The organism is Parabacteroides sp. PH5-46, assembly GCF_029892785.1.
In the GTDB taxonomy this organism is placed as follows: Bacteria; Bacteroidota; Bacteroidia; order Bacteroidales; family Tannerellaceae; genus DFXE01.
Window position 1 is genome coordinate 1 of the sequence record NZ_JARXXA010000002.1, and the last position, 115,343, is coordinate 115,343.

Here is a 115,343-nt window from a genome sequence, read left to right on the forward strand (position 1 = left end):
CCAATCAGGATGAGAATGAAGCGGAATACTTGCGTCAGCAAGCATTGAAAAAGAAAAAGAAGCCCGAAAATCGTAGGGGTATAAGAAGATAAAACGAGAAAATAACAATAAAAAACAGAAAATAATATGAGTAAATTAGTATCAAACGATGCTTTATGGGAAAAGCTATCAGAAATAGAAGGAACAATAAATCGGTATTTAAAAGAACAAAAAGTACCTGTTCCGACACAAGAACTAACTGATATAAAATCCGAATTATCGGGAAATAAAGATGAAATTATCGGGAAATTGAAAAAATATATTCAAGGGCTTGGAACACATTGTGATTCTCATTTCAAAACAATACACAGGCATCTTGAACAGTTAGAAAAAGATACAGAAGGGATATATAGAGTATTGGCTTGTATAAACGCCATACAGCAAGAATCCAAAAAACAACAGGAAACAAAATCAGAACAGGATAGATACCACTTTAATTTCAAGTTTTTCAAGGTCAGAAAATCCTCTCTTGTGATTGCTGTACTTGGATTGTTGGTGTTTATCCTTACTCTTTTTTGCATGAAACAGCAGAACGATTATGCACTTTTATTAAATGAGAATTATAAACAAGAGACTCTCATACTGAAACCACATAAAGAGTTAGAGAAGGCTAAAAGAAAAACAATTGAATAAATAAGTAGAATATATGACATCGGTAAAAATTAAATTCAGAAAATCTACTATTGAACGTAAGGAAGGAGTACTTTATATTCAATTAATTCATAATCGTAGTACTAAGCTTATTACAACAAGGTTTCGTTTGCAGTCTTTTGAGTGGGATAATCGTTCATCTACAGTAATAATAAACACCATAGACTCCGAAAGGATATCTTATTTACAAAACATAAAAGACGGATTAGAATCAGAAATCAAGCAGATTTATGATTTAATCTCCATACTTGAAAGGCGAGGCGACTATACTACTAAAGAGTTGCTTGAATACTATGTTAATAACTCTTTGAATGGTTACTTTTTTCCTTTCATAAAATATCAAATCAAGGAGTTAAAGTCTGAAAATCGAACCAAAACCGCATCAATATATGAAACGGCAAGGAGAAGTTTTTCCCGATTCCGGTATGGAGAAGATATCAGAATCGACAGAATTGACAGTGTATTGATTCAACGATATGAAACTTACCTAAAAAATAATGGTGTCTCACTGAATAGTATTTCGTGTTATATGCGAGCGTTGAGAGGAATTTACAATCAGGCGGTGCAAAAAGGTCTGACAATCTCAAAGAATCCTTTTAAAGATGTTTACACAGGTATAGAGAAGACAACTAAGAGAGCCGTAAATCAAGATATTATATCTAGGTTAATTAGGATTGATTTTTCAGAATATAGTCATTTGCAATTGGCACGAGACCTTTTTATGTTTAGCTTTTATACACGAGGTATGTCCTTTGTGGATATGGCTAATCTCAAACAGAGTAATCTAAAAAATGGCTATCTTATTTATTCCCGAAGTAAAACTAAACAAGTTTTGACCATCAAAATAGAAAAATGTATTGAAGAAATAATAGAGCGATATAAGGAGGTTGTTCTTGATGATTATATTCTACCTATATACAACCCACTAAACCGTGATTATAACAGTCATTTACGAACCTATAACAAACGTCTCAAACGAATTTCAGAACTACTAAATCTGGAAAAACCTTTGAGTTCATATGTCTCTCGACATTCTTGGGCAACGATAGCCTTGCGCAAAGGAATTTCTGTACAAGTTATAAGTGAAGGAATGGGGCATGAAAATGAAAAGACAACCCGAATATACTTAGCTTCTTTGGATCAATCTCTTATAGACGATGCGAATGCTCAGATAATTGCAATATAAAACACTGTCTAAAAAGATACCACCTCTTACTTAGAGGTGGTACCTCATTGATTTTTAATACGTGTGCGAAGATACAAAAGTATTTCTAATAAAGAAATAAGAACTGTTAAATTTTTAATATATTACACAATCTTCTTGTGGTTTTCTTTAATATATCTGTATTTCAGCATGTTTAAAAGAATGTTCTAAAAAAATCTTACTGAAAACAATTTGATATAGATAAGCTGCTGGTTTTTAATGTTATCTAAAATAACCTTGTTGAATTCTGCTCTTTTGTTTGTAAAATTGTTCGAAAAACAATTACCACAAGCTGATCATAACTCCTAAACACCGTCGTATTCAGTATTATATATAAATTGTTGTTAGCGTACCACCTCTAAGTAAGAAGTAGTACCAAAGCGAATTAAAGCGAAACTAAGAAATATGTAACATATAATTTGTCTGCATAAGGAGCGGACGTAAAACTAATATTAAAATGAAAAGAATCTTAGCAATTTCAGTGATTTTAATTTCTATTGCAACAATGGTGTATGCCTATCAAGTAACTTGTGGTAGATGCAATGGTAGTGGAACTGACCCTTTAACTTATCCGTGTTCGTATTGTAATCATGGGAAAGTAGAAAAGGTGGAATCTGTTAATTGCTCTCTTTGTAGTGGAAAAGGAGAAGTTCAAAATAGTAATGGGAATTACCAAAGATGCCCAAGTTGTCTAGGCGCAGGTAGTAAGAATATAACGGTGCAAGTGAATTGTAGTACTTGTAATGGTAGTGATTCAGAAAGACGCCAATGTCGTTCTTGTAACGGAGTTGGAAAGGTTGATGATGGAAAGTAATGACTCATTAAAACTAATCTCTTATAATATAAAAAACAAATGAAAAAATGTTTTGATATGAGAAAAGCTAATAAAAAACTTGCGGTTTTATTACCTATTATCACTCTTTTTATTTTTATTATTGCTGCTTTAGGTTGTGCAACAACTTCTCAAACGTCTAGTTCAAGATCATCGTCATCGTCCAATTCTTGCTCTGCTTGTAATGGTAAAGGCTATACGGAAACAATAATTCCAGGGAATAAAGAAACTGGAGCATTACCAAAAAGTATTAAAAAAACCTGCGCAGTATGTTTCGGTAAAGGTTATTTCTAAAAGATTTTTCAATGGCTTTTTCTATATGTACATTTCTAAATTTAGCCTGTAAAAGGAGCAGGTGTGACTATTTTATGATAAGCAAAAAAAAAATTATAGCGATATTCCCGATTGTAACATTTGCGATCTTCATTGTTGCTGCTTTAGGCTGTGCAACAACCTCTCAGACTTCTAGGAATAATTATCCTTCGAGTCCTACTCCTTCAAGTTCTGCTCCTTCAACGTTAGAACCAACTCCATTTCCTGAAGTGGCATGTGAGACTTGTAAAGGGCGTAAAGGGTATTACCTATTTGATACGTGGAATACATGTAAACGCTGTAATGGAACAGGAAAAGAACCTGTACATTAAAAGCAGAATATAAGTAACTAATGAGTAAGTCAAGTCGATTAATAAGATATGAACCTATATTTGCAATTATTCTTTTTTTGATAGGTTGCCTTATCTATCTTACTTGCAGGCAAGACATCTTACTCTTTACCTATCTTGGGGATAGCGTATTTTTAAAAAAAATCAATATCTCCATTTTTTATGATGGAAATCCATTAATATATTTTTTTTTATTTTGTTTTCCAGATTTTTTGTGGTATTTAGCATTACTAATAATTCAATTTGCTTTTTATAAAACAGGAATCGTTGGCAAGATAATTTTTTATGTAGCAATAATACTTCCTTTTATTCTTGAGATAATGCAATTGCATGATATAATTAGTGGGACTTATGATATTTTTGATATCATAACCTATATTGTAACATTCTTATTATGGCTGAGTTATTATTTTAAGTTTAGAAACCGATGAATGCTCATTAATCTAATCGAAGTTACGATAACAATAAATAGAGATGAAATTTTACAATAGAATATCCGAAATAGCTAGCGTCTGTGAAGTGTTTTTGTTATTCCACCAATAGACTCACCATGTTTCAAAGTAGCAAGATTCTATTAGTGGAACAGTTGATTTTTGGAATAGATGCTATATCTATTGATGATTTAAAGTTGTGCCCGACACAAATTAGGGACAAATAATGAAAAAGAATATATTTATACACATCGTTAGTGCTATTTTTATCATGACAGTTTGTAATGGGAATATCTACGGACAAACTAAAGTTATTGGTTCAGCTTCAGCAACATTTAATGTAACTACAAGGAATGTCAGTCAAAGTATTACAGGCGAAAATGTTCAGACCAATGCAAAAGCCGCACTAATTCAAGAAGCAACAAAAAAATTTCCTAATGCGACTGATGTAATAAACATTAATGTTGCAAGACAAAGTTCTGAAACATGGATGGACGGATACACGGCTGTTTTGTCTGTAGAGTATGTTGCAACTGGGCAAGTTATTGGTTATCCAAATAACACCAGTACCAGCACTTCAACACCACTTTGGTTACTCGGAAATTGGTTTGAAACAGAAACTGGCAAATTGGTTTTTGGAACTTCTGATACTGGTCAAATAGTATGGAACAATGGGTTGATAGGCAATATTACAAGTATTGAAGGGAACATTGTTGAAGTGAAATATTCAAATGGTAACATCGCTTCGATTACCAAAGTTAATGACAACTTTATCAGATATGAAGGTCTTACTTCAGGTAGTAAGTGGACTGCAATGAAAAAGTAATCTATTTTTACAGATTTAGTATAACATAGAGATGGTGTTTAACTACTGTGAAAAGTGAAAACACTACAGCTAAAAAGCGATTTTCTGTAATATAGGGTGTTAGCCCATGAAAAGTGCTTTAAGAGTTTGAAAGTGAGTTGTCTGTACAAACATTTCTGTGCCCAGTACTACAGCAAGTCGTCGAAACGTTATCGGCAAGCAGGCAGACAGTACAAATGAATTCAAAATACAATTGTCATAAGGCTATTCAGTAAATACCTAAAAATCGCATGAATTTTAATTTAGTCATGCAATACTTTTATGATTTCGGCTATTTTCCCCTCTTATTTCTCTGATTTTGTAACCATCTATATCCTCTTTTGATCATTTCATGATATTTTTCTTAGTTTTCGGCATATCTATGGTTTCCTGACTAAATTTTTAAAAGCCAAGTTTTTAGGTATACTATGCTATATTTTTAATCGGCTTCCTTTCCATCTTTCGTATTATTCTTACTACATTGGCCGTGTGTATACTGAAGAAAAAACAAAGAATTTTTGCTTCTTTTGTACGTACTTCGACTTTCCTAAGCGCATAAAACTTTTTCTCTGTCCCAGAACTACCTTCCTTCTGAGTAGCTCTTTCTTTAGAGAGAATGGTTCTCATCATTTTATTTTGTTCTTTATCTTTTTCCGCTCACCCTTTTCTGAAAAACTCGTAGTAATCTTACATGAAGAGCAAAAGAATTGAAATCTCAAGCAGATAACAACGAAACGGAATAAGCACCCAACCATGCCAGTAACTATGCAGATTAAAAAGTATGTCTGATTCTGATTTGTTTAGGCAAACAAGCACAAGACCAAACTATAAGTTTAGAATTATATAAATATTTCAACTTTGAGGCTTAACTTTTAGCCAAAAGCACTATCTTTGTGGTTGAGTTTAGATTGTAGATATATATCATGGGTATAGAAAAAAGAAATAAAATCAACCAGCTATTGCAAAAGAGCAATCCGGGAGGGCTGTATTTCTCTTCATGGCTAAAGGAAAACGGATATTCCGATCAGCTTGTGAAGAAATACAGAGATTCCGGTTGGTTATCCTCATTGTCCAAAGGGGTAATGTACCGCACAGGAGATAAGTTGAACTCTTTTTCTGTTTTAGAAAGCTATAACGGGCAGTTGAATAAGAATTGCCATATTGCAGCTCATTCTGCATTGGAACTTTCGGGTTTCAATCATTATGTTCCGATGGGGAAACCTTTGCTTGTCGTATCACATTCAGTTAAAGAACCTATCCCTTTATGGATGAAGAGTGAAGAATTTGATCGTACTTTGAAATTCTTCTCTACAGAAACATTCTTAAAGCCACAACGAACCTCTTTCAATTTAGATTATCCTCACTTGCCAACTTCCGTTCCTGAACAAGCTTTTCTTGAGTGCTTGTTATTGGCTCCTAAGCAATATACATATATGGATTTGTACTATATAATGGAGCAGCTAACAACACTTCGTCCTGATATAATGCAGGACTTATTAGAGAACACAGATAATCTGAAGGTAAAACGAATGTTTCTATATATGGCAGAAAAAGCGGGTCATTATTGGTTTGATTCGCTTGATACGAACAAGATAAAATTAGGTACCTCAAAGCTTCAGTTAGTTGAAAATGGAACTTATATATCTAAGTACAAGATAACCGTACCTAAAGAACTATACGAATATGAATGAATTATACAAAAGGCAAGTGGCACTTCTGATAAGAATAATGCCTTCTGTTTATAGGATAAAAGATTTTGCAGTACATGGAGGTACGGCTATTAACTTGTTCCACAAAAATATGCCTCGTTATTCTGTTGATATAGACATAACCTATATCCCAATTAAAGGGCGAGAGGAAAGCCTAAAGGCAATTAATGTTCACCTTATTGAGCTAAAGCAAATGATTGAAAAAACAATTCCGGGGATTCGGATTACTCATAAACCCGATGTTTGGAAATTGCTCTGTATAAAGGATGGTGCTACTGTTAAGATTGAGGTCAATGGGACTAAAAGAGGTCTTATTGGAGAGACAGAAGATAAAGACCTTTGCGCCAAAGCTCAAACGGAATTTAATATGGGGTGTAAAGCTCGAATAGTTTCATTTTCTCAATTGTATGGAGGAAAGATCTCTGCCGCATTGAGTCGTCAGCATCCACGTGATTTATTCGACTGTAAATACATGCCTCTTGATTCGTTAGAGAAAGTGAAAGATGGATTAATTTTCTGTCTTTTAGGGAGTGATAAGCCTATTTTAGAATCATTACAGCCAAATGCTATTAATCAAACGGATGCATTGAAGAACCAATTTGAAGGAATGACTGATATACCATTCTCATACGAGGAATACGAGGCTACCCGTAAAGAGTTGATTGAAAGGATCAATTATGGATGGACAAAGGAGGATAAGGAGTTTCTTTTATCCTTTGAAAAAGGTGAGCCGGAATGGGATAAATGCTCTGCCGGAGACTTGAGTAAATATCCTTCGGTTAAATGGAAGTTACAGAATATACGGAAACTGAAAGAAAATAATCCGGAGAAGTTTGATGCAGGAATAGAAAAACTGAGGGAGTTTATTTTTAATCCCTGAACTATACTAATAGTATAGATGTATGCATAATTATAAAGAAAATAGTGATGCCTTATTTTAATTCTAAAACTCTATTGAGTCCCCAGTTTTTAGTTCGATTGCTTTGTTTTCATCAAATAAAAAAATGTAAGAATCATCAATAGAAGCATATTCTTCACCTCTTTGCGAAAAATGTGGTAGGCAAAGCTGAATAATCCTTTTAGATGCATTTACCGATAACTCATTTCGAACTCTTTTTATTTGCTCAATGGATAGTTTTTTTGATGTAGAAAAACGGATTGCACTACGCGTCTCTTCTACAATTTTACATTCTATTCCATCTATTTCAAGCCTACTTACTTCTGAGATAGCTATAGATTCTACATCTTGAATGCTATTCTTCTTTATTTTTTCTGACTTATTGCTTGTACATGAAATCATTAGTAATAATATGGCTATCAAAACTATCTTATTCATATTATTTTAATAAAAGTGAGTCCGAAATATAAGGAAAATTTTGAAAGTTAGAAATATAGGACAATAATTACTCCAATAAAGTGATAATATAATCCATTTCTCTATCTTTGTCTCACCAACCCACTCAGCAAAGCGATGCAAAACGGAGTGTTAAAATCGTGACTTATTCGTAACCCTACGGGTTTTCTGAATTTGCAAAACAAAGATATTCAGTCGGTTAAAGAGCAGGTTCTGCTGCCTTCAGCCGCACTTCTTGAAAAATCCTTGAAAACTACGGTTCTCAAGGATTTTTTCGTTTAGTATTACCCAACAACTACATACAACAAGCCCCATCCTAAGAGTCCTGCAAATATTCCTGCTCCTCCTAGTAAAGTTGCAATCTTTCCTGTTGAAATGTTCAATTTCTTTTTTTGCTTTGAAGATAGAGTCCATCCGATAAGTGACAGTATAAATCCAGTCAGCATGCTTGGAAAGCAACTAAAAAGGGATAATGCCCAGAAATATACTCCTGTTTTTCCCACAGTAAGCATATCGACAATAAATATCAACAAACAGATTGGAGCAATTGCATAAAAGACAAAAGCTACATAATATAGTTTAAAACGTGTTTCTTCTTGTTGATTCATACTTGCCGACATATTACCATATCGTTATCGGCCCTCAAAATACTAAATAAATCACAACATTAACCACAATAATTTACAAAGTGAGGAACAATAGCACTCTCAATAAGCCTCAAAAGAAGGCATTTAGAGGGAATTGTTTGGGGAAAAACACTAGGAAAGAAAAGTAAGTGCAATTTCAAAAGCCTGTATCCATGCGGTATTTGGAAAATAGGTTGCGATCATGCGATCACTTTTGGCCTGTTTTGAAACTTTCTATTAAAAATGGTTCCTCGTTCCTCATTTTGTATGTTAAAATGAGGAACGAGGAACTAAATATATAGAAAATATTGGATATAGTGATCGCACCTTCTTCTATTTGCTAGTCTCTCAACTCAAATAGCTCACGACCTATTTTCACTCGCTCATTAATCTTTTATTTATTGGGTGTTTCCCATTTTTTTGTAGTCGTACAAGTAACATTTACAATTTGGTCACCTGTTTGAAAACGGAAATCACCTTTTTCTAAAATCCATTTACCATCATAGCCAACAAAAGCGAGATCGGAGCCTTTCACTTTTAACGCAATGCTCTTTGTTTCATTTGGTTTCAACTCTACCTTCTCAAAAGCACGAAGACGACGAACATCGGGGGTTAGAGAAGCAACAAGGTCACTACTGAATAACAAGATACTCTCTTTTCCGATGAGGTTACCGGTGTTTTTCACATCAACAGTGAAGGTTAATTCATCATCAGCGGTAAAGCTTGCTTTATCTACCTTCAGGTTACTGTAAGCAAAAGTGGTATAACTCAGTCCGTAACCGAATGCCCATTGCACGTTCACAACTGCGTCATAATTGTAAGCACCTTCCATTTGCCTTCCAATATGCTCACTTGGTTTGTGGTCGTAAGTAACAAGCGAATTAATTTCCTTCGGATAGGTAAAAGGCATTTTTCCGCTGAAGTTAGTATCTCCGGCAAGCAGGTTGGCTAAAGCATCCCCACCATAATTTCCCGGGAGCATGATGTTTACTACTGCTTTTGCTAAGGGTTCGATCTCATTGATGATACGCGGACGGCCTTGATTGAGGATCAGTACAATCGGCTTTCCGGTAGTGGCCAAGGCTTTGACTAGGTTCAGTTGGTTGGACGAAAGGGTCAGATTATTCAGATTTCCCGGAGTTTCGCAATAGGAGTTTTCTCCGATACAGGCGATAATATAGTCAACTCCCCTTGCTGCCGCGACAGCCTTTTCTATTTGAGGCGCGTTTTCTTCCCACCAGCTACCCTCTTGCTTATAGGTAACCCCTGCTTCGTGAATAATGTTGTTCGCTCCAAATTTATTCTGGAAAGCTTCAAGGATCGTATTATGGTCTGCCGCGCATTCGTCTGCTTTGTCGCCCTGCCAGGAGTATGACCATCCTCCGTTGAGCGTGCGCATGGAGTTGGCATTTGGTCCTGTAAGCAAGAACTTCTTTCCTTGTGGAAGCGGGAGGATATTGTTAGTGTTTTTCAACAATACGATACCTTCTTCAGCAGCACCAAGAGCAACCTTTGCATGTTCATCACTCCCAAATAAAGGGAAGTCGGCATGATTATATGCCGGAGTATCGAATAGCCCTAAGCGGTATTTCAAGCGTAACACACGACGTACGGCATCGTCGATACGGCTCATCTTTACTTCCCCTTCTTCAACTAACTCCTTTAAAAGCGTGCAGAAAGTCCATTCGTATGGAACCATCGACATATCAATCCCTGCGTTGATTGCCATCTTGATAGCTTCTTTCTTGCTTGAAGCCACCTTATCACGCGTATAAAGATTATTGATATCCGCCCAGTCGGTAACAATCAGTCCATCCCAGTTTAGGTCTTCTTTCAACCATTCGGTAAGTAATTCGTAGTTTGCATGGAAAGGGAGCCCATTGTTTGTCGCCGAATTAACCATTACAGTAAGTGCCCCTGCTCGAATGGCTTCAAGATGCGGAGCGAAATGTTTCTCCCGCATATCCTGAACGGAGATAGAAGAAGGGGTACGATCTTTACCTGATACAGGAACGCCATAACCCATATAGTGTTTCATGCTAACAGCTACGCTATGAGGACCGATATGATTCGGGTCTTCTCCCTGGAAGCCTAACACGGCTTCACGTCCCATAACCGTATTCAGATAGGTGTCTTCGCCATAGCCTTCCCACTGACGAGGCCAACGGGGATCACGGCCAAGATCGACTACAGGTGCGTATGTCCAGGGGATACTTCCTGCCTTTGTCTCATAAGCCGAGATACGGGCTCCTTCACGTACTAAGGCACGGTTGAACGAAGCCGCCATATTAACTCCTTGCGGGAAAAAGGTTCCTCCCATTGTATAGGTGGTTCCGTGGATTTGGTCTACCCCATAAATACAGGGTATTCCAATCTCTTTCATCGACTTATCCTGGATGATCTTAATGATACGTTCCCACTCCTGAGGAGTCTGTGCAATACCGGCAGGGACATTGAGAATAGAGCCTACCTTGTATTTGCTAATGACCGAGTCAAGCAACACTTCATCAATCTGAAAACCTTTTTTGCTTTCTATGCCCTGAATAGCCATATAGATGCCCATAAATGTTTCTTGTCCGGGCATTTCATCTGTAAGTTTAAACTGATCTTCCAAACCGTATTTGGCAAGGATAGCTTTCAGGTCTTCCACCTTGAAGTTCTGCATATCGATCCCTGCGAAAGGATTGGTACGCAGAGTGATGGCGTCAATAGCCAGCTCGGTCATCTGCCCTATCTTCTCTTCAAGAGTCATTTTCTTGAGTAGTGCTTCTACTTGTTGCTCGATTTTTTCATCTTTGGGAATGGCCGGTTTTACACTCTGCTGTTGTGCGCACGAAATAAGCACAATTCCTGTCAATAGAAAAAAAAGGATTATGTTTCTTTTCATCATATGTATTGTTACAAATAAAATTTTCTTCATGATTATTGCCTAATTGAACAACATCGGAGCAAACTGTGACAGATAGATTCGCCAATTGTCCCAGGTATGACCACCACCACTTTCGTGATAGGTATATTTGAAACCTATTTCATCCATTTTCTTCATGCTTTCGATTACGCCTTTGTATAAGAAGTCGGTAGAACCGCAAGCTATCCAGTACAATTTATACCCATTCTTCTTCTGTGTTTCCAGTTTCTTTACAAATGCGTCTTGTACTTCTGCGGCAGGATAACTGGCTCCCATCATCGCAGCAATAGGAGGGGCGGAGAACACACCGATATAATCGAATGTATTTGCATATTGGGCTGAAATGGCAGACGAGTGCATACCACCCATTGACAAACCGGCTATCGCGCGATTATTTTTTCCTGTTTTCACCCGGTAATTAGTTTCAATAAACTTCATCACGTCGCCGAAGCTATCTTCCATACTGGCAACCGCTTCTCTTGGTCCGCCACCCATGGCCGGTATATATGCGCGATTCGTTTCGTCCGGTGAAGCATTATTCTGTGTATGACCGTTTGTCATCACCACGATCATGGGTTTGGCTTTTCCCTGGGCAATCAGGTTATCCATGATCTGAGCCGTACGTCCCAAAGCGATCCAGGCTTCTTCATCACCCCCTGAGCCGTGGAGTAAATAGAACACCGGGTAGCTTTGCTTGTTATTTTCATATCCGGGTGGAGTATAAATCGTGATGCGGCGGTTCTCTTTCAGTGTCGGACTATTATACCAGCGGCGGGTAACACTCCCGTGCGGCACATCGTTTACACTATACAAATCCCCTTTGTCTCCGCTGATGATAAACACACTTGTTATCGAAGCCACATCGCGGATCATCTTGATATTGCTTGGATCGTTCATGCGCAAACCGTCGACAATAAATGTATAGCTATACAATTCAGAAGCCAGCGCTTCGGGAGTGGTATATTCCCAAATACCCTCTTTGTTTTCTTTTAATTCGGCAATTCCCGGCATATCGAATTCACCATACGGTGTGTCTATTTTCTGAGTTGGCAGGAAGTCACCCGTCACCTCTACTTTCACCGCTTTAGGCGCCCTCAGTCGGAACGTTACAGTGTTGTTCTCGTGAATTTCAGGAGAAATGATTTGAGATCCTCCCCACAAAGCTTGTTGTGCAAAGCTTGTTACACTTATCAGAAGCACTACAGCTAAAATTGATATCTTCTTCATGATTTTATATGAATTAAATTATAAATGAGTATTCTATATTCTACTTTCGATCTTGGCTCGGTATTGCAATATTACAAATAAAGATGAAACAAGATCTTCTTAAACCATGCAAATAACTCATTCTTTTGTTTAAACAAGGTTTTCTATTTGTTCAAAGGTTTGTCTATTTATTCAAATCTGCCTAAAAATACCTTTTCAAAAGGTCTTGAAGCTATGCAGAGTAGATTTTAATACATAGATTTGTATGCCTGACACATAAGCAAGAACATAAAATAAACAGAGGTGCACCATGATAACCCACAGAGCGCTCATTCTTTGTCTATGCAGTTTTTTTCTTTCTGTTTCCTGTATTCAGACTGATAACAGAGAAATAGTTGCTGATATTGACCACCGGATTGCCACAACCATTTCCAATCAGCAAATCACTTCATTTGCCGAGGATCGTTTCGGAAATATCTGGATTGGAACGTTCCGGGGACTTAACAAATATAATGGATATGAGTTTCATCAGTATTTCAACAGTTCAGACTCAACAAGCTTGAGTGATAATCAGATACGAGGTTTGCTTAGCGACTCAAAAGGGCAGTTGTGGATTTGTACAGTATATGGCGTATGCCGTTATACCCTCCAGGATAGCTTTGAACGTATCAAATCCGAAGTCAGTAGGGAGTATGCTTATCAGATACTGGAGAGCCATGAGGGGCGGATATTTGTAAGCTTTGGTATGGAAATGGGAGTGTACCTGCCGGAGGAGAATAAATTCGTATCAGCAACTCCCGATCTGCCGGATAAGAATTTGTTTATCCTGAACTGCTTCATCGACAGTGAAAACAATTTATGGATAGTCACTTCCTCTACTCTATTTTGCTATAACTCGACAACACTGACATTGAAGGCAAGCTACGATCGTTCCGATCAATATACGCACTACGCTTTTATGAGAGACAACGATGAATTATGGTTGGCATCGCTCAATACCTTATCTATATTAGATACACGTTCGGGCAAATACATAGAGAATCCTGACGGTATCCGCCGGCACCCCAAACTTTCAGGCGCGCTTATTCAGTATATCCATCAGGCATCCTCCGACGTGCTCTTTATCAATACGAATGAAGGAATGTTTGTTTACGACATGCAAAACGACAAAGCCGTTCATCAGGATGACTTCGGCCTGCCGTTGAATACACCGAATGCTAAAATCACCACGATGTTTACCGATTCACAGAAGAATCTTTGGATTGGCGGATTCGACCAAGGCTTTACGGTTCAGCACAATGCAAAGGAACGTTTCAATAATAGTTACTATTTATCTACACATACACAGTACCGTTCCATTACCTCGATACAAAAAGATAAAGAAAATAACTTGTGGATGACCACCTCTAGAGACGGGATATATGTTTATGATACGCTGGCGGAAAGTATCCATGCGATAGAAACGCGGCAATTCTTTCCGGAAAAAGATGTGCTTAGAAATAACCTGTCATCGGTATTTATCGACAGCAACAATGATATATGGCTGATCGCCCAAGCCAAACTCATTCGCTGCCACTACGACAAATCCACACGGACACTCTACCAGAAAGAGGTACACTGGATGCCGACAGATGTAGCTGAAATGACAGAAGATAGAAATGGAACAATTTGGGCAGGTACACGCAATCGTTGTATTTATGGATTACGCCAGGGAAGTGATACGTTCGAAGAACTGCAATTGCACCCTTTTTCCGCTGTCTATTCCTTTATCAATGCCATAACGACTCTTTCGACCGGCGAAATCCTGGTGGCTTCTTATCCGTACAATCCACAGTTCATTGATCCGGATACCTGGAATATCACCGAGGCATTCGACGTTTACCCTTATCTTCAAAACCGGCCGACGTTTATCCCAACCTGTCTATATGAAGATTCAAAAGGCGATATCTGGATTGGTACCATTGCCAACGAGATCCTCCATCATTCACGCAATACCAATACCACCGAATGTATCTTAGGATCTGCCTGCACGGATATTTCATCTATTATTGAAGATACACAAGAAAATATCTGGATAAGTACCTTGTATGGTCTAAGCAAGTACGACCGGACCTTAAACAAATTCACGAACTATTACAGTGCTGATGGGATAGGAGGAAATCAATTCAACGAGCATTCAGTGTGCCGGCTGGACAACGGGATGTTATTGTTTGGAGGAACGCATGGACTGACTTTCTTTAATCCGATAGATGTAACATCAAAGCGTAGTGTTCCTTTATTATTTGAGGATTTAAAGATACATAATCAACTGATCCGTCCGTTTCGCAGCGAGTGTATTGATAAACATTTAAACTATGCCCCTATTATCCGCTTAAACCACAACGAAAATAGTTTTACTGTTTCGTTCTCAGCACTTGATTATTCTGAATTCGAACGGATTCATTATCACTATATCATGGAGGGTTATGATAAATTCTGGATAGATACGCGCAACAATCGTGAGGCCTATTACTCTAATCTTCCGGCAGGAAAATATACGTTCAAGGTGCGAATTACAAACAATGACGAATCTATTCTTGAAACGGAAAACTCCATCTCTATTGTTGTCCAATCGGCACCGTGGGCTACGGGATGGGCATATACATTGTACATACTTATTATCCTGGCTATTTGTTACATTATATTACGATTATACAATCGAAACCGATTGAGTAAACTACGCATCGCCCAAAGTGAATTGGAGAAAGAACAGGAAAAACGACTTAATCAAATGAACATGAGTTTCTTCGCTAACGTATCGCATGAGTTCCGTACACCATTAACCATGATCTCTGGACCAGTCACCCAACTCTGTAATACATCAGATATTACAGGAGATAACAAACAGTTACTTTTCATCGTCCAACGCAGCGTAAACCGAATGTTGAAACTCGTGAATCAATTGATGGACTTCAATAAACTGGAAAATGACACTTTGCGGCTTGCTGTCAAACGAACAGATGTTATTTCGGAATTAAACCGATTGATTGAGGTTTTCCATATAAGTTGCAATAATAAAGGTATAGAATTGAAAGCCTATGGATTGGAAGATTCATTCGTCACCTGGCTCGACACAGATAAGTTGGACAAAATCAACACAAATCTCATATCAAACGCATTAAAGTTTACCGAAAAAGGAGGAAAGATAACGATCCAATTTGATGTTATTTGTCATACTGAAGCATCGAAGCTATTCGCCATGACTGATCAGGATTTGCATTCGGAATACATTAAAATATCTGTCTCCGATTCAGGATGCGGTATCCCGGAGGATAAGCTGGAAAAGATTTTTGAGCGGTATTACCAACTCAATGAACAGTTGAAAGGGTCTTATAACTGGGGAACAGGGATCGGATTATACTATACCCGTTGCTTGGTGAACCTGCATCATGGTTACATCAAAGCAGCAAACAACGAAGAGGGTGGTGCTATTTTTACTTATATTCTTCCGACAAACGATGCCTTATATCCTAAACAAGAGCATCTGACGGATAAGGAGACACAAGAAGAAGTTTATCCGATCCAAACCGAAGTACTATTGTCATCCAAGCACGAAACAAAGGATGCCAAAGCTAAACAATATAGCGTACTTGTTGTAGACGATGATACGGAAGTTGTTCATTATCTGAAAACATTACTTTCACCCTATTATAAAGTGATCTGTCGCTTCGATGCCGAAAGCGCTTACAAAACCCTAAAAGAAGAAGCGGCAGACATTGTGTTGAGTGATGTAGTTATGCCCGGTCTTGGAGGTTATCAGCTCTGTCGTATGATTAAAGAGGATATCCAGCTCAGCCATATCCCTGTTATTTTGGTAACGGCCAAGATAACAGTAGAAAGCCAGGTGGAAGGACTCGATACAGGAGCCGATGCCTATGTCACCAAACCGTTTGATCCGACTTATCTACTGGCACTTATAAAGTCGCAACTCAAAAACCGGGAAAAGATACAGAACTTGTTGGGGAAAACTACCAAAACCGAGAAAATAGAAGAAAATGTACTTTCGCCGCAAGACAATGTTTTCATGAAAGAGCTCTATGGCCTGATGGAAAACGAATTATCTAACCCGGAACTTAATATCACCCGCATGACCGAGGTGATGAAAATATCACGCACCAAATTCTATTATAAGGTGAAGGGACTAACGGGAGAAAACCCGAACATCTTTTTCAAGACCTATAAACTCAACCGTGCAGCAGAGTTACTGAAGGAAGGTAAACATAATGTTTCAGAAATAGCCGATATGACCGGATTTAGTACACTCCCTCACTTCTCTTCGAGCTTCAAAAAGCAATTTGGCGTATCACCAAGCGAGTATCATGCGTAACACCTTTAATTTGGTTTAGCCAAAAGGCTGCCTTGGAGTATTTTCCCAATAAAATACCGATACCTTATTGACAAGATATCGGTATTTTATTATGTATTGAACTTACGTTAATTTATATTTTCCGAGTCATAAACGATCATTGCAAAACCATTCTGTGCGATTACAATGTTCTTGTTTTCCTTATCAGGAGTATAGGGATAATGCACGGCGTTTACGTCTTCTCCATCGGATATGCGTTTAGCCAGATCTTTTGATTCGATGAGGTATTGCAGATCAAGTGCTTTCTTGAGGTATGGATAATGACCGCAATAGATTCGGGAGATACCCGTATCATTCATAATCTTTTCCATACGCACACAAGATTCATAATAAACCTTTATAGGAGTATGCGGAATCGTTTGTAACCAAACCTGTCCCGATCCGAAAGCATCACCGGAATAACAATCACCATTTTCCTTATCCAAGATGACAATGGAACCCGGTGTATGGCCCGACATCAGATCAATTTCCAGTTTACGCCCACCTAGGTCAAAGATCTGACCCTCTTCCACATAAAGGATTTCTCCTTTATAGTTTTTGGCAAATTGTTCGATCAACGCACTGTCGTCTTTGTGTAACCAGACTTTATCAAACTGATCGATACAACCGATATGATCAGGATGAGCATGCGTACCGATAACGATAAGTGGTTTACTACATAGTTGCTTTACGATTTGATCCAATCCATCACATTTTGTACCCATATCGATCAGGGCAGCTTGTTGCTCGCCCTCGATCAGATACATGGTAGTGTTATCGAATGTTTCAAATACCAAAACATTTTCCTTGAGTACAGAGACAGTGACCTGGTTATTTTTAAAGACCTCCTGGGCTATCGTGTTGACAAAAGGTAACAGGAATAGCCATATATATATATGTCGTTTCATTCTATTGTTTATTTAATTATATCCGGGATTTTGCACCAAATTACTGTTTACTTGCAATTCTGTTTCCGGGAACGGAAGATATTCATCTCGGTTCGGTGTCCAACCTGCCATAGACCTTTCATTATCGGTATATGACAGACTTGTCGTATATTGGGCGTTATAAATACCCTGCGCGGTGGTTAAATCGTTATTCGGGTCAGGGATAATCCTGAAAGTAGGTAATTTTTTACCCTTATCCGCCAATACGATAGGCGCATCGCCCCAACGTTTCAGGTCCTGAAAGCGTATACCTTCCATTGCCAGTTCTAAGCGACGTTCCAGTTTTATATCCTCTAATGTCACATTCGATTTAGATGATAGTTTAGCTCTGTTGCGTACTAAGTTTACATACGTATCCGCATTGGACTGATCGCCTGATTGAACACAAGCTTCTGCTGCCATCAACAACACATCGGCATAACGGATAACCGGAGTATTGCTTTGGTTACCACACCAATATGCAACATTTTCATCCTCTAAACCCGCCAGCCATTTCAACCGGAAGTAGCCTTCACTTCCATATTTGTTAGTTGTAGCATTTACTGCAATATTCATTGCAACTAACTGATCCCAGGTTTTGATCCAGCTGGTGAGGCGATATCCATTTACCCCCTCTTCGGCAACATAAGCATCATATAGCGATTTGCTCGGATTAAAATATCCATATCCACTTGTTGTATTAAACTGGTAATATTGAGAGGATTCAGCTCCGGCAATGAAACCATAACCAAAACCCCAATTCGCTAAAATACCCATCCAACCGCCCTGGGCATACATGTTAGACGGATCATAATGCCGGACACATTCCAATACATACTCTTTACTCCCATTGCATACCGGATGGTAAAAACCGCTGATGTCATCAACCAAACCGTATTTTCCGGAATGAATCACTTTCTCTAATTCGGTTTTAGCATTCGAATATTTACTTTGGAAAAGATAAACTTTACCCAATAGCGTTCGTGCCGCTTCAATAGTAACCCGTGTGGCACCATCAATATCATTGATTGATGCTTTTGTGGTAAGGTTCCCGGAATTAATCGCGTCATTAAGTTCGGTCTCGATAAAACTCCATAATGCTTCTTGTGTCGCATTCGGTACCTGAAACTCCTCACTTGTTTTTAGTATTTTATCCACCAGAGGCGGAGTGCCCCACAATGTTGTCAGTTCAAAATGGCAAAGCGCCCTGTAGAATTTAGCTTCGGCTATATTTCGGGCTTTAATCGGGCTTTCGGGTGTAAACTTTTCAATAACTAAATTGCACAAATAAATCGTCTCATACAATTTCTTATAATAATTTTCTACCCATCCGTTAGTTGCAGTAGTAGCACTTTCATAAATTTCTTGTGCGGAAATCTGGTCAGAACGTATCCCACCCGTATGAAAGTCGTCTGCCAAGAAATTCTTCATGTAAAAACCGTTGGCATAATGGTTTGCACCACTGCTTGCCCCTGAAAAAGCTCCTCGCCATGAATTGTATACGGCAGCTAAAGCACTTTCACTATGCTCGTCCGTCTGATAGTAGCTGTTTTCGTCTTGTACTCCTTGCTGGGCGATATCTAATAGATCTACATCGCATGACTGAAAGATAAATGCACACGCAATAAATCCGGAGAATATAATATGTTTCATTTTCATCTCTTTTCGTTTTTAATTAGAATGTTACCGATAAACCAAATACAACTTTCTTTGTCATGGGATAGTTTCCGTAGTCAACACCCATACCACTGGTAGAAGAGGCTGATACTTCAGGATCAAGGCCCGGATAACTGGTAAATAGGAAGAAGTTATCCAAGGACGTGTACACTCTTAAGTTGTCTATTAATATTTTTCGGGTCAATGATTTCGGAACAGTATATCCCAACTGGATTTGTTTGATGCGGAAATAAGATCCGTCGAATACATAAGCATCAGACAGACTATATTTATCTGCGTTCAACAGGCTGGGTTTCGCATACTTCCGAACTGTACTTCCATCGGCTGTCCAACGTTTGTCATACATTTCTTTCAAAGAATAAGAGATGGAATTATAGCTATAAGACATAAATACATCGTTACCTACCGAACCGCTACCAAAGACCAGGAAATCGAAGTTTTTGTAGTTCGCGGTCAATGTTATGCCGAAAGTATAATCAGCCATCGGTTTACCGATTTGCACTTTGTCACTGGCATCGATCGTACCGTCTCCCGTATGATCTTTGAATACCGGAGCACCGTTATCATCCAGGTGATCTACCTTATAGCCTCTAAAATACCATACTGGGTGACCTACTTCAAATGCAGAGAACGATCCATTGGATGCCTGTGTGGATGAACCGTCGATACGTCCGCCACTCACATTAGGATCCAGATAGGTTACCTTGTTTTTCAGAGTAGCCACGTTGGCTGCCACAGAGTATTCAAAGTCGCCTATTTTATCTTTCCAACTTGTTTCAAATTCAAAACCTTTATTCTCAACATGACCCGCATTCATTGGAGCGGAGGTGTTCCCTGCTTCGAACGGAATGACAATATTGGATACGATCAAGTCTTTTGTCTTTTTCTTATACCAATCCATGCTGAAACCAAACCGATCGTTTAAAGCACGCATATCCAGTCCTATATTCAATTGTTCGGAAGTTTCCCATTTCAGGTTAGGATTGTATAACTGCGAAGGTTTTGCCGATGTGGTGTAGCCTATATTGCTATTGGTGAATGAATAGCCTGTTGCCGAAGTAGTTAATGCGTTAGAATATTTATAACCACTTAGGTTACTGGTGCTTCCGTTTTGTCCCCAGCTTATCCGTAATTTAGCAAAGCTAATAGGTGTCCGATTATTATCTGTAAAGAAATCTTCATTAGAAATCGTCCAGCCTGCGGATGCCGAGGGGAAATATCCCCATCGGTTCGATGACGGCAGAATAGAAGTATCAGCAGCATCAGCGCGCAACGAGAATTGCGCCATATAACGGCTTTGAAAGTCATAATTCAATCGTCCGAAGTAAGACAGCTTACGATAAATATTATGGTACCCCGCAGTTGTTTTGACTGCGTCACCCGCCGGATAAGAAACATCGGCATAAAGAGGGTTATCCATCGCTGTTTTATCAACAGCTGCGGACAGATACGTCAGCCGAGTCTGGCTATACGACATACCCAGGATAGCAGCTAAGTTATGCTTATCCAGTAACGTAGTATTATAATTCGCAAAATTTTCCCACTGATAATAAGAGGTTGACGTATTGGTACGAGTCGCTCCGTTCTTATCTTTGTTCGACACAGAAGCTGATCCATAAAATAAGTGCGAATAAGAATAAGTGTTTGCATTTGCCTCTCTGAAACCCAGTCTTGACGTAAAGACAAATCCTTTAAACGGAGTAAAATTGGCATATAACGTTCCCATTAACGTATTGCCGTAGTCTTTTCGGTCATTTCTACGAATGGCTACCATAGGATGAATTTGTTCCATACTTCCTAACGTACTGTAATAATCACCATTATCATTCGTGAGGAGTTTAAACCCGTTCGCCAGAAGCGCTTGCATTGGTAAAGGAAGTGCATCAGGGGCATAGGTGTCTGCGTAATAGGCCGGCATTGTCATTACGGTAGAGATCATACTCACATAAGAGGAATTACCACTTCCGTCTGAGATCATCTTGCTTGTATATTTGGCATAATTAGCGTTTACACCCACCTTCATCCAGGATTTGATGTTGTAGTCTGCGTTTACCATCACCGACAAGCGGTCGTATACATCTTTGTTTTCACGAATGATACCATTGTCTGACAGATTACTGAGTGAAAGATAAAAAGATCCTTTGTCATTAGCTCCCTGCATATTGACGGTATGCCGGGTGGTAGGAGATGTACTGAATGCCACGTCGTACCAATCGGTGCTCGATACTCCATCCCATGTGCCGTTGTCAATCAACTCCTGAATATTTGTGTCTGTAAAGGTAGCATCCCGTTCTTTTCCTTGTCCTAATGCTTCCTGTGAGTTGAGTAGTTTAGGGCGTCGCGACAAACTATTTATCGCATGCTGGACATCGTATGAGATACTGCTTGTTCCTTTGCTTCCGCTTTTTGTGGTGATCAGCACTACACCATTACCCGCCTGCGCACCGTAGATCGCTGCTGAAGCAGCATCTTTCAATACCTCCATACTTTGAATGTTATTTGGGTCGACAGAACTCATATCCGAAGCGATCAGACCGTCAATCACATAGAGAGGGTCAGATGTTCCGTTAGAAGAAAATCCACGTATACGGATCGTTGGTGAAGAACCGGGTTGTGAAGAAGTGGAGATCAATTGTACACCAGCGGTTTTTCCTTGCAAGGCTTCTTCCACTCGTGTAATCGTACGATTCTGGATATCTTCGGCTTTTACGGAAGAGATCGCACCGGTCAGGTCGCTTTTCCTTTGCACACCATAGCCAATGACGACCACCTCGTCTAACGCTTGAGTATCTTCCACAAAAACGATATCTATTCTTGTGCCAGTGGCTTTCTTTTCCTGGGTGATATAACCAATATAAGAATAGACAATGGTTGCACCCTCTTTTACAGATATAACATAGTTGCCGTCCAAATCTGTAATAACACCATTTGTGGTTCCTTTTTCAAATACACTTACTCCGATCATAGCCTCACCTGCGGTGTCGACAATATTTCCGGAGATTCTCATAGATCCTTGTGCCAGTATGGGAGGTAATCCCATAAAGAGTAACAATACGAATGTTGTTAGTCTTTTCACTACTTTGTTTCGCATAATTATTTTTTAAAGTTTAACACGACAATGTTACTCTATATGTCAAAGGGAGACTTTTTAGGGTGTGCAGAAAACTTTTCTGTTTGTTCAAAGTTGCTTTCTTATATGTTCAAATAGTTGTTTAAATGTTTAAAAGCTGCCCTTAAGCACATCATTGATGTGAAAAGGGCAGCTTTTGCCAGATTGTTTTCCTCTTTTTTAGGGTTTATAAATCAGTTCTTTTGTCTCCGGATTACGTGCGAATAGCTTAAAATAATCCCACATCAACTGTGCAGCAGGCTTGAAATTCCAATGCCCATAATCCATTACAGCAACGAGTTTGATTAATGGCACATTGCCTTTATATAGGGAGCCGGTTTCCATTGAAATATTCTTGTTTGTATGCAGGGTTTGACGGTCTTTCAATTCCAGCCCAAAGAGATCATACTTGTTGAAATCCAATTGGTCGGTAACAGCCATTCCATTCATCGTCTGGTATGTTTTCCATGCATGGAAGAACGTATTTTCCTGCCAGTTCTCCTGATTGGGGAACGGAACCGTTTCGTCGTCTGTGCCGGTAATGGAGAAGTAGGGCATCTCTACATAGGAACGCTTTTGGGTAGCTTCATTCAACAGCGCTTCCAGACTATAACCGAAGGCATAACGATTTGGGATCAAACCGGCCGAATGTCCTCCCACGGCAGCAAACAAATGCGATTTACGGATTCCAAGTGCTGTTGCTGTTGCTGATCCTGCCGAAAGCCCCTCTGCATAAACACGGGAAGGATCAAGCTGCGGATAAGTTTCCAATAAATGATAAACGACCAGTTCTATGCCATCCAACCCCATAGGTGCATATCCATTGCCTTGCCATTCCAATTCGGCAACCATAAAATTCTCTTTGGCGCAGACTTCTATAAAACCCGACGTTTCTGCCTGTGTACGGGGATCGTTGTTATTGCCATGCAATAAAAGTAGAAGAGGGACACTGGCCTTTGGAGCATTCTGTATGGCTTGCGGATGAAATTCATACCACAAAAAAGTACCGGTTCCAAGCAGATCTTTCTCAACAGCCAGTCGGCTTACATTCCATTCATCAGGCATAATATAAGGTTCTAACTGATACGGACCATATTGATCAAAGCTGGTTCCGGTGTACCAGGTATGCTTGTAGTTATTGAAGCGATAATTCTTACTAAGTAGATGTGTCCAGGCATCATCAAACGTTTCTTTCAATGATTTCTGCTTGTCTGTACTCACTACAACTTGTAACAAAGGTTCCTGCTCGTTTGCATAAAAAGCAAGTTCACCCGACTTACTTTGCATCACTGCCTCATTTCGTTTTATATAAGAAGAAGCCACATGTTTACTATTAGCTCCGGCAATAAATGCGGGAACAGAGGCTCCTACGGATTTAAGACCGAAAGATTTTCCATTGATAGAAACTATTCCGGCAACTGCTCCGGCATGATTGGCAATCGTGTTGTTCACAAAAGTAGCCCCTGAGCCTATACCTATGATCTTCAGGTTCGTGAAAACACGTAACTTATTCAATAGTTCTTTATAAGCGTCAAAGTCCTTTGCATTATCATAGCTGTTCCCGATGGGGTTTACAACACTCACTGTCGCCGAATATTCAGATAAATATTTATCTATACCCAGCTCACGGATCAGAGCCTCCGCCTGTTCTTTGTTACAAGGTTTATCCGGATAGATCATAAACCAGGGTGAGAAACCCGGAAAACGTCCATCCACATTCTTCACCGTATCACGGTATACAAACATTTGTTGTTGCAACCCAGGAAATTCCGTTAAAGTAATATCCGAAGAAGACATTACTTTTCCTGTTGTCACAAACATAAAAATCAGTAAACACGTAATAGTTAACTTGCTGTTCATCATATTGCAGTTTTAAATGATTAATTGTGCAATATTAGAAAAATGAAACTCAAGTCTTTTTCTTTTATGCTCAAATGTTTTTCTATTTGTTCATAAATGGACTTTTTCTTAAAAAGACCCCGAGAATTAGCGATTTAAAATGATTGATACAAGGCCGCTATCACACATCTTTTACGGAGATGATTTTTTGGAGGAAGAGGTTGTTGGGGAGGACGATTAGTTCGTCTTCCAGGGTACGGATATGGGTATAGAAGGTTTCTATTTTTTCGATGGTTGCTTCGATGGGTAGGTCTTTGTCGATAATGCGGATATGGTCGCCGATGCTGTAGGGGGCGGAGAAAAACATGATGATTCCTGCTGTGATGTTGCTCAGGATAGACCACTGGGCAAACATGGCTACTCCGATAACTGCAAAGATGGAAGATAAACCAATCAACAGATTATGGGCTTCCAGTCCCCAGATAGCTGCTATTATAAAAAAGAATAACAAATACAGCATGATATTGGTAACTTGCTTCATCTGCATAGCTCTTAGTTCGGGCTTATGTAGCAGTTGTGCATACTTCTTTATCAGCTTCCTGGTAACAAATTTGGCTATGAGCAATAGCGCGATAGCTACAAGTGATGCGATAATCTGTAAAAGGTATTCTTCTATTGTAATCATAAGCTGGTACATGACAATTTGCAAAAGTAACAATTTGTCTTCATAACCCGAAAATGTATATATTTGTTTGCATCCCGGCTTGATTAATTTGGCTAATTGTGTGATGATTATAAAAAAATAAAGAATAATCCCTCTTATTTACAAGTGATTTTGTAGCTTTGTCCATAGACGGACTAATATGAAAGCTACATTTGAAAAAGACATTAACCCTACAGGACAAGAGTTATTTCTTCAATATTTCCAACAACTCTATCCCCGATTAATGGCACTATCCTGTCGTTTTGTCAATGAGGATGTGGCAAAGGATATGGTGCAGGATGCTTTTGTGATGCTTTGGGAGCAAAAAGACCGGATTCAACATGTACCTACTTACTTATATAAAAGCGTTCAAAACAACTGTCTTAACTATATCAAACACAATCACGTAGTATCTGATTACGCAGAAAAGGTACGTATTGCGGAAAGCCGTATCCAATACCTTAACGAAAAGACGGATGAAAATGAGGTTATAAAACAAGTTGAGTATCTGGACATCCGTTCAAAAATAGAAGAAGCATTAAACGAACTTCCCCCACGAACAGCAGAGGCCTTCCGCTTATATTTTTTCGAAGAACTTAGCGCCAAAGAGGTAGCTGAAGTTATGGATATATCCCATCGGACAGTAGAGGTACATGTGCGAAAAGCCTTGTCTTTCCTCAGAAATAACTTTCAGAATTTACACATCTTGCTTCCTTTTCTTTTTCATACCTACTTCTAATTTCATTTAGAGGTACCTATAAATCGAATTAGACGTACCTCTAAATTTATTTACACCTACCTCTAAATGAATTTACACGTACCTCTAAATTATTTTTGGATATGACTACGTAGTTTTATTCGCTTGAATTGTCTATTAAATAACAAGCAGGTAAATAAAAATGGATGAAGAGGTTTTACTACGGTTTTTAACAAAGGAATGTACGTCTGAAGACCTTCAGATGATTAGCCAATGGGTAACAACGAAGCCTGAAAATACGCGATGGCTATTTGAAATGGAGGAGGTATGGAGCCTGAAGCATGAGTTAAAATATTCCGACAAAGAAGAGATCAAAAAGGCATATCAGGCCTTTTTGAAGAAGACAGAGCAGATACAGAAAAGACGAGTCAATCGTATGAAAAGATTTCGTATTTATGCTTCTGCTGCAGCGGCTGCTGTTATCCTGGTCTTTCTTTCTATCTCCGTTTTTAGGTCTGTATATACTGAAACTATCCGGCAGAATCTGAGTGAAAATATTGACGTAAACGAGATTGATGTACCTAATGGACAAAGTATTACTGTAAAGTTGTCTGATGGAACGCTTGTCTGGCTTAATTCCGGCAGTAAGCTTATTTATCCTGCTAAATTCTCAGCCAAAAACAGGATTGTAAAATTGATGGGCGAAGGCCTCTTTGAGGTCGAACATGACAAGAGGTCTCCTTTTGTTGTCATGTCTGGCTCTGTCAGTACAAAGGTGTTGGGGACGAAATTCAATGTAAAAGCTTATCAGAACGAAACCATTCGGATTTCACTACTAGAGGGAATTATTGAAGTTTTGACGAATGAAAATGAAGAGGCAGTTAGGCTTTCAGAGCCTGACCAACAGGTCGAAATATTCATGAACGGACAGGTTAAAAAGACAAATGCAGACGCATTTGCCATATCCCAATGGACAAAAGGTGAGCTTTACTTTGATAATGAGTCTTTAGAAAATATTGTCGCTAGCCTTGAAAGGAAATATAATATAAAGATTACTATCCGGAATGACTCATATAAAAGTATGACATTCCATTCCCGCATCCAAAAAGATGCCTCTTTGGAAAATATTCTGAATGTTTTGAAAGGTACCCGAAACATCGATTATTCAATCGACAAAGAAGGGGTATCTATTTATTAATAACCTAATAATTTTAAAAAATAAATGCCTATGAATGATACCTGAGAGACAAAAATAGCCGGAACTTGCTCCACACAAATCCCGGCTTGATAGCAAATAACACTTTTTGAGATTCTAAAGTAAATTATTCACTAAAATATCATTACAAAAGTATGAACTATTTTAGAAAAATCACCCCATGGGATGTGAAAATTCTGTGGGTACACAAGGTTTCTACAATTATGAAATGCACAATATTACTACTTGCGGTTTCATGTCTGTTATCTTTTACAACTACAACTTACTCACAGACTGCAACCATCACACTGGATGTGAAAGATAAGCCGGTAAAAGAGGTCCTGAACATGATAGAAAAGGCAACCGATTTTTATTTCACCTACAACCCGAATGAAGTAAATGCTTCACGAAAGGTTTCACTCTCGGTTGATAATGAAAATGTGTATGTAGCTCTTGGCAATATTTTCAATGAAGATAATGTGGGGTATGTAATTGAAGGAAAGCATATCGCATTGTATAAAGTTGATAAAAACGGAGCGAAAATTGTAACAGAGAGGCAAGCCCTGCAACAAAGAAAACGAGTTACCGGAACGGTAATAGATGAGCAAGGGGAGCCTTTGATTGGTGTTTCTGTTGTTATTAAAGGTACGAATACAGGAACTGTTACTAATATAGACGGACAATTTGAAATCAATGTTTCTGATAATGAAACTCTTGAGTTTTCATATGTAGGCTATGTCGCACAAAGTATTCCTGTTGGAAACAATAGGGATTTGAAGGTGACTATGCGGGAGGATGCAGTCTTGATGGACGAAGTTGTTGTCGTAGGATATAGTACCAAAAAAAGGATGAATCTGACAGGAGCGGTTTCTACCGTCTCTACCGATGCCTTGGAGTCGCGTCCGGTGAACAATGCGCTTGCTGCACTACAAGGAGAGGTACCTGGTATGACCATCTCGCGCTATTCCGGACAGCCCGGAAATGAGTCTTTTAATATGAATGTGCGTGGGAGGATCACGACGAATGAATTAAACGACGAAGTGGGTGGCCCGTTGGTAATCATAGATGGTGTGGAAGGAAATATCAATATGCTAAATGCCGACGACATCGAATCCATCAGTGTATTGAAAGATGCTCAGGCATCTATTTATGGTGCAAGAGCAGCTGCCGGTGTATTCCTGATCACTACCAAAAGTGGCAAGAAAGGGAAACCGCTTATCCGTTATAGCGGAAACGTAGCAGCCACCCGCAGTTCAGGGATGATGAAGAGCCCTACCAACTACGAAATGGCGATCATGGATAATGAAGCGAATATCCACAATGGGGCAGCTCCCATGTACACAGAAGATTTCCTGAACAGGATACTGAACAACGATCCTAATCCGATAGAACACCCTTTGTATGGCGGCTGGATGCTGTTCTTTACAAACACAGATTGGATGAGTGAAATACTGGAAACTGGTTTCCAGCATAAGCATAATCTGAGTATGACCGGTGGTGGTGAGAATTCCAGCTATTATCTGTCTGCCGGTTATATCGACCAACATGGGGTGGTTAAATATGCTAAGGATAATAACAAGCGGTATAGCCTTCGCCTGAACTACGATTACTCTTTCTTCGATCGTATAAAACTGGAAACGAAAGTTTCCGTAGAGAATAAAAACCGCTCGGATATAGGCGGTGTAGGTGATTGGGTGATTGGTGAAGGTATTTTCGGAATGCCGAATCATCCGGTATATAACGCGTCAGGCAATTATTTTGCACAGGGCGGCTGGAGCAATGCTGTAGCCTTCGCAAAAGAAGGAGCTGTTTCAAAATATAAGACCAATCAGATAAACACTAATTTCAAACTGATCGGTGACCTGTTCAGCGGTATGAAAGCCGTTCTTCAGGCAGGGATCAATAAAACGTTTGAAAGTGGCAAAGATCCGGCTCGGTCTGTTCCTTTGTACACCTGGGACGACAACGTTGCCTATTATGCCATTGCCAATCCATCGGAAGCTAGTCTGAACCAGTATAGTTCGGAAACTACCTACCGGAATTATACCGGATTTCTTGAGTACAACAAGACGTTTAATAATAAACATAGTGTAGATGTAATGGGAGGTGCCTCGCATGAAGAATATGACTATGAAACGTTCAGTGCCTGGCGTGACGGCTTTGCCGACAACGGTTTATGGTCGATGAATCTGGGTAGTACGAATAATATATGGAATGATGGGTCGGGCTCTCACTGGAGTATCAACTCTTTCTTTGGCAGGGCTGGTTATTCGTTCGATAGCAAATACCTGGTTGAGGCTAATTTGAGATATGATGGAAGTTCCCGTTTCTCAGGTGCGGATAGCCGTTGGGGCTTCTTCCCGGGATTCTCTGCCGGATGGCGTATTTCCAAGGAATCGTTTATGGAAGATGTGAAGTTTGTCGACGAATTAAAGATACGTGCCTCGTATGGAGAAACCGGTAACCAGGTAGGAATCGGTTTGTATGATTTCATCCAGAAAATGAAATTCAGAAAAGGAGATTGGGGCGAAACTGTTTATTATCCATTTGGTGCAGGTTCCCAGACACAGTCTGTCAATTTGGATGGAATGGTAGCTTTTAACCGGAGATGGGAAACCATTATCAACCAAAACATCGGTCTTGATGCTGTCCTTTTCAATTCGAGACTGGATCTGTCTTTCGACTATTTCTGGAAACGGAACAAGGATATGTTAATACCTGTAACATACCCCAGTTTGTTAGGTTCTATCGCTCCTTATTCCAACTCAGGAGAGATGAAGACTCATGGCTTCGAGTTGGCTGTAACCTGGAGAGACAAGATCGGGATTGTAAACTATTTTGCCCGGTTTATTCTGAGCGATGCAAAGGATAAGGTAACCAATTACGGAGGCTTAGACACCTATGAACTGGGAAAGAATAAAATCCGCGAAGGATATCCTATGAACAGCTACTTTGCTTACGAATTTGATGGTCTGATCCGTACACAAGCCGAACTCGACGAATACAAGAAGCTGGAAGGCGTACCAAGTAATATCAGTATAGGAGATGCCCGCTTCAAAGACCTGAACGGCGATGGAAAGATATCTACTTATGGCGTAGGTGACGATGGGGATGTAAAATATGTAGGTAACACTACCCCTCGTTATAATTACGGCTTTACCTTGGGTGCAGATGTGAAAGGTTTTGATTTCAGTATCTTTTTCCAAGGTGTAGGTAAACGGACCTTGTTCCGGACTGGCGATTATGCCATGCCTTGGAGCGACTGGTGGAGGCAACCGGCTCAGTTCTATTATCTCCAGACATGGAATGAAGACAGGCAGGATGCATACTATCCGCGTTTATCGCATGGCGATATCAGGTATTGGAACTACCAGGCTTCTACATTGCAGAAAATCAATGCGGCTTACTTGCGCCTGAAGAATATCCAGATAGGATATACGCTCCCAAAAAGCCTCACAAATAAGATCTCGATTGCTAAAGCAAGGGTGTATTTCAGCGGACAGGATTTGTGGGAACAGCATAAAGTAAAAGGCGGCTGGGATCCCGAATCGGCTGATTGGGGTGGAAACTATCCTTTCCAACGCTATTATTCTTTTGGTATTGATGTTACATTTTAAATAGGAATTCCATGAAAGCATATAAAAATATATTCATACTACTGTTTGCTCTTACGGTTCTTTCCGGTTGTGACAAGGGATTGGATCTTGCACCAAAAGACCAGGTTTCTGATCCTTACTTCTGGAAAACGTCCGATGATTTCCAATTAGCGACTAATGACTTTTATTTCAGCCTGCAAGAGGCTCCACAATACATTGACAGAAACTCGGATATAGCTTTCGGAGGTAGTCCGGACGAAGTTAGTAACGGCTCTTTCCTTGTTCCGGCCAATTATAATATCTGGGATGATTCATATGAATTTATCCGCTCTATCAATTATTTATTAATGAAAGCTGAGGAGTCGGATTTGGAGGAGGAAATCGACCGTTGGGTAGGGGAAGCGCTGTTTTTCCGTGCGTATAATTACTGGCGGTTGGTAAAACAATTTGGTGGTGTCCCGAAGATAACTATTGTTCTAGATGTTACTTCTCCGGAGCTATATACGGCAAAGTCGACACAAGCCGAAATCATCGATTTTATCATCGAGGATCTGGACAAAGCCTTGTCTAAACTTCCCTTACAAAGTGAGATTGCTTCGGATGATATGGGGCGCGTTTCCCGTGGAGCGGCATTGGCGTTGAAGAGCCGTGTAGCCCTGTTTCAGGGTACTTGGTCTAAATACAGGAATGAAGGTAATTGGCAAAGCTATATTGACAAAGCGATTGATGCGTCAACCCAATTGATTAATTCCGGTGAATACGACCTTTTCACAGAGAAAGGAGATGATAGCTATAAATACCTTTTTATCCTGGAAGGAGATGATAGCCGGGAAGTGATTCTGGCACGCAGGTATTATATCCAACGGGTGCATCATAATTGGACACGTGAGCTTTGGTTTAATGCTATGATCCCTACGAAAAACATGGCTGATCTGTACTTGTCAACAGACGGTTTACCTATTACGAAATCGTCTCTTTTCCAAGGATACAATACACTTACCAGCGAATTTGAAAACAGAGACCCCCGTATGGGTATGACCTTTATTGTACCGGGAAGCTCTATCTTCTTTGAAGGGGGAATCTGGCAACCTACATTCCCCGGATTTACCGGAACGAATGCTACGCAGACTGGGTATATGTTAAGAAAATTCTTAGGTGAAAATCTGGATGCCGCCCAGTTCCGGAGTGACTACGATTTAAAAGAGTTCCGTCTGGGAGAAGTATTGTTGATATTGGCGGAAGCCTTGTACGAGAAGAACGGTTCCATCTCGGATGCCGACTTGGATAAGACTATTAATCGCTTACGTACCCGGGTTAATATGCCGAAGCTGACCAACACTTTCGTTACGTCTAATGGCTTGAATATGTTGGACGAGATCCGCAGGGAACGAACGGTGGAATTGGCATTTGAAGGTTTCCGTCGCGATGATTTGAGACGATGGAAGACAGCTGAAACCGTCTTAACCCAATCGCTCCGTGGTATTAAATTTGTAGGAACGGAATACCAATCCAGATACCCTGATTTGAAGCCAGGTACCGATATTACGGTTGATGAAGCCGGTTTCATCGTTACGGATCCTGCTTCTGCACGGAAATTTGTTAGTCCTAAAAACTATTTATATCCGCTTCCTTCTCAACAGGTTCAACTGTCGAATGGTACATTAGTTCAAAATGAAGGATGGAATTAATAATTAAAATAATGTATGTATGAGAGCAATCATTGGATTTGTGTTTTTACTCTGTGCCGGAATACTTTCGGCACAGACTTATGACAAAAGAGGCGAAATAAAAGCGGAATATCTTCCTGTACCGGATCATCATTATCAGCATGAGTATACCATGGAAGAAGTTGTAAATGAAGCTGCCTGGAATGGGCAATCCGGACTGAACGTTGCTTTTGGTTCTACGGATCGTCTTTATTTCCGGAGGGAAAAACCGGAAGTAGATACAAAGGCCTTATCATTTGAACAGGCTGCTTGGAGAGGGGAGCGGGTGAATATGCAACTCTTAGTCTGGTCTTCTGATACGTTGGAACAGGTACGTTTGAAATTGAACGATTTGAAGGCAGAAGGTAAGAAAATCGCCTCAAGCCAGTTCGATGTAAACATGGTTCGCTATGTCATTGGTAATTATCCATATGCCGAGAAAAAGGCAATTTGTGGAGAGACTCCTTTTTCGAACGGATTTATGTTGCCCGATAGATTCGAGCCTTTCGATCGCTTTGACTTGCTTGGAAAGACAACAAGGCCTTTGTGGGTATCTATTGATATACCTGCAGAAACAAGGCCGGGTACATATAGCGGAATCCTGACTGTTCAATCCTCCAAAGAAAGTGTAGATATGAATATCACTATCCATGTACAAAATCAGGTTTTGCCTGCTCCTCGTGACTGGAAACATCGCCTGGATCTTTGGCAAAATCCTTGGACAGTCGCTTGGTATAACCATTTAGAGCCTTGGTCAGAGGAGCATAAAATGCTTCTGAAACAGCATTTGAAACCTTATGCAGAGGCAGGAGGAACGTATATTACTACCTACGCTGTACATTCGCCCTGGTCCGACAATTCATTTATGATAGAAGGGGGTATGATCGAATGGATCAAGCAAAAAAATGGAACATGGAAGTTCGATTATACGATCTTCGATGAATACGTAAAGTTATGTATGGAATGTGGAATAGACAGGGCTATTACTCTTTATACGGCTATTCCCTGGGGAAATCGCTTCCGCTATATGGATGAAGCTACCGGAAACTATGTTTACGAAACATGGGAACCGGAAGGTGCAGCTTTTGTAAGGAACTGGAATGCTTTCCTAACGGATTTACGGTCGCATTTGGAGTATAAAGGGTGGTTTGATATTACCTATATCGGGATCAATGAGAATCCGATGGAGCAAACATTGGCAGCTATAAAAGTAGTCAAAAACCATTCCAAAGACTGGAAAATTACATACGCCGGCGACTGGCACAAAGAATTGGATCCCCTGTTGGATGACTACAGCTTGCTCTATCCCAATGAGCCAACTATAGAAGAGATAAAAGCACGTAAGGAAAGAGGGGTATTGACTACTTATTACGTATGTTGCAATCCTCCTGTACCGAATAATTTCGTGTTTTCACCGCCTATTGAAGGTCGTTGGATTAGCTGGTACAGTGCTGCGAAAGGGTATAATGGTTTCTTACGTTGGGCATATGATGCGTGGCCGGAAGATCCGAACAGGGATGCACGTCATGGCTCATGGGCAGCCGGTGACTGTTTTCTGGTTTATCCCGGAGGGCATAGTTGTATTCGCTTCGAGAAGTTACGGGAAGGTATTGTCGATTATGAAAAGATGAGGATTATCCGTGAAAAGGCAGCTGGTTACCCTTCCAATTCTACTGTTGGCAAGTTGTTGAAAGAGTTGGATACCTTGCTTAAAGTCTTCCCCAACGAGAAAGATTTTGACGAAGTGAAGATCGCTTCTGATGTAGCAAAAGGAAGAAAGCTGCTGGATGCTATCAGCAATGAACTGAAATAAAAGCGTATTATGAATCGATATCTTTTGTCTCTTTTTCTGTTATGTGTGATTATCCCTATAAAAGCAAAGGGGTCTTCGGACTTGCGTTGTAATGAATATAGGGATTATCTGTTAACGCATCAACTTACTCCTTTCGGGCCCGTACCTACTGTGTACGACCCGAATGGGGTATACCCCTATATTAGTTATTGTGAGACATCAAACAGGCCGGTATTACAGGAATATCGGTTTGTTTCACTTGAAAATGCGTATGTGAAAATTACGATTTGTCCGGACCTGGGTGGAAAGGTATTGTCTATTATCCATAAAGAGTCGGGGAGGGAAGTGTTGTATGTGCCTGATGTGATCCGGCAGACCCGGATTTTGCCTCGTTTTTATTTCGTAGCAGGAGGTATTGAAGTTAGCTTTCCCATATCGCATACACCTACACAAAACGAGTCTGTTTCATACCAGATTGACAAAACAGACAATCGGATCTATCTTACTTGCGGGGAAAGGGAATTGCGTTTCGGCATGCACTGGTCGGTCGAATACTCCTTGGGAGAGAACGATACTTTTTTAACACAACGTGTGGTGTTTCATAATCCGGGAAAACAAGCATATCCCTGGATGAGTTGGTCGAATGCAGCTGTACCTTCAGCGCCGGATACCCAATATGATTTTCCCAAAGGGGAAGTATTGGTACATTCGTCTATCCTGGATACGATCCGCTGGGAGAAAGATGGACCGAAAACAGAAGCCGACATTAAAGAAATGACCGGTTACTTCTGGCAGACAAAAGATGTAAATGCCTTTGGCGCTTTTACTCCTTCTTTGGGGACAGGCTTGTATCATATTGCGGATGAAAAGATTACAGGGGGGATTAAACTGTGGAGCTATGGTGTTGACAAGGATAGTATATGGTCGGTGCTTAGTACGGCAAACAAACGTCCGTATGTTGAGATACAGGGAGGCCCCATTGCCGATCAATCCATCAAACTAGAGATGCAGCCCGGAGAAACCCGTTGGCATACCGAGTATTGGATACCTACGGATCGGCGGCTTGATCTGTACGGGCTGAAGCTTCCTGGTACGAAGCTGCGCTCGATAGAGTCGATTCCGGTGTTCGGTTGGAGCCGGAAAGGCGAAGTCGACTTATGGCTTCAGCTGAAAGCAGCCTATCTTTCGGGAGCTAACTTACCGGAAGCACCGGAGATAACGTCTTACTTATGGGCTCCATCCGGGATGGAAGATCTGGATGAAGCATTTAAATGGGCTATTCGATCTACTACCGGTGAAGCATCTGCTCTTTGGAAGTTGTATTATGGTGCTTGGCTGGCAGGTAGGGAACGGATGGATGAAGCTATTTCCGTTTTATCTGTATCAGAGAATGATATTGCCAGGGTGCTATCTGCCCGTTTGCTTTATCTTCAGGGAAAGACAGAAGAGGCGGTTCAGGCCATCAATAGCATACGAAATAGAAGCTTACAACTACATCCGCAAATCATAGTGGAAAGGGATCAACTCTTGAGAAGTGTCAATCATAAATCCATTGAAGAGAGGGAAAAGTGGCTTTCGGCTGTAGATGCCCTAGATGATGAATGGATAATTGAACGACGGGTACAACTGCTTATTGATAAAGGAGAAATACAAGCTGCCAAATCATTATTGCTGTCTACACATTTCCAATTAGTGCATCAAACATACACACGTACTTCATTATGGGAACAGATATGCAAGCAGTTGGGAGAACCGGCATATCCGGTACCCGTACAGTTAGGAGAAGACAATCTGGCACGCTTCGGTGCCTATCGGGAATATGAATAAGTGACTTATTAAGTGCTTAATTAAACACAGAAAGTTTCATGTATACATGAAACTTTCTACTTTTGTGGAGTTAGGTAAATATATTAAAGGAAGTATCTCCGATATGAATTTGAAAATTGACAGAGTAATTGATGACTATCCGTATGAACTGCTTCTGTTGGCTGATGAGACGGTTGAGGGCATACATAAATACCTTTACGATTCGGAGGTATACGTTGCCGGATATCCGGGTGAAGAGAATCCTATCGCTGTGTTTTGCCTGTATCCTGCCGGCCAGGATACAATAGAAATAAAGAATATAGCTATTGCCGAAGCATACCAAAGCAAAGGAGTAGGGGCTTATTTGATAGATCGCATAGTAGAAATTGTGAAGCAAAAGGGATGCCGCGAGCTCATCGTTGGGACGGCTGATTGCGGTGTAAGGCAAATCCGCTTTTATGAAAAGAATGGCTTTGCGAAATACGCTGTCAAAACGAATTTCTTTCTTGAAATATATGACAAACCTATTTACGAAAACGGAATAATGCTAAAAGATATGGTAATGCTAAAGAAGCATTTAGTCTAAAAAGCTATACCTCTTGCTTCGTGAATACCTTATTTTTGATTACGCGGATATTTAGCCGGGATGGCCATCATTTCTGCTAAGAAGACTGGATCCCTAAATTTGCAGGTCAATCGGTCGTACTGGTCTCCCGACGTATCCCAAAGCATGGGGCACATGCCGCGTGAATATACAGCTTCAGTGACACGAACGGCGTACAGCCTTCTCATTGCCTGAGATTTGCCTTTGCCGCAGGCTGCATATTCGCCTACAATTACGGGCACTCCTTTGTCTACACAATTCTTTTTCAACAACTCCATATTATCCTGAAGTTCTTTCAACTCTTCGGCTGTTCCCCAGGTAGCTCGGCCTACACCCCATCCGGCGTCGACACCGGCATCGAGTATAGCAAATAGAGCCGGGGTATAATAATGTACGGTTATCGCTAAGCGATTGGCGGGGTCGGTAGGCATTTTAAAGAGTGGGTCATAAGCATACTCCAGCCCGGTGTTGTATATTTCTACCAAGAGATGGCGTGTTGCGTTGTTGCCGCCAGACCTTCTTACGATGTCGACAAAGAGTTGATTAATCTCATTCACATATCCAAGTGCTGTTGCTTTTTCGGCCTCTCCTCCACTCCAAGGAGTCCATATTGCATCATAGCCTATCTCATTCATGGGTTCAAACATCAGGTGGTCGCCGTATTTCTCAAAGCGTTGGCATATTTGTTCCCATACAGAGGTGAATTTCCTCTTGGCTTCATTGTCTGTTGGAACTTTCATTATCCATTCATTTTCATGATGTATATTTATGACAGCTACCATGCCGCAGTCGAGCGTCCAATTTAGGATTTTTTCGACTCTATCCATCAGGTCGGGATGAATTTTATAATCATTCGACATCATATTACCCCAACTGACAGGGATTCGGAGCGAGGAATAACCGGCTTTGGCATATCCTTCGATGATCTCTTTTGTAATGACAGGACTGCCCCATGCTTGTTCGTAGTTAAGGATGTTACCCGGAGTGATCCAATCACCTACGGCATCCAATGTATTGCCGAGGTTTATGCCTAAGCCCATTTCGTCAATAAGCTGCTGAGTCGTGAAGTCTTCGCGCACCACATATTTGTCAACTTCAGGAGCAGGCTCCTCCTCCGAAGGAGTTTGCTCTTCAGGTATTTCTTTGTTATCAGAACATGCGAAAAAAAGGAGGCTCAACAGAATCAGTAGGTTCAATTTCGTTTTCATGGGTATAATATATGGGATCAACGTTGTAAAAGTAGAATAAATAATCAGACTCTTTGGACGCAAATGTTTTGAGAAAGCATATATTATCAAAACCCTCTCTATTATGAAACAAAAACACCCTTTCTTTCATTGTTGGGAATGGTTTTTGGTGGGTTCGTAGAGGGTTTTGTGTAGGGGGCTGCGTTTGAGTTTGCCTGCGGCCATGAGTTGGGTGAGTTTGCGGTAGGCGGTGGAGGGGGTGAGGGCGCAGATGCGTTGGAACTGACGATTGGTTATATAGGTGTTATCCATGAAGTAGGTTGCTAGGATTTTGTCTATTTCTGTTTCCGAATAGTTGCTTGAATGGCTTTTTTCTTTTACTCGGTTGCAATGGGCTTTGCCGAACTCTTTCTTCATTATGGTATCCGGACGATAGGTAACTGATTTTACACGTACTGATTCGGCTCGTATCTCTTTAGGTGTTTCTATGGGCGGACAGGATAAGGTCAGTTGGAAATAGCCCAGCCCTTCCAGGTGGATACGGTATCCGTTCAGGAGTTTTTTCGACATCAGTCTTGTTAAAGCCGCCAGAACACCTTTTACGTCTGCGGTAGTCATTGTGTTGGACTCGTGGATAAGTTCGGCGATTTCTTCCAGGTCTATAGTGCCCTGAGGAATTACGCGTGCATGTAACCTTGCTTTTCTGTTGCCGCTTTTTGGAAGCGGGTTTTGATAAAAATCATAATTTAATCCCATCGTTTTATAGTTTTGGTTTATACTATTATTTGTTTACTCGCTTATTTTTATCTTCTTCACAACTGTGAAAATGCCATTTCACACGTGTAGAAAGTACTTTTCACAGGTTGTGAAGACTACTTTTTACAGCTGTGAAAAGTATAAAAATACGTTACAAAAGTAGTGAAAAATATGTATGAAACAATAAAATATTGACAGTATATGGTAAAAACTTACAATTCCTTTAGCTCTTCCCGTTGTTTTTTAAAGAATTGTATCTTCTCCTTTTCAGCGCTTTCTGATATGAGTATTGAGGCGCCCCGCATTCTTTGTATCCATCTGCGTGCTACGGTGCAGGCTTCTTTATCTGTAGAATTGATCCTGTGGGGGCCAAATATAGGTATGGTGTATGACGACATTTTTTCGGACCACATATAAAGTTCGGTCTTATTGACGTTCAGGTCACACAGATAGATTTCAAACTTATTCCCTTTTTTACTGATTTTCCCGTCATTGGTTTTTTCTTCCATTCTATCTAATCCTTGATATAACTCATCTTTTATTTGCCGTATGGATTCCGGAGATATCAGGTGTATGCTCTCAAAATATTTTAAATCTTTGATGAGGCGAGAGGTTAAATCTGTCTTCCAGATATAGTATGTGTACTTAATGTTTTTGTACATTTCATAACCTATGTGATTATACTCCATCAGTTTAGATGGGATTTCTATCGATTCATATCGTTGGTTTATACTCTTTTGATCGTAATAATGTTTCCAGACAAACCAATGGTACTTCAACAAGTGTTCGTAAGGACTAAACAGAGTGATCGGGTAAGTATAAAAAACACCTCCCATTTCCGAATCCGGCTGTGAAGCAAGTTGTTCGAGAAAAGACAGCTGCTTTTCTAAAACTTCATAATCGATATCTTCAATAGTATGGAAGATATCCAGGTTCATCTCCATACTGTTAGGAGAGTGCATGTTTAAAGCCTTATCTAATGAGATGTTATATTTTTTTGCCAATATACCTATTTCATCCGTCTTAAAGCTTGTGAATCCATTCAATCTACGATAAATGGATATTTTGTCTAGATCTAATGTATTGGCAATTTCGTTTACTAAAATTTTCTTCTTCGGAAATACTTCCGACAATACATTCAGAAAGTTTTGGTTTAACATTTTCTCGTTCATGATTCTTAAGAATACAAAATTAATAATGCAAAAATAAATATTATTGATGAAAATAGCAAATTATTTATTATTGACGGCAAGTATAAGTCGAACACTACGTATTATTATGTAAACGGAACAAAATAAGTAGACATATCTAACCCGAATGATTTGGATTGATAGATTATATATATATATATGTATAGGATTAATTATAATAATTAGTCCTCTTTCGGCGCAGAAGTATGCAAACGATGTACATAGTAGAAATACCGGGATTGTTTCTCCGCCGGCTTTTGCATTGACAACAAATGTCCTTTACGGACTTGGAGGGCTGACTCCTAATCTTGGACTGGAGTTTGGTTTGTCGCAAAATGTATCGATGGAAACTTCGCTCGCATATAATCCATGGATTTTGAAGGAATCGGAAAATAAGAAGTTGAAGCATTGGATTGCTAAAACAGAGTTGAAGTATTGGTTGTGCGAACGTTTCTACGGACATTATTTCGGTATACATCCTTTTGGCGGTGAATTTAATATAAGTGGTTATACCATTCCCTTGTTGTTTGAAAAAGAATACCGGTATGAAGGTTATGCCCTTGGGGCGGGAATTTCTTATGGATATCATTGGATATTGAATCACAGGTGGAGCTTGGCTGCATCCTTGGGTGTTGGTTATGCGTATTTGAATTATTCGCAATTTGACTGTCCGAAATGTTCACCTCTGCTGGAAAAAGCAAGTAAACATTATTTAGGTCCGACGGAAGCGGGCATTAGTCTTATTTATATAATCAAGTGAATGAGCGTTTTATGAGAAAGATTATACATCATACATACATAATTGCTTTACTTGCATTATTGGTAAATCCGCTATCGGCTCAGAAGGAATCGCTTATTTTTAATGCTCAGATACCGGTGCGTCTTCAATCGCTCCGTCAGGTAGAGGATTCTGTTCAGCTTGTGATGGATATAGATCTGACAAATGTGCAAATAGAAGCAGACCGTTTCCTTCTATTGACGCCCATGCTGGTTACGCCACAAGGAAAAGAGCTAAGCCTCAAAAATATTTTAATCAACGGAAGCAGGCGCCACAAAGCGTTTATGCGTGGGATAAAACTGAATGGATGGGAATCTCAAATAAACGAAGTCCACCATAACGTAATAAACCTGAATGAAACCGGTAGAAGAGTGTACCGCTATCGGCAGTCGGTCGGTTTTGAAAACTGGATGCGGAATGCGGGTATGGAAATATCAGCAGAACTTTGCGCTTGTGGTGGTTATACACGGCAGCTGACTTTTGATAAGATTGCCGACCGTATCATTTCGGAGAACGCAAAAACGTATCGTGTATCGCCTACTGTTACTTTTATTTGTCCTGAAGTAGAAGAGGTAAAAGCTCGTAGTGAATCGGTGGATGTGTTCCTTGATTTCCCGGTAGCCAGTACTGAAATTAATCCTGTTTACGGAAATAATCCACGGGAGCTTCAACGGCTGGAACAGCTCTTACGGGAGCTTCATGAAGACAAAAATTTGACTGTTACGGGAGTTATGATTACTGGTTATGCCTCTCCGGAGGGTGATGTGAATTTTAACAACAGATTGTCTGTAGGCCGTGTAGAAGCATTAAGGAATTATCTTTCAATGCGTGCCGGAATTCCATTCTATTCTTATCAGATAGAATATGGTGGGGAAGACTGGAAAGGCTTGACAAACTTAGTAAGGAATTCATATATCGAACCGAAAGAAACAATCCTGTCGATTATCAGTTTTTACAATCCGATAGAACGAAAAGAAAGACTGAAAGCTTTGAACGGAGGACGAACCTATCAATATTTATTACATGCATTGTACCCTCAATTGAGGCGGGTTGTCAGCCGGATTGATTACACTGCCAGGAAGTTTGATATTGATGAAGCAAAGCGGATTATAAAAACGCGGCCGAAGCAATTAAGCTTAAATGAAATTTTCCAGGTAGCCAATACATACCGGGAAGGAAGCAAAGAATTCAGAGAAGTAATCGAAACGGCAATAAAATGTTTTCCGAACGATCCGGTAGCCAATCTGAATGCGGCAGCTTCAGCCCTGCTTGAAAAAGATATTATCCGGGCAGAACATTATTTACAGAAATCACGAAAAAATACGCCGGAATATTACAATAATCTCGGTGTGTTGGAAATGATAAAAGGAAATAATAAACGTGCAAAGAGCTTATTCGAACGTGCCGCAAAAACGAATTCGAGTGCTGCATTAAAAAACATGGAGGAATTAATTAAAAAAGATAAAGCCGATAAGCAAATGATAAATTGAACAAATGCATGACACAAATTAATTACTAACAAAAAAAGATAAGACAGACAGAACATAAATTTTGAAACTAAACAAAAAAGAAAATTACTTATTCTATTTATTATTTATTAAATTAAAAAGCAAAATGAAGAAGCTTATTTATTTATTTGCGCTGGCAATTCTTGCCGGCATGGGATTCTGCGCTTGCTCAACCGAAGAAGTGACGCCAATATCCCCAACTAACCCAGGTACTGACCCAAGTGGAAACCCTTCTACTTATGCAACTTTCAGATTTAATCTGGCTGCTTCCAGCCGGGCAGAAGCAGACTATGTTCCGGGTAAATTTACCCCTAAGGATACAGAGGATGCTACACTAAATCCGAATGATTTGCGATTAGTTATTTTCAATGCTAAGAATGGAGCTGTTGAGTATAATGAGAAGATGACTAAAACCAGCGAAACAGTATTGTTAACTGCTGGAAAGAAGAAAATATTTGTTTTTGCCAATGTAGGAACATTGAATGATACAAATGGTGGTGCTACGGATAATTTTAATGCTCGTATTGCTGAATTTACGAAAGGTGGAACAAAAACTTATAGTGATTTTGAGAAGTTGACATTCTCAGCAGGTACTCCACAAATTTATAGTGTAGACAAAGCAACAACTGACAGATCATTCAATATTGCTCCTCTGCATACTTATCCGGCAGCGGCTCATGGGCTTCCTGCAAGTAACAGCAATGAGTTTGAATATGATGCAAAAGCAGATGTTACGAAAGAACAGGCAGAAGATAATAGTGTAACACCTTCTAATAGCGGAACAAATCCGAACAACCGTTTTAATATCCAATTGTATTATATGGTTGCAAAAGCACGTCTTGTTACTGGTCCGCAAGCACTGACTGATGGTTCTGTAAGCCCGTACCATAAGGTGTCTAACATTAAGTATTCTATCAAGAATCTTGCACGTTACACGTATTATACGCAACACACTTCAGTTCCTCAATCTTATTATCATTTTGCAAACTATGAGTTAACTACTCTGCAGACTGAATTTGATAAGGACTTTGATTATGCTTCATCTATAGAAATCAATGCTGAGCCTTCAAATACACAAGAATCTTCAGCAAACTACTTGTATGTTCCTGAAAATACACACCAACATATCCGTCGCGGACAATCTTCTTTCTATGCTATCAACCTGACATTTGAACCTGGTACGGTAGTAGAGTCGGTTACTCAGGACTTAAATGTAGGGCTGGTAACGACTACTAAGAAGTTAGCTGATTTTACAGGTGCTAATTCTAAAGATTATATTTACGTATCATCTCCAATCACTTCATCTATAGGCAGAGGCACTTATTTCAAGACATATGACTTGTTAGTACAAGCTGTTTGGATTGACCAGTTTGGAAATAGTACAAATAAGTGGGCCGGATCACAAGCTCAGAAAGATGAAGCTATTGCTCATATTGAAACGAAAAAAGTAGATAACGAATTGCCTTATCTTGCGTTTACAAATGCACAGAGCTGGTATCGTTTAGACATAGGAGAAGGCGATGGCGATTCTGCTGATTTTGGAGTACTTCGTGGACGTTCGTATGTTGCAACAATTAATGCGATTACAGGACCTGGTTATCCTAAGGAAGAAAATTTGTATAACAAGCCTGGTGACCCTGTATCTTCAATGGCATATCTGAACGCTACAATCACAGCTGCTAAGTGGATCCCTGCTTCTCAGACAGGCGTTCTTGAGTAATAATTGTAATTATCGTAAACAGAGACCGGTACTAACCCCGGTCTCCTGTTTTACTTTACAAAAAAAGAATAAAGACGATGTTGCCGGTAATTTTTTTTAAAATAAGAAGCGCTGCCCTTACATTAATATTCATTGTCTTATTGCAGAGTTGCATACAAGATGATTTATCGAATTGTGGAATAGGAGTAAGATACCGTTTTGTGAAAAATGTAGAAGGTATTGACAAATTCTCTACTTCTATAAACGAAATTAGCCTTTTTGTATTTGACGAAAATAAGCATTTCTTAGGGAAGTACACGGAAAGTACAGCCCATATGTATGATCAGACAATGCTGCTTCCCCTAAAAAAAGGAAAATATTTTCTGGTGGCCTGGGGCGGTTTGAGTGATGATTATAATCTTACTTCTTGTGTGGTAGGTAAAACCATCATGGAAGACTTTTTATTATCATTGAAATCTGATCAGGGCATAGTAAATACACATCCGGCCGATCTTTATTATGGAGGAATAGAAGAAATCGAAATAAAAGAACCGTATACAGGAACAAAATATATTACGATAGATATGATGAAGAATACGAATACTATTCATGTCGTAACTTCAGGACTTCCTTTCGGGATAAACTCAAATTCTACACATAACTCTTCTTATGAATGTAAGATAACGTCCGTTAACGAAGCTTATAAAATAGACAATTCAATCGTAGGCAAACGCCTGACATATCTTCCCTATGAGAAAATAGAGAATAAAGAATTGTTTTCGGATTTTGTTGTTATGCGTGAATTAAATAATGGTTCAACAGAATCTAATATCATTATTTCCGAGACTACATCTGGTGGCTTTGCTCCGAAGGAATTATTAAAAATAAAACTAACCGATTTATTGATCGAAGCATCGATAACAAAAGATCTTGATATAGACGATGATTTTAAAATTAATATACTATTTGACGAGAATAGCGGACATTTTAAGATTTCGATAAAAGATTGGGTTGTTGTTGTCAATGACGGAGGCAATATTATAGGCTAACTATATATAGCGATCATATGAAGAGTACAGAGAGACTATTACATATTGCATGTATAAAAATCATGAAATGGATGATGCTTTTGGCAATCTTTTTTGTGTCTTGTACTAGTGAAACAAAAATAGAAGAACCATTCCTTTCTTCAGAAGGAGAATTCCTGTTGAATATACCGTTAACCCGTTCCACTGATAATATTGAAGATAAGATTAATCGTGCACGGATGTTTGTTTTTGATCATACAGGCACGCAAGAAACATTAGTGAATAGTTATAAGGTTAACCGTGATAAGGATGAGAATATTTCTTTTTCTGAAGTTGTGCAAATAGGGACTAGGGATGTTTATTTGATAGCAAATGAATTAATAGCAAGAGAATGGGACGATCTGAATGATATAGAAAGTGCTCAGAGTCTAAAGCAACAGACCATTGATGTTTACGGGCTTCCTCTTTTTTATGATGCTTATGATGATAATTTAATACCAATGATTGGTATATATGAAGATTTACAGATTACAGAAAAGGGAGTTAGCCAATACGGAAACCCTGTTGATCTGACAAATACTATCAAAGGAACCGTAGAGCGTTTATATTCAAAGGTCACATTGAACCTCTCTTGTGTATTCAGTGATTTATCTTCCGGGAAAATTCCTATCCGGATTGAAAGTATAAAGGTTTGCCAAATGCCAAAGAAAATATATCTGTACCCAACAGCTTATGCAGGTAATACAACTAATGACTTTCTCAATGAAATGATATCCTTATCCGGTGGAATAGTTGAAAACCCGGATGGCTTTGAAGGAGATTTTGAATTTTATATTCCGGAACATATTGTCAGCAATAAGCAATTCCGGACATACATATCTGTAGTTGCCAGTATGATTTCTGATCCCTCCCAGAAAACTGAATACAAAATAGTCATAGGAGATGGTATCAGAGATGGAAATGGCGAATATATGAGGAGTGATAATGTCTCACTTGAAGATTTACGTATAAGTCGTAATACCCATTATACTTTTGCGACGAAAATTACAGGCTTTAATGGGGGCGGAGTGGAGATTCACTCCCGCGTAATACCCTGGGCCTTCAAAGAATTACCTGGTGATCTTTTAGGGCGAAAACTAAATGTAGCAGCCATTAGTACGAAGGCAAGTACTATGAGTACAACACGTATTCATTTCTGGTCTAATCAGCCGACTGTTTTTGTTGAGCCTGTTGGATATTTAGGTACAACCGGAACAGAAACGTTTAATGTAAATGAATATTTTGCCGGACTTACAGGTGATGATACGTCTAACTTTTATTACGATCCTGTTTCGGGTAATGGATACATAGATTTCAGCCCTATACGGACGGAGGCTACCGAATGCAGAATATATCTGAATGCCGGCGGTTTGAAAAGGAATATTCTGGGTGTGATAGAACCTGTTGCTGTAATCCCTTCAGAGTGGGAAATCAGTCCCTATGTAGGTACATTCCATCGCAATGACGAGGTAGGCGAACGTATCATATATGGCAATGGTGATGGCAAATGGACTGCCGAAGTTGTGAAATGGACACACGATCAGGGAACAAACCGGATAATCCTGGGAAAAGGTATGGGATTAGACAATACCTGCTGGGTGAAACTAAGCAAGAAAAAAAGCCTTGATCCGAAGGTCGGGACAAATAATGCCGGGAATCCTGAAAGTTATCCGGTTCTGGATAGTGATGCCGAACCACTGGTCAGCGGAGATGGTACTATCTATTTCAGGGTAGGTTTAACCGGAAAGTTATCCGGTACAAATCCGAGGCCACGGTATGCAATGATAAAGCTAACTTACGCAAATGGCAAGAAGACCTCGTATCTTTATGTAAGACAAGGTGAAACACCAGACTTTGTGTATTATAGGTCAGAGTCTTTATATAAGCCGGATAATTCATTCCTGAAAATTAGAGATAATGCAAAAAAGTTTACGGTTTATAATATAACAGCAACTGCTTATCCGAATGCTGATGTAGATATGGGTCTGTTTTCCGGTGGCTTTACAAAATATCCAACTCAGGTAGGACATCTTTTCCAATGGCCCAAATCAAAAGCATGGGTGCCGAGAAATGCAGTGTCTGGTTGGAGCAGTACCGATCCCGGTATCAAATATTCAGAAATATGTCCTCCGGGTTATAGAATACCTATGAGCGGACAAATCTCAACTTCGCCAAACCCATACGCTCCTTTTGTTACAGAGTTTCTGGAAAGTTTATTCCAGAAAACATCTACGGATTACACAGTTCCAGACGAGGAAAATTCTATCTGGGGATATTATGCCGACGGATACTTTGATCGCTATGAACGGAATGACGAGTCCTTTGTCGGATCCGGAACCAAGATAGCTTCTAGAGGACATATATTTTTTAATATAGCTACTTTGAACTCCCTCTTTTTTCCGGCAACAGGAGGATTGTCTATGAATGGTCAATATTTGAATACCGGTGTGAGCGGAAATTATTGGGGTTCGTCCCTAGTAGATAAACAAAGCGTACCGAGAATGGCTAAAACCATGAGGCTTTCAGCTTCCGGTGTCACTTTAGAGGACACGTATGTGACTTTCGGATACCCTGTGCGGTGTGTGACATATAATAATGATGATTTGTAATCATTTTAATTATGTAAGGAAATGAATATTAGAAAATTTATATATTGCAGCATAGCTTTCATTCATCTTCTGATCATCTCTTGTACGAATGAAACCTTACTTCCCTCAGGTAACTTACCTGAAGGAAGTGTACGCATAGAACTCTTTACTGGTTTTGAAGAGTATATGCCGGCCTTTACCCGTGCAGGTCAGGCTGATGAAGAGGAGATAGATGATAGACCTTGGATATTTGTCTTTGAAGGTACTGCCGATAACGCGCTTTTTACAGAAGTGCAGCAAGCCTATGTTTCTGATGGCAAAAGTCTTGTTGTTCTTCAAAAGAATAATAATCCATGTCAGTTGTTGATTGTTGCAAATGCTCCGGATCAGTTTTCTAATGAACAAGGGCAAGTAAAAACATTCAACAAGCAGGAGTTGGAAACAACTTTGGGCGGGAAAACGTTTAAGGCGGCTATTGAAAGCGCCTTTTTAACAGCTCCGCTGTCGTCTCCTGTTCAAGCGACTGTCCCTTATGCTAAAGAGATAGCTCCTAAGCCACGCATCCCCTTATCCACAGTATTATCTGTTGCTTCTATCAATTCGACTACTAAGTTGGGAGAGATGAATAATAAGTTACTCCTCAGCCGTATTGTTGCTAAAGTAACTGTACAGGTTGAATCCTCATCTGGCTTTGTATTACGGGGAGCAACTATCCTGAAAGCTCCCCGTCAAGGGACTTTCTGGAGAGATCATAACTGGGCGATCACCAGTAATGCGCTGAATCAAACGGATTATGTCAGTAATACTACAACTGATGGTACATTAGGCATCTCAGCCGCGATAAATAATTCAACCCTTTCGAATCCGATCTATGTGTATGAATCCCTTTACCGTGAGAATACATCATTGGTTGTATTCGGACAATATAACGGACAAAATTGTTTCTACCGGCTTGCTTTTAAAGATGCTAGCGGCGAAATCAATATTGAGCGGAATAAACAGTATCACTTTCTGATAAAGAAAATAGATCGTATGGGAAGTAGCTCCTTGGCTAATGCGAAGAATGAGCCTGAATCCAATATCGAATATGAGCTAAGTACGGTTGATGATGATATCTCACATGATATAGAAGATAATGGTGTTTATTTCTTAGGGGTGAGTAACTCTCAATTTGAGATTTATCATCATAGTTCACTTCTGTTGAATAATGTGGTTGCTTTTTCTATTTCTACAAATGCAACGAGTACTATGTTAAGTGGTGAAACGAATTCTATTAAGATTAATAATTCAACAGGAACTATTCTGCTGACGAATAAGGTTAATTTAGCAGCTACGGCTAATACTACGGCAAGAACAGATGTGAAATTAGAGGTATCGCCGGTGTTTGGAGTAGGAGAAGAGAGGACTATAACTGTAACATTGGGAACTCTTCAGAAGTCAATAAAAATTCGACGGCATGCAAGTATACCTAAAACAGCATCTGTCTTTACATTTAGTCCCGACGTTTATATAGCAGAAATTGTTTCGAGATTTCCTTCAGGCTCTTCGTGGGTTTTTCTTTCCGATCATTTGAATCCCACTTTGGGTAATAATAGCGATATGATTGTAGACCGCAATATATATGCCCATTTTTCAACGAATGGCACAGGTATTCTACGTACTGCCCTGCTTTATGTTTCACATACAGATTCCAGGCAAGGGAGAGTTAAATACCTGATGGGTCAACAAAACTAAAGAAATTTTATTTTTATGTTAGTCTTTGAGAGGGGGGGCCTGTGAAGGTCTCCTCTTTCTTCTTAAAGCTGCTCTATTATCTCCTGTTGTTTTTTGAAAAAGAGTATTCTGTTTTTTTCCGCGCTCTCGGATATTCGTATAGAAGCTGCTCTTATAGCTTTTGTTCCGTTGCGGGCATTTTCTGTAATCTTCTTATTATAAGAACATAGTCTCTGAGAAAAGTTGATCGGATATATTGCGCAGTAATATTTTTTTCCGTACAAGTAATAGCGTGTAGCTCCTAAGTTTAAGGTAGAGATGTATAATTCAAATTTATTATCTGTACCAGGATATTTCCCTTCCATAGCTAGTTCCTCCAACATTTGCAAAGCGTCCAGCAATTCTTCTTTTAATGTTTTTATAAAAGCTGTAGGTAATTTATCCACACTTGCAAAATACTGAATGTCATGTACCAGATCGGAGAAGATAGATTCGTTCAATATGTAGAATGAATGCTTTATTTGTTTGAAGTGATTGGTAATCATATTCATATGATTGCTTATCTTCTCGGATGCGTCAGATTTTTTATGATAATCCAGCGTTTTTTGATCGTTATAGTAGTATCCCCACTTCAGAAAAGAGAGCTGAGAAATATGTGGGTATAGCCCAAATAAAGCTTTGGGTATCGAATCTATTATAGCTCCCAACTCTGTTACCGGCTGACTATTGAACAAATTGAGGAAGTTGTCAATTGAAGAAGTCCGGTTTGGGATAATACCGAATTCAAGCGTATCAATATCTGTTTCAAGGATAAATGTATTATCAGCCACTTGACTGTTGCATAAGCTATCCAGAGAAATTTTGTAATGGGAAGATAATAATCCGATTTCATCCACTGTAAATGGCGTCTCTCCTGATAATCTACGGTATATACTTATCTTTTCCAGCTGAAGTATCCGCATTAAATCTTCTACCAATAATGATTTCCGTGGAAACTTGTTGATCAACGCCAAGCAGAACTGTTTATTTAAAGATACAGTGTTCATTTTTTTATAAAAACGGTTATTTCTGTATTTCTATACAAATATAATAATTTTTGCAATCAAATCTTTTAATTATCGACTATTTTGTGCAATAAATCGGATATATGTGTTAAGAAAATGAATAAACTTCATTTTATGCAATAAATTATGATTGAATTACAGAATATGAAAAATATAAATTTGCTTATGTTCAAGAAGTGTCTTGTTTGTGTATTTTGATATTTCTACTTTTAGCTGATAATAATCATATTCTTCTTACGCAATGAATATTGGCACCAAAACTGATAAACTGAATATGGATTTTGAAATGCTTGCTAAACTGAGAAAAGGCGATACAGAAGCATTTAATTACGTATATACCTGTTTTAAAACTCCGATTACGCGGTATTTGGAATCCATTGTCCACTCATTAGAATTATCACAAGACATTTATCAGGAATTGTTGTTGCAAATATGGAAAAATCATGAGTCTATTGATCCTAACAGGAATTTCAAATATTACCTCTATCTCTCGGCAAAGAATATGGCTATAGATGTATTGAGGAAAAGGAAGTCAGCTGTTGAGGTGGACTTAGAAGATGATATTAAAGATAACTCACATGTTGAAGATAATCTTCATGCAAATGATACATGGAACATAATCGCCAATACGGTTAAAAACATGCCTCCTCAGCGCAGAAAGATTTTTATATCCAGCCGGATACATAATATCCCGAATGAGAAGATAGCCGAGCAGCTAAACATTAAGAAAAATGCGGTGGAGAAGCATCTTTCCTTTGCCCTTAAAGATATCCGCACAGTTCTGAAGAGTCAATCATAAAAACGGCTCGTTACTTATTTTTATCAGGTAACGAGCCATTTTTATTTGCTCACGGGCGAAAGAAAATAGCTGGTGAGCTATTCAAACCTCTGTCACTTCTTCTTTTTTATCTGATCCAATATAAAGGGATCCTTTATCTTCTGGTCTTCTGCAAAAAGGATGATCTTTGAGAGAATCTCGGCTGTCTTGGGATCTTCGTCCACAAAGGGGAGGAAGAGGCGTCCGCGATGTTGCGAATGGACGGGCAAGACTGCGATGGCCGAGCCTGCCTCCTGGTGGATTACACCACTTCCCAGGTGGATGTTATAGTTACCCAAGGTGCCGGTAATAAAGGCGAAGTTCTTTTCGAAGCGTACGTTTGTCAGCTTGAAGAGCGGCATCGTAAATTCAACAATGGCTCGTCGCATTTCAATAGTAGAATGGCTGGCTTCCGGATCCACACCTCCCACGTGGGCTACACTAACGGCCAGGTCTACATCACGCATGACTTCCGAAAAGAGTATGTCGGGGATTTTTTCAATCGGGATCTGCTTATAGGTTTTTCGGTCGTGGAAGGCCACCCATTCCAGTGTGGGAGCTTCGGCATCGGCGGGGCTGAACCAGTCGGCCAGGGCATAAATACTGGCTACAATGTTCTCCTTATAATAGATCTTTTGCAATCCTTCCTCGTAATTGGCTACCCAGCGGCGGCTTTTCAGTACGGCAACGGTTTTCTGCGGCTGTATCTGGTGGCCGGCATAGCGGAGTGAATGCGTCATCGGACGTTCTTCTTCTGTCTTTACGTACAACTCACGGAAAACTTGTTTGAACGGTTGGCGTATCTTGTTATCAAAGAGATAACGTTGATAATTCGCCCAAACATCCTGTTTATACAAGTCGAAGGGATGCGCGATCCGTACTTCTGTCGTGGGCTTCTGAGCCTGTGTTTCCCCATCGGCTGTGACGAGTGACTTGTCGTGATAAAAACCGGCTTCTCCTTTTTTATTGACAAAGATGAGGTGTTTCAGCAGCGGCCAGACCACCGGGTTTTGCGTCAGTTCTTCCAGTTCTTTGATCAGGAAGAATGTTTCATCCTCCATGGATTGCTCCAGCATCAGGCGGGAACGAGAGTATTGGTCTTTCAGCTTTTTATGGACATCTTTCAACTCGGCGATGTAAGCATCTTTCTTCAGTTTGGCGGGAGCGCTATTCAGTTCCTTGCCTGCTTTGACGTAATGAATAGACGACTTTCCTTCTTCGTCAATGCTCACGTACACTTCCACACCCTCTATTTCCTTGGGTGTAAAGTACCCTTGCATTTCTTTAATCAAGGCTGTCTCCATGCTCCACGTAAGGCGGGTAACATCACTGTATCCGGCGTTACGGGCCAGGTTTTGCATGCCGATATTTACTGCTTTCTTTTCGCTCTCCTGACGTTGCGCACCAAAGGTTTTGCTTTCTTTCAGGAACTGTTGCAGATACTGGTAACGTTCTAGCAAATCGGCATTGCTTTTCTTATTCAAGGGGATCAGGCAATACGCCATCAGGAGGTCTTTATTTCTTTTGTCAGCAATCTGTTTTTTTGTTTCTTTTGGCTCCAGTTTGCCGTTTACGGCATCTGCGTATTTGCGGGCACGGGTATGTCCGGTGCCGGAAGAAATATACTTCGCTGCATCATATACTACGTCAAAGCGCTTTTCGCCGATTTCATTGTAGGCCTCTTTAAACCAGTTGATGTCGAAAGCTCCGGCTTTCAGGTCTTCTACGTCAATGGGAGTAAAGCGGGCAATGATGGCTTTCTTTCGGTCGTCGCACCACTCGTTCAGGTGGGCATGGAAGTAATATCCGGCGCTGTATAAGCCTTGCCAGCCGATGCATGCTTCCACCATCTCCAGCCATTGAGGAGCATACATTCCGGCCTCTACCAAGCGCTCTTCTTTGATTCCTGAACCTTCCAGTTCTTTCGCCAGTGTTTCCACTGTATCTGTTTCGGCAAGGAAGCAGCAACGCAAGAGTTTGCTCAATACTTCCTTCTTGGTATACTTGGAATTGTAGTAATAGTCTGATCTTCCAAAGGTGTCTTTTCCAAAGGCTTTTAGTATGGCAATCAGGATATGTGCTCCTTCAATCCGTTCCAGCTTCATAGCCAGTTTGGATACTTCGGTAGCAGAGTCTCCCCGCTTCAGTTCAATGTCTAGTATGCGGGTAGTAACTTTCTGCATGATTTCTTTCAAGCCGGAAAAGTCCGCATCTTCTTTAATGTTTAGTTTCTTCAGTCTCCAGGGAGCCAGCTTGCCGGTAAAGAATGTAGAGGCATTACTGATTTCGTCTTCTGCCTTGATCCGCACCATCAACTCTCTGATTACTTCCGTCTCCGGAATCAAACCCTCCATGTAGGCTTTGCTGAAGTCGAAGATAGAGAGATGCGAATCCGGGAACGAGGCGATTATTTCGGTATCCAGGTAGTCGGCTTTTTGATAGTAGAGGTAGCACAGTGTGAAATACTCGTTGAAATACTTTTCGGCAACATCCCCTTTGGGCGGATTCCCGAACCAGAATGAAATAGTCGAATGCTGATATATAAATAGCGTACGATTTTCTCCCTCTTTATGCCAGTAATCTTTGTAGAGATACGTTACCCGTGCATTTTGCTTGTCCATGTATGGAAGGAAGGCAAGAAGGATATTCCGGGATACTTTACGAACATACGCTTCATCCCAGTATTCATGAGCTAACAAAGGAATCAGGCGTTTTATAATATCTGCATAAGGCAATTTGCTTATTTTCTCTTTTAAGCCTTTCAGGTCGAAGCCATAAAACTTACGTATTTCGGGAAGAAACTTCTCATCCATTGTTTCATATACACTGTTGGGAAAATCATTTTCTCCCCAGTTGGTAGAACTGGCAAAGTATAGTTGGAGCATTTGCTCGAAGCTGTCGATTTCCTGCGTATAGAATTCCCTCCAAAGATCTGCCAGTGGGTAACGATTCAACTCGTTTGGTTCGTCTTCTTCTTTCTTTATTTCCAGCAGGTTGTTGCCCAATAGGAACTGATAGCCGTAATTGCCGGTAAATTCCTCTTGAGCATGCTCTGCTATCAGCTTACTTAGCTTTTCAAAGATGGCGAATGGGTCGGCTTTTGCTTTCCCTCCCAGTAATTTTTTAAAGAAAGAACCTTCCTGAAAGAGGTTGAAGGTTTGGTTTATCTCAAAGTCGGCATCCGCTTCCGGAAGGGCTAACGATATCTTTTCATCGGGATCGAATAAGCCGAAACCATTGGCGCGATTATAGATCGTTGTTTCTTCTTTTGAAGCGCTCAGCTGCTCAATCAGTACTTGTTCCTTTGTGGAAGGTTTAGCGATTGCCTGTACATGTACTAAGCTCTGTTTGTATGTTTTCTCGTATGCTTTGTCTGTGCGGATATTTAGCAGGATATCCATCCCGGCCATTCTTTTTTCTGCTACAGAATCGGTTATTAAGCGTTCAAGGGTGGCTGTTAGTTGCGCGGGCTTTTGCTTCAATAGTAACTTTATGGCATTTTGTCGTAAATCGCCAGCTTTGAAACGAAGGAGATCTTCAATCATCCGGTATTGTTCTTCGTTGAGGTCCATTTTCTCCAAGACGGCATAGGCTTCACTCCTTGGATATTCGGCGCGATCTCCCAAGGCTTTTGTTAGTGTTTCTATCTGAATAGGAGTGGATGGCTTCTGCAATGTCTCACGGATAAGATTCCGGCGCGTATAACTGGACATCTGGTTGAAGTAGAGGCAAACATCGTCGAGCAGTTTTAAATTGTCGGAGATGTAAACCAGAAGAGCCATTTTGTCTACTACTTCCTGCTTTGTTAGTTCGGCACTATACCAGGGGAAAATGAAAGGAGAAAACGTTTGCTTCTCTTTTACATTTGCCAGTAATTCTTTCAGCAATCCGTAATGTTTCTCGGCTTCCTCCTGTGATGCAAAGTAATCTGAAAAGTCTGCTTTTTTTACATAGTAGCTACTCAGGGTTGCTCCTTCCAGGTAACTGTCTAAGTAGGCCGCTACGATAGAAAGATCTTCCCTGTATAATTCAAGCGCTTGTTTGGCCAGTCCGCGTTGAAGCCAGTCCGATTGAGTAGCCCTCAGGTAATAGAACATCACCTGAATCTTGTGCCTGATTCCCTCTTGCAGGAGAGATGATCCCATTGCTTGCACGTCTTCTACCCGGTAAAAGCCTTTGATCCATAGCCCCAGATAAACCTCTATTGTATCCTGACTGTTCAGGCAGGCCTCTGCAAAGGAAGGATCACTTAACACTTTGTCGATCAAATCGACCTGTTTCTGGCTGATCCGGTCGGCATCTGTTTCATTCACCAGTCCGGTCCAGGTTCCGATTGCCCGTTTAATGGACGAAAAGCGTTGCAGGTTGTTGTCTTTTACAATGCGGAACAGATAGATAAAGGCCTCTGTTGTTCCGCTATCCATCGTTTCTGCTATGGACTGCCGAAGCCCTTCCTGAAGTTTGGCTGCCAGCAATAATTTGCCTTCCAACTCGTATAATTCCGTATTCCGGCTCATAACGATTCCTTGCAACAGATTGTATGTTACAATTCCCGAATGGTTGTTTTCGCTGCAAAGGATGTCCTTGATTTGTTCGATGACGGCTGTATTCCCCTCGTCGATTTCAACGCTCAGCAAGCCGGAGTAATCGATATCCTGAATGAAGGTTCTTTCTTCTTCCGTTTCCCCTCCTTTAAGTATCGTTTCCATCGAAAGCCCGGAGGCTACAATAGCAAAGAAAAACCGTAAGCTGTCAAGCGCCTTCTGGTAATGATAACCCACGCTCTCGCTACGAACAGGGCGGCGATAGTAGCTCCTTGTATACGGAAAAGCTATTTGTTTCTTCAATAATGAGACGTATTTTCCGGCGAAATCTTTCCCCAGCATATAATTCAAGACATCCCTTCTTTTCCCTTCAAACATTTCTTCCGTGCGGGTTATTTTCCCTTTTTTGATTAAATCGTGGAAAAAGTAGTCAGCCGTTAAATCATTTTCTTCCATTCTTTTGATAAGCATTTCGAAAAGACGGATTCCTTCTGAGGTTAGTGTACTTTTCCCTTGCTTCTTTTGCAACAGATAGTCTTCGACCATCCCGTTGGATTCTTTTTTCCAGAATATTGCCATTTGTTTTTTGTTTTTTGTTACCACATGCGTCCCGCCAAAAAGGTTAGCCGGATAAAGGTCAGTTCGTCATTCTCTTTTAATTGGATAGGTTGAGCTAAGGTTTCCAGCTCCGTGTCTCCTACAAACACGCGGAAGATCCCGTCTTCAAAAGCCTGCAAGGCATTGATAACCGCTTCTGATCCCTTGGCCTCTTTCCCGTTGTAGTTCACATCGAAACCAATCTTCCCTACTTCCGCTTTCTCCTGAATTTGTTCTTGGGAGATGTACTTCAGGAGCTCGCTCTCCGCCAAACGGTTATTAAAGGCTTCTACCTGTTGCAATACAACAGCCGCAATCAATTCAGATGTAGTAGCAGGCACAGGGTTCAGCTCGATGGGCTTTTTCTCTATTACTTGTTTTCTCTTTCCTATTTGTTTGACATTGATTAATATAAGCATACTTCTCTTTCTTTGTTAGCTTTTACAAATAAAAGAAATAATAAAAAGAAAACAAAGAAATGCAGGCATTAATGCTCTATTACAATATCGTATTTGTGTAGAAGGCCGGGGAGTCCGGAAAGGGAGAATCTGGCTTTTTTTATCTTGTTACTTTCAGGGTCTATGGAGTAATTGAAAGAGGTTCTGAAGTCTGCTTTTTCAAGTGTCGTGTAATTGAAGACGGCTTGCATCAGGTCGCAATTATCAAAGATAGCCTGACTTAAGTCGCACTCCGTAAAGTCCGTTTCATGCATCTGTGAATTTCTGAAAAGGGTTTTCTTTATCTTTCTCGCGTGGAAAGATGAGTGGTTGAGCTGGCAATTATCAAACGAGAAAGAGAGCCCGAAATCATTACACATATCAAAACGAAGTCCCAGCATCTTGCAGCTGATGAACCTAACATCCCTTATAGCCGTCTTATCGAGCTTTACCAAACTTAAGTTGCAGTTATTGAACTCACAGTCGATGAAGCCGAATCCGGAAAGATCCTGGTTGGAGAAGTCGCAGTTGTTGAAGATGCAATTCTCGTAGTTTCCTTTAGTTGGTGCGTGTTCGATGAAATCACTGCTATTGTACGTTTCGTCTTGTATATATGCCTGGCTCATTTCTCGTTTGTTTTTTATTATCAGGCAAAAATACGTTTATTTTTGTTCAGACGCCCCTTTCTGCCATTAATAACTGAATCTCGCTTTCGTTGATTCCTACCATGGCTTCTCCGAGATCGGCAGAGATTTCGGCCAGGATTTTAGGATCGTTGAAGTTGGCTACTGCCTGAACGATGGCTTGGGCTCTTTTTACCGGATTTCCCGACTTAAAGATGCCGGAACCAACAAATACACCTTCGGCACCCAGCTGCATCATCAATGCCGCATCAGCAGGAGTAGCTACTCCTCCGGCGGCGAAGTTTACAACCGGTAGCTTTCCGTTTTCACGAACGCTTTTCAATAGCTCGTAAGACACTTGTAGCTCTTTTGCGGCATAATATAACTCGTCTTCTTTCATACTTTGTACCTGTTTGATCTCGGAGTTCATCGTCCGCATGTGCTTTACTGCTTGGATGATATCGCCGGTTCCTGCTTCCCCTTTTGTCCGGATCATAGACGCTCCTTCTGCAATCCGGCGAAGGGCTTCGCCTAAGTTTCTGGCTCCGCAAACGAAAGGTGTCTTAAACGTGTTTTTATTCACATGGTATTTATCATCGGCCGGAGAAAGCACTTCGCTTTCATCGATATAATCAATTCCTAAAGCCTCCAGAATCTGGGCTTCCACGAAATGACCGATACGGACTTTTGCCATCACCGGAATGCTGACAGCCTCCTGTATTCCTTTGATCATCTTGGGATCGCTCATGCGGGAAACGCCTCCTGCTACTCGTATGTCGGCGGGTATTCTTTCCAGTGCCATTACGGCAGCTGCGCCGGTCTCTTCTGCTATACGCGCTTGTTCGGGAGTTGATACATCCATGATAACTCCGCCTTTCAATGTCTGGGCTAAATCTTTATTGGACCCATGCTTTTCATTACTCATTCTTTCTTGCATAATGCTGCTGTTTATTGTTTGACGGGGGCAAAAGTATGGCATAATTGGACTATATTTGTGAGCCAGTTTGAATAAATACAAATAGTCCAGATGTTGAGGCCTTGGTTAATTCAGTTAGCAGTAGATAAGCGTATTCCGAAGCCAATCTATATCCAGATTGCCGACGAAATCATTACGTATATAAAGAACGGGACATTGAAAGCAGGAGAGACCTTGCCCGGTACCCGGCAGATAGCTTCGTCCTTGAATGTCAACCGCAATACGGTAGTACAGGCATTCGACCTCCTGCTATCGGAAGGTTGGTTGTCTACCTCCGAGCGGAAAGGGAGCTATGTGTCGGATCAGTTGCCTTCCGTTATGCCCTCCGGGAAAAGCAATGATATAAGCCCTTTGCACGTATTGGATACCTCCCGAAACGATCTGATCTTCTTTGATGATGGCTTGCCCGATACAACATGTGCCCCTATAGACGAACTAGCCAGGTCGTACCGTCGGATATTCGCTCAAAAGGCAAAATGGCAGATGATGAATGTAGCCAGCGAGTTTGGCGATATCCGCTTCAGGGAAGCTATCTCTATGATGTTGAATTACAACAGAAGTATGAACACTTCAGCCAAACATATCTGTATTACCCGAGGTAGCCAGATGGCCTTTTACCTGACGGCACAATGCCTCCTGAAAAAGAATGATGTTGTACTGATCGAAAACCCCGGATTTAAACCGGCCTGGAAAACCTACCTTCATGCCGGGGCAAGGCTAATTCCTATTGGTGTAGACGACGAAGGTATCCGGACAGACGAAGTAGAAGAGGCTTTGACAAAATACAATGTAAAAGCAATCCATATCACGCCCCACCATCAGTATCCTACAACTGTTACACTGAGTCTGGCGCGGCGGCTTAAACTGATTGAATTGTCTAATAAGTATCAGTTTACGATTATCGAGGATGATTATGATAACGAATACCATTTCGGCCAGCGACCGGTCATGCCTGTTTCTGCCCATGAAGAGATCCATAACTATGTGTATGTGGGGACTCTTAGTAAGTTGATTGCTCCTGCTATTCGTATCGGCTACATTTATAGTTCAATCGATTTTATCGGGAAAGTCGGGCGTTTGCGGAAGATTGTTGATGTGCAAGGCGACAGTATCATGGAGCAAGCCATCCTCGAACTGATAAACGAAGGTGATATCCGCCGGCATAAAAAACGGATGGTAAGCCATTATCTGGAGAAAAGAGACTTCTTTGATTCCCTTCTGAATTACTACCTGAAAGATAAAGTCACCTATAAAAAACCTGACGGAGGCCTGGCCTTCTGGATTCAGCCGGTAGAGAAGCGGGATCTTCAAAAGGTGAATGAGTTGAGCCAGTTAAAACGTGTAGGCTTCCACACCCCCGACCGGTTCAGCTTTGGCGAGCCTGTACCGGGCATTCGCCTGGGATATGCATCCCTCTCCAGAGAAAACCTGGAAAAAGGCATACAAGTATTGTCCAGGTATTTATAAGTTGTCAACGATGGCGCGTTGCTGATCGAAAAAAAGTATCCTTTCTCTTTCTCCTGTGCCGGAAATCAACGTAGAGCAACGTTTCAATGATTTTACCCAATTAGTCAGGTTATCAATAATAGCTTCTTGTTTGAACGTCATCATATAAAAGATAAAAGTAGATAACAAACCCATATTCATTCTTTCGGAATGCAGATAAGCATAGGTTACGTCTATGTGTATGTCGGAAATATATAATTCAAATTTGTTTTCTGTTTCCTGATATTTCCCATTGATTGCTAATTGCTCCAGGTCATCCAGAAATTGATTTAAATCTTCTTTTATACTTTTAATTTCGCTGTCTTCAATCAGGTGAATACTTTTGAAATAATGAATGTCATTTACCAATGTATTCATGATTTTACGATCCCATATATAGCATGTTTTTTTTATTTGTCTGAGTAATAAAAATAATTCATCTTTATGCTCCAATTGTGCTTTTGTTTCGCATATTTCTTTGAAGGGAGTATTTGCCTGACAAATCCTTTCGTGATAGTTACATTTAAGAATATAAAATTTGCTTAGCGTACTATAAGGTAAATAAAGGGTAAAAGGAATGCCTGATAGAGCTACCCCGAATTCAGAATAGGGTTCTTTTATCAGTTTTTGAAGATAATTTATCGAACTGATTATGTGTGACGAATTATTTTCCCTCATATAAGAATAATCCGGCAGATAAACGAGCATTCTGTTTTTTGTATTGGGTTGAGCATCCAGAAGTATCTGGTCAAGAGAGAGATTTAAAGCAGAAGCAAGTAATGCGGCTTCTTTTAAGGAGAACTGAACATCGCCTCTTAACCTTCGGTATGCTGTTTCTTTTTCTACGCAGAGAATGTTTGCAACAAAGTCTGCCAATTTTGTTTTTTTAGGGATTTTAGTCTTTAATACCTCTATAAAGGTATCATGAATATAAATTTCTTTCATAATATTTCCTTTTACATTAATATTGAACGAAATAGGTCTGGAGCTATTCTCTTAACACAACAAACGTGTCGGATTTTCAAGTTTTTTTCTTTCTGGCTGTAAAAATATAAAAAAAGACACAAAATACAATATTATAAGGCGGAAAAAGTCATGGATGATTAATCAATAAAATGTAAATTTGTAATGAAAGAAGCGTCATAATAATTTAATCGACTATGCTATGATAAAAAACGAAATCGGTTTAAGTGCCGGCGACCTTTACTCATTACTGTCTCAGAAAGGCAGTTTGTCCTTACGGAAGATTGGAGAGCTCACTCGAAATAAAGAGTCTGTTATTTACCTTACAATAGGGTGGTTATTAAGAGAGAATAAAATTAGTGTTATCGAGCAAAATGGGGAATGGGTTTTTGAGTTAAAAGAAAGTCTGAGCAATATATATTATTGAGATACACGTATAATATATCCCTGCATTTTGTCGTATAAACAAGAGAGGTTGTCTGTGAAGACAACCTCTCAATATTTTTTAGGAGCGGCCTCTTAACATGCCATGGAAGAACAAGGGCTTCAATATGTAAACTTTCAAAAGCCAGGCCAGTCTGGATTCTTTCGACATATCCATCATACTGAATGGGAAAGAGCTCAAACGCTCTTTTTTGTAGTCAAACTCACACATCAATACATGCCCGTAATCTGTTACGATAGGGCAGGCAGCATAACCATTATACTTCTCAACAGGTTCTTTGCCTTCCATTAATGAAATCAGGTTTTTTGCGGCTAAGGGAACCTGCATACGGATTGCCGCAGATGTTTTACTGGTAGGTAAGTCGGAACAGTCTCCCAGTGAAATGATATTGGCGTAGTTTTTATGAACAAAGGTTTCCTTGTCTACCATCACCCAGTTTTCGTTGGCAAACTTTCCTTCCGTCCATCCCAGGCCTGCTTCACGAATAAAATCCGGGGCAGACATTGGTGGCAGAAAGTGCATAAAATCGTATGACTCCGTAAATGGAGTGGCTATTTTTTCTTCTCCTATTGTCTCTATTTTTTCAAAGTGGGCCACTTTGCTTGCTGTATCTATTCCTTTCAGTTTTACATTCAGGTTGATAGGGATTTCCCGTTCTCCATATATTTCTAACAGACGAGGGGTGAAATATGGCACATCATAAAGCTCTTTAGAGGCTGTATAGAAGTTTAACGAGATATTGTCGCGTGCTTTTTGTTTCCGCGCGTAATGCTCAGTAAGTAGGCATATTTTTTTGGGGGCTCCGCCGCATTTGTGCTTGGTGTGCGTGTCGGTATAAAGCCCTTTTCCACCTGTTTTGGCAAATTCCTGAATGGCTTTCCAGGTTTTTTGTGCCCCTTCAAAGTCATACATACAGTGGGCATTTCCTTCTCCTAAGCTGTTATAGCTGATACCTTCCACTCTGTCCCAGTTTAATTGCAGGCCGGGAGTAAGTACAAGGAAGTCATATCCAATCTCTCCGCTCTTGGCAGTTGCTACTTTGTTTTTGATCGGGTCAACGGCTACTACGCTATCTTTCACCCATTTTACTCCTTTGGGTATAAACGATTCCTGTTTTTTCCATACGTCTTCGGGATCATACACGCCTGATGCAATCAGGGTAAAACCCGGTTGGTAATACTGGCGGTCGCTCGGGTCGATTAATGTAATATCCGGTTCTTTCAACCATTTATTCAGCCTTGCTGCCATGCTCATTCCGGCAGCTCCGCCTCCTATTATAACGATTTTTCCTTGTGCCTTGCTTGAAAACGCGTTAGCCTCTTGTGTACCGAGTAAAGATAATAATCCTATTGAAGTAGCAAAACGTAAAAACTCTCTTCTGTTAAAGTCCGGTTCTACTATGTTCTTCAATCTCTCATTTGTATTTTTCATCTGTCTGTTTTTTTAAAAGAATTACAAATCTACAAAAAAATATACAAAGCTGGGGATTCTTTAAAAAACATATTTCATCCCGTATATTCTGAAGTTTATCAGGAAAAGGACTTCTTTGGTGTCTTTTGTGGATGATTATCTATATTTTTATCGCCAGATTATTTACAGAGCATGAAATACCTGATTGTAGAAGACGAACGCTTCGCTTACGAAGAGATGAAGCGAATGATGGAAGTAATACGCCCGGCCTATCAACTGACCGGCTGGACGGAGACGGTTGAGCAAACGGTTCTCTACCTGAAGCAGCACACAGTAGACCTGATCCTGATGGATATCCGCCTGGCAGATGGTAGCTGTTTCGAGATCTTTGAGCAGATACAACTGACTACTCCTGTTATCTTTACAACAGCTTACGATGAATACGCCATCCGGGCGTTTAAAGTAAATAGTATAGACTACCTGCTGAAACCTATCGAAGAAGCGGACTTACAATCCGCCTTGCAGAAGTTTGAACAGAACCGGGCTACATCGCCCTCCGCCTTAGCCTACCGCAAACTGGAAGAGGCGGTAATGGGGCATCACAAAAGGAATCGTTTCCTGATTCAGAAAGGAGATGCCTACTACTATGTGGAGACATCGGATATAGCCTTTTTTTACAGCGAAGAGAAAGTTGTATTTCTGCATACCTTTTCCGATAAGCGGTATATTGTAGATTATACCCTGGAGCAGCTCGAGCAGGCCTTGGATGAAAAGGTGTTTTTCCGGGTCTCCCGGAACTGTATCGCGAATATTAAGTCGATCCGGAAGATCGCCAAGTATTTTAACAGCCGCTTGAAGTTATACTTTCAGCCGGAATGCCCGCACGAGGTGTTAGTCAGCCGCCTCCGGGTTTCTGACTTTCTGAAATGGATAGACGGGGGACTTGAATGAATAATGAGGAATGTGGAATGAAGGATAGGAGGCATATATTTCTTTTTGTGTTGATTATTGCGATTTTGTTATTTGGCGGTCTATATATGTATCGCTCTTGGGATAAGGAATATACGCAAGCTAGCTTTCTTATGCATTACCTGATAAATCTTCCGGCTTGTGTTATAGTGGGGGTGGCTGACTTCCTGATCATAAACTCCGTTTATAAACGAATCAGGTGGAAGGATAATGCTGTCCGGATTCTGACGGATTTGCTTCTCACTGCTTTATTTGCTGTGTTGTTTGCCCTTGTGACCAACTACCTTATCTCGCCTTCCCGCCTGCATGATTACTTTGTGAAGCACGCGCTTCTACTGGTGTTTTGGAATAGTATTATCGTTTTATTGATCGAGATTTTCTTTTATAACCAATGGCAGATCGAGGCTGAAAGACGGCTGTCTGACGCTGAGAAGGAGAAGATACGCTATCAGTACGAAACCCTGAAAGCCCAGATCAACCCGCATTTCCTGTTCAATAGCCTGAATGTCCTTTCTTCCTTGGCCTATCAGGATGCGGAGAAGACCAATCTTTTTGCCAAGAAGATGTCGGGCGTATATCGTTATTTGTTACTGACCAATGATCGCCCGCTTGTTAGCTTGCGGGAAGAGTTGGCCTTCTTGGAATCGTATGTCTTTCTGGAACAGATCAGGTTTGAGGATGCCTTGTTTGTCGAGGTAGCAGACAGTAGCGCCCATCTGAACCGGATGCTGATACCCGTCAGCCTGCAACTGCTTGTAGAGAATGCCATCAAGCATAATGTCACAACAGCTGCCAACCCTCTCACCATCCGGATCCATATCACAGACGAGGGGATACTTGTCTCCAACAACCTTCAGCTAAGGAGCTCCGTAGACAGGGGAGGTGTTGGCTTGAAGAACCTGCAAAAGCAATATGCCTTACACGATAAAAGCCTTGAAGTAACCCGAACCGACACCGATTTCATCGTGAAGCTACCCTTTATCTCCTGACTTTTTATCCGCCGGAATGTTAAGTTCGGCCAGGCCATTCTGCAGTTCGTCGGTAAGTCGTTTTATATCCGGGCAGAGCGGCTTTCCTTTGTGGAAAAATCAATACATCTGCAAGAATGAAACTGTCTTTTTCGATTGCGATCCAGTTATTTATATTGTTATCTGTCGATTGCTTTTCCCAGGGTTATCTGAAGTCTGACTATCTGTTTTCCTCTTCCCTGAAGAATGAAGAAGGGGAGACCTTCGGCTCGGGAGGCCTATTGAAGCTCTCGGGGAGGTACACCTTGCCCCTCTCGGTCAAACAAAACAACAAAGGGCAGGTATCGGCCTGGTCGGCTACGCTTAGCGCTTCGTACGGTATCTTTACCAAGGAAGGCATCCCCCAAGAGCTGAGCTTCGATAAAATCGTGAATCTCAACCTGAGTATCGCCCACATCCGCCCGCTGTCCGAGAAATGGTATCTGATTGCTTCCTTAGGCGGAGGCATCTATTCCGCGCCGGACGCGATTACCTCCAAGAGCCTACTGGCTAATGGCGGAGCTATATTTGTATATAAGCTAAGAAAGGGCCTGGACCTGGGGGTAGGTCTGGGGCTGACCAACTCGTATGGCATCCCGCTTATCATGCCAATGTCATACATCAAGTGGCAACTGACAGGCAAATACGAAATAAAAGCCGATATCGCCAGCGGTATGGAGATATCAGCCTCTATGCAGTTTAGCGATCAATTCAAACTAAAATTAGTTGCTATGGAGATGGACGGTATGTCGTCTGTTTTCGAGCGGAAAGGCAAATCCATGATCTATGCTACTACCATGATGAAGTCGTACCTCACACCAGAGTTTAAGCTAAACCAATCCACTACTCTTTTTGCCGGGATAGGAGGCGTTTGGATGCGCTCCGTAAGGCTCTCCCGGAGAACCTTCAAGGGCTTTTTAGACAACTTCAAAGATAACGAGTTGGACATGGAATTTGCCCCGGCCACTTATTTAACCATTGGCTTTCGTGCCGGATTCTAATGGCATTTTTTTTACTGGGTCACAACTGTCGACCACCTGGGTCACAGCTGTGACCCAGTAAAACGATTGCCTGTTCAGGGATACAACTACCTTATTCCTGATAAGCACCTTCGCGGGAAAGTTGGTGGTTGAGGTTGGCAATTCCTAAAGCTGTGATAGCTATACAAGTAGCTGTGTGCTCCTGATATTCGGGTACATTCTTGGTGTATAAATCCCGTTCGGTATGCCAGATCTCGCCGTAATTGAAATTGTAGCCTTTGAAGTCGTCGGTCATAAAGTTGAAGATAGGAACGCCTTTTACGGCAAATACCGAACCATCGTGGCTGGAGGGCGCTTTCGGACGCGGATTGGGCTTTTCCTGTTTCTTTACTTCAAAGGGATAATCGGGGCGTATCCTTTTGATCGGCTCGCATACCTTCACGAAGTCATCGTACATGGCCGGAGGCACAGTAATACCTACCGGAGGCAGTGGCCCGCCGTCGCGATTGAAGAGGTTGGCTATCTTCGGCAGTATCTTGGCATGCGTCTTGGCAAAGGCTTTGGCACCCAGCAAGCCGAACTCTTCGGCAGCAAAAGCTACGAACAAAATCGTCCGTTTGGGCTTTGCGCCCGACAGGGCAATCATACGGGCAGCCTCCATCATGGGAGCAATGCCTGTGGCGCAGTCTACACCGCCTGTCGCTACGTCGAAGGCGTCTAAGTGTCCGCTTACGATTACGTATTCATCGGGGTATTGGCTGCCTTTGATAGAGGCAACAACATTATGGAATTTCACCGGGCCGATGCGGAAATGGTTCCGTATGTCAAATTCCAGCAGGAACTCCCGGCGCTCGTCTACCATTTGTTTGATCACTTTAAACTGATGCTCATCCAGTTTGATGTCCGGTTTGTCGGGTAGGTTGTCGAAGTTCATTTCTCCGTTATCTATCATCTTGCGGTCGTATAGTCCGCGAAGGGGAACGGGAGAAGACTGGATAAAGCCAAGCACTCCGGCTTCGCACATTTCTTTGTAGAAGAGAGCCGGAAACTCTCTGTAGGGCAGCATTTCATTCTTTTCGCCACTCCAGTTGCGGCGCATCCGGTCGCGGTTTTCTTTGGCGGTTTCATCGTTCTCGGCCTTTATGGCTGTGCGGATGGAATCGGCCTGCTTTGTCCGGTCGATAGGGAAGCCGTCGCTCTGTCCGGAAATCAGTATCCAGGCGCCTTTCATGGCAGCCTTCATGCGTTTGAATTCGTCTTGTGTTTTGGGTTCGGGCAGAACGTGTCCGCGTTGCAGGCCTTTTGTTCCGGAGGTAAACGATGGCGTTATGAAATGGAGGGTCATCCCATTATCATTCAGCATACGTCCAAACCAAGGGCCACGATTAAAGCCTACCGGAACACTTCCGGCTTCTTCCAGCTTTACATCCAGCCCCCAGCTTTTCATTTCGCGAACCATCCATTCCTGGGCGTTTTCAAAGGCATTGGATCCTACCAACCTGCCGCCAAAGCGATTGGTCAGGATGTCGAGATGCTGCATGGTTCGGTTGTCGGTCTGGCCTGTTTCAATAATTTTGTTGATAGCCTTTTCTTGTGCGGGTAGTGGGAGTAATCCAAGGCACAGATACGTTGCGAGGGATAGAAATAGTTTATTCATAATTGCGCTATATTTAATAACTGCAAAGTAAATAATATTTCAATGCAACTTATGCCAATACGATTACTTTTTTACACTTCCGCCTTCCTCTTCTATCTCTTCTTTGCCCACGATACCTTTCTCTTTTACCTGATTCATGAAACGGATGATTTCATCGATTTCTTCTTTCCCCGGCGATTGTTTCTTTACTTTCTCCAAGGCATAAAACAGGCTGTAGTTTCCATAGATCAAACGGTAAGCAAAGAGTATCTGCTTGATGGCGCTTTCGGAGAAGTTATTCCCACGGAGGATGGTTGTATTAATGCCCAGCCATTCACCGGGAGTACCACCTACCCGTACATACGGAGGGACATGCTTATAGATCACACTGCCTGCCGATAGAAACGACCATTTACCTACCTTGCAGTACTTGTTCAATACCGTAGAGGCGCCCAGATAGGCATGATCGTCTATCTGGCAGTTGGGCGTGATCTTTGAGTTGAAAGCAAGGACACATTCGTTGCCTACCTCTACGTCGTGTGCCAGGTGAACTCCCTCCATCAGGTAGTTTTTATGCCCTACGGAGGTAGTGTGGCCGGGATTGATACTCCGGTTGATTACTACGTTTTCGCGGATGGTATTACCGTTGCCTATAACTACTTTGCTATCCCTTTTGTCCTCCCGGGAAAACTCTTGCGGAAGGGCGCCGATCACGCAGCCCTCAAAGATTTTATTATCGTTTCCGATCGTTGTACCCTCCTGTATGGACACAAAGGAGCGAATCTCGCAATTATCACCAATCACTACCCCTTTGTCGATATTCACAAAAGGATGAATTACCACGTTTTCACCGATCACGGCTTCCGGATGTATAAAAATTAACTTATCCATGTTACTCTTTTTTCTTCATTCTACGTTCTTCATTCTTCATTTCCCCCGCCCAATGCATGATACAGATTAATAGCACCTTGTATCTCATCGAATTGGTCGGCAATGACGGTTAGTTGGGCTTGCAGAAGTGTCTCTTGGGCTGTCAGGACTTCCAGATAGGTGGAGCTTCCGTGCTTCATCAGCAGTTGAGTGCTCTTGACGGCGGTTTCAAGAGAGGCTATTTGCTTCTGGTCTATCTCGATTCGCTGGCGGGCGGTCTGCCATTGAACGAGGGCATTGTTTACTTCGCTGCCGGCATTGAGCAGGCTTTGCTGGAAATTAAGCTGGGCGGCCTCCTGCTGCGCCTTGGCTGTTTTCAGGCGCGATATGTTTATCCCCTTGTTGAATAGCGGCTGTGTCAACGAGCCTATGGCTGTCCATAAGAACTTGCCGGGATTGATGATCATCGAGCCGGCTTCATTCGTCCAACCGGCTGTTCCGCTCAGGGTGATAGACGGATAAAAGGCAGCGCGAGCCTCGTTGGTAGAGTAGAACATCTGGACAAGCGTCAGCTCGGCACTCTTAACGTCCGGACGGTTGGAGAGGAGCTCAAGCGGGACACCTACCGTCAGCTCCTCCGGGAGCTTCTGAGTGTCGAGGCTTCCCCGCCGGATATCCTGCGGCATTTCTCCCAGGAGGATAGACAGACTATTCTCTACCTCATTGATCTGGCGTCTGAGCGTCAGGAGCGAGGCGTCGATCGAATGGCTGTTTGCTTCGGTTTGGGCGACCGATGCTTCCGTCATCATGCCGGCTTCTTTCATTGCCTTGGTAGTCCGTACGTTCTCTTTCCATTTGGCGGCTGTTGCCTCGGAGATCTCCAACTGGCTATCTAGCATCAGGAGGGTGTAGTAGAGGTTCGCTATGGTTGAAATCAACTGAGTTTGTACGGCCTGCTGATATACTTCGCTTTGCTCATAGGCGGCTTTAGCCCGTCGCTTGGCATTGTGGAGCTTGCCGAAGACGTCGAGCTCCCAACTGGCGGCTACCGGAACCTGGTACGTCTTGTTTGTCTTCCCGCCATCGAAGCTGCTCAGTACGCCCTGAGGCGAAAGGAACAAAGAGGGGAAGAAGGCTAATCTCGCCGATTGCAGGGAAGCCTCTGCCTGCTCCACTTGCAGACGCGCCACCTTCAAGTCGGTATTGTTGTTGAGGCCTTTCTCTATCAGATCTTGCAATAGCGGATCGGTAAAGAAGCCTCGCCAATGGATATTGGCAATATTTCCGGTGTCGGATACTTGCTCGGCGACTCCAAACAAGCCATCCGTCTGCACGTCAGGGCGCCTATAGGAGTTGTAAATGCCACAGCTACTCAACAGAGTAGCCAGGCTTATGAGGATAATCATCTTGTTCATAACTGTTCGTTGTATTATAGTTTGGTTGCATTGTACTGATCGATCTCCGTGCTGATCATATGATCGTCTAGTTCCTTCAGTTTGGGAGGAGAAACCTTCTCTTGCAGGTACTGGAAGACGATAAACAAGGTAGGCACGAGGAAAAGCAAGGCTAAAGTACCCACCAACATACCTCCGACAGTCCCTACGCCCAGTGAGATATTCCCCTGCGCACCTACACCCGTGGCAAAGACCAGCGGAAGCAGCCCGAAGATCATCGTAAGAGCCGTCATCAGGATCGGACGCAAGCGGACAGTAGCTGCCGAGAGTGCCGACTGGATCAAGCTCATGCCGCAGCGTCGACGCTCCGTGGCATACTCCGTCAGCAGAATGGCGGTTTTAGACAAAAGACCGATCAGCATGATTAGCCCCGTCTGTAGGTAGATGTTATTCTCCAGTCCCATCAGCTTGGCAAAGAGGAAGCTACCGGCAAGTCCGCAAGGGATAGATAAGATTACGGCCAATGGAATCAATACGCTTTCATACAAGCCGCACAAGATGAGGTAAATAAGCAGAACGCATATCCCGAAGACGATGATCGTACCCGTATTGTCCCCCGTCTCCTCACGGGTGATACCTCCATAGTCGTAGCCGTAGCCCACAGGCAGAGTCGCGGAGGCTACTTCTGCAATGGCCTGGATCGCCTCGCCAGTACTGTAACCATCAGCAGGCATGCCGTTCACGGCAATACTGTTGAACATGTTGAAACGACTGACCGATTCAGATCCGTATACCTTCGTGAGTGTCACAAACTGACCCACCGGAGCCATCTCCGAGCCACTACGAACGAATATATTGTTCAATGATTCGGTATCTAAGCGGTACTCCGGCGATGCCTGCACCAATACGCGGTACATCTTCGTGAAGCGATTGAAGTTAGAGGCATACAATCCGCCATAGTAACCGGAGATCGCGCTCAATACATCGCTCGGAGAGACTCCCATGCGCTTACACTTCACAGCATCTACGTCTACCAGGTACTGCGGATAGTTGATATTAAAGGACGTATAAGCCGCACCAATCTCCGGACGCTCCCTGAGCTTGGCTATAAACTCCTGGCTGATGTTATAGAAGGTACCCAGCTCACTTCCTTTCTTGTCTTGCAGATATAGCTCGATACCATTACTCTGTCCGTAGCCCGTAATCATAGGCGGCGCGAAGGCAAAGATCTGCGCATCCTTTATGTCGGCAGTCTCCGCGTACAAACGGCCTATCAGAGCATTTACGTGGTCTTCCTTATCGGGGCGGTCATCCCAATGTTTGAGCTTAACGATAAACATCCCGTGAGACGTTCCATCTCCCGATATCATTCCGGAGCCCGACACCTTGGCATACGTCTGTACCTGAGGGAAATTCTGCAGCCTGTACTCAATCTTGCCCATTACTTCTTTGGTTTCTCGAAGGGTACTACCCGGTGCGGTGCTTACATCTACAAAGAAAACACCGGTGTCTTCCTGCGGGACGAGTCCCGTTTTGGTCGTTTTCATCAAAACAAGGAGAAGAGCCGAGGCTCCAACCAGTATGACTCCTACCAGCCATTTGTGTCGGATGAATACCATCACCCCATTTTTATAGCGATGTTGTATCTTTTCAAAGGCCGCTTCAAAGGCTATGTGGAAACGTTGGGAGAACGACTTCTTCTCTTCGCCGTCGGCATGGGGCCGCATGATCAATGCGCAGAGCGCCGGACTCAGTGTGAGGGCATTCACGCAGGAAATACCTATTGCCACAGCCATCGTGAGCCCAAACTGGGTATAGAACGTACCCGAAGTACCCGTCATGAAGGATACAGGAATGAATACTGCCATGAAAACCAAGGTGCACGAGATAATCGCAGCCGTTATTTCACCCATAGCATCGACGGTTGCAAGGTAAGGCGACTTATATCCGGCATCGAACTTGGCCTGTACGGCCTCCACCACCACAATCGCATCGTCTACCACCGTACCAATGCAAAGAATAAGAGCAAAGAGCGTCAGCAAATTAATACTAAATCCCATCACGATGAGGCAGGCGAATGTTCCCACCAGCGATACAATGATAGAGATAGAGGGAATGATCGTAGCCCGAAAACTCTGCAAGAACACATACACGATAAGGATGACCAGCAAAATAGCCTCCAACAAGGTCTTAATAACCTCTGCGATGGATGCATCCAGGAAGTCTTTAGAACTCATCAGGTGCGATATGGCCACCCCCTTGGGCAGATCCTTCTCGATAGAGGCCAAATAATTGTCTATATTCGTAATCACATCATTCGCATTGGAACCTGCCACCTGAAAAATCATTGCCGAGGCCCCCGGATGCCCGTTCGTCTGCCCTTCAATGGTATAGGATAAGGCTCCCAGTTCTACGGTTGCTATGTCCTTCAGGCGAAGTATTTCTCCGTTAGGCAGCGAGCGGATCACGATATCCCCAAATTCTTCCGGATGTTCCAGCCGTCCTTTGTATTTCATTACATATTGGAAGGTCTGCGAGGAGTTCTCGCCCAGTGTACCTGTGGGCGACTCGATATTCTGCTCACCCAGCGCCATTGCTACGTCAGCAGGGACTAGCTTGTACTGAGCCATTACATCCGGCTTCAGCCAGATTCGCATACTGTAGTCCGATCCCAGTATCACCACTTCGCCTACTCCTTGTATGCGGAGTATCTCGGGCTGTATGTTTATCTTCAGATAATTGGCCAGGAAGGTCTGGTCGTAGGTGTCGTCGGGACTGTAGAGAGAGAATATCTTCAGGATACTGTTCTGCCGCTTGATGGTAGTCACACCGATCTGCGTTACTTCGCCCGGCAGCAATCCGGTAGCCTTCGATACCCGGTTCTGAACATTCACAGCAGCCATGTCGGGGTCTGTCCCCTGCCTGAAATAGATATAAATCGTAGCCGCTCCGTCATTCGTAGCTTCGGAGGTCATGTACGTCATATTTTCTACACCGTTAATAGACTCCTCCAGCGGTACGATCACGCTCTTTTGAACCGTCTCGGCATTCGCTCCGGTGTAAGACGCACGTACCATAACAGTAGGAGGGGCAATGTCGGGATACTGCTCAACGGGCAATACCTTCAGTGCCACAAAACCTACCAGCAAGATAATAACGGAGATGACCATCGACAGAATCGGACGGTCTATAAATGTTTTTATTGTCATGTTTCTGAATATGTTGGGTTCCTAGTTCCTGTTTTGATTCTTAATAGCCACCGGTGTACCTTCGCGCAAGAGGCCTACACCCTCGGCTACGATCACTTCGCCCGGCGCAAGGCCTTCTTCAATGATGTATTCCCGCCCGTCGTTGATGCCGAAGGTGCGCACCATCTTGGATACTGCCACGCCGTTTTCCACCAGGTAGACATACTTCTTGTCTTGCACCTCGAAAGTAGCTGTCTGCGGAATAATAATGCAGTCGCTCTTCTCGTAAGGGAAGATTATATTGGCAGAGCCTCCGCTGTGGAGTATCTTTTCCCTATTAGGGAAGGTAGCCCGAAGACTGATAGCGCCTGTTGTCTGGTCGATAATTCCGCTGATAGCATCTATCTTTCCCTTTAGGGGATAAAGGCTATCATCACTGAGTAACAATTCCACCTCCGGCATGGCAGACACGATCTCGTGTAATGAACCATCCTGGCGCGAGAGGGCAAGGATTTGCTTCTCGGTCATAGAAAAGTAAGCATAGATCTCCGAATTATCCGAAATGGTAGTCAGCGGAGTAACAATGCTGGGGCTTACCAAGGCTCCCACACGGTAAGGGATCATCCCGGCAATACCGTCCGACGGACTTTTCACCACCGTATAGGAAAGATCGTTCCGTGCATTTACCTCCTGTGCTTTGGCAAGAGCCAGATAGGCCAGTTGGCTTTGATAGGCATTGGCAGCCGTTTGCATCTCGAAGGAGGAAACCACCTGCTGGTTGAACAGCTCCTGCTTGCTTTCGGCTGTCAGACGAGCCGTAGCAGCATTCGCCTCTGCCACTTTTACATTGGCAATGGCTATTTCGAGTGCCGCCTGATACGGTATCTGGTCGATAATGAACAAGGGTTCGCCTTTGCGTACCGCTGCTCCTTCCTTTACACATACTTCGGTAATCGTACCGGATACCTGCGGACGTATTTCTACGTCTTGTTTCCCTCTGAGAGAGGCGGAGTAATGGCTCGTTAGCCTCTTGTCAGACAAGGATACTGTCAATACTTCATACTCGTTTATCCTGACTTCTTCCTTCGTTTGCCTACAGGCAGTGATAACCATCAGGCAGAGCCCGCACACGCATAACTTATGTACTAATTCTTTCATCATTTTCATTTCAATATTTACTAAAAGCGCCGCAAATGTCCCTCATTTTAATGGAAACGGTTTCGATTTAATCTGCCCCTCATTGGTTCAAAACAGAACGAGCAACAAGAATTAATTTACAAAAGGCTTAAATCAGGCAAAAGATCGTCCGTTTCTGATCTGTTGTTTCTTTTTTTATGTCTACCTTTACCTCCTGAAAGTAGAAACCAATGAAGAAACTAATCAACATGGAGCTGGATGAATTCCTCCGCAGAGGATCATACTTCCAGGCGTTTGAAAATGAGATTGCTATTATTGAAATGGATGGCACATTTAGCAAACAAGTAGATGTAAAGCATGATATCCCACTTCGCCTCGATGCCCTGAGTATTTTCCTTATTTGCCGGGGAGAGATGAGACTAGAAATAGACTATCGCCCCTATACCGTTTCAGCCAATTGTTTGCTCGATCTTGTAGAGCAGCACATTGTTCAGAACTTTCAGTTGTCCGAGGACTTCAAGGGCTATAATGTTGTAATATCGAGGAACTTCCTTTCAGAGTCCCTTGGTAATAACCGGACGCTCCCTTCCGACGTGATTGTTTCCAAACGAACCCATCCTACTCAGCCTATCGACCCGGAAGAAGTCCTGCTGCTCGAAGAAAGGATCAAAGGGCTCATTTATTATATACAGCAGAGTGGACACTACTTTCAGCGGAGCCTGATCATGAACCAATTTTCCATTTTCATGATGGAAATGAGCCACATCATCCGTCAGAAAGCCGGTACTAATATTGCAGCGGTAGAACTAAATAGCAAAGAACAGCTTGTCGGACGCTTCCTAGAGCTTCTCAGCCATCATTCCAGGGAACATCAAAAGGTAACTTTCTACGCTGAGGAGCTCTGCATCACGCCGGAATACCTCACCCGTATCCTCAAAGCCTTCTCCGGACGGACAGCAAACAAGTGGATTGACAATGCCCTTATGACCGAAGCCAAAATACTCCTTCGTGATCCCGATCTGAACATCCAGCAGATCGCCGATATCCTCCATTTCTCCGATCAATCCTCCTTCGGCAAATTCTTCAAAAAGCATAGCGGCAAGTCCCCCCTCGAATACCGAAAAGGGTAATGAGGTAGGAGATTAGCGAAGTTTTTTTATTGTGTTGTTGTCTAGTAGTGAGTGCATTTGAGTAATGGCGACTTTGTTTAACTGTATCAGTCGTTCACTTTGAGATAAGCCTTGTCTTAAAAGCAATGCATTGATACTTTCCAGATTACTCAATACAACTAATTGTTCTAGGGTTGCTTCATCGCGAATATTTCCAGGTTTGTCAGGGTTTGCTTCTCTCCATTCCCGGGCTGTTTTACTAAATAAAGCGACATTTAATAAATCAGCTTCACTGGCATAAACTAATCCGGCATGATAATCAGTTATTTCATCCGGAATAAGTTGTTCACGGACAGCATCTGTATGAATTCGATAGTTTATTTTTGCTATGGTACGTTGTAAATCCCATTCTAGTTGTAATCGATTGCTTTCTTCTTCTTTTAATCGTTGGAATTCTTTAATCAAAAATAGTTTAAAGACCGGATTAATAGCTGAACAAAATTCAAAAGCAATATCTTTATGAGCATACGTCCCACCATATTTTCCTTTCTTAACGTATATTCCGATAGCATTTGTTTTCTCGACCCATGTTCCTGGACTAAGAACAAAAGTTGGTAATCCAGCATGCATTTTAAAGTGGTCAAATTCGACCACTTTAAAATGTGGGTTATATAATTGCTCCCACGTTCCAAGAAATTCCAATGTTGTTCGATTTCTGATCCAGTTTTTAATAATATCTGCGGCACGTGAATCACCTTCTTTTGTATTTGCTATATCTGTAATAGATATATAATCGTTCTTCAAAGATGTTATTACTGATATTTCCACATCTTGTACCTGTATAATTTTAGCTTTAGATTTGCTCATTTTGTAAAGAATATAGTTAATTAATTTGGTTATTATCCGACAAATATAGCTTATCTCGATTTAATCGCCAAACTTAAAAGAATAGAGAAAAGACATTTTAATTCATATTCGTATCTTTAGGCGATAATATAATGCGATGGAATTACGAACAGTTAATGTAACACGGTACATCATGCCACTAAGGGAGGGAGGATCGCTCCCGGCCTTGGCAGAGGCGGATGATGGTTTTAAGTATGTGGTGAAGTTCAGAGGGGCGGGACATGGTACGAAAGCACTGATTGCCGAGCTGCTGGGTGGCGAGATTGCCCGCACGCTGGGCTTTCGGATGCCCGAGCTTGTCTTTCTGCAGCTCGACGAAGCCTTTGGACGAACGGAAGCTGACGAGGAAATACAAGACCTTCTGAAAAATAGCCAAGGGCTGAACCTCGGACTGCATTACCTGTCCGGAGCGCTTACCTTCGACCCCGTAGCTTATACTGTAGATGCCGAAATGGCCTCCCGCATTGTATGGCTGGATGCTCTGCTCACCAATGTAGACCGTACCGTACGGAATACGAATATGCTAATCTGGCACAATGAACTATGGCTGATCGACCATGGAGCTTCCTTCTTTTTCCATTACTCATGGACGGGCTGGCAGAAGCATGCGATCAGCCCCTTTGTGCAGATTAAAGACCATGCCTTATTATGGAAAGCTGCCAGGCTGGACGAAGTAGATGCCCTCTTTAAAGAACGGCTGACTGATGCGAAGATACGGGAGATAGTAGGTCTGATTCCCGATGATTGGTTGCATTGGAACGATACAGAAGAGACTCCTGAGCAGATCCGCGAGGTATACTACCGCTTCCTCTCCGAGAGAATAGCCCACTCCAACGAATTTGTAAACGAAGCCCGCCATGCAAGGAATGCACTTATATGAATACGCCGTGATCCGCGTAGTGCCCCGCGTAGAGCGTGAGGAGTTTATCAACGTAGGCTTGATCCTCTTCTGCAAGAAGGCGAAGTACATCAAGGCACAATATGAACTAAACGAGAAGAAGCTGAGCCTCTTCCCGTCGGAACTGGATATGGAATGTTTGCAGAATAGCCTCGACGCCTTCACTAAGATCTGTTCGGGGAAAGAGGCCGGAGGAACCATCGGCAGCTTCGAGATACACGAACGCTTCCGCTGGCTGACAGCCGTAAGAAGCAGCAGTATACAGACCTCACGTCCGCGTACCGGTTTCTCCTCCGATCTGGACGCTACTTTTGAGCGGCTTTACCACGAGTTAGTCTTATAACTCCCTTCACAATTTCCAGGATAGGAAGCGGAGCGATAGAGAGCCCGATTACCCAGAGCCAATGCGCGCGGTCTAGCGTGGTGAGGTGGAAAATATCGTGCAGATGAGGCACTTCTAGCACCACGATCATCAGCAAGAGTACAATGGCAAGGGCTCCCAACAATAGTTTATTGCTAAACATATTGCGGAAGGCGCTGTGTAGCTCCGAGCGCACGTTCAAGACGTGTGTGATCTGTGTGAATGCCAAGACGGCGAACGTCATCGTCTGGGCAGTCTCTACGCTGGTCTGCATACCTATCAGGAAGGCGGTAAGAGAGAGCCCGGCTATCATGATGCCCTGCAACAGGATGCGGGCGAAGAACGGACGGGTGATGAAGCCCTGTCGCGCGTCTACAGGCTTGCGCTGCATGACGTCGGGGTCGGCAGGGTCTACACTGAGGGCCAGCGCCGGGAGGCTATCCGTTACCAGATTGATCCAGAGGATCTGTATCGGGAGCAAAGGCGATGCCCAATTGGCCATGATGGCAATGAAGATAACGAGTATCTCACCTATATTTGTAGAGAGCATGAACTGAATAGCCTTGAGGATGTTGTCGTAGATGCGTCGTCCTTCCTCTACGGCTGCCACGATGGTGGTGAAATTATCGTCGGCAAGTACTACGTCGGCCGCTTCTTTAGACACATCGGTGCCGGTGATACCCATCGCGAGGCCAATGTCGGCCAGTTTGAGGGCGGGGGCATCGTTCACACCGTCTCCTGTCATTGCCACAATCTCGCCTTTACGTTGGAAGGCCTTGATGATGCGTACCTTATGCTCGGGCGAGACGCGTGCGTAGACGGAGGTTTGGTCGACTATGGCCAATAGTTCCTCGTCGCTCAGCTTGTCGAGCTCGCTGCCTGTCATGGCGGTATCCCGGGCGTTGCTATCTTCTATAATTTCCAGTGACTCGGCAATGGCAGTAGCGGTTATCTTATGGTCGCCTGTAATCATGACGGGCTTGATACCTGCGGTGCGACACTTCATAACGGCGTCTTTTACTTCCTCGCGCGGCGGGTCTATCATCCCTACCATGCCGATGAAGGTAAGCCCGTTTTCGAGTGTCTGCGGACTGATTTCGGCGGGGAGGCTGTCGATGCTCTTCCTGCCAACGCCCAATACGCGGAGGGCTTTGCCGGCCATCTTGACGTTGGCCTTGCGTATATTGTCTTTTTCGGACTCACTGAGTGGCTTTACTATGCCGTTAGAGAGGATCGAGGAGCAGCAGGCGAGTAGTTCGTCGAGGCCGCCTTTGGTATGGACAGTGAGTAGGTTGTCTTGCTTGTTTACGGTTGTCATCATTTTCCGCTCCGAGTCGAAGGGGATTTCGGCTACGCGAGGTGTTTCCTTCTCCAAGGAGTTCTTGTTGAGGTTGAAGCGGATGCCGAGGTCGAGGAAGGCTGTCTCCGTTGGGTCGCCGGTAGTCTGCCATTTGCTCTCTTCGCGGCTCAACTTGGCATCGTTGGCCAGGATAGACGATACGAGCAGCTGCTGTTGATCAGGCGAGAGCGACTCTGCCACCTCTTCGGCCCGGTTGTCGGTGAAGAGACTGACAATCGTCATGCGGTTTTGTGTAAGCGTTCCGGTTTTATCCGAACAGATCACATTGGTGCTTCCCAGCGTTTCTACCGAGGGAAGATGTCTCACGATGGCATTTTTCTTGGCCAGACGCTGTACGCCGATAGCCAGTACGATGGTTGACACGGCAGGGAGCCCTTCGGGAATAGCCGCTGCTGCCAGGCTGACCGCCGTCATGAACATGGCAAGAACCTCTCGCCCTTCCAGAATTCCGACGAGGAAGATCAAGGCGCAGATCGCGAGGGCTGCAATGCCGAGAAACTTGCCCAACTGGTCGATCTTCACCTGCATAGGCGTCTTCATATCGGGCACGGACTGGATCATGCCGGCTATTTTACCTACTTCGGTATCCATTGCGGTGGCTACTACGAGTCCCTTTCCCCGTCCGTAAGAGACCAGGGTAGAGGAGTAAGCCATATTTTCGCGGTCGCCAAGCGGCACCTCGCCTTCGATGGGTTCGGTATGTTTGGTTTCAGGGACAGACTCTCCGGTGAGGGCTGCCTCCTCTATCTTTAGATTAACAGCCTCTACGAGGCGCATGTCGGCAGGTACAAGGTCGCCCGTCTCGATGACTACGAGGTCACCTTTCACGATCTCGCGCGAAGGGATGGTCTCTACTTGTCCGTTGCGGATTACTTTTGAATAGGGGGCGGATAGCTTTTCGAGTGCCTCTAGTGATTTTTCAGCCTTCAGTTCCTGCGCTGTCCCAATGCAGGCATTGAGTATAACGATCACGAGGATAATGATGGCGTCGGTAAAGCCCTCGCCGTTCATATACCCGACCACTCCCGAGATAGCCGCAGCAATGAGTAGCACCAAAATCATGAAACTCTTGAATTGCTCGAAGAATTTGACGAGTAAGGTCTTCCTCTTTTGCTTTCGGAATTCGTTGAAGCCGTCTTGGTTCAAACGCTTTTTGGCTTCTTCACTGCTCAGGCCCTGCCGAATGTCGGCATGGACTTGTCCGGCTGCTATTTCTACCGGGACATTGTACATATTTACCTCCATACTTTACGTAGTATAACTTATTCTTGTTCAAACGATCTTTTTCCGCCTGCGAATGTAAGCAAAACATTTATATAGGAGCAGATGTTCATGCATTTCCTGACTAATTTATTTTGTCGATTGATGCATAAATAAAGTCGATTGGGATTTATTTGGGGAGCGCTTTGGACGTCTGTACTTTTGTGTCAAACAAAACTAGGTATAATAACAATAAAGATTTAACATTATGGAATCAATGATTAATGCTATCCTCCCTGAATTTAAAGTGCAGGCCTATCACAATGGCACATTCAAAACTATAACAAACAAAGACGTACTGGGCAAGTGGGCCGTTTTCTTCTTCTATCCGGCCGATTTCACTTTCGTTTGCCCCACAGAGCTGGCCGACCTGGCTGATAAATATGATTATTTACAGACGTTGGGCGTAGAAGTGTATTCGGTAAGTACCGATTCTCACTTTGTGCACAAGCAATGGCATGAGCAATCAGACAGTATCCGCAAGATTAAGTTCCCCATGCTGGCTGACACCACAGGAGTACTGAGTCGTGGCTTCGGCGTGATGATTGAAGAAGACGGAATGGCTTATCGCGGTACCTTCGTATTGAATCCGGAAGGAGTAGTTAAACTGGTAGAGATACAAGACAACTCCATAGGCCGTAATGCCGACGAGTTGGTGCGCAAAATAGAAGCAGCTCAGTTCGTGGCTTCCCATGACGGTGAGGTTTGTCCCGCTAAATGGCAAAAAGGCCAGGAGACGCTTAAGCCCAGTATCGATTTAGTAGGCAAGATCTGATGTTAGACAGTTCAATCAAGGATCAGCTACGAAGCATATTCGCTGATTTGCATGAAACGTATGTGTTGGATGCTTATGTGGCGGCGGAGCATGAGTCGAGAGAGGAGCTGTTGGCTTTTCTGGCGGATGTGGCCTCTACCTCCGATAAGATTGACTTCCGCGTGCAAGTAGGAGAAGCTCTTACCTTCTCGCTGCTGAAAAACGAGGAACCAACGGGTATTACATTCCGTGGAATCCCCGGCGGACATGAGTTCTCCTCACTACTATTGGCTATATTGAACAGCGACGGGAAGGGCAAGAACCTTCCCGATGCCTTTGTGGAAGGCCGGATTAAAGCGCTGAAAGGTTCGATACACCTGACCAGCTACATCTCACTGACGTGTACAAACTGTCCCGATGTGGTGCAGGCGCTCAATGTGATAGCTATAGTCAACCCAGTTATCTCGCACGAGATGGTAGACGGTGGGCTGAATGAAGACGAGGTAAAGCGCCTCGGAATACAGGCTGTTCCTACTGTATATGCTGATGGCGAACTAATTCACGTAGGTCGTGGTGATCTAGGCGAGTTGCTGTCAAAGCTGGAGAGCAAATATGGCTCAGACAGATCAACTGCAGAAGCTCCTGTGAGAGAATACGATGTAATTGTCATAGGCGGTGGACCGGCCGGAGCCTCATCTGCCATTTACTCAGCTCGTAAGGGACTGAAAGTAGCTGTCCTTGCCGAAAGAGTAGGGGGGCAGGTAAAGGAAACGGTAGGCATTGAAAACCTGATTTCTACACCTTTGACAACAGGCGAGCAACTGGCAGCCGATCTGAAAGCCCATATGCAGGATTACCCTATCGATATCCTGGAACACCGTACCGTGGAGAAGGTAGAATTGCTGGAAAGCAAGAAGAAAATCAGCCTGAAAGGAGGCGAAGTATTCACTACCCTTGCCTTAATCATCGCTACCGGAGCCAGCTGGCGTAAGCTGAACATCCCCGGCGAGACCGAATACACCGGAAGAGGAGTAGCCTATTGTCCGCATTGTGATGGTCCTTTCTATAAGGGTAAGCATGTGGCAGTAATTGGCGGTGGTAACTCGGGTATCGAGGCAGCCATCGACCTGGCAGGCATCTGTTCCAAGGTGACCGTGTTTGAATTTATGGAAGAATTAAAGGCAGACGGAGTCTTGCAGGACAAAGCAAGAAGTCTGGGCAACATTTCTATACACGTAAATGCCCAAACTACGGAAGTAATCGGCAATGGCGAAAAGGTAATAGGCCTCAGGGTGAAAGACCGTGCTACGGAGGAAGAAAGAGTAGTAGATCTTGATGGTGTATTCGTGCAGATTGGACTGACAGCCAACAGTACTGTCTTTAAGGATTTGGTGAAAACAAACCGCATTGGCGAGATTGAGATAGACACTCATTGCCGGACGAGCGTTCCGGGTATCTATGCAGCCGGCGACGTGGGCACTGTAGCCTATAAGCAGATCATTATTGCCATGGGCGAAGGAGCAAAAGCCGCCCTGACTGCCTTTGACGACCGAATCAGGGGGCTTTTGTAGAAATACACTAAACTATTAAATACTTATCGGTTTGTATTTGGGGACGAGTAGCTTCATCACGCACCAGCCTATCAGGTAAGCAACCGCGCAGACGGAGAAGATGATGAAGTAACCGGCTTCTATACCCTCGAAGCCCATGAATGACATGTTGCTCTGGATGGAATAGTCGAAGAGTTTGCCCGAGCTGTAGTTAATCAGCATAGAGCCGATACCTCCTGCCATCCCGCCGATGCCCGTGATAGTGGCTATGGCTGATTTGGGGAACATGTCGCCAATGGTAGAGAATATGTTGGCCGACCAGGCCTGGTGGGCAGCTCCTGCAATACCTATGATGACTACCGGTACCCAGTACGAGATATGTCCCAAAGGCTGAGCAAAGAGCGCCAGCAAGGGGAAGAAGGCAAAAATAAGCATCGCCTTCATGCGTCCGGCATAAGGATTCATTCCTTTCTTATCAACGAAGTAAGTAGGTAGCCAACCGCCTATAAGAGACAGCATGGTGATGCCATACAAGACAAAGATCGCAGCCTGTGCTTTTGGATCGGACGACGGCATGTTATAAACCGAACTCAGATAAGCCGGAGCCCAGAACAAATAGAACCACCAGACACCGTCTGTCATGAATTTGCCAAAGGCAAAGGCCCACGTCTGTTTAAAACCAAAGCATTCGAGAAAAGACAGTTTGCGATGTTGAGCTTGTTCTACTTTTTCCTCAGTATTATTGTGAGATGTTTCATCTTGCTGAATGTAGGCGAGCTCAGCCGCGTTCACCTTGGAGTTTGCTTCAGGCTTCTTGTAGACAAACACCCAGAAACCCATCCATACAAATCCCAGCGCGCCGATAATAATGAAGGCCATTTCCCATCCATACAGCTTGGCGATCACCGGAATGGTAAGGGGAGCCAGTAAAGCGCCGATCTGTGCCCCAGCATTGAAGATACTGGTGGCAAAACCCCGGTCTTTTTTGGGGAAATACTCGGCCGTAGCCTTAATAGCTGCCGGAAAGTTACCCGCCTCGCCCAAAGCAAGTACCAAACGAGAGAAAATGAAGAGCATCACGCTGACATTAATCACTTTGCCAACGTCGCCCACGGTAGCAATGGCGTCACGCGCACCTTCAAAGCCTACCGCCCAGTTGCCGGTGGTAATACCCGAGGTTGCTATTCCGCAAAAGGCATGCAAACAGGCACCGAGCGACCATACACCAATCGCCCAGAGGAACCCCTTCTTGGTATCGAGCCAATCGACAAACCTTCCGGCAAACAACATGCAAAGGGCATAGAATCCGGAGAAGAAAGTGGTAATGTACCCGTAGTGCGTATTGGTCCAGTGAAACTCGGGGGCTATAAAATCCATCCACGTGAGCGATAATACCTGCCTGTCCATGTAGTTGATGGTAGTAGCAAAGAAAAGCATGGCGCAGATGGTCCAACGATAGTTGGTCATTTTCTGTTGAGAGCTTGTTGATATATTCATGTTGTTAGTATTAAAGTGTTACGCCGGTCTTGAAGATGGCGATTTCCCTGTAGTTGTTCTTCTCATTATTGGTTGGAGCACCGTTTGCCATATCGAGGATAAAGCGGACGAAGCGTTTGTGCAACGACTCCATGCTCTCACCTTCTAGCAATGTCCCGGCGTTGAAGTCAATCCATCCCGGCTTGCGGATAAACAGGTGGCTGTTGGTGGATATCTTAACGGTGGGGACAAAGGTCCCGAAAGGTGTACCTCTCCCCGTGGTGAAGAGCACGACATGGCAGCCTGCCGAAGCAAGCGCAGTGCTGGCAACCAGGTCGTTCCCCGGTGCGCTGAGCAGGTTGAGGCCTCTTGTACTTAAACATTCGCCGTAGGAGAGTACGTCCCTGACGATGGCACTTCCGGCCTTCTGTGTGCAGCCCAGGGATTTCTCCTCGAGGGTGGAAATCCCACCCGCTTTATTGCCCGGCGAGGGGTTCTCGTATATTGGCTGCTTGTTCTCGATGAAGTAGGACTTGAAGTCATTAATCAAACGGACGGTTTTATTGAAAACGGCCTCCGATTCGCTCCTGTTCATGAGGATTGTTTCCGCACCGAACATCTCGGGCACCTCCGTAAGGACGGTAGTACCTCCCTGTGCCACCAGAAAGTCGGAGAACACACCCAGCAGAGGGTTGGCCGTGATGCCGGAGAAGCCGTCGGAGCCTCCGCACTTCAGGCCGACCCGCAATTCTCCTATCGGAATGTCCGTGCGGGTATCTTTTATTGCAATGTCGTATAACTCACGGAGTATTTGCATACCGGTTTCCAGCTCGTCGTCTACCTTTTGGGTTTCCATGAAGCGAATGCGCTGCGTGTTGAGGTTCTCTCCGAGGAATTCGCGGAAAGCTCCGATCTGGTTGTTCTCGCAACCCAAGCCTACCACCAATACACCTCCCGCGTTTGGGTGGAGCACCAGGTCTTTCAGTATCTTGCGGGTGTTCTCGTGGTCATCTCCCAACTGAGAGCAGCCGTAATTGTGGGGATAAGCCACTATGGCATCTATGCCGACGCCTTGCGTCTCCCTGCGGAGCATATCGGCCAACTGCTGCGTAATGCCGTTCACACAACCTACGGTCGGAACAATCCAGATTTCGTTACGGATACCCACATCGCCATTCTCACGCCGATAGCCTTTAAAGGTGATATTCTCCTTTGCCGGTAAAGACGGAGTAGGCTGTGGATGAAAACTATACTCTTGTAGTCCCTCTAGGTTGGTCTTGATGTTTGTTTCGTTCACCCATTCTCCCATGGCAATGGGTTGGAGGGCATGTCCGATAGGGTCGCCATACTTGATGATGTTCTGACCGGATCGGAAGTCCTGCAAGGCGATCTTATGTCCGGCAGGAATGTCTTGCTTTAAGACGATTGTCTTCCCGCTGATGTGAAGCAACTCTCCAGAGGGAAGGTCTTCTACTGCTACGGCTACATTGTCAGCCGGATTGATGTGAATGTACTTAAGCATCAGATAATTTCTTTTACAACTTGGAGCATTCCCTTGTCCTGAATTTGCTGTAGATATAGTTCAAGCATATCGGTGAGGCCGGGAACCAGGTTCAGATCCTCTCCCCAGATAGAAGCGGCTGCCAGAACCCCTTCCGCCACCTTGCGGGTGGAGCCCGTAGCCCAGAGATCTTTCAGCAATTGCATGATCTCGGCGGCATCGTTGGGTTCGCATTTCGCGCCATCGGTACGCGTGCCACCTTTATAATAGGTGATAATCGCAGCAAGTCCCAAAACCAGGCCCTTCGGAAGTTCCCCTTTACGTTGGAGATATATCTTCAGGCCCGGAAGATCACGGGTTTCATATTTGGGGAAGGAGTTGAGCATGATAGACACTACCGAATGATCGACAAAAGGATTGTTGAAGCGTTCCAATACGTCATTAGCGAAGCGGACAAGCTCATCCTTAGGAAGATCCAGTGTTTCCAACAGTTCGTCGAACATCACCTTGTGGATATATCTATCCAACACCTCATGCTGACAGGCATCACGCACAATGTCTACTCCCGAAAGGTATGAGACAGGTGCTAATACGGTGTGAGGGCCGTTCAGCAAGGTTACTTTTCGCTGATGATACGGCTCTTCGCTAGGAACGAACAATACGTTGAGTCCTGCCCGGTCTGCCGGAAACTCCTTGGCTACCGATTGCGGAGCCTCAATGACCCACAGATGGAATACCTCTGCCTGGACAACCAGGTTGTCGTTATAGCCCAACTTTTCCTTGATAGTGTCGATCTCCTTGCGGGGGAATCCTGGGACAATCCTGTCTACGAGTGTGGCGTACACACCGCATGCCTCTGTAAACCAGGTCTTGAAGTCATCACCAAGCGCCCATAGCTCGATATACTGATAGATGGTTTCCTTGAGCTTGTGCCCATTGAGGAAGATCAACTCGCAGGGAAAGATGATGAGTCCTTTATTTTTATCTCCGTTGAATGTTTTATATCGGTGATAGAGCAACTGAGTAAGCTTGCCGGGATAGGAGGACGCCGGAGCATCATCTGCCTTGCAAGACGGGTCGAACGTGATACCCGCTTCGGTAGTATTGGAGATTACAAAGCGCATCTCCGGTTGCTCAGCCAGTTTCAGGTAAGCCTCGAAATCAGCATAAGGATTCAAAGCGCGGCTGATTACGTCTACCTTCGTCAGGCTGTTTACCTTTTCGCCTTTCTCTAATCCTTGCAGATTTACGTGGTAGAGGCAATCTTGCTCATTGAGCATATCAATCATACCGTTCTCTATAGGCTGTACGACAACAACACTGCTATTGAAGTCTGTTTTATCGTTCATCACCTGAATCATCCAGTCGGCAAATGCGCGCAGGAAGTTACCTTCCCCAAACTGAATAATACGTTCAGGATAAGAAGCCTTATTGGCTGTATCTTTGTTTAATGCTTTCATGGTGATATCTTAGTTGTTAATATTAAATGCTTTGCTGTTGGTGTTGGGGATTGTTTTCCCGTCGATGGTTACATTGCTCGAATGTTTTAGCGAGATCTTCGGCCCTTTCTCCGGGTAGATGCGAACGTTTTTCAGGCTTACCCCTTCGGCTTGTGATAACTCAGCTCCGATCTTGGAAGTGATAGTCACATTTTCTACCGAGATATGCTTGATTTTCATTTCCGGCAGCCCATTGAAGAACATCGCACGACGCGCTCCATCGCAACAGACATTCTTGATGTGAATATTGCGGAAGGAGGGAGTTTCCTCAGTTACGGGTGGAATGCTGTTGTTGATGCTGCGGCCTTCCTCCAGATCTTCCATCGCTGACTTCCCACTGTAGTAGAGGTCAAATAGCAAAGGCTCGGTGGGAATATTAATCATGTTGATATTCTCTATCCAGATATTCTCTACAATGCCTCCGCGTCCTCTTGTACTTTTAAAACGGAGTCCTACATCTGTTCCGAGGAACATGCAATCCGCTACATATATATTATTAACACCTCCCGACATTTCGCTTCCTACTACAAATCCTCCATGCCCGTGAAGTACGGTATTATTTTTGATAATTACATTACGGCAAGCCTCATTTCTATCTCTGCCGTCTTTGTCTTTGCCCGACTTAATGCAGATCGCATCATCGCCCACATCAAACAGATTGTTTATAATCAACGCCCGGTTGCAGGATTCGAGGTCGAGTCCGTCCCCATTTTGAGAGTACCAGGGATTAAATACATTCAGCCCGTCGATAATTACATTTTCGCAAGATAGCGGATGCAGACACCAGGCCGGAGAATTGCGGAAAGTAACCCCTTCCATCAAAACGTTGGTACATCTTACAAAACTAACCATCACAGGACGCAGCCAATGATGAATCGCTTCCCACTCGGCATCTGTCGACAGGTTCTCAGGATTATTGAATGAGTCACTGATATCGTGCCCCCTCTTGGATTCCTCGCTCGGATACCAGGTGCCGCCATCTTCATCAATGATACCTCCGGAGGCAACCAATGAGCGCCATTGACTTTCGGGTAATTTCCCTTTCTTCACAAATCTCCAGGCATCGCCCGAGCCGTCGAAAACACCTTTGCCTGTAATGGCGATATTCTGCTCACCCTTTGCATAGATAGGAGAGGTAGAGCGGCGGGTATTCAGTCCCTCGAAAGAAGTTTCAATAATAGGGTATCGTTTATGATCCGGATCGAAGATAACCAAGGCGTTCTCTTCGGCATGCAGATTAATATTGCTTGATAGATAAATGGGCCCGGTTTTCCATATCCCGGCAGGGATAACAACTTTCCCGCCTCCCTTTTCCGATGTTTCCCTGATGGCTTTTTGTATCGCTTCGGTGTTATCGGTGATTCCGTCGCCCTTGGCTCCGAAGGCTTCTATCGATACTGTGCGATCAGGAAAAACAGGACATTCCGGACTCTCCATCTGAAAAGGTACCCCTGTCATATATTTTTCATAAATGTTTGCGAAACCGGTATATGCAAAGACGAATAAACCAGCAATAAAGAAAATAATCTTTCGTGTTTCCATGTTACACCCCTAATAATGTTACTACTTGCTTTTATTCTGCAAGTATATTTATAATGTATTTCTTCGAGTGTGACATATTGGTTTTTCATATCGATTTTTTGGTTTATACCAATTTTTTCACACAAATGAACAATCTTTTCACATCGGCCCGATTTATACCTTATACATTTGCAGCAAATCGACAAAATGTTAATTAAATCTATTTACCATGAATAGAAAAATGAGAGTTAAAGAATGGCACAAAGGAATCCTTGCATTCTTCTTGTGTATGATTAGTGTGGTTGCTTTTGCTCAGGGACGCCAGGTTACAGGTGTCATCACTGATGCTACAACCGGAGAACCCATGATTGGGGTGAATGTATTGGTTAAGGGTACAACCAACGGTACCATTACTGATTTTGATGGAAATTATGCCATATCAGACGTTCCTGCCAATGCAACATTAGTGATTTCCTATATCGGTTACCTCACGCAAGAGCTACCGGCAGGAAATAATTCAGTTATTAATGTATTACTGAAAGAAGACACACAGTCACTGGAAGAAGTTGTGATTGTTGGGTACGGGGTACAAAAGAAAAGTGACCTTACAGGAGCTATCTCCAGCGTATCGTCCGAGCGTATCTCCTCTATTGGTACCTCTTCGGTAATGAGCGCCCTTCAGGGATCTACTCCGGGGGTTGATATCTCTACGAACTCAGCGCGTCCGGGATCCAGTTTCTCTATCCAGATTCGTGGGCAGAACTCCTTGAACGCAGGAAACCCTCTATACGTAGTAGATGGCATAGTGAAAGATGACATCGACTTCCTGAACCCGGCCGATATCGAGAAGATAGACATCCTGAAGGATGCTTCCTCTACCGCTATCTACGGATCACGCGGATCAAACGGGGTCGTAATTGTGCAGACAAAGAATGCCTCCTCCACTACCTCCAAGCTGAATATATCCTATGACGGATATTACGGCGTTCGCAAGATCGCCCGTGTTCCCGACTTCATGGACGGACGCGAAAACATCGACTACCGTACCTCTCGCTACTATAGCTGGGACGGAAGCAAGTACATCCTGAAAGATGCCGACAAGCGCGCCATCCTTCAGAATTCCACAAACATCAATTCATACCTGTACAATGAAAACTATGTGGATTGGTTGGATCTGGGAACACAAGACGGTTCACAGCAGAATCATTACATCACGCTGGCTGGAAGCAGTAGCGATATCAACTACAGCCTCGGACTTGGTTTCCAGAACGAAGAAGGTAACTTCATCAATGAAGAGATGAAGCGCTACGTCCTCAGAGGATCTATCAATCACAAGGCGAGCAAGTACTTCAGCACAGGAGCCAACTTCACACTTTCGCACACCATCACCAACGATGGTTCCGAAAACGGCTATCGCGACCTCTTGCGTATGCAACCGTTCTTCAGTGCCTACGACGAAGAAGGCGAATTGATCCGTCAGCCGGGTATTGCAGCCAATATCAAAGGATCAGGTAACTTTACCTCTTCAGGCAATCCCTTGCTTGAGATCGAAAACAGCTCAGACGAAACCCGCCGCTTCGACGTACTAGCCAGTTTCTTTGCCGAACTGAAACCGATGGACGGTTTAATACTGAAAACGACATTCTCTCCCGACCTTAATTACCGCAGAGAAGGCTGGTATCGTCCGAAGACAGCGGACCGTTCACAAGATATAGGACAAACCGAACCGCGCGAACGCTTCTCCTGGACATGGGACAACGTGGCCACCTACATGAAAACCTTTAACGAATTACATAACCTGAACGTTACATTGATCCACTCTGTTTACAAGACACAAACAGAACTGTTGAGAGTGAACTCCAACAACTATCCCTACGTGTCCTTATGGTACAATGTATTCAATGGCACCATGGTAATGGGTAACTCAAGTAGTGAATACTCACAAAGCACCATGATCTCATACGCAGCACGTGCCAACTACGACTACGCAGGTAAGTATATGGTTACAGGAACCGTTCGTTACGACGGTAGCTCCAAATTAGCGGATAAATGGGCAGCCTTCCCATCGGCAGCTGTTGCATGGCGTCTTTCGGAAGAAGATTTCATGAAGGACATCAACTGGCTTGATAACCTGAAGGCGCGCGTGAGCTTCGGTTACTCCGGTAACAACAACGGAGTAAACGCCTACGGCACCCAGATGACTCCCAACACCAGCACCAACATCTATTACGACTTCGACGGCTCCGTACTCTCCGGTTTCGGAACAGGGACTCCTGTCAATCCGAACCTCACATGGGAGAAAACACGCGAGTGGAACGCAGGTATCGACTTTGGTATCTTCGGCGGACGCATCAACGGATCGATTGACTTCTACGACAAGCTGTCCGACCACCTCTTGATGAAGCGCATGCTAGCCATCGAGTCCGGAGTTGAAAGCATGACCGACAATATCGGATCCGTCAACAACCGAGGCGTCGAGGTAGCATTGAACACAGTAAACGTTCGCTCGAAAGACTGGGAATGGAGAACATCCTTCACCTTCGCACACAACAAAAACGCCATCCGAAGCCTCTACGGAAAGAAAGATGACGTGGTAGGTGAATCCCGATTCATCGGAAAGCCCATCAATGTAATATTCGATTACAAAGTAAATGGTGTATACAGCCAGGCAGAATGGGAATCCATGAGCGCCGACCAACGCAAAAATATGGCAGCCACCCAACCGGGATACGCCAAGGTAGTGAACACAAACTGGTTGAGCTATCGCGATGGCGAAGAAGGTAACGACAAGATCGACACATACGACCGTACCATCCTCGGACAGGTTGATCCGAAGTGGACAGGAAGCCTTACTTCATACCTACGATTCCGCGACTTCGACTTTTCATTCAATATCTTCACCCGTCAAGGGATGTTGGTAAGCGATTACTTCTCTGCCGAGTTCGTGGGAGCAGCCACCAGCGACCGTGGACGTAAGAAAGTAAACTTCGACTACTACGTTCCGGCAGGTGTCCCCCGCTACGACTGGTCGAACTTCACCATCGACGAAGACGGACAGCCTTGGGCAAACATGGGAACCTCTACCGAGAATGCCAATGCCAAATACCCCGTACACGGAATGACCGGACAGTACTACGGCAACAACGGACGCTATCAGAAAACCTCCTTTGTAAAGGTACGCAATATCACGGTAGGCTATTCCTTGCCGCGCACGCTCATCAGTAAGGCTCACCTTACACAGGCACGTATATATTTCAATGTATTGAATCCGTTTACCTTCACCGACTATATCGGATGGGATCCTGAATTTGCCACTACTACACTTGCAAACGGTAACGGTCCTTCTTCTGTGACATATCAGGTGGGTGTTAACTTGAAATTTTAAATCAGATCATCATGAAAAGAATAATAGCATTATTAACGTCCATCATCCTCTTTACCAACTGTAGCGGGTTCCTGGACGAAGAAAACAAAGCCGGTATCACAAACGAAGATTTGTACAGCACCGTAGAAGGATACGAAACCCTACGCATCAACGCATACAGCAATTTAAGACTGCTGTATGAAGAAAAGCCCTATCTCTTCCTGGCAGGGACAGACCTCTATCAAATGCCTCGTAACGTATACGACCACGGTATCTATACCTACGAACACCTCTATAAGAACGATGGCGATGTAAAGACATTCTACAAGAACGCATACACCATCATACAGGCAGTCAACGCAGCCGAGTACTACCTCGACATCGCGCCATTGACCGACGCCAACAGAAGCCTCTACAAGGCAGAGTACGACTTTATCAAAGGGTTCGTTCACTTCCTCTTGGTTGAGCAGTTCGGAGGAATCGTTATCAACGATGAGTTCACACAGTCTCCCCGTATCGAAATCCCTCGTTCCTCCTTGGAAGAGTCCTATAAATATGTAATAGAGAAGTTCCAGAGTGCCTTGAGCGGAGGTATCCCTCAAACAAGCAAAGACGGCTCTATCTGCAAAGACATCGTAAACCATTATCTGGCAAAAGCCCATCTTACACGCGGCTGGGACTTGAACAACGCAAGCGATTTCGCCGAAGCAAAGAAATACGCAGCACAAGTCATCAACACCCGGGGCAATCTGAAGTACACCATGGAAGAGCTATGGAGCCCCGACAATGAAAACAACGACGAGGTAATCTTCGCCATACAGTACGATGCCAACTCAATCGCTACCAACGAAAAGGGTAACGACCAGGAATCACTCTTCGGCCCCTATCTGGGAGGCTCCGAAAGAGGGCACAAGTACATGACCACGCAGCTATACCCCTCGTGGGCAGCTCACTCATGGTTCGGCAAAAACGATGCCCGTTACGAAGCCACTTTCATGCTCACCATTTGGGAGCACTACTACGACTACTACCAAGGCAAGGCCGACCCCGCCGTGAACTCCGTGACAGCCATCTACCCCCGCGTATGGGACAAGGATAAAGCCGAAGAAATGTTCAACGACTACAAGGCACTCACCGGCGACGACACGGCCAAAGGCGTATTCCAGGAAGTATCCCTTACCGACGAAGGCAAACTGCGCGAAGGCGTTGCCGAATTCGTTAGCAAATGGTGTCCAGGCTTCGAAGACGTAATCATCAAGAACGCGCAAAGCTCTACAGGCGTCAACTACCTGCGCGTCTATCCGTTTATCGAAAGCAAAGCCACGCAGGTAGCCAATGAAACCTACTGGCGGAGCGGATACATCAGCGACTACTGTCAGCCGGTAATCAAGAAGTTCGACCTCGGCAAGCTCGTTACCTTCCACCAGCGTCAGAGCTACCGCGACGTCGTACTCGCCACCCTTTCGGAAACCATGTTCCTCTACGCCGAGGCTTGCATTGCCGAAGGAAACTATAACGAAGCAGAGACTTACATCAACAAGGTGCTGGCACGCCCGGGCAATGCAAAAGATGGAGGCACGCTCTCCATCTCATTGCCCACCTCGAAAGAGGCAGCCCTGGAAACCTACCTCAAGGAAACAGGCAAGGAACTCCTCGGACAATACTGCGGACGCTGGCCCGAGTTACGTCGCACCCAGATGCTAAAAACAATGTATTACAAATATAACTACGATTACCTGACAGTTCTCAGCAAATCCAATGCCGATCCAATCGGTCAGAAACTCTATCGCCCCATTCCACAAGACGCGATAGACCTGAACGACGCGCTCACAGAAGCTGATCAGAATCCGGGTTATTAGTCTTTAAGGTTATCTAATCACTAATGATGCATGCAGGAAGCCCAAAATATTTTTGGGCTTCCTTATTGGATGTATCAAAGCGATTCAACCGGAACGGTTGTTAATCTCGGTAGCCCGTTGCTATGGTTCAACCGGAACGGTTGTAATCTTGGTAGCCCGTTGCTTTAGCATCGGGATAACGGATAACCACCCCCATTGTGCGTGCCGAAGGTACGCTATCTTGACGATCATTGACAAACTATTAATATAGCGTACCTTCGGCACGCATAGGATATAGGGTGATGTACCTATCCCGTTACCCCGAAGCTAAAGCAACGGGCTACCAAGATTACAACCGTTCCGGTTGAATGCTATTATCTATAAATATAATATCGACATATGAATAAGAAACTAATTACAATAGGCATCTGTTTGCTGGCGCTTCTGGCTTTTAGGGCGGAGGAGGCGGGGCGCGTTACGATCTTTATGATCGGGGATTCCACTATGGCGAACAAGGCGCTTACGGGAGGCAATCCCGAAAGGGGGTGGGGGCAGCTCTTGCCAGGCTTCTTCTCCGAAGAGGTTACTATCTGCAACCATGCCGTCAACGGCCGCAGCACCAAGAGCTTCATCAGCGAAGGACGGTGGGACGAGGTACTCTCACGCCTACAGTCCGGCAACTACGTGTTCATACAGTTTGGGCACAATGACCAGAAGGAAGACGAAGCCCGCCACACCGATCCCGGCTCTACCTACGATGCCAACCTCCGGCGCTTCGTGAGCGACGCCCGATCCCGTGGAGCCATCCCCGTGCTCTTCACGCCCATCGTGCGGAGGCATTTTACCGAAACGGGCGAGCTCACCGATACACACACCGCCTACACCCTGGCCGTACGGAAGGTAGCCGCCGAACAGAAAGTACCCCTTGTAGACCTCAACAGCCTATCGCACCAGTGGATACAAACGCTGGGCGACAGCGCCTCCAGAGACTACTTCGTATGGATAGAGCCGCACACCCTGGCCTGCTGTCCCGAAGGAAAGGAAGACAATACCCACTTGAATGTCAAAGGAGCCAAAGCCATTGCCTCCCTTGCCGTGAGTGAGTTGCAAAACACCCTCCCCGCCCTGAAGCCCTATGTCAGGCAGTACGATTTTGTGGTGGCGAAAGACGGCTCGGGCGACTTCTTCACCATACAAGAGGCCATCAACGCCGTGCCCGACTACCGCAAGAACGGACGCACACGCATCCTCCTACGCAAGGATAGCTACAAGGAGAAACTAATCATCCCCGAAAGCAAAATCAACGTATCGCTGATCGGAGAGAGCGGAACCGTCATCCTCTTCGACGACTACGCCCAGAAGAAGAACATCTTTGGTGAAGAGAAGTCCACCTCCGGCTCTTCCACCTGCTACTTCTATGGTGACAATCTCTATGCCGAGAACATCACCTTCCAGAACACCTCGGGCCCCGTAGGGCAGGCCGTTGCCATGTTTGTAGCCGGCGACCGCACGGTCTTCCGCCGCTGCCGCTTCCTGGGTTTTCAGGATACCCTCTACACCTATGGCAAACAAAGTCGTCAATACTATGAAGACTGCTACATCGAAGGCACCGTAGACTTTATCTTCGGCTCCTCTACCGCCGTCTTCAACCATTGCACCATCCACAGCCTCACCAAGGGATACCTCACCGCCCCCTCCACTCCCGAAGGACGGGCCTACGGATACGTATTCCTCGACTGCCGGATGACAGCCAAGGAGGGAGTAGACCGTGTGTACCTCTCGCGACCCTGGCGACCCTTCGCCAAAGCCGTCTTCATCCGTTGCCACCTTGGCGCACACATCCTGCCCGAAGGCTGGCACAACTGGAACAAAAAAGAGGCCGAGCAAACCATCTTCTATGCCGAATACGAAAGCAGCGGAGAGGGAGCCAACCCCGCCGCCCGAGCCCCCTTCTCTTCCCAGCTGAAAGACATCAGCCTATACACCATAGAGCATATCCTGGCAGGAGAAGACGGATGGAATCCCCAAAAAGACCCCGAAACCCTGATATTGCAATAATACCCGAGCGCGCACCGAAGTATTGCGCGGAGGTTCAAACAATACTCAAACCGCCACTTGAGTATTACCTAAATGTTAAAACAATACCCGAGCCGCCACTTGAGTATCACCTAAATGTTAAAACGATACTCAAAACCGCATCTGAGTATTGTTTGGTAAACGAAACGATACATCGGCGCGCGCCAGTGTATCGTTTCAACACTGAAACGATACTCAAAACCCAAATCGAGTATCGTTTTAACATTTAAATGATACTCAAAACCCGAATCGAGTATTGTTTTTGAAAAAGATAATACCCAAAACATAAAATAACAACTTTTAAGATATTATTTATTCTCAATTCTTTATCTTGCTGCAATCCTCTAAGGATGAATTACTAAGTACTAGAAATAAAACTCAATTATCTATGAGCACAATCAAAAAAATCTCGCTCGATGACATTTGGACGCCTCCCGTAAATGATTTCACCCCCCTGAAGCCTTCGGGCAATGAGGTGATAGACAATTATGGCGAACAAGTGCGTGCACGTCGTCACGATCATCTACGCTATTTCGCCCAGAGTATGGGCCTTACGCTGGATGAATTAAACAACACCATGAAGAGCTTTACCGACTACACGGCAGCTTCCTTCAAAGACTATCTGGTGTCGTACGACGCGCAATGGATGTTGCTACACAGCATGATGTCTATCAAAGAGATAGCCAAAAAGCTAGGGTTCAGCAACGGTTCGGTCTTCTACTCCTTCTTCCGAAGGATGAAAGGCATCTCTCCTACGGAATACCGCAAAGGCCATCGCAAGGTGGAAAAAACGGTAGACTATAAGATTACCTACTTCTAATAACCTCCGATCTAAATTACCTATCGTATGAAAAAAGTAATTGCTCACATGGGATTGCTCGGCGACCTGACCAATGCCGAACACTTTGACACCCACGAGGCCATCATCGAGTATGGAACTACAAAACATGCCTTGATTCCCGGCTTTACAGCTAAATGGACGGTATATGCTGCCGACTTTCAGATCGAAATAGACGAATTTAATCAAAGCATGCGGCAACCCGCCACCGAGGAAATCGCCGAAGCCGATGCCCTGCGCGACGAGAGCTTTCAGCAAGTGAAACGCACCGCCGACTACTACGCCTTCAGCCGTATAGAAGCCAAAAAGGCGGCAGGCATCCTCTTGCAAAAGCGGCTGGAAACCTACAAAGGCGCCGGCGAGGAAGCCTACACCAAGAACTCGGCACTGATTACCAAGCTACTGATCGACCTGAGGAAGCCGCGTTATGCCGAAGCCATTCAAGAGCTTGGCCTGGAAGCCGAGCTGGTGATACTGGAAACGCAGAACAATCGGGTGAAGTCCCTCTATCGTACGCGGGCACAGGCATTGAAAATCATCGAGCAGCGGAAAATGGCCGAGGCACGCCGCGCCGTAGACCTCTCCTTCAGCGCTGTGGCAGACGCCCTGGTGGTGAGCCACGAAAACACGCTGATGGTAACGCCCGACTCGGAACTGGTTACCATCACCGGGAATTTCATCGACGTAATCAATGCCTACCTGTCCACAGCATCCGACAACCTGGCGCGGCACACGCTTCGCTCGGGCAAGGAAATTCCGGACGATTTCAACCCGCCTGCTCCGCCTGACCCCCCCGGCCCGGTACACCTGGAGATAGCCGAGCAGGTTACCTACGAAGAAGAGACAATGGGCGGACTCAAAATGAGCCTCCGGGCGCAGCATCCCAACATCTTCAACAGGCTGATGCCCCCCACGGCACTGGGTGGCGTAGTGCGGATGCTCAGTGAACGCGATGAGGTGCGCGATTTCCCCATCATCGAGTTCATGATGTCTGACGACGAAGACGATCCGAAGGTGATCGGACTGGTGCTGGCACCCTTCAAGGAGACTGCCTACTTCCTGGTGCCCTTCGAGGGTGAAAGAGACGGCCCGGTAACGGTGCTGAAAGACGATGAGGTGCTGGTCATCCTCGACGGAGTATCCAGCCCCATGTGTACTACCTTAGACTAAAAGTACAGGAAGCGGTCAGTAAGATTCTTCATATTTCAATCTGCATTCTTCATTTATTTTTCGTATTATTGTACGTTAATAGCCCTGAAGAACCAAATGAGGAAACTACTGATCGCTACCCTGATGACGTTGACCCTTGTGCATCTGTATGCGCAATGGAGTTACTCATTCACCCACTATTCGTCTGCCGACGGACTGGCACAAAACTCCGTCATGTCCATATTGGAAGATCACAAAGGCTATATGTGGTTTGCCAGTTGGGACGGCATCAATAAGTTCGACGGCTATACCTTCAAATCCTACAAAGCGGGCGAGAACAATTCCGTTGGCCTGGCAAACAATCGCATCGACTATCTGTACGAAGACAAGTACGGCTTCATCTGGGTGCAATCGTACGACAGCCGTGCGCACCGCTTCAATCCCGATACGGAAACCTTCGAGCAAGTGCCCGCCGACGGCAAGGAGAGCCAGATATCCGTAGCCTCTATCCACACCCTTCCCGACGGCTGCGTATGGTTACTCACCGAGCAGGAAGGCGCCATCCGCGTCATTACCGACGAGGAAACCTACCAACTGAAGACCATCGTGTACTCCCTGAAGAGCGGGCTGATCCCCTCCATGAACGTCTACCAAGTCTACCAAGACAGCCTCTCTTACGAGTGGTTGCTGACCGACAACGGACTGGCCATGCTGGAGCATGACTCTGTTTCGCCCGTCCTTTACTTTGCCGACAGCCAAACGGGCAGCAACCGCCTGAAGCAGTCCTTCTACTGCGCCACCGAAACGGCACACGACATCTGCTTCGGCTCCGGCAAAGGACGCATCTGGCTATACAACAAGCAGCAGAAGAACTTCCGCCTGGTAGAGGTCAATACCGCCTCCGACATTATCTCCATCAATCCCTTTGGTGAGCAAGACATCCTGATCGCCACGCGCGAGGACGGCTTCTTTACCTACCACCTCCCCAGCGGGCAGACGGTGCATTACAACCGGCAGAATACCCCCTCACTGCCCGGCAACAAGATACTTTCGGTCTACATCGACCGCAAGCAGGAGGCATGGTTCGACCTGGCCGATGCCAAGGGCGTCACCCACTTCAACCCCTTCACCCGGAAGGTGAAACAAGAAATCGTATTCAGCGAAGAGGCGGGAGCCTATCGTTCGCAGCCCAAGTTCTTCATTCACGAAGATATCAACAACAACCTCTGGGTACACCCCTTCGACGGGGGATTCTCCCTTTACGACCGCGAGAACGACTGCCTGCGCCCCTTCTTCAACGAGCCGGGCAGCAGCGACTGGCGCTTCTCCAACAAATTGCACGCCGTCATGTCGGATAGCCAGGGCAACCTCTGGATGTGCACCCACTCCAAAGGATTGGAGAAAATTTCCTTTCTGCCAAAGCGCTTCACCCTGATTCCTCCTCAACCGCTCAGCTACGAATCGCTGACGAACAATATCCGCTCCCTCTTTGAAGACAGCCGGGGACGGATGTGGATGGGCTCGCGCGACGGCAAGCTGCGGATCTATGATGTCAACCGCCGCTTCATGGGCTTCCTTACCGACAAGGGCACCATCTCTATGGACGGGCCCGACTTCAAAGGCGTGGCCTACGACATCATGCAAGACACGCGCGGCCGCATCTGGATAGCTACCAAAGGCGACGGTATCTCCTGCCTCACGGAGACGAACGGCCATTTTCAGGTAACTACCTACCTCTCCGACCCTGCCGACCTCTACAGCCTGAGCGACAACAATGTCTTCAGCGCCCACGAAGACGCGCAAGGACGCATCTGGGTGGCCACCTTCGGAGGCGGACTGAACTATATCGAGGAGCAGGCAGACGGCAGCGTCCGCTTCATCAATCATCTGAACCATCTGAAGGGTTACCCCATCGAGGAGTGCTACCGCGCACGCTTCGTCACTTCCGACCAAAAGGGGAACATCTGGGTGGGGACTACCTCGGGTGCCGTCTCCTTCAGGGGAGACTTCAGCGATCCCGGCGACATCCGCTTCTACCAATACAAGCGCGTGCTAGACGACAAAAACAGCCTCAGCAACAACGACGTCTACTGGATCGAGAGCACCAGCCGCGACGAGTTATACTTTGCGACCTTCGGCGGCGGGCTGAACGAGTTACTCTCGCTGAGCGACAAGGGCGAAGCTCAGTTTGCCACCTATACCACCGACAACGGCCTACCCAGCAACCTGCTCTTCTGCCTCAGCGAAGACCGCGAAGGCTACCTGTGGGTGAGCACCGAGAACGGCATCTGCAAGTTCGACCCCAACCGCAAGTCGGGCGAGATCTACTACGACAAGTACCTGGACATCCGCGCCGGATTCAACGAAGGCTCCACCCTCCGGAAATCGGACGGACTGATCTGCTTCGGCACCAGCAACGGCCTGGTGGAGTTCATGCCCCAGTATATCGTGAAGAGCAGCTACGTGCCACCCATCACGCTGAACAACCTCCTGATCCGCAACGAAGACGTTCGCCCCGGCGAGCAGAAGATCCTCAAGCGCATCCTCGACAATACCGGGCAGCTGGAGCTGTCCCACAAGGACAACATCCTGACGATTCAGTACGCCGCCCTCGATATGAAAGCGCCCGAGAATATCCAGTACGCCTACCGCCTGGAGAACTTCGACGACGAGTGGACGTACGTTGACAAGCAGCGCTTTGCCACCTACACCAACCTGCCGAAGGGCCGGTACGTTTTCCAGGTGAAATCCACCAACAGCGACGGCGTATGGATGGACAACACCCGCTCGCTCGACATCACCATCCTGCCTTCCTTCTGGGAGACGCCGCTGGCTTACTTCCTCTATGTATTGGGCATCCTGGGGATTATCTTCGTGGCGGTCTACATCCTCTTTACCATCTATCGCCTCAAGCACGAGGTGTCGGTAGAGCAGCAGATCTCGGATATCAAGCTCCGCTTCTTCACCAACATCTCGCACGAGCTCCGCACGCCCCTCACCCTGATCGCCGGGCCGGTGGAAAATGTGCTGAAGGATACCAGCCTGTCCGACGACACCCGCAATCAGCTGGTATTGGTAGAGCGCAACACCGACAGGATGCTCCGCCTGGTGAACCAGATCCTCGACTTCCGCAAGATACAAAACCGCAAGATGAAGATGAAGGTGCAGCGCATCGAGCTAACGCCCTTTATCCACACCATCATGAGCAACTTCGACACCCTGGCGCGCGAGCACGAGATAGACTTCCTCTTCGAGCCGGAGAAGAAGGGCCTTTTCCTCTGGGCGGATGCCGACAAGTTGGAGAAGATCGTCTTCAACCTCCTCTCCAATGCCTTCAAATATACTCCCGTAGGCAAGATGATTAAGGTCTACATCCACGAGAACGAGCAGAACATTCTCATCGGCGTGCAGGATCAGGGCATCGGCATCTCGGAAAGCAAAAAGGAGTCGCTCTTCGTGCGCTTCGAGAATCTGGTAGACAAGAACCTCTTCAATCAGGCGAGCTCGGGCATTGGCCTCTCGCTGGTAAAGGAATTGGTCGAGCTCCACAAGGCTACCATCTCTGTCGACACCAAGCTGGGCGAGGGCAGCTCCTTCATCCTCTCTTTCCCCAAGGGCAAGGAGCATTTCGGCGAAGAGGTAGAGTTCATCGTAGAAGACTACACCCTCACGACACAGCCGGAGCAGGCCGCCTCTGCCTCTCCATCAACCATCCTTCCCACTGCCGACAAGGAAGACGAAGACTACAATAGCGAGTTGATGCTCCTGGTAGAGGACAACGACGAATTGCGCTTCTTCCTCCGCAGCATCTTCGACTCCGCTTTCCGTATCGTGGAGGCGCGCAACGGGCAGGAGGGCTTGGAAAAGGCACTCGCTTACGTGCCCGACATCATCATAAGCGATGTGATGATGCCCGAGAAAGACGGCATCGCCCTGACCAAGGAGCTCCGCGATAACCTCACCACCAGCCACATTCCGATCATCCTCCTGACGGCGAAGTCTGCCATCGAAGACAAGTTGGAAGGCCTGGAATATGGCGCCAATGATTACATCACCAAGCCCTTCAGCTCCGTCTACCTGAAAGCCAGGGTAGACAACCTCATGGCGCAACATAAGAAGCTGCAGGAGCTCTCGCGCTCCAGCCTCACGCAAGTCAGCGAGCGACAGATCGAGCAGTCCCTCAAGGAGGCAGAGGTATCACCCAACGACCGCAAGTTCATCAACAAGCTCATGGAGCTGATGGAGGCCAACATGGACAACGGCAACCTGGTGGTGGAAGACCTCGTGAAGGAATTAGCCGTCAGCCGCTCCGTCTTCTTCAAGAAGCTGAAGGCGCTCACCGGCTTGGCGCCCATCGAGTTTATCCGCGAGATACGCATCAAACGCGCCGCCCAGCTCATCGAGACCGGCGAGTACAGCATGACGCAGATCTCCTACATGGTGGGTATCAACGACTCGCGCTACTTCAGCAAATGCTTCAAGCAGCAGTTCGGCATGACGCCCACCGATTACAAAGAACAAAAAATACACCAAAACCGTCAGATAATACACACCGATACCAAGGGAAACGTCTAGCTTTGCAGGCAAACTATACGTATCGACACATGAAAAATACAGTAAAAACACTTCTGTTAGCCCTCCTCTTCGTCAGCTTTGTAGCCCGGGGAGAGGAGTATCGTATGCAACTCACCGTAGCTAACCCCTGGGACTTCGACAAAACCGACGAGCCCGTAGTGCTCTCCCTGCGCGAGATCCCTCTCAGCTTCGACCTGAAGTCCGCCGGCGTGTGGAGTAAGGATACCGAGATCCCCTCGCAGCTCGACGATCTCACCGCAGACGGCCGCTACGATGAATTGGCCTTCGTACTCGACCTTCCGGCAAAGTCCGAAAGACAATTAGAGGTCGTATTCTCCGACCGGGAAGGCAAATCCTATCCTCCGCGCGTATACGCCGAGATGCTGTTGAGCGACAAAGACGGCAAGCACCAATTGATCACCTCGCTCACCGTTCCCGGCAGCAGCAACATATATAATCTTCTGCACCATCACGGCCCCGCCTTTGAATCCGAAGAGGTGGCCTACCGTGTCTACTTCGACCGCAAGCAAACGGTAGACATCTACGGCAAGTTCAACAAGGGCCTCGAGATAGAGGCCTCCCAGTTCTATCCTACAGACGAACAACTGGCTCGCGGCTTTGGCGACGATGTACTGCGCGTCAGCGGAAGCTGCGGACTCGGCACCCTCAAGGGCTGGAATGGCACCAAGGCCATCCACATCGAGCCGGTGAAAGACCGCACCGAAACCATCCTCGCCAGCGGCCCCGTACGCACCATCACCGACGTAAGCGTCCGCGATTGGGAGTATCAGGGCAGCCGGATCGATATGAATGTCCGCTACATCCTCTACGCCGGTCACCGCGACTGTGAGGTGCAGGTCTCTTTCGCCCGGCCATTGAAGAGCGAAACCTTCGCCATCGGCATTCAGAATATCAAGGGCTCCCGCTCCTTCTCCGACAGCAAAGGGCTCCTGGCTTGCTGGGGAACCGACTGGCCGGTGAACGACACCGTCAAGTATGCGAAGGAAACCGTAGGTCTGGCACTCTGCCTCCCCGAGGGAATCGTGCAGAGCGAGACCCAAGACGCCGCCAATTACCTCTACCTCACCAAAGAAATGCCCGGCACTACGCACTTCAACTATCATATCAACTTCACCTCCAAGAAGGAGACCTTCGGATACGAAGACCGCGAGGCTTGGTTCTCCTACGTCACCCGGTGGAAAGACCGCTTGCAGAAGCCCGCGCGCCTCTCATACGCCTTTCCGCACAGCTCAGCACAGCAAGCGCAGGGCAATAACTACGTTTCCAACGTATGGGTGGCCGACCTGGGCAACGGCTCTTACCGTAATCCCATCCTCTATGCCGATTATTCCGACCCCGACGTCTGTCGCGTGGGTGACGACTTCTATATGACCGCCTCCAGCTTCAACTGCCTGCCCGGATTGCAGATCCTGCACTCCAAAGACTTGGTAAACTGGAGCATCGTTGGCGCCGCCATTCCCAATGCCCTCGAGCCACTGGAAGTACCCGAGATTCCGCAGCACGGCAACCGCATCTGGGCGCCCTGCATCCGTCACCACGAGGGTGAATTCTACATCTTCTGGGGAGATCCAGACCAGGGCGCTTTCATGACCAAGGCAAAGAGCGTGAGCGGTCCCTGGAGCAAGCCCGTCCTCGTGAAAGAAGGCAAGGGCATCATCGACACCTCCCCTCTTTGGGACGGTGACGGTCGCGTGTACCTCGTCCACGCCTATGCCGGCAGCCGAGCCGGTCAGAAGAGCGTACTGGCCATCTGCGAACTCTCTGCCGACGCCTCCAAGGCCATTAGCGAGAGCCGGATTATCTTCGATGGACACGAGAAACACCCTACGATAGAAGGACCGAAGCTGCATAAGCGCAACGGCTACTATTATATCTTCGCTCCCGCAGGAGGCGTGGCCACCGGTTGGCAAACCGTGCTCCGCTCCAAAGACATTTACGGCCCTTACGAAGACAAGATCGTCATGACACAAGGTAAGACAGCCGTCAACGGCCCCCATCAGGGAGCCTGGGTAGATACCGAATCCGGCGAAGACTGGTTTATCCACTTCCAAGACGTTGGCGCATACGGACGCATCGTGCATCTGCAGCCGATGAAATGGCAAAAGGACTGGCCCGTGATTGGTTCAGACAAAGACGGCGACGGTTGCGGCGAGCCCGTCATGCAGCATAAGAAACCCAACGTTGGACGTACTTACCCCATCTGCACTCCTCAGGAGAGCGACGAGTTTATCACCCCGTCCCTCGGCCTGCAATGGCAATGGCATGCGAACATCAACCCGAAGTGGTATTTCTGCGACGCTGCCAACGGACACCTCCGCCTGTATTCCTACCCGCTTCGAGCAGAGGCGAAGAACCTGTGGGACGTACCCAACCTCTTACTGCAAAAGACCCCTGCCAACGCATTCACCGCCACCATGAAGCTGCGCTTCAAGCCGGCTGCCAACTATACAGGCGAGCGCACCGGACTCGTGGTGATGGGCCTCGACTATGCCGGGCTCATCATCGAAAACACCGACAAAGGCCTGCGTCTCTCTCAGCTATCCTGCCAAAAGGCCGAGGCGGGCAATTCCGAAACCATTCACGCCGGGGCAGACCTTGCCAACGATTGGGTCTACCTTCGCGCCACCTTCACGCTACAGGCCGTCTGCACCTTCACGTATAGCACCGATGGCAAGACCTACAAAGCCTTGGGCGAGCCCTTCCAGGTACGCGAAGGAAAATGGATCGGAGCCAAAGTGGGCACCTTCTGCACCCGTCCTGCCATGACAATCAACGACGGCGGCTGGGCCGAGATCGACTGGTTCCGCATCACCAAAGGCGATGAGCAGCCGTCCGAGGCACTGTCATACGCCGTACGCGTGGCCGATTCCGAGATGGCGAGATGCCCCGAGTCCTGGCAACTCGACTTTCAGCGCACCCTCAAATGGGACTACTGCCACGGCCTCGAGCTGCAAGCCTTCCTCGACCTATACGATTTCACCGGCGACGAGAAGTACTTCGACTACGCCCTGGCTTATGCCGACACCATGATCCGCGCCGACGGTTCCATCGTAACCTACAAGGCAAACGAGTACAATATCGACCGCATCAACACAGGCAAGATGTTGTTCAGGCTGTACGACTATACGAGAAGCGAAAAGATCCGGAAGGCGATCGACCTCCTCAGGAGTCAGCTCGACACCCATCCCCGCAATGCCGACGGTGGCTTCTGGCACAAAGACATCTACCCCAATCAGGTATGGCTAGACGGTATCTACATGGGAACACCCTTCCTCGTAGAGTACGCCGCCCGCTACAACCGTCCGCAAGACTTTGCCGATGGCATCAACCAGATCCGCGTAGCTGCCCGGCACACATACGACCCCTCCAACGGCCTCTTCCGCCATGCCTGCGACGTCAGCCGCCGCATGTTCTGGGCCGATAAAGAAACCGGACAATCCAAACACTCCTGGGGGCGCGCCATGGGATGGTACGCTATGGGCATCGTAGACGCCCTCGACTTCATCCCTGCCAATGAACCCGGCAGAGACACCGTGCTCGTCATCCTCAACCACCTCGCCAAAGAGGTAACGAAGATACAAGACAACAAGACCGGACTCTGGTACCAGGTACTCGACAAGAGCGGCGCCAAGGGCAATTACGTGGAGTCCTCCTGCTCCGCCATGTTCCTCTACGCCCTACTTAAAGGCGTAAGAATGGGCTATCTGGACAGCAGCTACCTAGACGTTGCCGAGAAAGCCTACAAAGGCTACATCAAACACTTCGTAGAAGTAGGAAACGACGGCCTCACCAACATCACCCAAGCCTGCGCCGTAGCCGGACTAGGCGGCGCCAACAACCGCTCGGGCGACTATAACTACTACATCACCGAACTCATCCGCGCCAACGACCCCAAAGCCGTCGGCCCCTTCATCATGGCCATGCTGGAACGCGAACGCCTCGGCCTGAAGTGATATATGTATATGCGACACCTAATTCACCACGGTGAACGACCTGTCGCATCCATACGAGAGCTAATTTACCACGGTAAATTAGCTCTCGCAAGCTTGCAGCAGCTCATTTACCACGGTAAACGGCCAAAAACAGCCAAAAAACACCCTTTTTACCCCGGTAGCCTGGGACAAAATACCCCATTTCTCCTCATTTACTCCGATAAATCATCTGTCGTTTGACAAAGTGCAACCAATTACTACGGTGAACGAGCTGCCGCAAGCTTGCGGCAGTCTTTTTACCGTGGTAATCGACCTTTTTCAAGCTTCAAATTATCAAAAAGATAAAAAATGGGTATATATGAGCATAAGCTTGGTGTTGGATAATGTTCCCGTGCTGGTGCATGGGGTATTAACCTGTTACCGCTTTGCGGTATTTCGTTTGCAAATTACTGATTGGCAATGGTGGGGGTTTGTTTTTTATATTATTTTTGTGATATAAATGATGGATGTTATGAAAGGACGGTGTATTGGTTTGGTGGCGCTATTGGTTTTTTTGGGCGCCGGGGTGTGGGCTCAGTCTAGGAGGGCGATGACGTTTGATGATTTGACGGGGTGGCAGCGGGTTACTGAGAGGGCGATATCGGATGATGGAGTCTGGGTGGCTTGCCGGATGGAGCCTTGGATTGGAGATGCTATGGTGCATGTCTACAATGCGAAGGGGAAGGAGGTTGCTTCTTTTCAGGGAGGAGAGCAGATGAAGTTTGCTGCTTCTTGCCGCTATTTGCTTGCCGTGCAGAAGCCGCCGCTCAAGGAAGTGGAGGCGCTGAAGATACAGAAGACAAAAGAGGAGGATTTGCCTAAGAATAAACTATTGCTTCATAGGCTTGCCGAAGGTAAGACGGAAGAAGTAGACTCGGTTAAGGTATGGAAACTGGCGGAGAAGTCTGACTGGTTGGCGTATCAGAGGGGTAACAAGGCTGACTCTACATTATACATACGGTCGCTGGAGGGGAATCGGCTTGATTCGTTTCCCGCCGTCTCGGAGTTTTACTTCGCCAAAGAAGTTCCGCTGCTTTACTTTGTAAGCAAAGGGGATACGCTGGGTACCCGGGCGGGGCTGTATGCATTTGAGGCGGAGGCGGGAGCTTCGCGCCTGGTGTTTGAGGGCGAGGGAGTGTTCAAGCAGATCGTGCCCGACAAACGGGGCGAGCATCTGGCGTTTCTCTATTGTGCCGATAAGGATTCGGTGAGCACTCATTTGAAACTGCACGTAGACGGGCAGGTGCTGGAGGCTACTCCAACTAACTGGGTGATGAGCGAACACGAAACGATCCGCTTCTCGGACGACTCGCAGAAATTATTCTTCGGCATGGCGCCCCGCCCCAAGGTAAAGGATACGACCGTACTGGACGAGAATCGCCCCAAAGTAGAGATCTGGAAGTGGGACGAGAAGGTACAATACACCCAGCAGGTATACAACAAAGCCAAAGACCTGAAGAAAAGCTACACCGCCGTTTACCACCTGAACGAACGGAAACTGGTGCCCCTTGCCTCTCCCGAGATGCCGGACTTTATCATGGCAGACAAGGGCAACGCGCCCATCGGTTTGCTGAGAGTCTCCGAGCCCTACGGACTAGAGCGCATGTGGACAGGCCGTCCCCGCTATGACATTTACAGCATTGATCTGGCAAGCGGGCAGACCGATTGCATCAAAGAGGCACTGATGGCCGAGGTTCGCTTCTCGCCCAAAGGAAACTACGCCTATTGGTTCAATGTCGAAGACAGCAGCTGGTATAGCTACTCCATCGCCGACAAAAAAGAATACCGCCTGACAACGCCCGACACCTTCGCCGCCTGGGACGAAGAAAACGATATGCCTGACTTTGCCCCTCCCTACGGAGTGGCAGGCTGGACGAGCCCGCAAGACGAATATCTGTTGCTATACGACCGTTACGATCTCTGGCGTTTCGACCCGAAAGGGAGATCCGCCCCTGTGAACCTGACCAAAAACGGACGCACTACCCAAACAAGCTACCGTCTTTTGCAACTGGACAAGGAGGCTACCACCATCGACCCCAAGAAGGAGCAACTGCTAAGGGGTTTCAACGAAGTGACGAAAGGCTACGGCTATTACCGCTTGCCCTCTGTCGCTTCAGCCAGTGTGCCGCAAACCTTATTGGCAGGGAATTTTATGCTAAAGGAACCGCTCAAGGCGAAGAAGTCCGGGGCGATGGTGTACACCACAGAGACGTATAGCCAATTCCCGGAGCTGAGGCTAACGGCCGACGGCAGCTTCAAACGCCCCGTACAACTCACCAACGGACAAGCGCAGCAAGACGGCATCCGCTGGGGAACCGCCGAATTAGTCTCCTGGACTTCGCTAGACGGCAAGCCGCTGCAAGGAGTAGTCTACAAGCCCGAGGACTTCGACCCGGCGAAGAAGTACCCCCTCATTGTGAACTTCTACGAGCGCAATGCGGAAACCTTATATGCCTACAAGACTCCGGAGCCACATCGCTCCACCATCGACTATCGCCTTTACAACAGCCACGAGTATATCGTCTTCAACCCCGACGTAGTGTACGAAGACGGTTATCCCGGCGAGAGCTGCTTCAACAGTGTGATGCCCGGTATCTCGCTATTGATCTCGCAAGGCTATATAAATGAAGAAGCCATCGCGGCGCAGGGACATAGCTGGGGAGGATATCAGGTTGCTTATCTGGCAACGCGTACCCGCCTCTTTGCCGCCATTGAATCCGGCGCTCCGGTGGTGAATATGTTCAGTGCTTATGGAGGCATCCGCTGGGGCTCGGGATTGAACCGCTCTTTCCAGTACGAACATACGCAGAGCCGCATAGGCGCCACCATCTGGGAGGCTCCGCAGCGCTACACCGAGAATTCACCCCTCTTTACCATGGACAAAGTGGAAACGCCCATACTGATTATGCACAACGATCAGGACGGACACGTGCCCTGGTATCAGGGCATTGAGTATTTTGTGGCCTTGAAGCGCTTGCAGAAGCCGGTCTGGATGCTGAACTATCCCGGCGAGATTCACTGGCCGATGCGCATGGCGAATCGCGTAGACTTTCAGAAGCGTATGTTTCAGTTTTTCGAGCATTACCTGAAGAAGAAACCCATGCCGCGCTGGATGAGCGAAGGTGTTCCGGCTGTAGATCAGGATTTCGAGCTGGGGTACGAATAAAAAGGATGAGCCGAAGCCCATCCCCTTTCAGTAAACACACATATTGATAAAGTTTCTATTGCAATCTGAACGTAATAGGAACGGTATACTTTACGCGAACGGGTTTGCCACGTTGTTTACCGGGTGTCCACTTCGGCATGGTGTTGATTACACGCAGGGCTTCCTTGTCGAGGGTAGGACTCACGCCCCGGAGCACTTCGGCATCTACTACAGAGCCGTCGCGATTCACTACAAAGGCGCAAACAACACGTCCCTGGATGCCATTCTCCTGGTCGATCACCGGATATTTGATGCTCTTGCCGATAAACTTGAGTAGTTCGCCTTCTCCGCCAGGGAAGATGGGGGCATCTTCTACGATGATGAATACTTTCTCTGTATCTTCTTCTTCGTCGTCATTTGCCACGGGAGGCGTGTAGGTCTCTGTTTGTCCTGCGTTAGGGTCGTCTTCGGTTCCGCTGATGCCGGGGCCGTCGATGTTTACGTCATCCTCTACTACGGTGAGGATTTCTGCTACGGTGGTAGTTGGCGGTGGAGGAGGTGGGGGAGTTGGCTCCTGCATGGTGATGGGTATTTCGTCAACCCACTCGATGCCGCCGTCCCTGTCATTCACCAGTAGCTTAACATCTTGGGTTCCCCACTCAAAGCTAACAAAAAGGATAGCCAGCGCCACTACTAATCCCATCAAAAGACTCAGGGTCTTTTGGTTTTCTAAGTTTGCCTTAGCCGATTTCTTTGTTTCCATACGATTATTCTTAACTAAATTAGTACTGTGAGGGCGGTTGAGCCACTCGCTTATCATATAGATACAAAAGGGAGGCTTATTCCATAAAGGAGGGCGAATTTTTTTGCGCATCCTCTTCCCATCCGCTTGGATAGGGGTCGTGAATGACGATGTGGTCTTTGAATTTGGAGAAAAGTTGGGCGAGGGAGCGTACGGCATTCTCGCGGGCACGTGCCACATAGTCTTTTTCGTACATCTGCTGCCTGATCTTTTGCTTGATTTTCTGCTTGATGGCATTCTCTTCGTCTGTGGTGAGGGTGATTTCTGCCGGGTCGGAAGGGATCCAGACGTACCATACATCGAGCACCTGGTAGCCCTCGCGGGTGGACTCGTAGATATCGATGATTTCGCGCGGAAGCTGTACGAAGAGGGTGTCGCCCTGCTCTGCCGTGGGGATATGCTCAATGTCGAAGCTAATCCGTACCCTGGCCTTTACCCTGAGCACGGCGCCCTTGATGCCGATGGTGTCTTTGAAAATCTCCTCTGTAGTGATGTCGAGCGTAGAGAGCTTGACGGCCTGGGTGATGGCTTTTATCCGGGCGGGCAGGGTATTGATCCGGGAGGTGGTAGCCTGCTTGTAGATCAGCCTTCCGATAAAGATGATCGCGATGATGATGAGCAGTATGAGTATCTTCTTGCGCATGGATTATTCCTCCCTGAATTGGATGTGGGACTGGTATCCCCAGTTAGACAACAAGGAGCTGAAGTAGCTGCGTGCCTTGTCTTGGGCACTGTTCATGAGCTCCTGCCTGAACCGCCCGTTCTTTTCCATCTCTTCTGAGAGGATGCGGCTGGCTTCGTCTTTGGCTCTCGCCTTTTCCTGCGGCGTGAGAGAGGAGCGGTAAACGGATACCCGCTCGTGCTCTGTCTTTACCTCGAAATCGCGTCCCCACTCCTTGATGTGAATGGCGGGGAGGGTGAGGGTACAGGTTTTGTCCTTCTTGTTGAGTATGACGTCCTCCGGCGATAGCTCGTCGAGGTTGATGTATGCCGAGAAATACGTACCGAAGGAGTAAATGCCTATCCTTTTCCCTACGCTGGCCTTCTTCTTTACCCAGTCTACCATGTCGACAAAGATGCCGGAGCGCGCGCCGATGTCGCGGAAGTGGATGTCGGGGTCATCGATGATGAAGGTCTTCTCAACGCGCACCTCGGCCAGGGAGAGCTCGTGTATATCCTTCAGCTCGGTGTAGAGCGACGGCTCCTCCTTGCCGCACGACAGCAAGGTAGCTAAAGCAAGTACTATGAAGATGATCTGTTTCATGCCAAAGCAAATATAAGGAATAATCAGGAACTTGTATTTCCAATGGAATGTTTTATATTTACGGTCAAATGACAAAGGCAGCAAACAAATATTGCCTGTATGCAGGTCTATCGCTGCTGGCGGCGGCTATTCTTCTCCGCTGGTTGGTGGCAGGTTTTCCTCTGTTTGCCTTCTGGACGCTGATGGGCGTGGCCATCTTGCTGAAGAGCATCTTCCTGGTGAATGTGTTTCGTGAGAAAGGCTTCAGGCCGGCCTTGTGGCTCTACCTGATTCTGGCGGGCGTGTGCCTGATCTTGCTGTCGATGCTGTTCAAATATGTGTTTGTCCTGCCCTTGCTGCGGAATATCCTGTTCTTTGGGGCGATCCTCCTGAAGATCTCCGGGCTTGCACTCTTGTTAATCCAACGAAAGATATAAAACAATCCGAATGACTAAGATTCTGTATCCAATGAAATATGTGTTGACTTTCTTACTGCTGCTGGGTGCTTCTTGTACGCTATTCTCCCAGGAGTATTCCCTGTCGTCTCTGCAAGGCCTGCGGAATGCGGAGGGAGAAATCTCGCTGGAGTGTAGCGGATATGACATACTGATCAGCCGGATAAAGGGAACGATCAGTAATACCAAGACGATGGAGCATATCCGGAAAGATTATTCCTTGCGGAATATTCAGGCAGAGTATACAGACAGTAGCTTCATCCCACTGCATCATAAGATCATAGAGTCCGTTCATGTAAATCCCGGGCGGGAGAGCCTGAACCTCAATCAGGTGGCGGTATTGCTTCAGCAGAAGGAGAAGGAGGTAACGATCCTTTACTTCGAGACGATGAATCAGCGCGACATTGTATTGGAAAGGGAGATTGTAAAAGCCTGGCTGAGCAACGGCTTGGCTCCTTATATCTCTGACAGCTGGAAAACGACTGTCATCCCCTTTGTAGGGAAAGAGATAGACCTGGTGTATGCCTTCGACTGGTCGGCGCCGCACTTTATTTCGGGAGGGGGCAGCCAGATGAAGTGGTCGGAGTTCCCTTCTATGATGGCGGCCGAGCTGGACATCAATAAAAGGATCGATTTTGATATGAGCGGCAACGTAGAGGTGCTGCACGAGGGAGATATACAAGTGCTGTTCGACAGTATACCTACGCTGGCCTACCGGGTGGTGTACAAAAGCTATCACACCGACGCTTATTCGGACGTATTAACTACCTATTATATTGCCGAGGAGGTGAGGGGGAAGTATATCAGTTGCATCCTTACTCACTACGGGCGGAATGTGAACGACTACCAGCTGTCTTATCTGTTGCAGAAGGTGATGACGCTATCCGAAATGCCCCCTCAGATACAGCTTGAAGAAAGCGAGTACGTATACGAGAGCGAGTACGAGAAGGACAAGTCGAAGATGAATATGATAGAGCTTCAGGTGGGTACCTGGTTGCCGGTCGGGAAGTTGAGCCGGGTGTTTACCGCTGCTCCCTCTATCGGAGCCTACGTGGGCTATCCGTTTAGCAATACCTTCAAGATAGATATGGGCGTGCAGCTGGCCTTCCCCGTGAACAGATCCCACTTCACTTACTACGATCATAACACCCCTCTGGATGCCAAGGCAAATGTAGTGGTGGGACTGAACCTGCGCGGACATTACCAGCAGCAGGTCGGTGCAGACACCTTCTTTACCTTATACGCCGGCCTGGGGATAAACGGCATCACTACCAATCTGGAGCGGGTGGACTATTCGGAGGACACGACAGAGTTCTATTCCTGCGAAACGGTAGATGTATTCGGCGGAGCTAGTATCCGCTACCGATTGATCGGCCTATTTGCGGAGTATCACTATGTGCCGTACTCAATCAGCGGGAAGGTAAAGGATGCCTTTGGCAACAGCGCGTTCAACTTGGGGCTGATGTTCTCCTTCTAAGGCTTGTCAACGGGTGATCCACTCTATAAATTGCTGGCCGAAGCGAACATAGAGGAGTGTCCAGCCCAGAAAACGGGCAAAACAACCAAGAAGCAAGAGCAGGATGGTGAGTCTGGGCTTTACTTTATAGAAACCCAAGCCTACGAGCCCCACTATCCCTACGACGGGAATCCAGGTGAAGAGTGCAATCCATACGCCATACTTGTCGACTACCTTCTTTTGTTCGATCAGCTTCTCTCGCTTGATGTTGAACCATCGTTCGAGCCATTCCCACTTGCCAAGCCAGCCCAAAGAATAGGTGGTAATCAGTCCGATCCAGTTACCCGAGGTAGCAGCCAGCAAGCAGAGCCAGGGATTGCTATCGCCCAGGGTGAAAACTCCTACTAACAGAATGTCGGAACTGATGGGCAACACCGTGCCCGCCAAGAACGTACCGATGAATAGACCCCAATATCCCAGTTGAATCAGCCAATCCATGCTCAGAACTTCTCTTTCCTTTCGAATGAGCCCTCTTCCGTGTAGTATTTCCAGGTGCCTTTGGGGCGGTTGTTTACAAACTTGCCTCTTACGCGTAGTTTACCGTTTTCGTAGTATTCGCGATAGCGTCCGTGGCGCTTGCCATCCTTGACTTCGGACTCACTCTGGAGCTGGCCATCTGCATAGAACTCGCGGAGGACGTTCCCCTGGAATTTCTCTACGTAAAAGCGCTTGAGTTCGCTCATAATCTCCTTCTCGGTTTGAGCGTCTTCGTTCATTTCACTGTCTTCACGGTCTATTTCATCCGAGTCGATGGTGACGGAGGTTTGCTGCGGCTCATAAGGCTTGAAAGTCATGAGGTGGTGCAGGTGCGCGGACTGTCCTTCCCCACTGATTTGCATGGCCCAATAGGGGAAGGAGTAAAGCAACTCCTTGTTTGCCTGCAAATCAGACCAGGTGGCGTTGTTCAGCATGCCTCTCAACTGAGGGTAGAACTTGTGCATATCGGCATAGAGACAGAATGTGGAGGAATTACTGAGGCCGACCTGCTTAAAGCCCGGATCATTCTTCAAAAGATTCTTCTGCTCATAGTCTTCGATAAAAGACAAGAGCGAGGCAGCCTTGTTGCTGAAAATAACGTAGTCGTCGATGAACGTATAGTAAGGCTTCTCGAAGGAATCGAAGATTCCCCCGAAGAAAAGACGGAAGAAACCCTTCATCTCCACGTAGTTTACCTCGAAGCCCTTGTACTCTACCGTCTTCACCTTGATGGGCGTGCGGCTTTTTATCTTCTTCTCGATGAAATCCATGTTGCGGCGGGCATCATCAATGTCTTTGGTACCGATGGCGAGGATTAATTCCGGCTCGCTACCCAGCAAACCGGGCTCCAGCTGCGTGATGGCGAACTCGCCCGACATCCAGCTGAGGAAATGCTCGTCTAGCGATATGCCGGACAGCTTCTCTATCCTTTTTTTGGAGTCGGTATACGAGGTGTACAGTGCCTGATTGTCGGTAGAGAGGATACGCTCGAGCTCGCGAACGAAGGTGCTCAGGTCATTCAGCCCGATGTGGGTGAAGAGAGCCGTGCGGGCGGAGAGTATCTCCTGTGCTTTCATCCTTTGCTTGCCGGAGTTGAGCATGGCGGCAACGTAGGGGTCGGCATTCTCCTTGAGGAGCGTGTATCCCTTGGTTTCCATCTTGTCTTTAGCTGTCTGGAAATAGAGGCCGGCAAAATCCATGGCGTTGGCAAACTGCTCGATGTATTCGTTCTTGCCTCCCAGGTAAATGGATAGGAAGGAGGGCAGGTTGGCGTAGTTGATAAAGATCCTGTACAGCCCCTTGTTGGCTACCAACCGGTCTGCTTCTATGAAGGCAGGGTTCAGCCCGATCTTGGGCGTCTCTTTTGCATCGATAGACGCTTCCACCAGCTTGGACGTATAAGAGGCGATGAAATGGTTATCCACGAATGCACCGTACAGGATCTCCCGCGTTTGGGGATCTCGCATCTCGAGGATGTTGATGCCGTTGTAAGTGCGGTTGGTAACGGTGAAGTCGGTCATTTTTAAGACCAGCTCGATCTGATTCTTCAAGAGGGCGAGCTTCGAGGTCTTCTGCATGTCCAACGCCAGGAGGAAATCCCAGTCCGCGCCCCTGGTTTTGTGGATAGAGATCAGCATGTCCCGCTTGCCCACGAGAGACAGCATCGTTTTATTGCTGCGGATCACGGAATCCATCATCTCTACGTGGCGGGTGATCTCCTCGAACGACTTGGCCTTGGTGAGCGCCTTGAAGGGCTCACTGTTGCTGAGGGTTTTCCAGTCGTCTACCGGGCTTGCCGACTGTATGATAAAAGCAGCGTCCTCGGGGATGAGGTAAATCTGCTGGATGTTCCGATCGGGCGAGAGAAAAATGTGTCCGACAGAGTAGAGTAGATACAAGGCGAGGACGATTCCTGCTGTGATGAGTATCTTCCCGGTGATGTTTTTCTTTTTGGTGGTTAGTTCTTCTTCCATACGTTTCTATTTGGACATTGCCTTGAAGGCAAGAGCGTACATGCGCATCTGCTTCACCATGGCCAACAGCCCGTTCGAGCGGGTGGGCGAGAGGTGCTCCCTTAAGCCTATCTTTTCAATGAAGTAGAGGTCGGCATCCAGTATCTCCTCCGGCGTGTGAGCGGATAATACGCGGAT

General features: G+C 45.0%; 79 protein-coding genes and 2 pseudogenes (1 of these 81 running past the window's edge). 45 read left to right on the plus strand and 36 right to left on the minus strand.

The features are described 5' to 3' along the window. The first annotated feature begins 126 nt into the window (after positions 1-126). From M2470_RS01940 to M2470_RS01970, 7 genes are all read left to right on the plus strand, one after another. The gene (locus tag M2470_RS01940) at positions 127-672 is read left to right on the plus strand and encodes a hypothetical protein (protein ID WP_280743652.1); all 546 of its coding nucleotides are present in this window, start codon (positions 127-129) and stop codon (positions 670-672) included. 13 nt (positions 673-685) lie between these two features. Further along, positions 686-1,876 (plus strand): site-specific integrase, encoded by a 1,191-nt coding sequence (locus tag M2470_RS01945; RefSeq protein WP_280743651.1) that lies wholly within the window; start codon positions 686-688, stop codon positions 1,874-1,876. 475 nt (positions 1,877-2,351) lie between these two features. Then, positions 2,352-2,708 (plus strand): hypothetical protein, encoded by a 357-nt coding sequence (locus M2470_RS01950; RefSeq protein ID WP_280743650.1) that lies wholly within the window; start codon positions 2,352-2,354, stop codon positions 2,706-2,708. Between the two features lie 57 nt (positions 2,709-2,765). Continuing rightward, on the plus strand, positions 2,766-3,020 hold the full coding sequence (locus tag M2470_RS01955) for a hypothetical protein (RefSeq protein WP_280743649.1): 255 nt from the start codon (positions 2,766-2,768) through the stop codon (positions 3,018-3,020). Between the two features lie 1,025 nt (positions 3,021-4,045). After that, positions 4,046-4,645 carry a hypothetical protein gene (locus tag M2470_RS01960; RefSeq protein ID WP_280743648.1) on the plus strand — a complete coding sequence of 200 codons (600 nt, stop codon included), beginning with the start codon at positions 4,046-4,048 and terminating at the stop codon, positions 4,643-4,645. Positions 4,646-5,586: 941 nt separating this feature from the next. Next, positions 5,587-6,354 (plus strand): type IV toxin-antitoxin system AbiEi family antitoxin, encoded by a 768-nt coding sequence (locus M2470_RS01965; protein ID WP_280743647.1) that lies wholly within the window; start codon positions 5,587-5,589, stop codon positions 6,352-6,354. Beyond that, entirely contained in the window at positions 6,347-7,252 is a 906-nt protein-coding gene (locus M2470_RS01970; RefSeq protein WP_280743646.1) for a nucleotidyl transferase AbiEii/AbiGii toxin family protein, read from the plus strand. Before M2470_RS01965 ends, M2470_RS01970 begins: the two co-directional genes overlap by 8 nt. 63 nt (positions 7,253-7,315) lie before the next feature. Here M2470_RS01970 and M2470_RS01975 read toward each other — a convergent pair whose 3' ends face one another. From M2470_RS01975 to M2470_RS01990, 4 genes are all read right to left on the minus strand, one after another. Then, the gene (locus M2470_RS01975; RefSeq protein ID WP_280743645.1) at positions 7,316-7,708 is read right to left on the minus strand and encodes a hypothetical protein; all 393 of its coding nucleotides are present in this window, start codon (positions 7,706-7,708) and stop codon (positions 7,316-7,318) included. 302 nt (positions 7,709-8,010) lie between these two features. Further along, positions 8,011-8,334 (minus strand): hypothetical protein, encoded by a 324-nt coding sequence (locus M2470_RS01980; RefSeq protein ID WP_280743644.1) that lies wholly within the window; start codon positions 8,332-8,334, stop codon positions 8,011-8,013. A gap of 412 nt (positions 8,335-8,746) precedes the next feature. Further along, the gene (locus M2470_RS01985; RefSeq protein WP_280743668.1) at positions 8,747-11,239 is read right to left on the minus strand and encodes a glycoside hydrolase family 3 N-terminal domain-containing protein; all 2,493 of its coding nucleotides are present in this window, start codon (positions 11,237-11,239) and stop codon (positions 8,747-8,749) included. Between the two features lie 42 nt (positions 11,240-11,281). Continuing rightward, complete coding sequence (locus M2470_RS01990) at positions 11,282-12,487, minus strand: esterase (RefSeq protein ID WP_280743643.1); 1,206 nt, start codon at positions 12,485-12,487, stop codon at positions 11,282-11,284. 289 nt (positions 12,488-12,776) lie between these two features. On the opposite strand from M2470_RS01990, the gene M2470_RS01995 reads away from it, so the two are divergent. Then, positions 12,777-16,832, plus strand: a complete 4,056-nt coding sequence (locus tag M2470_RS01995; RefSeq protein WP_280743642.1) for a hybrid sensor histidine kinase/response regulator transcription factor — start codon at positions 12,777-12,779, stop codon at positions 16,830-16,832. 107 nt (positions 16,833-16,939) lie between these two features. Here M2470_RS01995 and M2470_RS02000 read toward each other — a convergent pair whose 3' ends face one another. From M2470_RS02000 to M2470_RS02020, 5 genes are all read right to left on the minus strand, one after another. Beyond that, positions 16,940-17,758, minus strand: coding sequence for an MBL fold metallo-hydrolase (locus M2470_RS02000; RefSeq protein WP_280743641.1), 819 nt, complete (start codon positions 17,756-17,758; stop codon positions 16,940-16,942). Between the two features lie 12 nt (positions 17,759-17,770). Next, a complete protein-coding gene (locus M2470_RS02005; protein ID WP_280746459.1) occupies positions 17,771-19,435 on the minus strand; it encodes a RagB/SusD family nutrient uptake outer membrane protein in 1,665 nt (554 codons plus the stop codon). Between the two features lie 16 nt (positions 19,436-19,451). After that, complete coding sequence (locus M2470_RS02010; RefSeq protein ID WP_280743639.1) at positions 19,452-22,544, minus strand: TonB-dependent receptor; 3,093 nt, start codon at positions 22,542-22,544, stop codon at positions 19,452-19,454. A 198-nt stretch (positions 22,545-22,742) separates the two neighbouring features. Then, positions 22,743-24,425 carry a PHB depolymerase family esterase gene (locus tag M2470_RS02015; RefSeq protein ID WP_280743638.1) on the minus strand — a complete coding sequence of 561 codons (1,683 nt, stop codon included), beginning with the start codon at positions 24,423-24,425 and terminating at the stop codon, positions 22,743-22,745. A 157-nt stretch (positions 24,426-24,582) separates the two neighbouring features. Next, a complete protein-coding gene (locus tag M2470_RS02020; RefSeq protein WP_280743637.1) occupies positions 24,583-25,086 on the minus strand; it encodes a mechanosensitive ion channel domain-containing protein in 504 nt (167 codons plus the stop codon). Positions 25,087-25,264: 178 nt separating this feature from the next. On the opposite strand from M2470_RS02020, the gene M2470_RS02025 reads away from it, so the two are divergent. The 7 genes from M2470_RS02025 (at position 25,265) to M2470_RS02055 (ending at position 36,482) form a co-directional block, all read left to right on the plus strand. Continuing rightward, a complete protein-coding gene (locus M2470_RS02025) occupies positions 25,265-25,843 on the plus strand; it encodes an RNA polymerase sigma-70 factor (RefSeq protein WP_280743636.1) in 579 nt (192 codons plus the stop codon). Between the two features lie 160 nt (positions 25,844-26,003). Then, positions 26,004-26,999 carry a FecR domain-containing protein gene (locus tag M2470_RS02030; protein WP_280743635.1) on the plus strand — a complete coding sequence of 332 codons (996 nt, stop codon included), beginning with the start codon at positions 26,004-26,006 and terminating at the stop codon, positions 26,997-26,999. Positions 27,000-27,220: 221 nt separating this feature from the next. Then, complete coding sequence (locus tag M2470_RS02035; protein ID WP_280743634.1) at positions 27,221-30,613, plus strand: TonB-dependent receptor; 3,393 nt, start codon at positions 27,221-27,223, stop codon at positions 30,611-30,613. 11 nt (positions 30,614-30,624) lie between these two features. Then, entirely contained in the window at positions 30,625-32,280 is a 1,656-nt protein-coding gene (locus tag M2470_RS02040) for a RagB/SusD family nutrient uptake outer membrane protein (RefSeq protein WP_280743633.1), read from the plus strand. A 19-nt stretch (positions 32,281-32,299) separates the two neighbouring features. Further along, the gene (locus tag M2470_RS02045) at positions 32,300-34,111 is read left to right on the plus strand and encodes a glycoside hydrolase domain-containing protein (RefSeq protein ID WP_280743632.1); all 1,812 of its coding nucleotides are present in this window, start codon (positions 32,300-32,302) and stop codon (positions 34,109-34,111) included. A 9-nt stretch (positions 34,112-34,120) separates the two neighbouring features. Continuing rightward, positions 34,121-35,917, plus strand: a complete 1,797-nt coding sequence (locus tag M2470_RS02050) for a DUF5107 domain-containing protein (protein WP_280743631.1) — start codon at positions 34,121-34,123, stop codon at positions 35,915-35,917. Positions 35,918-36,020: 103 nt separating this feature from the next. Continuing rightward, positions 36,021-36,482 carry a GNAT family N-acetyltransferase gene (locus tag M2470_RS02055; RefSeq protein ID WP_280743630.1) on the plus strand — a complete coding sequence of 154 codons (462 nt, stop codon included), beginning with the start codon at positions 36,021-36,023 and terminating at the stop codon, positions 36,480-36,482. A gap of 29 nt (positions 36,483-36,511) precedes the next feature. Here the strand turns inward: M2470_RS02055 and M2470_RS02060 are convergent, their stop codons facing one another. The 3 genes from M2470_RS02060 to M2470_RS02070 all read right to left on the minus strand — a co-directional run bounded on the left by M2470_RS02060 (position 36,512) and on the right by M2470_RS02070 (position 39,615). Continuing rightward, on the minus strand, positions 36,512-37,708 hold the full coding sequence (locus tag M2470_RS02060; RefSeq protein WP_280743629.1) for a glycoside hydrolase family 5 protein: 1,197 nt from the start codon (positions 37,706-37,708) through the stop codon (positions 36,512-36,514). Positions 37,709-37,834: 126 nt separating this feature from the next. After that, complete coding sequence (locus M2470_RS02065; protein ID WP_280743628.1) at positions 37,835-38,443, minus strand: HU family DNA-binding protein; 609 nt, start codon at positions 38,441-38,443, stop codon at positions 37,835-37,837. Between the two features lie 212 nt (positions 38,444-38,655). Next, on the minus strand, positions 38,656-39,615 hold the full coding sequence (locus tag M2470_RS02070) for a hypothetical protein (RefSeq protein WP_280743627.1): 960 nt from the start codon (positions 39,613-39,615) through the stop codon (positions 38,656-38,658). Positions 39,616-39,760: 145 nt separating this feature from the next. On the opposite strand from M2470_RS02070, the gene M2470_RS02075 reads away from it, so the two are divergent. The 6 genes from M2470_RS02075 (at position 39,761) to M2470_RS02100 (ending at position 49,007) form a co-directional block, all read left to right on the plus strand. Then, positions 39,761-40,393 (plus strand): DUF3575 domain-containing protein, encoded by a 633-nt coding sequence (locus tag M2470_RS02075; RefSeq protein WP_280743626.1) that lies wholly within the window; start codon positions 39,761-39,763, stop codon positions 40,391-40,393. Between the two features lie 11 nt (positions 40,394-40,404). Beyond that, positions 40,405-41,901, plus strand: coding sequence for a DUF3868 domain-containing protein (locus M2470_RS02080; protein WP_280743625.1), 1,497 nt, complete (start codon positions 40,405-40,407; stop codon positions 41,899-41,901). Positions 41,902-41,962: 61 nt separating this feature from the next. Then, positions 41,963-43,639 (plus strand): fimbrial protein, encoded by a 1,677-nt coding sequence (locus M2470_RS02085; RefSeq protein ID WP_280743624.1) that lies wholly within the window; start codon positions 41,963-41,965, stop codon positions 43,637-43,639. Positions 43,640-43,716: 77 nt separating this feature from the next. Further along, entirely contained in the window at positions 43,717-44,667 is a 951-nt protein-coding gene (locus tag M2470_RS02090; protein WP_280743623.1) for a FimB/Mfa2 family fimbrial subunit, read from the plus strand. A gap of 62 nt (positions 44,668-44,729) precedes the next feature. Continuing rightward, complete coding sequence (locus M2470_RS02095; RefSeq protein WP_280743622.1) at positions 44,730-47,294, plus strand: fimbrial protein; 2,565 nt, start codon at positions 44,730-44,732, stop codon at positions 47,292-47,294. A 21-nt stretch (positions 47,295-47,315) separates the two neighbouring features. Beyond that, positions 47,316-49,007, plus strand: a complete 1,692-nt coding sequence (locus M2470_RS02100; RefSeq protein ID WP_280743621.1) for a hypothetical protein — start codon at positions 47,316-47,318, stop codon at positions 49,005-49,007. Positions 49,008-49,069: 62 nt separating this feature from the next. Here M2470_RS02100 and M2470_RS02105 read toward each other — a convergent pair whose 3' ends face one another. Next, the gene (locus tag M2470_RS02105; protein ID WP_280743620.1) at positions 49,070-50,032 is read right to left on the minus strand and encodes a hypothetical protein; all 963 of its coding nucleotides are present in this window, start codon (positions 50,030-50,032) and stop codon (positions 49,070-49,072) included. A 292-nt stretch (positions 50,033-50,324) separates the two neighbouring features. On the opposite strand from M2470_RS02105, the gene M2470_RS02110 reads away from it, so the two are divergent. Then, positions 50,325-50,849: a sigma-70 family RNA polymerase sigma factor gene (locus M2470_RS02110; RefSeq protein ID WP_280743619.1), complete on the plus strand. Its 525-nt coding sequence runs from the start codon at positions 50,325-50,327 to the stop codon at positions 50,847-50,849. Positions 50,850-50,941: 92 nt separating this feature from the next. Here the strand turns inward: M2470_RS02110 and M2470_RS02115 are convergent, their stop codons facing one another. The 4 genes from M2470_RS02115 to pdxS form a co-directional block, all read right to left on the minus strand. Continuing rightward, positions 50,942-55,990, minus strand: a complete 5,049-nt coding sequence (locus tag M2470_RS02115) for a DUF4132 domain-containing protein (protein ID WP_280743618.1) — start codon at positions 55,988-55,990, stop codon at positions 50,942-50,944. A 17-nt stretch (positions 55,991-56,007) separates the two neighbouring features. Beyond that, positions 56,008-56,427 carry a hypothetical protein gene (locus tag M2470_RS02120; RefSeq protein WP_280743617.1) on the minus strand — a complete coding sequence of 140 codons (420 nt, stop codon included), beginning with the start codon at positions 56,425-56,427 and terminating at the stop codon, positions 56,008-56,010. Positions 56,428-56,495: 68 nt separating this feature from the next. Next, positions 56,496-57,071: a pentapeptide repeat-containing protein gene (locus tag M2470_RS02125; protein WP_280743616.1), complete on the minus strand. Its 576-nt coding sequence runs from the start codon at positions 57,069-57,071 to the stop codon at positions 56,496-56,498. A gap of 46 nt (positions 57,072-57,117) precedes the next feature. Continuing rightward, positions 57,118-57,993 carry a pyridoxal 5'-phosphate synthase lyase subunit PdxS gene (pdxS, locus tag M2470_RS02130; protein WP_280743667.1) on the minus strand — a complete coding sequence of 292 codons (876 nt, stop codon included), beginning with the start codon at positions 57,991-57,993 and terminating at the stop codon, positions 57,118-57,120. 102 nt (positions 57,994-58,095) lie between these two features. Here pdxS and M2470_RS02135 point away from each other — a divergent pair, with 102 nt between their 5' ends. After that, on the plus strand, positions 58,096-59,511 hold the full coding sequence (locus M2470_RS02135) for a PLP-dependent aminotransferase family protein (protein ID WP_280743615.1): 1,416 nt from the start codon (positions 58,096-58,098) through the stop codon (positions 59,509-59,511). Here M2470_RS02135 and M2470_RS02140 read toward each other — a convergent pair. Beyond that, positions 59,506-60,474, minus strand: a complete 969-nt coding sequence (locus M2470_RS02140; RefSeq protein WP_280743614.1) for a helix-turn-helix domain-containing protein — start codon at positions 60,472-60,474, stop codon at positions 59,506-59,508. The two genes, M2470_RS02135 and M2470_RS02140, sit on opposite strands and share 6 nt — an antisense overlap. A gap of 220 nt (positions 60,475-60,694) precedes the next feature. On the opposite strand from M2470_RS02140, the gene M2470_RS02145 reads away from it, so the two are divergent. Then, the gene (locus M2470_RS02145; protein WP_280743613.1) at positions 60,695-60,919 is read left to right on the plus strand and encodes a winged helix-turn-helix domain-containing protein; all 225 of its coding nucleotides are present in this window, start codon (positions 60,695-60,697) and stop codon (positions 60,917-60,919) included. Between the two features lie 78 nt (positions 60,920-60,997). On the opposite strand, the gene M2470_RS02150 is transcribed toward M2470_RS02145, so the two are convergent. Continuing rightward, the gene (locus M2470_RS02150) at positions 60,998-62,368 is read right to left on the minus strand and encodes an FAD/NAD(P)-binding oxidoreductase (protein ID WP_280743612.1); all 1,371 of its coding nucleotides are present in this window, start codon (positions 62,366-62,368) and stop codon (positions 60,998-61,000) included. A 171-nt stretch (positions 62,369-62,539) separates the two neighbouring features. On the opposite strand from M2470_RS02150, the gene M2470_RS02155 reads away from it, so the two are divergent. From M2470_RS02155 to M2470_RS02165, 3 genes are all read left to right on the plus strand, one after another. Continuing rightward, positions 62,540-63,298, plus strand: a complete 759-nt coding sequence (locus M2470_RS02155; RefSeq protein ID WP_280743611.1) for a LytTR family DNA-binding domain-containing protein — start codon at positions 62,540-62,542, stop codon at positions 63,296-63,298. Continuing rightward, positions 63,295-64,305, plus strand: coding sequence for a histidine kinase (locus M2470_RS02160; protein ID WP_348524170.1), 1,011 nt, complete (start codon positions 63,295-63,297; stop codon positions 64,303-64,305). The genes M2470_RS02155 and M2470_RS02160 overlap by 4 nt, the downstream gene beginning before the upstream one ends. A gap of 116 nt (positions 64,306-64,421) precedes the next feature. Next, positions 64,422-65,324, plus strand: coding sequence for a DUF6268 family outer membrane beta-barrel protein (locus M2470_RS02165; RefSeq protein ID WP_280743610.1), 903 nt, complete (start codon positions 64,422-64,424; stop codon positions 65,322-65,324). 91 nt (positions 65,325-65,415) lie between these two features. Here M2470_RS02165 and M2470_RS02170 read toward each other — a convergent pair whose 3' ends face one another. The 5 genes from M2470_RS02170 to M2470_RS02190 form a co-directional block, all read right to left on the minus strand. Next, on the minus strand, positions 65,416-66,960 hold the full coding sequence (locus M2470_RS02170) for a M20/M25/M40 family metallo-hydrolase (protein WP_280743609.1): 1,545 nt from the start codon (positions 66,958-66,960) through the stop codon (positions 65,416-65,418). A gap of 63 nt (positions 66,961-67,023) precedes the next feature. Further along, on the minus strand, positions 67,024-67,830 hold the full coding sequence (locus M2470_RS02175; protein ID WP_280743608.1) for an acyl-ACP--UDP-N-acetylglucosamine O-acyltransferase: 807 nt from the start codon (positions 67,828-67,830) through the stop codon (positions 67,024-67,026). Positions 67,831-67,859: 29 nt separating this feature from the next. Then, entirely contained in the window at positions 67,860-69,224 is a 1,365-nt protein-coding gene (locus M2470_RS02180; RefSeq protein WP_280743607.1) for a TolC family protein, read from the minus strand. Positions 69,225-69,238: 14 nt separating this feature from the next. Further along, a complete protein-coding gene (locus M2470_RS02185; protein ID WP_280743606.1) occupies positions 69,239-72,412 on the minus strand; it encodes an efflux RND transporter permease subunit in 3,174 nt (1,057 codons plus the stop codon). A 21-nt stretch (positions 72,413-72,433) separates the two neighbouring features. Then, complete coding sequence (locus tag M2470_RS02190) at positions 72,434-73,552, minus strand: efflux RND transporter periplasmic adaptor subunit (RefSeq protein ID WP_280743605.1); 1,119 nt, start codon at positions 73,550-73,552, stop codon at positions 72,434-72,436. 206 nt (positions 73,553-73,758) lie between these two features. On the opposite strand from M2470_RS02190, the gene M2470_RS02195 reads away from it, so the two are divergent. Beyond that, entirely contained in the window at positions 73,759-74,658 is a 900-nt protein-coding gene (locus tag M2470_RS02195; RefSeq protein WP_280743604.1) for an AraC family transcriptional regulator, read from the plus strand. 12 nt (positions 74,659-74,670) lie between these two features. Here the strand turns inward: M2470_RS02195 and M2470_RS02200 are convergent, their stop codons facing one another. Beyond that, complete coding sequence (locus M2470_RS02200; protein ID WP_280743603.1) at positions 74,671-75,504, minus strand: KilA-N domain-containing protein; 834 nt, start codon at positions 75,502-75,504, stop codon at positions 74,671-74,673. Between the two features lie 136 nt (positions 75,505-75,640). Here M2470_RS02200 and M2470_RS02205 point away from each other — a divergent pair, with 136 nt between their 5' ends. Together M2470_RS02205 and M2470_RS02210 are read left to right on the plus strand one after the other, a co-directional pair. Continuing rightward, positions 75,641-76,423, plus strand: a complete 783-nt coding sequence (locus M2470_RS02205; RefSeq protein WP_280743602.1) for a HipA family kinase — start codon at positions 75,641-75,643, stop codon at positions 76,421-76,423. Then, positions 76,401-76,784, plus strand: coding sequence for a DUF3037 domain-containing protein (locus tag M2470_RS02210; RefSeq protein ID WP_280743601.1), 384 nt, complete (start codon positions 76,401-76,403; stop codon positions 76,782-76,784). The genes M2470_RS02205 and M2470_RS02210 overlap by 23 nt, the downstream gene beginning before the upstream one ends. Here M2470_RS02210 and M2470_RS02215 read toward each other — a convergent pair. Then, a complete protein-coding gene (locus tag M2470_RS02215; protein WP_280743600.1) occupies positions 76,747-79,407 on the minus strand; it encodes a calcium-translocating P-type ATPase, PMCA-type in 2,661 nt (886 codons plus the stop codon). The two genes, M2470_RS02210 and M2470_RS02215, sit on opposite strands and share 38 nt — an antisense overlap. Before the next feature lie 223 nt (positions 79,408-79,630). Between M2470_RS02215 and ahpC the strand changes: the two genes are divergently transcribed. Continuing rightward, the gene (ahpC, locus tag M2470_RS02220; protein WP_280743598.1) at positions 79,631-80,197 is read left to right on the plus strand and encodes an alkyl hydroperoxide reductase subunit C; all 567 of its coding nucleotides are present in this window, start codon (positions 79,631-79,633) and stop codon (positions 80,195-80,197) included. Further along, the gene (gene ahpF, locus M2470_RS02225) at positions 80,197-81,747 is read left to right on the plus strand and encodes an alkyl hydroperoxide reductase subunit F (protein ID WP_280743597.1); all 1,551 of its coding nucleotides are present in this window, start codon (positions 80,197-80,199) and stop codon (positions 81,745-81,747) included. Before ahpC ends, ahpF begins: the two co-directional genes overlap by 1 nt. A 15-nt stretch (positions 81,748-81,762) precedes the next feature. On the opposite strand, the gene M2470_RS02230 is transcribed toward ahpF, so the two are convergent. From M2470_RS02230 to M2470_RS02245, 4 genes are read right to left on the minus strand one after another with little or no spacing between them, the layout of a single operon-like run. Next, positions 81,763-83,223, minus strand: coding sequence for an MFS transporter (locus M2470_RS02230; RefSeq protein ID WP_280743596.1), 1,461 nt, complete (start codon positions 83,221-83,223; stop codon positions 81,763-81,765). A 10-nt stretch (positions 83,224-83,233) separates the two neighbouring features. Next, a complete protein-coding gene (locus M2470_RS02235; RefSeq protein WP_280743665.1) occupies positions 83,234-84,727 on the minus strand; it encodes an altronate dehydratase family protein in 1,494 nt (497 codons plus the stop codon). Beyond that, positions 84,724-86,163, minus strand: coding sequence for a tagaturonate reductase (locus M2470_RS02240; RefSeq protein ID WP_280743595.1), 1,440 nt, complete (start codon positions 86,161-86,163; stop codon positions 84,724-84,726). The genes M2470_RS02235 and M2470_RS02240 overlap by 4 nt, the downstream gene beginning before the upstream one ends. Positions 86,164-86,172: 9 nt before the next feature. After that, positions 86,173-87,744 carry a glycoside hydrolase family 28 protein gene (locus M2470_RS02245; RefSeq protein ID WP_280743594.1) on the minus strand — a complete coding sequence of 524 codons (1,572 nt, stop codon included), beginning with the start codon at positions 87,742-87,744 and terminating at the stop codon, positions 86,173-86,175. Positions 87,745-87,952: 208 nt separating this feature from the next. Between M2470_RS02245 and M2470_RS02250 the strand changes: the two genes are divergently transcribed. From M2470_RS02250 to M2470_RS02300, 11 genes and pseudogenes are all read left to right on the plus strand, one after another. After that, positions 87,953-91,108 (plus strand): TonB-dependent receptor, encoded by a 3,156-nt coding sequence (locus M2470_RS02250; RefSeq protein ID WP_280743593.1) that lies wholly within the window; start codon positions 87,953-87,955, stop codon positions 91,106-91,108. Positions 91,109-91,119: 11 nt separating this feature from the next. Next, positions 91,120-92,946 (plus strand): RagB/SusD family nutrient uptake outer membrane protein, encoded by a 1,827-nt coding sequence (locus tag M2470_RS02255; protein ID WP_280743592.1) that lies wholly within the window; start codon positions 91,120-91,122, stop codon positions 92,944-92,946. Positions 92,947-93,324: 378 nt separating this feature from the next. Next, a complete protein-coding gene (locus M2470_RS02260) occupies positions 93,325-94,983 on the plus strand; it encodes a pectinesterase family protein (RefSeq protein ID WP_280743591.1) in 1,659 nt (552 codons plus the stop codon). Positions 94,984-95,389: 406 nt separating this feature from the next. Beyond that, positions 95,390-95,821: a helix-turn-helix domain-containing protein gene (locus tag M2470_RS02265; protein ID WP_280743590.1), complete on the plus strand. Its 432-nt coding sequence runs from the start codon at positions 95,390-95,392 to the stop codon at positions 95,819-95,821. Between the two features lie 27 nt (positions 95,822-95,848). Then, positions 95,849-97,009 (plus strand): DUF6261 family protein, encoded by a 1,161-nt coding sequence (locus M2470_RS02270; protein ID WP_280743589.1) that lies wholly within the window; start codon positions 95,849-95,851, stop codon positions 97,007-97,009. Positions 97,010-97,105: 96 nt separating this feature from the next. After that, positions 97,106-101,563, plus strand: a complete 4,458-nt coding sequence (locus M2470_RS02275; RefSeq protein ID WP_280743588.1) for a two-component regulator propeller domain-containing protein — start codon at positions 97,106-97,108, stop codon at positions 101,561-101,563. A gap of 104 nt (positions 101,564-101,667) precedes the next feature. Continuing rightward, positions 101,668-102,777: pseudogene (locus M2470_RS02280) on the plus strand (DUF4861 domain-containing protein); the annotation flags it as partial. After that, positions 102,772-104,400 (plus strand): annotated as a pseudogene (locus M2470_RS02285) (glycoside hydrolase 43 family protein); the annotation flags it as partial. The pseudogenes M2470_RS02280 and M2470_RS02285, both read left to right, overlap by 6 nt. A gap of 42 nt (positions 104,401-104,442) precedes the next feature. After that, positions 104,443-105,537, plus strand: coding sequence for a glycoside hydrolase family 88 protein (locus M2470_RS02290; RefSeq protein ID WP_280743664.1), 1,095 nt, complete (start codon positions 104,443-104,445; stop codon positions 105,535-105,537). A gap of 241 nt (positions 105,538-105,778) precedes the next feature. Further along, entirely contained in the window at positions 105,779-106,015 is a 237-nt protein-coding gene (locus tag M2470_RS02295) for a hypothetical protein (protein WP_280743587.1), read from the plus strand. Positions 106,016-106,027: 12 nt separating this feature from the next. Then, a complete protein-coding gene (locus tag M2470_RS02300) occupies positions 106,028-108,721 on the plus strand; it encodes a prolyl oligopeptidase family serine peptidase (protein WP_280743586.1) in 2,694 nt (897 codons plus the stop codon). A gap of 55 nt (positions 108,722-108,776) precedes the next feature. Here M2470_RS02300 and M2470_RS02305 read toward each other — a convergent pair whose 3' ends face one another. The 3 genes from M2470_RS02305 to M2470_RS02315 all read right to left on the minus strand — a co-directional run bounded on the left by M2470_RS02305 (position 108,777) and on the right by M2470_RS02315 (position 110,766). Next, entirely contained in the window at positions 108,777-109,463 is a 687-nt protein-coding gene (locus tag M2470_RS02305; RefSeq protein ID WP_280743585.1) for an energy transducer TonB, read from the minus strand. A 76-nt stretch (positions 109,464-109,539) separates the two neighbouring features. Further along, the gene (locus M2470_RS02310) at positions 109,540-109,995 is read right to left on the minus strand and encodes a DUF4230 domain-containing protein (RefSeq protein ID WP_280746494.1); all 456 of its coding nucleotides are present in this window, start codon (positions 109,993-109,995) and stop codon (positions 109,540-109,542) included. Between the two features lie 153 nt (positions 109,996-110,148). Then, complete coding sequence (locus M2470_RS02315; RefSeq protein ID WP_280743584.1) at positions 110,149-110,766, minus strand: DUF4230 domain-containing protein; 618 nt, start codon at positions 110,764-110,766, stop codon at positions 110,149-110,151. Positions 110,767-110,834: 68 nt separating this feature from the next. Here M2470_RS02315 and M2470_RS02320 point away from each other — a divergent pair, with 68 nt between their 5' ends. Beyond that, positions 110,835-111,182, plus strand: a complete 348-nt coding sequence (locus M2470_RS02320) for a hypothetical protein (protein ID WP_280743583.1) — start codon at positions 110,835-110,837, stop codon at positions 111,180-111,182. 10 nt (positions 111,183-111,192) lie between these two features. Further along, positions 111,193-112,677: a hypothetical protein gene (locus tag M2470_RS02325; RefSeq protein WP_280743582.1), complete on the plus strand. Its 1,485-nt coding sequence runs from the start codon at positions 111,193-111,195 to the stop codon at positions 112,675-112,677. A gap of 6 nt (positions 112,678-112,683) precedes the next feature. On the opposite strand, the gene M2470_RS02330 is transcribed toward M2470_RS02325, so the two are convergent. The 3 genes in view from M2470_RS02330 to M2470_RS02340 are tightly spaced (at most 6 nt apart) and all read right to left on the minus strand, a layout consistent with a single transcriptional unit that may run on beyond the window. Next, positions 112,684-113,154: a DedA family protein gene (locus M2470_RS02330; RefSeq protein WP_280743581.1), complete on the minus strand. Its 471-nt coding sequence runs from the start codon at positions 113,152-113,154 to the stop codon at positions 112,684-112,686. Between the two features lie 2 nt (positions 113,155-113,156). Next, positions 113,157-115,166, minus strand: coding sequence for a DUF3352 domain-containing protein (locus M2470_RS02335; RefSeq protein WP_280743580.1), 2,010 nt, complete (start codon positions 115,164-115,166; stop codon positions 113,157-113,159). Between the two features lie 6 nt (positions 115,167-115,172). Then, a protein-coding gene (locus tag M2470_RS02340) for a SufE family protein (protein ID WP_280743579.1) crosses the window boundary here: on the minus strand, positions 115,173-115,343 show its 3' portion. 258 nt of this gene lie beyond the right edge of the window; 171 of the gene's 429 nt are visible here — the last part of the coding sequence; the start codon falls outside the window, past its right edge — the gene reads right to left on this strand; the stop codon is at positions 115,173-115,175.

Coding starts and splice junctions, on each gene's coding strand:
- M2470_RS02255 (WP_280743592.1), top strand. CDS start 91,120: ATGAAAAGAATAATAGCATTATTAACGTCCATCATCCTCTTTACCAAC.
- M2470_RS02190 (WP_280743605.1), bottom strand. CDS start 73,552: ATGATGAAAGAATTAGTACATAAGTTATGCGTGTGCGGGCTCTGCCTG.
- M2470_RS01940 (WP_280743652.1), top strand. CDS start 127: ATGAGTAAATTAGTATCAAACGATGCTTTATGGGAAAAGCTATCAGAA.
- pdxS (WP_280743667.1), bottom strand. CDS start 57,993: ATGAGTAATGAAAAGCATGGGTCCAATAAAGATTTAGCCCAGACATTG.
- M2470_RS02105 (WP_280743620.1), bottom strand. CDS start 50,032: ATGAACACTGTATCTTTAAATAAACAGTTCTGCTTGGCGTTGATCAAC.
- M2470_RS01980 (WP_280743644.1), bottom strand. CDS start 8,334: ATGAATCAACAAGAAGAAACACGTTTTAAACTATATTATGTAGCTTTT.
- M2470_RS02110 (WP_280743619.1), top strand. CDS start 50,325: ATGGATTTTGAAATGCTTGCTAAACTGAGAAAAGGCGATACAGAAGCA.
- M2470_RS02335 (WP_280743580.1), bottom strand. CDS start 115,166: ATGGAAGAAGAACTAACCACCAAAAAGAAAAACATCACCGGGAAGATA.
- M2470_RS02320 (WP_280743583.1), top strand. CDS start 110,835: ATGACAAAGGCAGCAAACAAATATTGCCTGTATGCAGGTCTATCGCTG.
- M2470_RS02265 (WP_280743590.1), top strand. CDS start 95,390: ATGAGCACAATCAAAAAAATCTCGCTCGATGACATTTGGACGCCTCCC.
- M2470_RS01975 (WP_280743645.1), bottom strand. CDS start 7,708: ATGAATAAGATAGTTTTGATAGCCATATTATTACTAATGATTTCATGT.
- M2470_RS02100 (WP_280743621.1), top strand. CDS start 47,316: ATGAATATTAGAAAATTTATATATTGCAGCATAGCTTTCATTCATCTT.
- M2470_RS01965 (WP_280743647.1), top strand. CDS start 5,587: ATGGGTATAGAAAAAAGAAATAAAATCAACCAGCTATTGCAAAAGAGC.
- M2470_RS02170 (WP_280743609.1), bottom strand. CDS start 66,960: ATGAATAAACTATTTCTATCCCTCGCAACGTATCTGTGCCTTGGATTA.
- M2470_RS02200 (WP_280743603.1), bottom strand. CDS start 75,504: ATGAGCAAATCTAAAGCTAAAATTATACAGGTACAAGATGTGGAAATA.
- M2470_RS02305 (WP_280743585.1), bottom strand. CDS start 109,463: ATGGAAACAAAGAAATCGGCTAAGGCAAACTTAGAAAACCAAAAGACC.
- M2470_RS02075 (WP_280743626.1), top strand. CDS start 39,761: ATGATTTGGATTGATAGATTATATATATATATATGTATAGGATTAATT.
- M2470_RS02015 (WP_280743638.1), bottom strand. CDS start 24,425: ATGATGAACAGCAAGTTAACTATTACGTGTTTACTGATTTTTATGTTT.
- M2470_RS01970 (WP_280743646.1), top strand. CDS start 6,347: ATGAATGAATTATACAAAAGGCAAGTGGCACTTCTGATAAGAATAATG.
- M2470_RS02090 (WP_280743623.1), top strand. CDS start 43,717: ATGTTGCCGGTAATTTTTTTTAAAATAAGAAGCGCTGCCCTTACATTA.
- M2470_RS02005 (WP_280746459.1), bottom strand. CDS start 19,435: ATGAAAATGAAACATATTATATTCTCCGGATTTATTGCGTGTGCATTT.
- ahpF (WP_280743597.1), top strand. CDS start 80,197: ATGTTAGACAGTTCAATCAAGGATCAGCTACGAAGCATATTCGCTGAT.
- M2470_RS02000 (WP_280743641.1), bottom strand. CDS start 17,758: ATGAAACGACATATATATATATGGCTATTCCTGTTACCTTTTGTCAAC.
- M2470_RS02155 (WP_280743611.1), top strand. CDS start 62,540: ATGAAATACCTGATTGTAGAAGACGAACGCTTCGCTTACGAAGAGATG.
- ahpC (WP_280743598.1), top strand. CDS start 79,631: ATGGAATCAATGATTAATGCTATCCTCCCTGAATTTAAAGTGCAGGCC.
- M2470_RS02070 (WP_280743627.1), bottom strand. CDS start 39,615: ATGAACGAGAAAATGTTAAACCAAAACTTTCTGAATGTATTGTCGGAA.
- M2470_RS02275 (WP_280743588.1), top strand. CDS start 97,106: ATGAGGAAACTACTGATCGCTACCCTGATGACGTTGACCCTTGTGCAT.
- M2470_RS01985 (WP_280743668.1), bottom strand. CDS start 11,239: ATGAAAAGAAACATAATCCTTTTTTTTCTATTGACAGGAATTGTGCTT.
- M2470_RS02180 (WP_280743607.1), bottom strand. CDS start 69,224: ATGAACAAGATGATTATCCTCATAAGCCTGGCTACTCTGTTGAGTAGC.
- M2470_RS02330 (WP_280743581.1), bottom strand. CDS start 113,154: ATGGATTGGCTGATTCAACTGGGATATTGGGGTCTATTCATCGGTACG.
- M2470_RS02270 (WP_280743589.1), top strand. CDS start 95,849: ATGAAAAAAGTAATTGCTCACATGGGATTGCTCGGCGACCTGACCAAT.
- M2470_RS02060 (WP_280743629.1), bottom strand. CDS start 37,708: ATGAAAACGAAATTGAACCTACTGATTCTGTTGAGCCTCCTTTTTTTC.
- M2470_RS02125 (WP_280743616.1), bottom strand. CDS start 57,071: ATGAGCCAGGCATATATACAAGACGAAACGTACAATAGCAGTGATTTC.
- M2470_RS02260 (WP_280743591.1), top strand. CDS start 93,325: ATGAATAAGAAACTAATTACAATAGGCATCTGTTTGCTGGCGCTTCTG.
- M2470_RS02195 (WP_280743604.1), top strand. CDS start 73,759: ATGAAGAAACTAATCAACATGGAGCTGGATGAATTCCTCCGCAGAGGA.
- M2470_RS02240 (WP_280743595.1), bottom strand. CDS start 86,163: ATGAAAGCATTAAACAAAGATACAGCCAATAAGGCTTCTTATCCTGAA.
- M2470_RS02300 (WP_280743586.1), top strand. CDS start 106,028: ATGAAAGGACGGTGTATTGGTTTGGTGGCGCTATTGGTTTTTTTGGGC.
- M2470_RS02045 (WP_280743632.1), top strand. CDS start 32,300: ATGAGAGCAATCATTGGATTTGTGTTTTTACTCTGTGCCGGAATACTT.
- M2470_RS02160 (WP_348524170.1), top strand. CDS start 63,295: ATGAATAATGAGGAATGTGGAATGAAGGATAGGAGGCATATATTTCTT.
- M2470_RS02010 (WP_280743639.1), bottom strand. CDS start 22,544: ATGCGAAACAAAGTAGTGAAAAGACTAACAACATTCGTATTGTTACTC.
- M2470_RS02040 (WP_280743633.1), top strand. CDS start 30,625: ATGAAAGCATATAAAAATATATTCATACTACTGTTTGCTCTTACGGTT.
- M2470_RS02115 (WP_280743618.1), bottom strand. CDS start 55,990: ATGGCAATATTCTGGAAAAAAGAATCCAACGGGATGGTCGAAGACTAT.
- M2470_RS02140 (WP_280743614.1), bottom strand. CDS start 60,474: ATGAAAGAAATTTATATTCATGATACCTTTATAGAGGTATTAAAGACT.
- M2470_RS02120 (WP_280743617.1), bottom strand. CDS start 56,427: ATGCTTATATTAATCAATGTCAAACAAATAGGAAAGAGAAAACAAGTA.
- M2470_RS02055 (WP_280743630.1), top strand. CDS start 36,021: ATGAATTTGAAAATTGACAGAGTAATTGATGACTATCCGTATGAACTG.
- M2470_RS02135 (WP_280743615.1), top strand. CDS start 58,096: ATGTTGAGGCCTTGGTTAATTCAGTTAGCAGTAGATAAGCGTATTCCG.
- M2470_RS02145 (WP_280743613.1), top strand. CDS start 60,695: ATGATAAAAAACGAAATCGGTTTAAGTGCCGGCGACCTTTACTCATTA.
- M2470_RS02095 (WP_280743622.1), top strand. CDS start 44,730: ATGAAATGGATGATGCTTTTGGCAATCTTTTTTGTGTCTTGTACTAGT.
- M2470_RS02030 (WP_280743635.1), top strand. CDS start 26,004: ATGGATGAAGAGGTTTTACTACGGTTTTTAACAAAGGAATGTACGTCT.
- M2470_RS01960 (WP_280743648.1), top strand. CDS start 4,046: ATGAAAAAGAATATATTTATACACATCGTTAGTGCTATTTTTATCATG.
- M2470_RS02020 (WP_280743637.1), bottom strand. CDS start 25,086: ATGATTACAATAGAAGAATACCTTTTACAGATTATCGCATCACTTGTA.
- M2470_RS02175 (WP_280743608.1), bottom strand. CDS start 67,830: ATGGATAAGTTAATTTTTATACATCCGGAAGCCGTGATCGGTGAAAAC.
- M2470_RS01995 (WP_280743642.1), top strand. CDS start 12,777: ATGATAACCCACAGAGCGCTCATTCTTTGTCTATGCAGTTTTTTTCTT.
- M2470_RS02215 (WP_280743600.1), bottom strand. CDS start 79,407: ATGGAGGTAAATATGTACAATGTCCCGGTAGAAATAGCAGCCGGACAA.
- M2470_RS02315 (WP_280743584.1), bottom strand. CDS start 110,766: ATGAAACAGATCATCTTCATAGTACTTGCTTTAGCTACCTTGCTGTCG.
- M2470_RS02250 (WP_280743593.1), top strand. CDS start 87,953: ATGAATAGAAAAATGAGAGTTAAAGAATGGCACAAAGGAATCCTTGCA.
- M2470_RS01955 (WP_280743649.1), top strand. CDS start 2,766: ATGAGAAAAGCTAATAAAAAACTTGCGGTTTTATTACCTATTATCACT.
- M2470_RS02065 (WP_280743628.1), bottom strand. CDS start 38,443: ATGGGATTAAATTATGATTTTTATCAAAACCCGCTTCCAAAAAGCGGC.
- M2470_RS02210 (WP_280743601.1), top strand. CDS start 76,401: ATGCAAGGAATGCACTTATATGAATACGCCGTGATCCGCGTAGTGCCC.
- M2470_RS02035 (WP_280743634.1), top strand. CDS start 27,221: ATGAAATGCACAATATTACTACTTGCGGTTTCATGTCTGTTATCTTTT.
- M2470_RS01950 (WP_280743650.1), top strand. CDS start 2,352: ATGAAAAGAATCTTAGCAATTTCAGTGATTTTAATTTCTATTGCAACA.
- M2470_RS02025 (WP_280743636.1), top strand. CDS start 25,265: ATGAAAGCTACATTTGAAAAAGACATTAACCCTACAGGACAAGAGTTA.
- M2470_RS02080 (WP_280743625.1), top strand. CDS start 40,405: ATGAGAAAGATTATACATCATACATACATAATTGCTTTACTTGCATTA.
- M2470_RS02165 (WP_280743610.1), top strand. CDS start 64,422: ATGAAACTGTCTTTTTCGATTGCGATCCAGTTATTTATATTGTTATCT.
- M2470_RS02050 (WP_280743631.1), top strand. CDS start 34,121: ATGAATCGATATCTTTTGTCTCTTTTTCTGTTATGTGTGATTATCCCT.
- M2470_RS02325 (WP_280743582.1), top strand. CDS start 111,193: ATGACTAAGATTCTGTATCCAATGAAATATGTGTTGACTTTCTTACTG.
- M2470_RS01945 (WP_280743651.1), top strand. CDS start 686: ATGACATCGGTAAAAATTAAATTCAGAAAATCTACTATTGAACGTAAG.
- M2470_RS01990 (WP_280743643.1), bottom strand. CDS start 12,487: ATGAAGAAGATATCAATTTTAGCTGTAGTGCTTCTGATAAGTGTAACA.
- M2470_RS02245 (WP_280743594.1), bottom strand. CDS start 87,744: ATGGAAACACGAAAGATTATTTTCTTTATTGCTGGTTTATTCGTCTTT.
- M2470_RS02230 (WP_280743596.1), bottom strand. CDS start 83,223: ATGAATATATCAACAAGCTCTCAACAGAAAATGACCAACTATCGTTGG.
- M2470_RS02185 (WP_280743606.1), bottom strand. CDS start 72,412: ATGACAATAAAAACATTTATAGACCGTCCGATTCTGTCGATGGTCATC.
- M2470_RS02150 (WP_280743612.1), bottom strand. CDS start 62,368: ATGAAAAATACAAATGAGAGATTGAAGAACATAGTAGAACCGGACTTT.
- M2470_RS02205 (WP_280743602.1), top strand. CDS start 75,641: ATGGAATTACGAACAGTTAATGTAACACGGTACATCATGCCACTAAGG.